The organism is Staphylococcus sp. 11511212, from assembly GCF_011394755.1.
Classification (GTDB): Bacteria; Bacillota; Bacilli; order Staphylococcales; family Staphylococcaceae; genus Staphylococcus; species Staphylococcus chromogenes.
Genome location: NZ_JAANBQ010000003.1, coordinates 461,369 through 576,711 on the forward strand (window position 1 = coordinate 461,369; position 115,343 = coordinate 576,711).

The following is a 115,343-nucleotide window of genomic DNA, read 5'->3' on the forward strand; positions in this document are numbered from 1 at the left end:
CACTTTAAGATTCAATAATTCTTGTAAAAATTGATTGCCTGCATTGATTTTACTTTCAAGCAATATCTCTTGATTATTTTTGTATTGATAAACTTCAAGAATCCCTTTTGTTTCACTTTTTTTATTCGGTTTTGTAAAAGCGGCCGTACGTATCACTTTATACCGTTGTTGATGAATTTCAAATTCATAAGTGACTTTTAATGGCAATTCAGGTGATGCAAAATGGCTACGCAATTGAGCAACTTCACGAGAAGTCGTTGATGCTCTGCCATACAATGCATAGACGATCGCATCAAAAATCATTGTCTTTCCAGAACCTGTTTTTCCACTAATTAAAAATAGTTGATTCGTTTGAATCTGCTTAAAGTCGATAGATTCATTCAAAAAAGGACCAAAGTTTTCAAGTTTTAAGAATAACGGTCTCATCTTACTGCTCCTCTCCGTAATGATTCAAAAACGATGTAATGTTTTTTTCTTGCACATCATCAAGAGATTCCTCAGTTAAATCTTTATAAAATGAATTCACAATTTCCATAGGCTTCATTTTTTTTATATTCTTTGTCGCGCGCTCTTGTGATGAAATCTCTTTCACTTGTTGCGTTAAAGCAAGCGTATTCGGAAATTGTTGCTTCAATTGTTGCATAGGGTCTTTCACAAACTCTAATTCAGATAAATGAAAATGAAAATAATCTTCTTGATGATCAAATGAAAATTTACCATGTATGGCATTATGAAATGACGTCTCCACAAAAGAGAGTTTTCTTTTCGGCATTAATTGTATAAATCGTTGTGTCATTTCATCATCTAAAATTTGAAAACATCGAAAACCTTTAGGCTGGTTCACTTCAGAAAATGAATATTGTAGTAAAGAACCACTATAATAAATATTGCTTTGATTTAAAGCGAAAGGGTGATGAATATGACCTAACATGACCGCATCAAATCCCTCTAAAATGGAGGGGGCGACACTTTCAATTGTCCCCACTGTAATCTCTCTTTCAGAATCGCTTTTTGGTGCACCATACACTGTAAAATGCCCCACTAAAATATTATGAAATGATGCATCAAGTTTTGGTTTAATCATAGCAATCAATTGTGCTACAGCATCTTCGTAAGTCGTGAGCGTGACATCTAAATATTGACGTGCTTCTGCAAGTGTAAAAAATGGCATTGTAAATATTCGCACGTTACCAAATTGAATAGGATTTAGAAAATCTTCAATTTCTGTACGGATAAATAACTCATTTTTTTGAAACCAGTTGGAACCGTATCTTAAACGTGCTTTTCCATCATGATTACCATTTATGATCACAGTAGGAATACCCAATTCAATATTAATTTGCGCAATGGTTTCCTCCATCAATGTAATGGCACGTTTACTCGGCATAGAGGTATCAAAAATATCCCCTGCAATAATGACCACATCTGGACATTCTTTCTCTACTTTTTTGATAAATTCATCTAATATATAAGATTGATCTTCTAGAAAAGATTGGCCATTTAATACTTTTCCTAAATGCCAATCAGCTGTATGTATTACTTTCATATCCTCACCCCAGAACGTTTGTTCTAATAAATTTTATTAAAGTTTTTTCCAATACGCAAGCAAAAACCGAGCAAAGTGAATCACAGAACATCATCGTCAACTGTGAAGTTTGCTCGGCACACAATGAACTTATGCAATCATAAATTATAAAGATTGCGCTAAATTTCGTTTGATTTTGTTATATCGTTGTAGCATAGCGATGCGCCACGGCACCAACATACTAAATGCTAAGAGGAAAAACATCCCTGCTAACTCACCTGGATCAACTGAATTTCCAATAAAGACTTTTAAAAGCGTTCTAAGAATCAGTAAAGAAATTAAAATCACTGGAAAAGCTTTTGATTTTTTTAAATATATACGTTCATCTTTGACTTCAAAATGAGAAGTTAAAATTAACACTGATGAGAAAATGACTCCTAAAATCACTGATTCTAAAATCTCTGTCCCAGTCAATCTAAAATAGGGGACTACGTACATTAAAGCACCAGTAGCCATGAAAAATGGGGGTAAAATTATTTTTTTTGCATTTACTGGATACTTTTGCGCCTTCATACGTATAAAAATCACCACTGCCCCCATAAAAAAAGCGACTAAAATAGATAGTACTAAATACGTCATGAATACGTCTCCTTTAACAGTTAACCCTTAATATGCGTATTATATCATATTCAAACTCATAAATAACTTCAGGTAACCTCAAAAAAATCAAAGGAAAAATGTTACCTGAACCAAAATAGCAAGGAATTCAGAATTTTTACAAACTCTTGAATCCCTTGCTATTAGTGCGTTTAAGGATATTAAATCTTTTTATCCATATTTTTATTCATCATTGTCATCATTTGGTTAATCTTTTTCTGAGATGGTTTTTGACCCATTTGCATCATCATCATACGTAACATTTCTTCATTAATAGGTGGATTTTTCTTCAAATAATCCATCATATATTTACGCGCGAGAAAGAAACCACCCACAAGTCCAATGATAAGTGCAAGTACAATTAATAAAATTGCCAACCATGTAGCCATTATTTCACCCACTTTCTCTATCCTTTTGCATTTTACTAAAATTAATACAAGTTTTCAAGGTCATTCTAAATATTCACAAAGCCGCATCTCGTCAAATTGCTTTTCAATATTAATTTCTTCCTAAAAAATAAGAAAGATGGAATGATGTTATCAAATGTAAGACATCATTCCATCTCTATATTTCTCACTTTTGATTTCTATAAATATATTAAAGTTAATCGTTAAACAAGAGCGTGGTCTTTGATATTAGCTTTATATTTAATAAGCCTTAAAGTGACTCAATTTGAGATAAAATATTTTCTTTAGTAAAGCCATATTTTTCTACAACTAAATCACCAGGAGCACTTGCGCCATATCTGTCAATACCAATGACTAGGCCGTTCATACCCACATATTTGTGCCATCCTAATGTCGCAGCCATTTCAACAGCTACTCGTTTAGAGACTTCTGGCAATAATATTTCATCTTGATATGCTTTTGATTGTGCTTCAAATGCATTCCAGTTTGGCATTGATACTACACGTACACCTTTGCCTCTTTGTTCTAAATCTTTAGCAACCTCAATCACTAAGCTCACTTCAGAACCTGTTGCCATGAGGACATATTCAGGACTTTTCTCTGTTTCATAAACGACATAGGCACCTTTGCGTACGCCTTCCTCAAGTTTAGATTCTTCAACATCTAAAACAGGTAAACCTTGTCGTGTCAATACTAATGCAGTTGGTGTACCATTAGATTCTAATGCGATTTTCCAAGCTACACGTGTTTCATTCCCATCAGCTGGTCGAATCACATTTAAGTTTGGAATCGCACGTAGACCTGCCAATTGTTCGATAGGTTCATGCGTTGGTCCATCTTCACCCACTGCAATGGAATCGTGTGTAAAAATGAATGTTGAACGTAATCCCATGATAGCAGAAAGTCTTAATGCTGGTTTGAGGTAATCACTAAATACAAAGAAAGTTGCTCCATAAGGGTGTAAACCACCGTGTGCAGCCATACCATTAACCGCTGCTGCCATTGCAAATTCACGCACACCAAACCATACGTTTTTGCCAGCGCCCTCTTCAGCAGAGAAATCGCCTTCTGCCTTCACGTTAGATTTATTAGATGAAGCTAAGTCTGCTGAACCGCCAAAGAACGAAGGAACAGTTTCAGCTAATGCTTGAATCACTTCACCAGAATCAGCACGTGAAGCCGCTTTATGACCTAATTCGAAACGTGGAAGTTCTTTATCGTAACCTTCTGGCAACTCACCAGCGATTGCTGTTTTGAATTCTTTAGCTAATTCAGGATACTTTTCAGTATAAGCCTCTAAATCTTTTTTCCATGCTGCTTCATGTTCATCTGCACGTTGGATCATCGTTTCATTAAATATTTCATAGACACTGTCATCAACTTGGAAAGTTTGTGACGGATCTAATTCATAGTTTTTAAATGTTAATTCACGCTCATCTTCGCCAAGTGGTGATCCATGTGAACTGTTGCTGTTTGATTTGTTAGGAGAACCATAACCAATAATCGTTTTAACTTCGATAATTGTAGGACCTTTTTGAGATTTTGCTTCTTCGATGGCTTTGTTAATTTCATCCATATCATTGCCATCTTTTACAAGAATATGATTCCAACCGTATGCTTCAAATCGTTTTTTAATATCTTCTGAGAATGATTTATTCGTTTCACCATCTAATGAAATATTATTCGAATCATATAAAGTAATTAATTTGTCTAACTTAAGGTGACCTGCTAAGGATGCAGCTTCATGAGAGATACCTTCCATAAGGTCTCCATCAGACGCCAAAACATACGTATAATGGTCAACAACAGAAATATCTTCCTTGTTAAATTTTGCTGCTAAGTGCTTTTCAGCCATAGCCATACCTACTGACATTGCAAAACCTTGTCCAAGTGGTCCTGTTGTAATTTCTACACCTTTTGTATGGTGATATTCTGGATGACCTGGTGTTTTGGAATCCCATTGTCTAAATTGCTTGAGCTCTTCTAACTCTAAACCACCAGACACGTGAAGTAAGCTATATAATAAAGCTGAGCCATGACCTGCTGACAACACGAAACGATCACGGTTAAAATACGTATTAGAATTTGGATTGAAATTTAAATGTTGTGTCCAAAGGGTATATGCCATTGGCGCAGCACCCATCGGTAATCCTGGGTGCCCTGAATTTGCTTTTTCAATTGCGTCGATACTGAGGGCACGTATCGTATTTACTGCATGTATATCTTTTTGTCCAAACATATTATGACTTCCTTTCTATTCGCTACTAGAGCTATTATACCTTATAAATGTGAATAATATCTAAAATTTCACAAGATTTTTACTTTCCACGCGTGTGGTTCTTTTTTTGAATCTCTTTTAATTTATCAGGTGTAACATCATTTCCTTCTGGATCAATGACTTTCGTGTGTTCAATTTGATCTTTGAAACTATTACGAAACGTCGTTAAATATTCACTTCTTAATTTTGATTGTTCTTTCGCTTCAGCTTCAGTCAATCCTTCATTTTTCTTTTTCTTAGCCAATGCATTGATGCGATTTAATTTATCTTGACTCAGCATATTAGTAAACCTCCGTCATTATTCTCTACAAAATATAACAGAAACGCCTTATAAAACCAAACACCACGACTTAATCCGTAGTATATAAAAAGGACAATGTAACCGTTTATGACTCAGTTACATTGCCCTTCGTAATTTTCCAAAAATCTCATGCCTCATTTTTATATGACTTGCCCCCTAAATTCTAGTAAGTGCATCAAAGATGTTTAAACAAATTGAATAAAGATTTTATCTTAAACTTACTGCGAGAACACTCTGTTGGTCGTTTGCTTTTTGTTCGTATTTTTGAACCTGTTCGGATGAGTTAGATTTAATTTGATGGTCTGTCATTTCGTACGTTTGTTCTGTATATGCTGTTTGGCTCGCCATTATAAAAAAGACAAAAAAGAGAACCATAGAAGCAATAAAAACAGATAAATATAGATATAATTCATTTAATTTAGTTTTAATCATAATCAACATCTCCTAGAACATTTGTTTGTGTTATCACTTTAACAGAACGAATGTTCTATGTCAATACTAAAACGAACAAATGTTTGTTCTGTTCGGATAACTATGCTATAATGTACATAAATCAAGCAAAGGAGTGCTCACATATGAGAGAGTTAACAAAAAGACAAGAAGAAATATTTGAGTTTATTAAGCATATTGTTCAATCGAAAGGTTATCCACCAAGTGTTCGTGAAATTGGAGAAGCTGTAGGGTTAGCTTCAAGTTCAACTGTTCATGGTCATTTATCTCGACTTGAAGAAAAAGGATACATTCGACGTGACCCTACAAAACCTAGAGCTATTGAAATTGTGAGCGAACTTATGGGGGACCCAGTTAATATGGAAGAAACGATTTATGTTCCAGTTATTGGGAAAGTTACTGCTGGTACTCCTATTACTGCAGTAGAAAATGTTGAAGAATATTATCCTTTACCAGAACACTTCACCTCTACTCACAATGGGCAAATCTTTATTTTAAATGTTGTCGGTGATAGTATGATTGAAGCGGGTATTTTAGATGGTGATAAAGTCATCGTGAGAAGTCAAACTATAGCAGAAAATGGAGATATTATCGTTGCGATGACTGAAGATGATGAAGCGACTGTTAAACGTTTTTATAAAGAGAAAAACCGCTATCGTTTACAACCTGAAAATAGTAGCTTAGAACCCATTTATCTTGAAAACGTTACTGTTTTAGGAAAAGTTGTAGGTCTATTTAGAGAACTTTAATTAAAACATCTCCTTTGCTAAATAAACAAAACCACCCGTGTGAATGGGTGGTTTTTTGGTTCTATGTTAAAAAGCGCAAAGCGGGAAATACCGCCTTACGCTTCTTTCTTTTGTAGTATTTCTTTAACGCGTTCTAATATATCTTCGTTTTGTTCATCTACTTCTGATATATTCTGTGTTTTTTGGTTATCATCTTTCATCTTATCAACCTCATTTGATTGATAATTTCCCATATCGTACAAATTTAAACATTAACCCGTATAGTTTTCTGTCCAGTAAGGTTGTTTCTTAGTATTAAAAGCAACACCTACGCCTAAAGTCGTTACGTTTCCATGTAAAATATTCTTACGATGTCCTGCAGAATTCATTAATCCTTGATGGGCAAATATTGCGCTTTGTTGTCCGTAGGCTAGATTTTCTGCAGCTGCATTGAACTGATGATGATCATTTTTCATACGATCAAAAGGTGACTCCCCTTTTAAGTTAGTATGATCAAAATATTGATGCTCAGCCATGTCTTCACTATGTTTGCGTGCGGTATTTGAAAGTGAATCAGAGGATTTTAACGTGTTCAATCCATTTTGCACACGTGTCGCATTCACAAGATAAAAGTCCATCTTTTCATAGCTTTTAGCTAAACTTGTAGATGGGGCGGCATATTGATTTTGCAAGCGATTTTCCATATCTTTGCTGACTTGTAAGAGCGCCGTTAAATGGTTGTTATTATACTTGTCATAAAATGCCGTCGTGTAAATGTTATCTTTGTCAAATACATCATATTCGTCATTATTTTGACGATATATCGTATTTCCTTTTCGAATTTCCTCTAAAGGTTTACCAAGTTTTTCACGAACAACGTCTTTAGGTGTATTATATTTGATTCCAGACTTAGAAGTAATAAGATTTTGATTACTAAATAGACCATGTACTTTACCATCAATATAACTTACTAATACAAAATCTCGGTAATCTTGATGGTAGACATACCATTTTGTCCCATACTCATTATCTAAAGTATCTACCGGGGAACCAAGTTGTGTTTCTACCTCTTTTTGCGTCATATTCATTTGGATATTTCGTACTGCAAAGGATTGTTGCTTTGGTGTTTTTAATTGCGTGTGTGACGTGTTACCTTCTACAATATGGTCTACTTTTTCAGTAAGTGGTCGTGTAAATTGATGCATCGCTTCAGTGGGTTGTATAGGTACAGAAAGAATCAGTATACAACCTAGGATTAGAAATGATAAAAATGATCTAATAGAAATCCACTCCTATATTTAGTCTCTATCGCCGTTAAAAATTGAATTTCTCACTACCACATAATCCACTTTACGTAAAGCATCAATATCCTTGCCACCTGCATAAGAAATTGAGCTTTGTAGATCTTCTTGCATCTCGATAAGGGTATCTTTAAGAGAACCTTTATGTTCGACAAACATTTTTTTGCCTTCTACATTTTTACGTTCTCCCTTTTGATATTCCGAAGCACTACCGAAATATTCTTTATATTTCTTCCCATCGAGTTCTACAGTTTCGCCAGGTGATTCGTCATGAGCAGCGAAAAGTGAACCAATCATCACCATTGAAGCACCAAATCGTACGGATTTAGCAATGTCTCCATGCGTTCGAATCCCTCCATCAGCGATAATAGGCTTACGTGCAGCTTTACTACAGTGATTAACAGCAGCAAGTTGCCATCCACCTGTACCAAAACCTGTTTTAATTTTTGTTATACAAACACGTCCAGGCCCTATACCTACTTTTGTTGCATCCGCGCCAGCGTTTTCTAATTCACGCACCCCCTCAGGTGTCCCTACATTACCTGCAATAACAAACACATCAGGAAGTAATTTTTTGATATGTTGAATCATCTCAATTACTTGATCTGAATGACCATGTGCAATATCAATCGTAATGTATTCAGGAGACAAGTTAGCATCTTTTAGCGACTCAACGAACTTAAATTCTCCTTCTTTAACACCCACTGAAATAGATGCGAATAAGCCTTTTTCCTGCATTCTCTTTACAAAGGGTAAACGTGCAGCTTCATCAAAACGATGCATAATATAGAAGTAATCATTCGCCGCAAACCACTCTGCAAGGGTCTCATTCATTACCGTTTGCATGTTCGCAGGCACGACAGGTAATTTAAATCGTCTTGGTCCAAATTGAATGGATGTATCAATTTCTGAGCGACTCTTTACAATACTTTTGTTCGGTATAAGCTGAATGTCTTCGTAATCAAAAATTTTCATTAGTCTAATCTCCTTATTCACAATATTCCAAAAGATAATATACTATCTATTGGACATATTGTAAATAAAAGGTGCTTACCAACTTGATTTTTTTACGCCAGGAATTTGACCTTTATGTGCATGTTCTCTAAATGCAATACGAGACATTTCAAATTTACGCATAACTCCTCTAGGACGACCTGTCACTTTACATCTACGTGTGAGACGTGTTGGAGATGCATCTCTTGGTAATTTTTTTAAGCCTTCATAATCTCCTTTCGCTTTTAGTTCACGTCGTAACTCCGCGTATTTAGCAACCATTGCTTCACGCTTTTGTTCTTTGGCAATTTTAGATTTTTTAGCCATATATATTCTCTCCTTCGATTTCAAATCGTAATATTTACGATTTAAATGATAGCACATCCTTTCTTTAGGAATCAAGTCTGTTTTATTATTTTCATTATAATAGAAAGTAAATTTATATTGGCAAATGGCCAAAAACGTGCTAAAATAACAAATCGTAATAGTTTCAATTTAAAAGGAGGTCGACCCTATGCGCGTTAATGTAACATTAGCATGTACTGAATGTGGTGACCGTAACTACATCACTACGAAAAACAAACGTACGAATCCTGAGCGTATCGAAATGATGAAATATTGCCCAAGATTAAATAAACATACGTTACACAGAGAAACAAAATAATCTCTAAACGTTTAGCAGTTACGAAACACACTCATCAAAATACGACGTAGCTACAGCCCGAATCTGTCGGAGTTGTAGCTTTTTTTATTAATAAAAAAGGAGCAAAAGACCTATACCGGTCTTGCCCCTTATAAACTCTATTGAATACCTTTTAAGATATCCTCTAAATCATCAAGCATACCAAGTGCTTTTGCAACACCTTTTCCATAATTAGGATCTGCTTGGTAACAGTTTCTAATGTGGCGATGTTTCACTTCATCTGTTGTACCGTCCATTTCGTTTGCTGTATTGATAAACATACGTTCTTGTTGTTCTGGCGATTGTAAACGGAATAATTTACCCGGTTGTTCAAAGTAATTATCGTCATCTTCTCTGAAATTATGTTCATATGCATCTCCGTTTAACTCTAGAGGTGGACGTTTGTATTCTGGTTGACTTTCATGTGTACCATAACTATTTGGATAATAATGTGTTTGACTTCCTTGGTTGCCATCTAAAATTCTCATTTGACCATCACGGCTGAATGGGCAAAGGTTTTCTACACCGACGCCTTTAGGTTGGTTTACTGGAATTTGCCAGTGGTTTACACCTAAACGATAACGTTGTGCGTCTCCATATGAGAATAAGCGCCCTTGTAGCATTTTATCTGGTGAAAAGTCTAAACCAGGAATGATATTTGTTGGCGCAAAAGCAGCCTGTTCAACATCTTGGAAATAGTTGTCAGGGTTACGATTAAGCTCAAACTCACCAACTTCGATTAAAGGGTATTCCCCTTTGTACCAAACTTTGGTTAAATCAAACGGGTTATCTTTATGATTTTTAGCTTGTTCTTCTGTCATCACTTGAATGTACATTTTCCATTTAGGGAAATCTCCGTTTTCAATGGCATTATACAAATCTCTTTGAGAAGATTCGCGGTCTTCACCTACAATTTTAGCCGCTTCATCAGGCTGTAAGTTTTCAATGCCTTGTTGTGTACGGAAATGGAATTTCACCCATACACGCTCATTATTTGCGTTAATCATGCCATACGTATGTGAACCAAAACCATGCATATGTCTAAAATCTTTTGGAATCCCTCTATCAGTCATTAAAATTGTTACTTGATGCAATGCTTCTGGTAACGATGTCCAGAAATCCCAGTTATTTTGGGCACTTCTCATATTTGTTCTTGGATCTCTTTTTACAGCACGGTTTAAACTTACGAATAATTTCGGGTCACGGAAAAAGAATACAGGCGTGTTGTTACCTACTAAATCCCAGTTACCTTCTTCAGTATAAAATTTGAGGGCAAAACCACGAATGTCTCGTTCTGCATCGGCTGCGCCACGCTCTCCAGCTACAGTTGAGAAACGTGCGAACATCTCAGTTTGCTTTCCGACCTCAGAAAAAATTTTAGCGCATGTGTATTGCGTAATATCGTTCGTTACAGTAAATGTACCAAATGCACCTGAACCTTTCGCGTGCATTCGGCGCTCAGGAATCACTTCACGGTCAAAATGTGACATTTGCTCTAAGAAATAAGGATCTTGCATTAATAAAGGACCACGCGGACCAGCTGTAGCAGTGTTTTCACGATCTCCAATCGGGTGCCCAAATAAACCTGTTAATTTTGATGGCTCTCTTCGATTCATAGTTAAAACCTTCTTTCTTCCTTGTTTATAATAATTCTAATCTGTCACTTACTTTGAATTATACTTAAAAATTCAAAAAAAAGGAACTATTTCGCCTTTTTTAACGGTTTCTTTTTATTTTAGGACTTTAAAGTTATAAAATACTATTGAAACCCCTAGTATTTGCAAGTACAATAAATAGAACAATTGATTAGGGAGAAGATGCTTATGGAAGAAAAAAGTTTAAATCGAGGACTCCAATTGCGTCATATTACAATGTTCGCTATTGGAGGCGCAATTGGTACAGGCTTATTTGTTGCAACAGGAGGGGTTATTGCTCAAGCAGGACCTGGAGGGGCAATATTAGCTTATTTAATCATCGGTACAATGCTCTATTTCTTAATGTCATCGATTGGAGAAATGGCTACTTTTTATCCTGTATCTGGATCATTCAGTAGTTATGCCACTCGCTTTGTCGATGCATCACTTGGTTTTACGATGGGATGGCTTTATTGGCTCATTTGGGCACTAGTGACAAGTGTAGATATCATTATTGCCACCAATGTCCTAAGTTATTGGGATGCATTCAGTTTCTTCTCACCTATGGTTTGGAGTATCATATTTTTAAGTCTTTTACTTCTATTAAATATATTCTCTGTAAAAGCGTTTGGAGAAGCAGAATTTTGGCTGTCTTTAATTAAAGTAGTTACCATCATTGTATTTATCGTTCTCGGTCTTCTTATGATATTTGGCATTTTAGGAGGCCACACTTATGGCTTTGATAATTTCACACATGGAGAAGCACCATTTGTGGGTGGCGTGTCAGGTTTCTTAAGCGTGTTGCTTATCGCCGGTTTCTCAGTGGGAGGAACAGAAGTTGTTGCCGTTACTGCTGGAGAATCAGATAATCCAAAAAAATCTATGCCACATGCAATTAAGCAAGTATTTTGGCGTATTTTATTATTCTATGTCCTCTCGATTGCAGTCATTTCAGCTATTATTCCTTATACTGACCCAACCCTATTAAATGAAAGTGGTTCTATTACGCAAAGTCCGTTTACAATTGTTTTTGACAAAGTAGGCATTGCCTTTGCGGCTTCAGTGATTAATGCTGTTATATTAACGTCTTTATTATCTGCATCGAACTCTGGTTTGTTTACAACAAGTCGTATGCTATTTTCACTTAGTCAACAAGGATCTGCACCTAAAGTTTTAGGGCGTATCAATCATGCAACAAAATTACCACTCAACGCATTAATAACAACATTTGTTTTAATTACAGCTGTGACAATATTTGCCAATTTTAAACCCGAAAGTGTAATGGGGTTATTAAATATTATCGGCGCTTTAATTACTTTTGTTTGGGCTTCTAGTATTATTTCTCAAATACGTATGAGAAAAGCAATCAAAGCACAACGGAAAGATATTGATCAATTATTACCTTATAAATCACCCTTGTTCCCAGTTGGTCCAATTATTGTCTTGATTATTATTGCATTTTTAATTTTTGGAAGTTCTTTCGACGCCATTTTAACGTTAGATATTCCTAAACTCGCACAAAGTTTCTTACCTATTATTCTGTTAATTGGCGTGTATTTCGGACATAAATTGATACACAAAACTAAAGTGATTCCACTTGATCAAATCGATTTATCAGAACACGAAATGTATACACAACATAAATAAATGAATTCGGTAAAGTTGGATGTTCCTCTATCCGCTTTACCGATTTTTTATGCCGTTTTCAGTAAAGGTAAAATCATGTATAATTAAGTAAACAAACAGTAAAGGGTGGACGTATATGGTTGGACAAACAAACCTTTTTGATGATGTTTTAAAGCAAGAGGAACGCTTCGTCATTGTTGTTCAAGCTTTTGAAGACAAACATCATCAATTAACAAAACGTACATTACGTGAATATGCGAGCTTAACACATGAGCAAATGGAAAATTTATATACCCATTTAAAAGAACTCTATTTAGAACAACCCTTCGAAAAGCATCAAACGGCCTTTTCAATTACCGTTTATACAAATCTTGACTACGCGGCAGACCAAGTATACGCGCATATCAAACGTCATCGCGGGAAACACGAATGGACGCATACAGCAAAATAGTAAATAACCAAAAACGTTAAGTGACAGCGCCGTCACTTAACGTTTTTTACAATTTATAGGTTATATGAGTTGTTTTAAGGCAAAAGGAATACCATCTTCATCATGACTTTTGGTCGTCATCGTCGCACGTGATTTTAATAAATCAATAGCATTGTCCATCGCAACAGAGGTCCCAACCACCTCAAACATTTCTTTATCATTTGCGCTATCTCCAAAAGCGATCATTTTTTGAACATCTAAATTTAAGCGGTTGGCTAAATCTTGAATAGCCTTACCCTTTGAAACACCGCTACTCATAAATTCTAAAAAGAATGGCTTACTTGTAGTACATGCGATCTCATCATTAAAATGTCCATCGAGAGTATTAAAAATCTCAGAAATATGTTCCTCATAGTCAACACCCATCGCTTTAGGTACGGGCCCCTGAATATAATCTTTTAAATCTTCGACCTCTTTCATCGGTAACCCCGTTATTTCTGATTCAATAGACATGTATTCATGTTGGCCTTCATAAACAATATGACCTTCATGGTAAGTTAAAGTGAATAATCCCTTTTCTCGGCAAAAATCCACAATTTTATCAAAACTTTCTTTGGAAATCATTTTACTCGCGATAACTTCTTTCGTTTTTAAATCAATCGTATTCGCTCCATTATAAGACATAATATAACTTTCAAATTGATCCATTTTTAAAGTATGAGCCACAGGAATCATACCTTCCGTAGGTCTTCCAGAGGCAAGGGCAATGGAATAACCTGCTTCTTGTATCTCAATAAGATAATTTTTTGTTGTTTCAGATACAATGTTTTCAGAAGTCATCAATGTATCATCCATATCCATAATGATTAAATCTGGTTTCATAATTACGCTCCTTCCATTTCAACTTAATATTACACCATTCCCAACTTAAAAAATAGAAAAAAAAGCCAGAACACTTGATAGATGTTCTAGCTTGATCTCTACTTTAATAATGAAAAATAACTTTCGATTTGACACCTTGAGTATTTACCGTCACTAACTCTGAATGGCACGTTTTGACATATTTCCGTAACGCACGCACGAGTGGACCACTTTGTTCTTTTTTAATCATCGTTAAAATCGTTGGACCCGCTCCAGATAGGACAGTTGCATAGGCATCGAATTGTTTTCCTAACTGTTTGACCACTTCAAAGTCTGGAAGTAGATGCTGTCGATATTGTTCATGTAACCCGTCTTGCTCCATCATTTTTCCAGCTAACTCGTAATTATGTTGAATGAGTGCACTGATCATCGTATTACTAATAGCACTAAATTTAACCGCATCTTTATGTGAAATCGATTCAGGTAACACGCTCCGTGCTTTTTCTGTTGCTAATGGATAGGATGGAATCGTAACAATAAAATCTACATCTGGTATATCAATGTGTGCGACATCTGTTCCCAAAGTTTCAGCATTATGATATCCAACCACGAGGCCACCATATATTGTGGGCGCTACATTATCAGGGTGACCTTCAATTTCAGTAGCTAATTGTAACAACTCATATTTAGACAGTTCAATGTCCCCAAAATAATTGGCAATATAAAGTGCACCGACAAGTGCAGATGCTGAAGACCCTAATCCTCTCGCTAGCGGTATATCACTATACATTTTAATTTCCAACGAAGGCAGCTTTACATCAAAACGTTCGGCCACTTGTTGCGCAATTTTATAAACGTAATGGGATTCGTCTGTCGGTAAACCTTCTAAACATGCTCCATCATGCACAAATTTCCAAGAGTTACTTTGAATAGGTTGTGCCTCAATAATAAGATATTTATTTAACGCCATACCCACAGAATCAAAACCACATCCAAGATTCGCCGTTGAAGCGGGAACCTTTAAAGTTAATTTATGTTTAATCATTGCAACGCATCCTTAATATATTGAATGATACTGGCTTTATCATTTGGCAAGGCTTGGATAGGATTTTCAAGTAAATTAATCGCTGTATCTGGATCTTTAAGTCCGTTCCCTGTTAAAACTGCTACAACTTTTTGTCCTTTAACCAATTTACCTGCACGGTGTAATTTTATCAAACCTGCGATAGATGCATTGCTTGCTGGTTCACTAAAAATACCTTCTTTTGACGTCATGAGTTGATAAGCTTCTAAGATTTCATCATCTGTAACTGCATCGATTAACCCGTTCGAGCTATCTATTGCATCAATAGCTTTATCCCAACTAGCAGGATTCCCAATACGAATTGCCGTTGCGATTGTTTCAGGATTTTTAACCACCTTATTTTGTACAATAGGTGAAGCTCCTTCAGCCTGAAAACCGTACATGTATGGTAGCCCTGTTTGCTCACGCTCATGATATTCCTTGAATCCTTTCCAATAAGCTGTGATATTACCGGCATTACCCACGGGTATCGCCAATATGTCTGGTGCTTCTCCCTCTAATTGCTCCACGATTTCAAATGCCCCTGTTTTTTGACCTTCGATTCGGTAAGGGTTTACAGAATTAACTAATTCAATATCTCCATCTTGGGCAACTTCTTTAACAATTTCTAATGCTTCATCAAAGTTTCCTTCTATGGACACGATTTCAGCACCATACATCACCGCCTGTGACAATTTGCCTAGCGCGATTTTCCCTTCCGGAATAACTACAATAGATTTTAATCCTGCACGTGCAGCGTATGCAGCTGCAGAAGCAGATGTATTGCCGGTAGAAGCACAAATCACAATTTTACGTCCTTGTTCTTTCGCCTTTGTTACAGCCATCACCATTCCACGATCTTTAAATGAACCTGTCGGATTAGCCCCTTCATATTTGACGTATAATTCAATACCTAACATTTCAGACATTGCGCCACAATAGATTAAGGGTGTATGACCTTCATTCAATGACACGTGTGGTGTATTTTCATCTACAGGTAAAAAAGAACGGTATTCTTCAACTAAACCTTTCCACATTTTCATAGTAATCAAGCTCCTTCAACTGGATAAATTTTCGTAACGTGATACCCTTCCTCAGCATCAATATAGCTTTGAGGATGACTGTCTAAACCCCCGATAATTAATGCCACAGTGTGATCATTGATTTCTGCGACTTTCAATGATTTATGGAATGGGAGGCAACCTTTGATGACGGATTCTATTTGTTTTAAAGAAACTGAAGGTGTATCTACTACAACATAATAACTTTCTTTTTCTATTATGGAAATAGGTTCATTACTATCCATCATTTCTTTTGTTTGTTCTGTTTTCAATTCAAAATGGGGTGGTAATGTATGTAGATCTGATTCGAATTGTAATGATACATTTAGTAAATCACTGACAACTGCACTACCTGTAGCAAGACTTCCTGCACCTTTACCGTAAAACATCGTTTCTCCTACCGCATCGCCCACAACATAGATAGCATTATATTCATTTTCAACAGAGGCTAATTGATGCTCATTAGCCAATAAGGTTGGTTTAACAGAGGCTTCTACACGACCATTCGTATAGCTCCCCTTACCGATAAGCTTAATCTTGTATCCTAATATTCGTGCTGCCTCAATATCTTGAGGTGTCACATTTGAGATGCCTTCAGTTTCGACATCTTGCAAATTAATGACCTGATTAAATGATAAATAAGATGTAATCACTACTTTTCGGGCCGCATCAATGCCTTCAACATCATCAGTTGGATCAGCTTCAGCAAACCCTAAATCTTGTGCTTCTTGTAACGCGTCCTCGTAAGCACTTCCTTCTGCAGTCATTTTTGACAATATGAAATTTGATGTTCCATTAAAGATTCCCATAAATTCACTAATGTTATTCGCGTTCAAACCATTATTAATCGCATTAACGATTGGAATTCCTCCCGCCACACTCGCTTCATATTTTAAAGCGACCGCATGCGTTTGTGCCAAATCTTCAAGGTCACGTAAATGCACTGCGAGCAAGTCTTTATTTGCTGTGATAACATGCTTGTTTTGTGTTAATGCTGCCTTTAGCCAATCAACAGTAGGCTCAATTCCTCCCATAACTTCGATAACAATATCAACTTCAGCGTCGTTTAAAATATCTTCTACGTTTTCTGTGAGATGGTATTTTTGTATATTAATAGGACGATTTTTATTTTTATCTCTTACTAGAATATGTTTGATTTGAATATCTTTTTGGATGGTATCTTTAATTTGTTGGTGATTTTCCTCTATAATTTTGACTACACCTGAGCCAACAGTGCCTAATCCTAGTAATGCAACATTCAGTTGTTTCATAAAAAATCCCTCCGTATTAATCTTTCGATATGTGTTGTAATGTTGAATTCTATGTAAATATGGTTTAGTATAAGTGCATTAATAAAGTTTGTAAAGTTCTAAAAATTTAGAAAACACAGACTTAGTTGGACTATGAGAATAGTTTATACTAAAAATGATGTTAATCATGAAAGAAAGGTTGTCGAATGAAATGAAAGTATCCAAATTTGGTGGTAGTTCTGTTGCAACTGCTGAACAAATCATAAAAGTGTTAAATATCGTAAATAGTGATGATGAAAGGCAAATCGTAATTGTTTCTGCACCCGGTAAAAGGCATCAAAACGATACGAAGACGACCGATCTTTTAATTCGCCTGTATGAAAAAGTCATTAGTGATTTAGATTATTCACATAAGAAAGGCGAAATTTTAGAACGCTTTAATGATATTATAAAGGGTCTTGATTTAAAAACCAATATTTTAGAGGAAATTGACAGAACATTAGAACATCTTATTGAAGAACTCAAAGATCAACCTGAACGCTTATTAGATGCATTAAAGTCCTCAGGGGAAAATTTCAATGCCCAAATCATCGCAGCATATAATACACAACAGGGCTTTCCAACAAAATATATGTCTCCTAAAGATGCCGGAATCATCGTCACTGACGAACCAGGTAACGCACAAATACTTGAAACTAGTTATGATAAAATCAATACTTTAAATCATTCAAACCATAAAATTATCATTCCTGGCTTCTTTGGCTATTCCGAACAAGACAATATCGTCACTTTTCCAAGGGGAGGATCAGACATCACAGGTGCTATTATTTCACGCGGAGTAAGAGCTAAATTATATGAAAATTTTACGGATGTGTCTGGTATTTATCGTGCCAATCCAAATGTGATTCATGAACCTGAGATTATTAACGAAATTACATATCGAGAAATGCGAGAATTGTCTTATGCAGGTTTTGGGGTATTTCATGACGAAGCTTTACAACCTCTTTATCGTTATCGCATTCCAGTCGTCATTAAAAATACAAATCACCCAGAAGATCCAGGAACATTTATCTTACATGATCGTGAATTTGATCGAAAAAAAGTTGTCGCTGGCATCAGTTGTGACAAAGGATTTACGAGTATTAACATAAAAAAATATTTAATGAATAGACAAGTTGGTTTCACAGTTAAAATATTAAATATTTTAGCTGAAAATAATATTTCTTTTGACCACATGCCATCTGGAATCGATAATATTAGTATTATCATGAGAACTGCTCAAATACGAGGTAAGGAACAAAAAATACTAGAAGCCATTCGCCAACAATGTGATATTGATGAACTTAATATTGAACAAGATTTAGCGATTTTGATGGTTGTTGGAGAAGGCATGAGTGCCACTGTCGGAACGGCAAACAAAATAACTACCGCTTTAGCAGATGCGAATATCAACTTAAGAATGATTAATCAAGGTTCTTCGGAAATATCTATGATGTTTGGTATTTCGAATGATGATGCAGAAAATGCTGTCAAAGTTTGCTACGATAAATGCTATGATTAACTACTTGTGATAAATGAAAAAATTAAATATTCCGTATGACTTAACAAAACAAACCACCCGTTCACACGGGTGGTTTTGTCTGAAATTCAAATTTATGGGTCCTCCAATTTGCTTTATAGAAAATTTTAAAACGGATATCCCCACAACCTGTTTATTTTGAACTTCTTTCTTGTATCACTTTTCTTAAACGCTCTTCGCCTACAACAGTCTTCAACGTGACGAATTGGAAATAACTCATACGATCTATTAAATGTCTAATATACCTAACTTGTTGATCGTTTATCGTGTCATACAAATGAAACATTAAAATAATTTCAGGCTTAATAAAGTCGACATTCCATTTTAACGAGTGATAATAAATGTGCTTTTCCGGGATACGAATCTGGTTATCTAAACGAAAAATCCATTGGTCATCGTCGACATCATATATGCGAATTTTCAAGATACATTGCGTCCCTTTTTTAACAGCGATGAAGTAAATTTGATTTAATTCAATCTCATCTTTATGGATACGTTCACCGTTTTCATCAATTCCCTCGATTTGATAAGTTTCAGGAATGGCATCAAGAACAGTTAATAAATGTTGCCGTTTTACACTAATCGCTATCTTTTTGGATATATCTAATTGATCGTTTAAAAACAATTCTGTTGCAACATCACCATAAAATTTAAAATATTCTGGAACACGTGCGATTAGAATATCCATTAATTCTCTTGTCATATGTTGTGGTTTATTGTTCATCTTCATGCCCTCCTTTCTGGAAACCGCTTACATCACATAGGTCATTATATTAAAAAGTAGAATAATAAGCAATGTATTGAGATGTGTTAACTTGGAAATCTATAAATTGTTCAATTTTGATACAATTCTTCGTTAAATATTTGAAAATGGGGACAAAATGTCATCATCGAAATTAGTGAATCATGACGACAATGAACAATTTCTTTTAAAATATAAAAGCTATAATTTTAATAGTCAAATGCTATAATTTTATGACTTTTAATTTACTTTTTAAACACCCACTCTAAATTCACCCCCTTTCATCTTGATTAAATATTTTTTATTATTTTATTGATTATATATTTTAATACCGTTAAAATGATAAATGATTCAACCAAAACTGCTTTTGTGCTATATTAAAATTTTTTCGTTTTTGTTGCACATTTCTAAGAGTATTCCATTGAAAAGTATAAAATTTTTAATATAATATAGTATAGGTTCTCAAAAAGATTAGAAAAAAGGAGTGAAATAATGACTAAACAATACGATTTAGATATTAATAAGGTTTTTTTTCTACGAGTCACACCGTAAAAAAATAATAAGTGAACTAAAAAAACGACATAATTTGAAATTAAATGACATTCTGTTTTTACATCATCTTAAGACAACTGAAAGTCGCCGTATTTCCTTACATAAAGTTAAACAATCCATCGATTTTAGTCTCATGGAAATACATAAATCATTAACCGCTCTTACTGAAAATGGAATCATTGGTAAAGAACGCTCAACAGAAGATGAACGTAAGGTGTTCATTACTATTAATGATGAGCAAGAAAAGAAAATGACTGAAGTTCTTGCTAATTTTGAAATCCTTATTAAAGATATCGTACAGTCATAACTCGATAATTTAATGTATATAAAGAGAGTAAGAATAACCCAATTTGTTATTTGGGTTTGTATCTTACTCTTTATTACTTTTCTTCAAAATAATACGTTGTTATAATGTTTGCGCTATTTTAGAATACGTACAACCAAATGAATAAAAATATCATTTTAACAGTAATAAACACTAGCCTTCGTTAATAGATAGGCTAGTGTCTCTTTTATCTTTCCCAAATATTTTTTTGTTGCTTTTGAGCTTCTTTTTGTGCTTGCTCAATACGAATTTGATATTTATCGTTTGGACGATAAAACTTCGCACGTGCCAAGCCTTCTTTAACAATCTTTTCATTATACATTTCATTTCCAAGCCATACATAAGCTAAAGTTCTACCATAACGGTCTTTTTCTTCACGATCGTATTCTAAACGTACATTTTGGTTAGTCAAATGTTGTTTTGTATAATTTGAAGCGGCCTTACCATAGGGTTGAACGGGTGTATTAGGTTTGACTGTTTCTGGTGTGTCCACACCAATTAAACGAACCCTTGTTTGTTCACCGTCTTTATCCACAATAATTGTATCACCATCTATGACACGCAAGACTTTATAAGTCTCTCCATTCGTTTGTCCGCTAGACGCCTTAAATGGCCCACTATCTGTCATATATTGAATTGACAGAACAATAATTGCAACAATAACTACTAAAATTCCAGTTGTAATTTTTTTCATATGTCCACCCTTTTCTTATCGTCTCATCTATCATAATGAATTTGATGAGACAGGTCAATCCAACTCAAATCGAAAATTTAATAAGAATCTCATTTCATTCTTTAGGAGTAATGATATAATTTAATCAATAGGAGTGAAAATAAATGAATACATTACGTGAAAACAGTCTTTCTATCATTATAATAATTTTTGCGATTGCGCTTGGATTTTTCTTACAACATTTTTATCATTTACCCCTCATAGCTGGCGCTTTTATTGGCGTATTATTAGGTGTGTTAGGTGGTTTTATCATACAGTTGATTAAAAGTAAACAAAACAAGTCCACCGATAAAAATGACAATCCCCCAAAATGATACGTGATACATTCCTAAATATCACTTTTTAACAAAACGCAAAATTGCGATTCAATCAAAAACGGGAGTTGTTAATTAAGAATTGCAACTCCTGTTCTTATTTAAATCCACCCTGCTTCTTTCGCTTTCTTCCAAGCATCAAATCGATTTTCTGCTTCTAATTTATCTATAATTATAGAAGCATAATTTCTCACTGTCCCTTCAGATAAGTACAATTTATGAGCAATATTTTTAAGACTTAGCCCTTCACCAATTTCCATTAATATCATTTGTTCACGATGTGTTAGCGGATTCTTTTCAGTAAAATAGCGCGTCATCAATGCTGGACTATACGTTTTTTTATTTTCAAGCGCGCTAAAAATTGTATATATTAAATCTTCAATGGGTTGTTCCTTTAAAACAAATGCATCCACGTCGTTTGCTACAGCTTTTTCAAAATAACCTGGTCGTTTAAATGTCGTTAGAATAATGACTTTAACATCATAATGTTGTTCACGAATTAAACGGAGGACTTCCAAACCATCCATTTTTGGCATTTCTATATCTAGAATAACGACATCCAGTGATAATAATTTTATATGGTTCCAAGCATCTTCTCCATCTAAAGCTACGTGTACAACTTCTATTCGATGATCGAGTTCTATTAACTGTTTCATTGCATCAGCCACCATTTTTTGATCTTCCGCTAGCAATAACCGAATCATTTAATGTACTCCTTTTGAAAAGTCATATCTAAAAGTAATCCTTCTTTATTTGAGTGGACCCCAAGTTCACCCTCTAATTGTTGAACACGTTTCTTAATACTTTCTAATGTTGGAATTTCTTTTAGCTTCATTCCATTATCTTGAATTCTAAGATTTAATAAAGTGCCACATTCTGAAATGGCCACTGTCACGCAACTTGCATCTGAATGTTTTATGATATTATTTATGGATTCTCTTAAAATCATTGCTAAAAGTGTTTGGTTCTCTTTTGAAATGTAATGGATATATTCATTGGAAAAATAGACAAATTCAATTTGTGCCTGTTTTAGCAATTGGTTAACACGTTGCACTTCTGATTCAAAAGTGACCCATTGTACATTTTCAACAATTAAACGGACTTGATTGAGTGTCTCAGTTGAAATTTGTTTAATTTCTTTGATTTGATTCACAGCTTGATTAGATTGTTTTTCAAATAATTTTTCTGCGAGATTTGCTTTAATACTAATACTCGCGAATACATGTCCTAAAGTGTCATGAAGATCTTGAGCAATCCGTTGTCGTTCTTGGTCAGCTACAAGTTCTTCAATAATATCCTCTTGTCGTCGAATTTTGGCTGTTAAATGATCTTTTTCGACGTTTCTAATATTGACAACAAAACAAATCACCAAAATGATTTCTATAACTAATACATATAATGTATATTCACTATTAAAATTCAAGGTTAATCCTAATATGAGTATTAAAGTTCCGAAATAGATCGTCATAATTAACTTTGATAACGCTTCGTAAAATTGCATCGGTAAATAATAGGTCAAAAATACGAGTAAAATAACTGTTGTCGGATTAAGGAGGAAAGCTAAACCTAGAATACATAGACATTGTATTAAAACTAAAATTTTTAAATTTTTATCTAACTCATCCAGAGTGTATATTGAAAGTAGCACTGTTGTTATCATAATAATACTCCATAATCCAAAGGCAACTAACGATGAATAAAGTTGTTTGTGACTTATAATTGCAACGAGTGGGATGAGTAAATACGTTAAATGAACATAAGGGTATCGTTTTAATCTTTCTTTAAATGTCAATGTCATCTCTCCATTTGTGTCGACAGATAATGTTGAGTATTATCATGATTATACTAAAAATGAAAAGCTTTAACATAGATAACCATAAAATTCCACCATGATTTATATAATAAATGACAACATGTCGCATATGGGTGGTCGGTACCCATTCTGAAAGCATACGAAGCAAATTTGGAAATCGATCTAATGGTATCCATAACCCACCCAAAAAAGCTAAGATGAAGTAAAGGCAGTTGCTTAACGCAACAACTTTAGAAACATCCTCAATTAAACTTAAGAGATACGCAAAAGGATACAATGTCATTAATACTAAGTTAATAATGACAAACATTCCTACCCATTGCTGTAGGCTAAGACTCACCCCATTTAAAGTGCCAGTCACGAGCAGGACACTTGCCCCTATGATAGATAAAGAATGCGTCTTTAACGACTTGCTCAAAAAATACGTATTATACGATACACGGGTATTAACGAATCTTTTAATCCATTCTAACTGTCTTTCAATCGCAAGTTCTTGTGGAAAAAGGATTAATACAAAACTCATCGCACTATATAAAGCCATAGAAATCATATAATTCTGTCTAAATGCCAAGCCTTTTAACACATCATCATTTGGGAGTGCTTGTATAGAAATAAGATAAAAACAGAAAGGCAGCAATATGAACATAGCTAACATAAGCTTCTGTCTACATAATCGCTGAAATTCAAAAATCAGTATAGGAAGCATTTTAAACCTCCTCCTTTCTTAATAGCAGTTTTATCATCTTTAGAAAGTGTTCATTTGCCATATCAATTTAATTTTTCCATTTTCTAACATGTAAATTCGATCACAAAAGGACTTTAATTCCTCAAAATCATGCATAATAATTAATATGGATGTTTCTGGTTTTAAAAAGGTTTGGATAACCTTCCAAAATTTACTTTTAGTTTTTTCATCCAAGTGATTTGTGGGTTCATCTAAAATTAAAAAGTCGGGGGTTTTAGATAATGCTAGCGCAACATCTAGCATTCGTTTTTGTCCTCCTGAAAGTTGATGTATGAATTGTGATGTATTGTCTATACTACATATCGTTTGTAACTCACTGAGCGTCAAGCTTTGGGAATTGAGTCGGTGAAAAAGTTGCAACACTTCTCTGACTTTTATATAAGGCGGAAATTGACTCGTTTGATATAAAATGGCCTTTTTCAATGATGATTGCCATAGAATCTCACCCTTTGTATAAGGTTTCATCCCCATAAGAATGTCCAAAAGTGTGGATTTACCTGTACCATTTTCTCCAATTATCCCTACTTTTTCGCCGGCATGAATTGAAAAAGAAATTTCATCTAATATCTCACATTCACTGATTTGGTACGAAAGATTTTTAACAGATAACATCTCATCCCTCCTTTTACTATAGTTTAGAACATCTAAGGGAGACTTTAATGTCTAAAATGTCATTGACTTTATATGACATTTGTCATAAAAAACGAAATTAATGATAATCAATTATGAACATGACGCGGCACATTCACTTTTCGGAATAAACACTAAAAAAACTAGGTTGACTCATACTTCAACCTAGCTTTCTTCAACATTATTTTCTAATTTCTTTTGATACAGATACAATTTCTCTGCCGTTGTCAGTGTTAAATCACTCACCATATTCTTCTCATTTCTAAGCCTTCCTATTTTGGCACGACTTACACCTGTTTCTTTTTCAATTTGATACGAAGTTATATTTGAGTTCAACAATTTCAAGATACTTTCTTGAATCATATAGAAAGTGTTCATATTGCCCACCCTTTCACCATCATTTAAAAGAGCAACAAGAAATTTCATTCAATTTAGCATGCCGAACTGTTAAATTTCGAAGATTTTTCAGAAAAACAACCTTATTTTCCTGAAATTACAGACAGTTATGAATGAAATTCATCTTAATAGATCATATCGCTCATATCTTTAAAATTTTATTCTATACTATCATTAAATAATTAATGGAGGTGATAAACATGTTTATCATTAGATTAATTAAAAAAGTTATTGAATTCTTTAAAGGGTTATTTAAATAATAGCCTTTCAAGCCTCTTCTTAACGGTTGGTGGGCCAACTCACTAACCGTTAAGCTTTTTCATTTTATCCAATATTTTTTCGAAATAATGAAAATAACGATGATATTAGTCATGATTGTTAATAATGACAGTATTGTAGAATTTTCTTGCATTTAAGGACCTCCTCCATATTTATTTAATTTCTCTCTTTTAGATGACACTCAATCAATTGAAAGAATTAAGTAGCTTTCGCAAAACTATGGCCTCTACTTTATCATGCTCTCCTTGCACTCTATTATAATCATGTAAAATATTATACTACACAATGTAAATAGTCAGAATTATGGTTCTATACTTTTAATGGTTGGTGAGTTCTTCACTAACCGTTATTTTTGTTTTAAATACAAAAATAGCACAAATATCTCTTTAATTGTAAGTGCCTAAACAAACTAAGGAGAGATATTCGTGCCTATATATAAATATATATCAAAAATGATTGAAATGGAGGTTCCAAATGTAAAATTCACTCAATGCTAAGCATTAAAACTTTAAAAAAATTCTGTCATTATTCTATGTTGGAACTTTCCACATTTATACTTAATGCTTTCTTCTATCAGATTTCTTATCAGAACTAAATATAAATAAGACAAAGAAAGCAAAAGGAATAATACCAAATGATCTAGTTATGATATCGTAGTTCCCTGTTATTTGTGGCAAAATAAAAAAGGCAAGAGCTGTAACTATAAGTAAAAATAAATATATCTTTCTTTTCTTATTCATAATTACAGAACCACTCCAATAAATACTCTTGCTATAACACCTACGATTTGACGATTGAATCCATTTTGTACTAAATATTCAGTTATACCATCAGATAATTTCCCTTCAAATCCAGTCAAATAATCTCAAAATTTATTTATAGATTGATAATGAAGAACAACTAATTCAGTACCTGTTCTTTTTTCTACTTGCTTAACTATGTTATCCCAAGCTTTTTGCCCTACTTTATTAACCACAGCTTTAATAGATTTAGCCTAGCTTTAGCAGTCATTCGTAACGTCTTCATTCACCGGCAGACATTACTACGAAATCAAATAGATTTCTATAATGCTCCCAGAATAGCGAGGCTTTATGGAACAATCAAATAAATGAAGATATTTTTACATCAGTCCGATTTATTATAGAACCATAAAATAAAACCCTCAAAGCCTATGACTTCAAGGGTTAAATAACTTAATATTGTTTCATGTATTGGTCAACTTCCCATTCGCTGACTTGCGTACGGTAGTAATCCCATTCAATTGATTTTGAATTAATGAATTGATGATAAATATGGTCACCTAAAGCTTTTTTAATTGCTTCATTTTCACGCATTGCTTTAAGCGCTGTGTATAGTGTTGACGGTAAATCTTCAATTCCTACCGCTTCACGTTCTTCACGATTCATTTCATAAATATTTTGATTTACCGGCTCTGGTACTTCGAGTTTATTTTTAATACCCTCTAAACCAGCTTGTAAAATCGCCGCTAATGCCATATAAGGGTTTGCCGCTGGGTCTACAGAGCGTACTTCTACACGCGTAGATAAGCCACGTGAAGTTGGAACACGTACTAATGGAGAACGGTTTTTACCACTCCAAGCAATATAACTTGGTGCTTCGTAACCAGGCACAAGGCGTTTATAAGAGTTTACAAGTGGGTTACATACGGCAGTAAAACCACGCGCATTTTTCATAATTCCTGCAATGAAATGGTAGGCATCTTGAGATAATTCCATTTTGCCATTTTCATCAAAGAACGCATTTTCTTTACCTTTAAATAATGATACGTTAAAGTGCATACCGCTACCATTGACGCCAAATAATGGTTTAGGCATAAACGTTGCGTGTAAGTTGTGTTGACGCGCAATTGTTTTAACCACAAGTTTAAACGTTTGAATGTTATCACATGCTGTAATCGCATCTGCATATTTAAAGTCAATTTCATGTTGACCTGGTGCTACTTCGTGATGACTCGCTTCAATGTCAAACCCCATGTCTTCTAATTCTAGTACAATATCACGACGGCAGTTTTCACCTAAATCTGTTGGTGCTAAGTCAAAATAGCCCCCGTGGTCGTTTAGTTCCATTGTCGGTTCGCCTTTTTCGTCTAACTTGAATAGGAAAAATTCTGGCTCAGGTCCAAGATTAAAATCAGTAAACCCAAGTTCTTCCATTTCTTTAAGTACACGTTTTAAATTACTACGTGGGTCTCCGTCAAATGGTTTTCCTTCAGTTGTATAAACATCACAAATTAAACGCGCAACTTTACCTTGACCTGCTGTCCATGGGAAAATAACCCACGTATTCAAATCAGGTTTTAAGTACATGTCAGATTCCTCAATACGCACGAAACCTTCGATAGAGGATCCATCGAACATCATTTCATTATCGAGTACTTTTTCTAGTTGACTTACTGGGACCTCTACGTTTTTGATTGTTCCTAAAATGTCAGAGAATTGCAAACGGATATAACGTACGTTTTCTTCTTCTGCAAAGCGGCGGATATCTTCTTTCGTAAATTCTTGTTTTGGCATTGAATCATAGCCTCCATTTAAATTATTTGAAAAAGCGTGATAAGTCTCCACGGTTAAGCGGAATAGATTCTCGTTGCGGTTTTTGAGTTGTATCTACAAGCATCTGTTTTCTTAAATGCGCTTCCTCTTGATTTAATGTTTCATTTTGTTCTAACATGATTTGTTTAATCCCTTTCATATTAAACCCTTTTTCTAGTAAATGCTTAATTGAAAGTAACGTTTCCAAATCATTTAATGAGAATAATCGCTTATTTCCTTCTGTTCTAGAAGGAAAAATGAGTTCATGTGTTTCGTAATAACGAATTTGTCTAGGTGTTAAATCCGTTAACTTACTGACAACACTCATCGGAAATACAGGCATGTTACGTCGAATTTTATCGTTGTCCATTTCCTACATCTCCTTGATTATTTTGAACTTAACGTAACCATATCATATCTATTCTGACAATACAAAAATATGTAAGGAAACCTGACATAAACTTCAAAAGTACGTCAGGTCTTAAAGGGTTAGATTAAATTTTTGTGCATCATTTCTGTGATAGCACGCGTAACCGCAAGTTTCACGTGTTCGTATGTCAAACCACCTTGAACATAGACTTCATAGGGTGGACGTATAGGGCCATCGGCTGTTAACTCTATAGATGCCCCCTGAATAAAAGTACCAGCAGCCATAATGACATCATCTTCATATCCTGGCATATAGCTTGGCTCAGGACTAAAATGCGCATTAATAGGTGAGTTATGTTGAATACTTTGACAAAATTGAATCATTTGCGCTTTCGTATCAAAGCGCACCGTTTGGATTAAATCCGTTCTTGGGACATTGTATCTTGGTGTCGTCTTCATATTTAATTTTTCTATTAAAAGACTTGTAAATAATGCCCCTTTTAAACTTTGGCTGACCACGTGAGGACTTAGGAAAAAGCCTTGATACATTTCGTGAAGTGAGCCGAGTGACGCTCCTGCTTCTTTTCCGATTCCTGGGGCAGTGAGTCTATAACCACAGCGTTCCACCAATTCTTTACGTCCAACGATATATCCTCCTATTTTAGCTAAACCCCCACCCGGATTTTTAATAAGAGATCCGGCCATAATATCTGCACCAACTTCAATAGGCTCACGCGTTTCTACAAATTCTCCATAACAATTGTCTACAAAGATAATTTTGTCTGGAAAATGTTGTTTAATGTCTTTGATGACGTTTTCAATTTCATCTATATCAATAGAAGGACGCTGGTCATAGCCTTTTGATCGTTGAATGGCGATGACTTTTGTTTTATTATGGATGGACTTTAGAACTTCCTCTATGTGAATATGTCCATCTTTTAAAGCAACATCTTTATATGAGACACCGTGTTCTTTTAAACTTTCAATCCCATTACCATTAATCCCTATGACTTCTAGCAAAGTATCATAAGGGCGTCCAGTAATGTATAAAAGTTCGTCGCCATATTTCAACGTGCTTTGAAGCGCCAATGTTATAGCATGCGTCCCAGAAATGATTTGAGGTCGCACTAATGCATCTTCTGCTTTGAACGTTTCGGCGTAAACCGCTTCAAGATGATCTCTGCCAAAATCATCATATCCATAACCTGTTGTTCCTTGTAAGTCACTTTCTGAAATTTTTACATGTTGAAATGCATCTAGAACACGTGCTTGATTTATAAATGCTCGGTGCTCTATTTCTTTAAAATACGGTGCTAGTTCCGCTTCAACTTGATCTATTAATTTTGTTAAATCTGTCATGCTTTCGCTTCTTTCTAGTTATTTTTATATCCTTTAATATGATACGTTTCCGTTTCTTCATCAAAGTTTATTTCAGTAATTAAAGTATGTCGTTTTAATTCGTAAAGTTCGTGCGCTTGATAGGCTTGGAGTGTAGTTGTATACGCAGTCATTTGACGTTTCAATTGTTCAAATATAAATTGCCGAACGTGCGCCTCATCCTCTTTATTTTTTGATGATACAAATAAAGACGGATGATGACTCACAGGTGATTCGCCATAGCATTTATCTTTTTTATTAAATAAGACCACTTGAGGTATTTCATCCATACTTAAATCTTTAAGCAATTGGTTTACAGTATCGTATTGAATTTTGTATTTCTCATGACTTGTATCGACGACATGAATTAACAAATCAGCACGACGCGCTTCTTCTAGGGTAGACTTAAATGCTTCAATGAGGGTTGTTGGCAATTTTTGAATAAATCCAACTGTGTCAGAAATCACAAGTTGAAAACCTTCTTTAAGGGTCAATTGGCGCGTTTTAGGGTCTAATGTTGCGAAGAGTTGATCTTTTTCATATGTGCCCTCTTCAGTTAATGTATTGAACCATGAAGATTTCCCTGCGTTCGTATAGCCGACGAGCGCAATTTGAAAAATACGATTGTTCTCACGTTGTTGACGGTATCGTTCCCGGTGTGATTCGACTTCTTCAAGTTTTCGTTTGATTTCATTCATTCGCGTACGTATATGGCGTCGATCTGTTTCTAATTTTGTTTCACCAGGACCTCTCGTCCCAATTCCGCCTCCTAATCTAGAAAGACTTTTTCCATGCCCCATCAGTCGAGGAAGTAAGTAATCTAATTGGGCAAATTCGACTTGGAGCTTTCCTTCTTTACTTTGAGCACGTAAAGCAAATATTTCTAAAATCAATTGCGTTCTATCTATGATTTTCACGCCAAAGTAATGATTTAAATTTTTCGACTGTGCTGTCGTTAATTCATCGTTGGCTACAATGACATCAATATCGTGAAATTCGATCGCATCTTTTAATGTTTGGAGTTTCCCTGTCCCCATATAATATTTAGGGTGAACATGCGTTAAATTTTGTGTGAACGTTTCAACGACTTCAAGTTCACAAGTCGCACTTAATGCTTCTAGCTCCTCCATCGTACTTGTAAAGTCAAATGTTGAGTGGAAGGCATTCACCCCAATTAATATTGCCTTTTCTTTTATTTTTTCTGTAGAATAACTTTGTTTATATGTCAAAGTTTCACCTCTCAAATTTCGAAACAATCTCTTGAGTATTTTATCATAGTCCCCTTGTTAAGACTATGTTCTCAGAATATGTTATAGTTTGGATGATAAATTAAAAGATGAGGTGCTTTTTATGAATATTTATGATATCGAAGTAGAATTGTCCAATGGCACAAGTTATCCTCTATCCGATTATAAAGGTCAAGTCATGCTCATCGTGAACACTGCGAGTGAATGTGGCTTTACCCCTCAATTTAAGGAGCTTCAATCCCTATATGAACAATATAAAGATCAAGGCTTCGTTGTTCTAGGATTTCCTTGTAATCAATTTGGGCATCAAGAACCTGGATCAGGCACTGAAGCACAACAAAACTGTCAATTAAATTACGGTGTCACTTTTCCAATGCATCAAAAAATTGATGTGAATGGTGCTCAAGCACATCCGCTTTTTGACTTTTTAAAGTCTCAACAAAAGGGAATGTTGGGGGACAAAATCAAATGGAATTTCACGAAGTTTTTAGTTAATCGTGAAGGTGAAGTTGTACAACGTTTTTCTCCTCAAAAGCAACCCGCACAACTTGCGAGTACGATTGAAGAATTACTATAAGAAAGAAAAAACATCACACCTGTGTTAAACACATGGCGTGATGTTTTTTTCATGCGGGGTCAATTTCAATCGATGAATTGATGCAAGCTTCATTCAATCATTGAAAGACCCCTTTCCAAATGTTAGTTCGTACCTTCCAAGAATGTACTAATTGCATGCTTGTAAATTAAATGGTGTTTTCCTTGAGAAAGAAAGTCTACCACTTGTTGGTCATAGTCTGCAATCGTACCTCTTAATTGAAATCCGTTTGTTAAGAAAACTGTTAATTCTTTCTCCTCTTTCTTAAAGTTTTCTAGGTACGTTTCTTGAATGTCTTGTTTGTCAAACATGCTCATTACTCCTTATCAGTGTATTCGGGCTAAAATATCATCTAGCATTTCTGGAAGTGACATTCTCTCTCTATCTAACCAATGAACGTTTAGTTTGTTTTTAAACCAAGTCAACTGACGTTTCGCATAGTTTCTAGAATGTTGCTTTAACAAATCAGTGGCTTGTTCAATTTCCATTTCATCATGCACGACAGGTATAAGTTCTTTATATCCTATTGCTTGCATACTTTGACATGATTCATATCCTAATTCAATTAGTCGTTCCACTTCAGCTAATAAACCTAGAGACAACATAATGTCGACGCGTTTATTTATTCTACGATACAATGTATCACGCGACATTTCTATCCCTAGTAATAATGTATCATAATTTTCAGTTAATTGGTGACTTTTCTTGCGATTACTTAAAATTTTTTTTGTCTTTAGGTAATAAGCAATGGCCCGTTCCACTCTTTGGCGGTTATTTGGGTGAATATTTGCTTGTGATTCTGGGTCAAACGTCCCTAAGTAATCATGTAGTTCTTCATTTGAATAGTTTTTTAAAACTTCCATTTGATCTACAACTTCACGTTCTTTTTCAGGAGAGACCTCTTCTTGTTCAAATTCGTAATTATAGATCACAGATTGAATATATAAGCCAGTTCCTCCAACAATGATAGGGACTTTGCCTTTTTGAGTAATGTGATGAATTAACGGTTTAACACGTTGTTGAAAATCGAAAGCTGTAAACTGTTCATCAGGTGAAAGGATGTCAATTAAATGATGAGGGATGCCTTGCATTTCTTTAGGTGTTATTTTAGCAGTCCCAATATCCATTCCTTTATAAACTTGCATAGAGTCTCCACTAATAATTTCTCCATCAATTTTTTTCGCAAGTTCTATGCTTAATTCTGTTTTACCGCTCGCGGTGGGTCCGACGATGACGATCAAAAAAGGTTTTTCCTTTATCACATTATTCACTCACTTTTTTCTTTATAATTTGACGACTCATCCAGTCTAACATATGTCGCCATACTGTTTCCTTATCTTTTTCAAAAAGAATTTCATGTCTTTTTTGTTTATATAATTGCACAGTAATGTGGGTAATACCACCTTTTTTTAAGATTTTACCTAACCGTCGTACGCCTTTACCATTGTCACCGAATGGATCTGCTTTTCCCGAAATGAGCAATATAGGTAAGTCAGAACTCATTTTAGAAATTTCATTTAACTGTGCTGTTTTCATCATCGTTTTCATTACACTATAAATTAATTGATTGGACACTAAAAATCCTGAATAGGGGTCATGGACGTAAGCATCCACTTCATGTTCATCTGAACTAATCCAGTCACTTTCAGTTCGAGTGGGTTTAAAACCTTTATTAAAGGACCCAATGACAAGGTTATTCATCCATTGCAAACGACGCTTCTTTCCTGTGACTAAAGTGATGATTTTCAACATAAAGACTAATAATGTGCCTTTCCATTGCGAGAAGAGACCTGTGCCTGTCAAGATTAAACCATCCATATCCTTTGGGTAGAGCTGAACGTAACGACGAGCAATAATTGAGCCCATTGAATGTCCTAATATGATATAAGGTAAGTGATCATTCAACGTAGGTTGAATCGTTGTTTTAATTTCATGAGCGTCTTTCACGACTTGTTCGATTGAATCAAAATGTCCGCGTAACGTATTGATTTCTTTACCATGGCCACGATGATTATGACGAATCACATGATATCCCTGTTGATTCAATTGATGTACGAGGCGATCATAACGCTCCATATGTTCTGCCATTCCATGAAAAATATGAACAATACCTACAGCATCGGTACTCGTACGGTCAATCGTCACCTCTAACATTGTATCGTCAGACAAAGCCATTTTCATGGTTTCTTTTTTTACCATCAAAAATCCACCTTTCAGTACAGTAACTTTGATTACACTTTACCACAGAGATACTTTGGAAACACGTGCAACGTATTTGATACAATAAAGAAACTTTCTTTTTTACATGAATACATTAAAAAGTGGAGGTTTAACTATATATCCCTCATTTTTTAAGCAATCCTATTAAAGTGATGCTTCCTTTTTAAATCATATAAAATAACGGGGAGGATTTATATCCTTACCCCGTTGTTTTCTGCATTTATTCATTTAGTCAAATCAATTTACTTCATTTTATTAACATCTATCTTAAGCATTTGCACTTTGATGTTGACCATGGATAGCATGTGTAATCGCATCTTCTAATTCTTGTTTATATACAGCTTTAGTATTATCGTCATAACCGACTAAATCTGCTAAAACGTCTGTAACGATATCTTTATATTGTTGTACCATAGCAATGTCAAAGTAGAGTGCGCCTGTACGACGAATTAAGAAATCAGTAGGTTTAACGACAAGTTCATTTTGCACTCCATATAGAAGTTCAACATAAATTTCGAGTGGTAAACCTGTGTTTTGATGTTGTGCTGCTTGTGTTAAAGCGAATAATTCATCCACATTTGAACCATATTTTTTAGCTAATTTACGTGCAAGTGTTTCATCTAAATTATAACCTTTAGCAAGTTTAACTTTTTCTTCAATAAATTGATTAAAATTTTTGCTACCGCCGACATCTCCACCGGAAATTTTAATATTTTTTGTATCCGCAGGTTTGAATGTCAATTTATATTCTTGTTTTAAACGTTTTGCAACACGCTCAACGATTTCGTAAGCCATATGGCGATAACCTGTTAACTTACCTCCGGCGATTGTTAGAAGACCTGAGTCACCTTCCCAAATTTCATCTTTACGTGAAATTTCAGATGGGTCTTTGCCTTCTTCTAAAATTAATGGTCGAATACCTGCCCAAGTCGATTCAATATCTTCATCTTTAACATTTACAGTTGGGAACATGTAGTTAATAGCATCGATTAAATAATCACGGTCTTCTTGGTTTACTAACGGACTACGTTTGTCATTATTATAAAAAGTATCCGTTGTTCCTACGTATGTTTTTCCTTCACGTGGAATTGCGAAAATCATACGACCATCATTTTCAGTATCGAAATAAACAGCTTGATGTAATGGGAATTTAGATTCATCAAAAACAACATGAACCCCTTTAGTTAAGCGTAACTGTTTATTGTTTTTTGAGTAATCATTACTGCGCACTTCATCTACCCATGGGCCTGTAGCATTGACAACTTTTTTACCTTTAATTTCAAATTTTTCATTTTTAATGCGATCAATGACAGAAACACCATTGACTTTGTTTTTATTGTCATATAAAAATTGATCTACTTTAGCATAGTTGATAATATCTGCACCTAAGTCGGCTGCTTTTTTCATAACTTCAATTGTCATACGCGCGTCATCTGTGCGGTACTCAACATAGTAACCGCCACCTTTAAGTCCATCTTGTTTCACAAGTGGTTCTTTATCTTTAGTTTCTTGTACACTTAACATACGTTTACGTTCAGATTTTTTAACACCTGCCAAACGGTCATACATTGCAAGACCAATTGAAGTTGAGAATTTGCCAAACGTACCGCCTTTGTGCATTGGTAATAACATCCACTCTGGTGTTGTCACATGTGGTCCATTTTCATATACAATCGCACGTTCTCTACCTGTTTCTGCAACAACTCCAACTTGGAATTGTTTTAAATATCTTAACCCACCGTGAACTAATTTTGTTGAACGAGAGCTTGTACCTGAAGCAAAGTCTTGCATTTCAACTAATGCGACTTTCATACCACGCGCAGATGCATCTAATGCGACACCTGCACCTGTAATGCCGCCCCCTACAATGACTAAATCATATTCCTGATGTTGCATTTTTTCTTTTACTGACTCACGTTGTAACGTTGATAAACGTCCCATAATTACGCCTCCTAATATGATAAAAAGAGAGACTCCGCCCATATACTTTACATAAAGTTTTACGAACAAAATCTCTCTTCTTCTCGAGTAATCTATTAACTTAACTACAGTATAGCATACTACCTATGCTTCGTCTAACTTAAAGACTTTTGTCGCTTCAACGGCTTTTTGCCAACCTTTATAAAGTTTATTTGCTTCTTTTTCATCCATTTTTGGTTCGAAAGATTTTTCCAATTTCCAGTTGTTGCTGACTTCATCTTTATTTTTCCAGAAACCTGTTGCAATACCTGCAAGATATGCAGCACCTAAAGCTGTTGTTTCACTGATTTCTGGACGTTCTACAGAAACATTCACAAGATCTGCTTGGAATTGCATTAAGAAATTATTTTTTACTGCGCCACCATCGACACGTAATCCGTTTACTTCAATGCCAGAATCTTGTGCCATGGCCTCAATAACGTCTCTTGTTTGATAACATAGGGATTCTAAAGTTGCACGAATGAAATGTTCTTTTTCAGTACCTCGTGTTAAACCGAAAATAGCCCCACGTGCTTCAGAATCCCAATAAGGTGTACCTAACCCAACAAATGCAGGGACAACATAAACACCTTCAGTTGAGTCTACACGTTTAGCATAATCCTCAGATTGTGGTGCCGAATTAATCATTCTTAATCCGTCTCGTAACCACTGTATCGCTGAACCTGAGACAAAAATTGATCCTTCAAGTGCATAGTTGACTTTACCATCAAGACCGTAGGCAATTGTTGTTAATAAACCATTCTCAGAAGCGACTGCCTCTTCCCCAGTATTCATTAACATAAAGCCACCTGTGCCATATGTGTTTTTAATGTCACCTTTTTCAAAACATGCTTGACCAAACAATGCAGCTTGTTGGTCACCTGCTACGCCCGCAATAGGGACTTTTTGACCGAAGAAATGATAGTCAATTGTTTCGCAATAAACTTCACTTGAAGGTTTTACTTCAGGTAACATTGCTTTAGGAACGTCGAGAATTTCTAACAACTCGTCATCCCATTTCAAGTCATGAATATTGTACATTAAAGTACGACTCGCATTAGAATAGTCAGTAATATGAGTACGACCACCGGATAATTTCCAAACAAGCCATGAATCGATTGTACCGAAAAGGATTTCGCCTTTTTCTGCTTTTTCACGGGCACCATCAACATGGTCTAAAATCCATTTTACTTTAGTACCTGAGAAATAAGGGTCAAGGAGCAATCCAGTTTTTTTACGAAATGTGGCCTCATGACCATCCTTTTTCAATTGTTCACAGATAGCTTGTGTTTGACGAGATTGCCATACGATAGCGTTGTAAATTGGACGTCCTGACTCTTTATCCCAAACCACTGTTGTTTCACGTTGGTTTGTAATACCAATTCCAGTAATTTCAGAAGCTTTTACGTTATTTTCATTCAACACTGATGCAATAACAGATAATACTGATGTCCAAATTTCATTTGCATCATGTTCTACCCATCCAGCTTTTGGAAAGTGTTGTTTAAATTCACGTTGTGCGACACCAACGATTTCGCCTTCTTTATTAAATAAAATGGCTCTTGAACTTGTAGTCCCTTGGTCAATTGATAATATATATTTTCCCATAATATGTTTACCTCCCAAATCCACACACATGCTGTTTCAAATGAAATATACCCATAATTTTATTCATGTATGCGTGATTCATTTATTAAATCGCACCAAAGTTTTCGTGCTTAATTTTCTTATTTAAAATGCTACCCACAACTAATGTGCCAATGACAAGAATTACAGCTACTATAGTCCATATGTCAAAACGACCTTGGTAGGCCAATCGATAAATTGCTGCACCTAAAATCCCTCCAGTAATCGGACCGAGAATAGGGACAATCGCATACTGCCAGTCACTTTTACCTTTACCATGAATAGGTAAAATAGCATGTGCAATTCTTGGACCTAGGTCACGGGCAGGGTTAATCGCATAACCTGTTGGGCCACCTAAACTTACACCGATTGCGACAATGAGTAACCCCACGATAACAGGGTTTAAACCATCTGTAAATTTGTTTGTTCCGATAAATAGTAATGCTGATGTAAGGACAGCAGTACCGATAATTTCAGTAATAAAGTTTGCAGTGAAGTTACGAATTGCCGGCGCTGTTGCAAAAACACCTAATTTTGCTTCTTTATCTTCAGTTGCACGCCAATGAGGTAAATATGCGAGCCATGTTAAAGCGCCCCCTACAATCCCTCCTAAAACTTGTGCAATAATAAAACCTGGAACTTGAGACCATGGAAAATCACCTGTAACGGCAAATGCTAATGTCACTGCAGGATTTAAGTGTGCCCCAGAGAAATTACCGACAGCGTAAATACCTAATGTAACAGCAAGACCCCAACCAATAGCAATAACAATCCAGTCTGCGCCTTCACCTTTTGATTTGCGTAAAACGACGTTCGCAACAACCCCGCCACCCATTAACAGTAGCAATGCTGTACCGAGAAATTCAGCTAAGTAGATATTCATTCTTTTTCCTCCCTTTAAAAGACAAAAAGACTCCTTGCCTAACCGTATTACAAAAAAATAACACGTGCGAAGAAGTCTCTCATGTCTCGATTCATCTATTAACTTGTTTTTAATATTACAATTGGATGAAAGCGTTGTCAATCCATTTTCGAGGCAAAATTAATTTATATTCATTTTTTCTAACTCAAAACTCAAAAACTTTCAATTTTTTAACTTATAGAACTGCTGATTCATTGATATATAAATGACCTATCTCTGTTTCAATGGTCGCTTGAATACCATAGGGAAGTGTCGCTTTAGGTTCATTATGACCAAATGAAACATTTCCCAATACGATTAAATCTAAATGATGAATTTCTTTCAAAATTTTCTTGATGGCTTGATGATATTCCTCTTGATATACCCCATCATGTGGACGACCCACGATAAGTCCTTTAATCCGATCAAATATGCCCATTAATGCCCATGTTCTTAACGATTCTTCAAACGACCACGGTTCTGAATGAACTTCACTCGTTTCAATAAATAAAATAGCGCCGTCAAAATGGGCTAGTTTCGGAAAATATCGTGTTCCTCGTAACTTATCTAGTGATTCAAAACAACCGCCAATGAGATGCCCCGTCACGCGTCCCTGTCCATTTAACACTTGAAAAGTTCTTGCAGGTAATTTTTCTCTTTCATAGTGACGTAATTGCTCATCCCATCGCAAACCAAATTTTCTAACGAAAGGTGTTGGATGCACTTGACCGAATGGCTTTGCATTTTGAATTAATTGAAAAAGCGCATCCATCGTGTATGCATCATTGCCACCATTTTCAGCGAAATCTGTCAACAAGGCAGGACCATAAAAAGTCGTTATCCCTAATTGATAGAGGTGGAGGTGTAATGCTGTTATATCAGAATAACCAATAAATATTTTAGGGTGTTGTTGAATGACTTCATCTTTTAAAAACGGAATAATTCTTACAGATTCATTGCCACCAATAGTGCATAAAATAGCTTTAACAGATTCATCCTCAAAAGCAGCCATAAGGGAGGATGCTCTTTCTTTAGGATGGGAATAATTCCATTCCAACCCATTTAATGCATTAGGCATGACTTTTACTTGATAGCCCATATCTTTAATACGACGTATCGCTTCATCTGTACGCCAACGAATCTGAGACTCTCCTGCGAGTCCAGAAGAAGGAGATACAATTGCGATCGTATCTCCTTGCTTTAGTTTAGGTGGTTTTAACATCATTTATTTCCCCCTTTATTCTATTTTTACCAAAGACGCTCTTCGCTTGTGGTCACGTACGTCGCGCCACTCTCAATCGCCTTTTCTATTTCTTCTTCTGTATTGATTAAACCTCCAGCAATCACTTTGACGCCTGTTTCATTATAAATACGCTTAATCACTTTATTAGCAATACCTGGGAGCACCTCTACATAATCAGGCTCAATACGTTGGATAAGTGCGATACTGCGTTCTAACGCTTGACTATCAATGATAAAGACACGAAATATCGTAATTACACCCAGTGACTTTGCTTTTTTAATGATTTTTGTTTTCGTGGAAACAATCCCTTTAGGCCGATAGGATTGGATAATGTATTCACAAGCAAACTCATCGTGACTCATGCCCTTAATCAAATCAATATGCACAAAGGGTTGTAAGTTATTTTGTTCAATTAACTGCATAAGGCTTTTTAAATGGCCAATATGTGTATCTAATAGGACACACGTTTCATAATCCGTGCGAATCAATTTTTCGAGACTTTTTACTGAGCGTATTGCAGGTAATATATTGGGATGCATAAGGGTCCTCCTCTATTGAATACGTTTAAACAAACGTTCCAGTTCGTAATTCGTAAAATTGATAATGATTGGACGCCCATGTGGACAAGTGAATGGATCTTCCATTTCTCTCAGTTGATCTATCAAATCTGCCATTTCGTGATTTTTTAAATAGTGATTAGCTTTGATTGATTTTTTACAACTCATCATAATCGCTAAGTCTTCTCTAAATTTTGCAATATTGAGCTTTTGGTGTTCCAATACGTAATGTACCATATCTTTAATCATTTCTTCGACGTCATCTTTAGGAAACCAAACTGGATAACTATTCACAATGTAATCATGCCCTCCAAAAGGCTCTAAAAAGATACCGGCACGTTGTAACTCGTCTTTATTTTCTTCAATAATGAACTGTTCATCTTTTGTAAAATTGAAAGTGAGAGGAATTAATAAGTTTTGATTTTCATTCTCCACTTCTCCAATTTTATCTCTAAAATATTCATATTTAATACGTTCTTGTGCAGCATGTTGATCTATAAGATACATGCCTTCATCATTTTGAGCGACAATATAAGTGCCATGGACTTGCCCAACGACTTCCATATATGGCACACGTCGTCGAAATGCATTCTTGCTTGTAGGAATGTCTTCTTGAGAAGTTGGCGCCTGATCATTTGAAGTTTCAACGCCCTCATCACTATCTTCCATCGCAGCGAGTACCTCCCGTTGCGTACGTTGATAATCTGTACCTGCAGACTCTTCAATTTGCGAAGACGTATCCGTTGTTGAATTTTCATTTGAAGTCGTCATCGCTGAAGACACCCTAGGTTCATTTGACTCATGTTCCTCTAAATGTTGCGGTATTGCAGAAGAACTATTCGAATTTTCATTGCTTTTCTCTTCTTCTAATCGCTCAGTTGATGAGCCATGCTGATTTTGCGTCGCTTCACGTTGGTCGAAAGCTAATTTTTGTTGTTCAAATTTTTCAAGTACTTTTTTAGGCTCGTATTTGCGACTCAAATCATTTTTAGGAATCAATATTTTATCTTTAAAGGCCGCTTGAATTTTTTCAACGATAAGCGCATATAACTGTTCTTCTTTAGACAGACGGACTTCAAGTTTCGTCGGATGCACATTTACATCCACTAAAATAGGGTCCATTTCAATATTAATATACACAATTGGAAAACGCCCAATCATTAATAAGGTGTGATACCCTTCAACAACCGCTTTGTTCAATACAAAGTTTTTAATATAACGACCATTTATAAAAAGGGAAATGTAGTGGCGATTGCTTCGTGAATGTTCTGGTTTCGCTACAAATCCATGAATGTGATAATCACTCGTATCCCCTGAAATTTCAATGAGATCTTTCGCCACTTTCATTCCATATATTTCTGCCATGACCTCATTTGTACGTCCAGAGCCATTTGTTTGTAATAGCGTTTTACCATCATTTTTTAAAGACATGCGAATATGAGGGTGACTCATTGCCATTCGATTGACAATATCTGTAATTTTACCTAATTCTGTATATAAACTTTTTATATATTTTAAACGTGCGGGTGTATTATAAAATAGTGAAGCCACTTTTATATCTGTTCCACGTTTTGCTTTGGCTGGTTTTTGGTGAATGATTTCACCTTCTTCAGCATAGACTTCAAATCCTTCGACACCATCTGTAGAAGTTTGCAATGTGACTTTAGCCACTGATGCAATACTCGCAAGCGCTTCTCCTCGAAACCCTAATGTGCGTATATGAAATAAATCATCATCCTCAACAAGTTTACTTGTCGCATGTCTATGAAACACAAGTGCTAAATCATCTTGTTCGATACCTGAACCGTTATCTACTACCCGTATTTCTGCAATTCCAGATTCTTGAACTTCAATATTAATCTCCGAAGCGCCTGCGTCGATACTATTTTCTAACAACTCTTTTACGACAGAACTTGGTCGTTCAACAACTTCACCTGCTGCAATTTTATTCGCAAGAGAGGTATGCAAGGTTTTAATATGACCCATTGTCATCACCTTCTATTTATAATTTGTTTTGAAACTCACTTAATTTAACTAATGCTTCAATTGGGGTCATCTGAGATAAATTCAATTGTTTTATTTCTAGTTCTATTTCACTTTGTTCAGACGTGCTCTCAAATAAATCAAAAGTGGCCTGTTCGATTTTGGGTTCTTGTACTTTTGGTGGTTGTGTTTCGAAATCATCGTTTACAACTTCGAGATGTTTCGGATTTACCGATGGTTCAGAAGTTTGCGTTTTGGCATTCGCTTCAAAAGCTTCTAGGATGACTTGCGCTCGTTCAATGACTTGTTCTGGTAAAGCCGCAAGCTTTGCAACCTGAATTCCATAACTATGTTCCACTGCACCTGGTTTAACTTTGTGTAAAAATATAAGCTCTCCGTGATACTCATTTGCCGCAACATGGACATTTTTTAAACTCGGAAGTGCTTTTTCTAACTCTGTTAATTCATGATAGTGCGTTGAAAATAGCGTTTTTGCTTTGGACGTTTCAGCGACATATTCAATCATTGCTTGTGCAAGTGCTAAGCCATCATAGGTCGACGTGCCTCGACCGATTTCATCGAAAATAATTAAACTATTCGCTGTAGCATATTTCAGAGCATTTTGTGCTTCCAACATTTCAACCATAAATGTACTCTTACCTGAAACCAAATCATCCGCGGCACCAATCCTTGTGAAAATTTGATCAAATATAGGTAACGTTGCACTTTGACATGGGACAAATGCACCCATTTGCGCCATGATGCTAATAATGGCTACTTGACGCATATACGTTGATTTCCCTGACATGTTAGGCCCAGTAATTAAATAAATAAACTCATCTTTATCTAAATAACAATCATTCGGAACATAGTCATTATAATCCATGACACGCTCAACAACCGGATGGCGTGACTCTTTTAAATCAAGCGTTTGCGTTGTGATAAATTGAGGTCGAACATAATTATAAGCTTGTGCTATTTCTGCAAAGCTTTGTAAACAATCAAGTTCTGATATCATTTTCGCTTGTTGTTGGAGACGCTCGGTAAATGTTTTGACATAATTTCTTAATTCCGTAAACAACGTATATTCTAATTCAACCGATTTTTCTTGCGCGCCTAAAATCATCGCTTCTTTTTCTTTCAACTCATCAGTAATGAAACGCTCCGCATTGGAAAGCGTTTGTTTTCTTTCATAACCATATTTTTCAGGATCAAATTGTGATAAATTGGCACGCGTGATTTCGATATAATAACCAAAGACTTTATTAAAACTAATTTTTAAAGATTTAATCCCTGTACGTTCGCGTTCTTTCATCTGAAGTTCCGCAAGCCATGTTTTTCCATTTCTTGAAGCATCTAAATATTCATCTAGTTGTGGATGATAGCCTTCTTTAAATAGGCCCCCTTCTTTAACGGACAGAGGCGGTTCATCAACTAAACTGTCTTGTAATGTTTGTAATAAGTCGTCGAGTGGTTCTAAGTCATTAAAATGCGCAATGGCCTTTGAGTCTATTGATTGAAGTAAGGCTTTAATATGTGGAATTTGTGCAATTGAATGTTTAAGTTGAACTAAATCTTTGGCATTGACATTTCCGAAGCTTACGCGCCCAACTAAACGTTCAATATCATAGACTTCTGTTAAATAATTTCTAAGCGTATCTCTTTCTATAAAATGATTTAAAAACTGATCCACAGCGTCATGACGTTGTTCAATATCCTCTTGTTGAATTAATGGGCGATCTATCCATTGTTTTAACCGTCTAGCACCCATTGGCGTTTTTGTTTTATCCATGAGCCATAACAACGTGCCCTTTTTCGATTTCAAACGGATACTTTCTGTTAATTCTAAATTTCGTTTTGCATAGAAATCCATTTTCATATAATCTAACGCTTGGTAGGTGATCACATCTTCTATATGAGATAAATCACGTTTTTGCGTCTCAAAAATATAATCTAACAAAATCTGGACAGCTTGGGCCATCAAAACATTTGAAATGGTATTGACTTTGTAATCTGTTTTTGAGATTGTTTCTCTAACTGTGACCGTTTCAGTAATCATACTAAACTGACGTTTCAAATGGTCTGTTAATGGTGCGTTGACCACAATTTCATTGGGCTGTATCGTTGTCACTTCATTGATCAACGTACTTTCATCTTCAAACTGCGTGACTTTCAATTCACCTGTGCTCACATCACAATAACTTAACGCATAACCCTCGTCTTTTATGAAACTTACAATATAGTTATTTTGAGTTTCATCTATGCCGCCCTTTTCCATTAATGTCCCGGGCGTGACCACACGGACAACTTCACGCTTTACCATCCCTTTCACTTGGCGTGGGTCTTCCATTTGTTCACATATCGCAACTTTAAATCCATTTTGTATTAAAGTCTCTATGTAACCATCTGCGGAATGATAAGGCACTCCTGCCATTGGAATAGGATTTTCTTTTTTGGCATCACGTTTTGTTAACGTGATTTCGAGTACCCGTGAAGCCGTCACGGCATCATCATAAAACAATTCATAAAAGTCCCCTAATCGGAAAAAGAGTAGGGCATCTTGATGCTCAGATTTAATTTGTAAATATTGTTTCATCATTGGCGTGACATTTGTCATTTTTTCACTTTCCTTCTATTTCTCATCTCATAATGTAATTAGTTTAACAGATTTCCTTATCGGACTCGAATCATCGTCTGCAGTTTTTATGTATTTGATATTTTATAAAAAAAGAGATGGAGCCCCCATCTCTTTCATTTATTTTAATTTTCTTTTGGACTTGCTTAAATCCGGTAATTGATTTCGTTTTTTTAAAACGAGTAATAAAATATAACTAAGTGATGCTCCAACACAACTTGATAATAAAAACGTGGCCATTAAAGGTTTAATGGCTAGACTATCAAGGCCAAGTATCCAAGCGAGCGGTATACAAACCAAACTTCCGATAACACCAGTGCCAATCACTTCTCCAATTGATGCGACGAATAAATGACGATTCACATAATAAAATAAGCTAGCTAATAACACGCCAATCATACTTCCAGGAAAAGCAAAGGGCGTTCCGATTCCAAATAAGAGTCGAATCAATGAAGATAAAAAGGCTTGAGCCAGGCCAAACCACGGCCCTAATAGTACCGCACTGAGTACGTTTACAAAATGTTGAACAGGTGTTGCTTTAAACGGACCAATAGGAATGACAATAACTGTGCTCAATACGACATTAAGTGCAATAAATAAGGCAGTTAATGTCAATTTTTTTGTATTCATTGTCTCACTCCTCCTGATGTTGATCTGAACTTGGCAAATTGGAATCTCCTTGCAATCGATGGGCTAATGTATCAATCACAAGATGAAGAATCTCATTGGCTTCTTCTTGTGATTGTCTAAATTGCGTCACTATAGGATAAGCATCAATTTCAGATTGAATGTGCGCAATCGTATCTTCAGATTGACGATACGCTACTGGCTTATCATAATTTTGAAAGTTTACGGATTGTTTTTGATTTTGCTTTAAATCTTTCATATATTCAGCAATTTTCGAATGTTGATGAATTTGATGTTCAATTTGTTTATACTGCTGAATCACTTCTAAAGATTGTAAGTCTTGACTAATTTGTGTTGCCTGACTGAGAATTTCTTGGCGGTTGAACATTAAATCGTCACCATTTTAGGTTCAGCAACACCGACAAATTCCCCGTTTAAAGAAAATTGTTTCGCTTCAGTAATTTTTACATCGACAATTTTACCGATAACATCTTTAGGGGCACGGAAATTCACAAGTTTATTCTTTTCAGTATAACCTGCTAATACCGCTTCATCTTTTTTACTTGCACCTTCACATAATACTTGAACGGTTTGCCCTTCATATTGTGATAAGGCACGTGCTGAATATTCACCTACAAGTCGGTTTAAACGTTGTAAACGTTCTTTTTTAACGTCAGTAGGTACATTATCTTTCATCTTGGCCGCTGGTGTACCATCACGTTGTGAATATAAATACGTATAGGCATGTTCAAAGCCAACTTCTTCATATAAAGTTAATGTTTCTACAAATTGTTCTTCTGTTTCATTTGGATAACCGACAATAATATCAGTCGTTAATGCAACATCTGGAATGGCTGCTTTAATTCGACGTACGAGATCCAAATAACTTTCACGAGAATATTTACGTCCCATGATTTTTAAGACTTGGTTATTTCCTGATTGTACTGGCAAATGAATGTGCGGTACGATGTTTCCACCTTTTGCGATGACTTCAATCATGCGATCAGTGAAATCCCATGGATGGCTCGTTGTAAAACGAACACGTGGAATATCAATTTTAGAAATATCCTCTAACAAATCACCTAAACCATACTCTAGATCTTCTAAATCTTTTCCGTATGAATTGACATTCTGGCCAAGTAAAGTAATCTCTTGATAGCCTTGTCGTGCCAAATCGCGTACCTCATCAATAATATCTTGCGGGCGACGGCTACGTTCTTTCCCTCTTGTAAACGGAACAATACAATAGGTACAGAATTTGTCGCAACCATACATAATATTTACCCATGCTTTAATGTGGCCATCTCTGACTTTAGGAAGGTTTTCGATAACGTCTCCTTCTTTTGACCAAACTTCGACAACCATAGCTTTTGAAAGATATGCTTCTTCTAAAATTTGAGGTAATCGGTGAATATTATGTGTTCCAAAAATCATGTCCACATTTTGATAAGATTTCAAAATTTTATTCACGACAGATTCTTCTTGTGACATACAGCCACACACACCAATTAAACAATCTGGGCGTTGTTGTTTAATATGTTTTAAATTTCCAATTTCACCAAACACTTTATTTTCAGCATTTTCGCGAATCGCACATGTGTTTAATAAAATAACATCCGCTTCATTGACATCTTCTGTAGGTGTATATCCTAATGCTGTGAAAATACCAGCCATGACTTCAGTATCATGCGCATTCATTTGACAACCATAAGTTTTTATTAAAAATGAGCGACCTTTACCCATACCACGGTATTTTTCATCGATTTGGAAATCTCTATTGTAAGCCACTTCTTCTTTTCCACGTTTTTTGGCTTCTTTTAAATTTGGTGGCTGATAGACGTGTTCAAAGTATTTACTGTAATCTTTTTCTTTATCGTTTCGACGCGATAGCACATCTAGCGTGCCTGCTTTTCTTTGTTCTTCATTCACATGCAAAACCCTTTCTGCCCATATATCATTAGTACATTATATTAAAATTTGCGTAAAAGTGCAAAATGAAATTGTCATTCTAATGGCTCGCTTATCACGAGCAACACATCATTGTGTGTATCGCCAATTAAATTTTCTTTAGTCTTCAGCATCATATTTTTCAGTCAATGTCGACATACTTATACCTTCTGGGACATGATAAAATTTCACTTGGCTAATAATACTTTCAACTTCTAATTCTACCATGCGCTCATTCATTTTTTGTATTAAAATGAGCAACTCACTCATATCCCCTTCGACAGTCGTTTCAAGTGGACCTACGCGATAATTCAAACCAGAGGCATCAATCACTGCGATGGCTTCATCAACAAACGGAATGACGTCTTTACCAGGCGTGCTAAGGATTATCTGTATACTCATTAATGTATCAATCATTATGAACACCTCATTTTTAATTTAAAAAGCACTCATTTCTTAAATATTCTAAAATGAGTGCTTTTGATTATTATTATACAAATTGTTTCGTGAAGGATTCAAATTGGCTCGCATCTAGTTCTAAACTTTGATGAGCTAATGGTGTACTTTCAAAATCTTCAATTTGAGATTCATAAGAAGGTGTTTCTGTATCTTGATAAACAATACCTTTAATTAATGAATCATACTCTAAAACAGTTTGAATCGCTTGTTGTTTATTAGAAGTATCATAACCTTCAATCTCATCAAGGCTCGTTAGATGTTCTTTAAACCAATCATACGTGTTTATTTTATTGTAAGTAACACATGGCGAAAAAACATTTACAAATGAAAAGCCATCGTGTTGGATTGCATCTTCAATCATTTTTGTTAATCCTTTAATGTCATTTGAAAATCCTTGAGCTACAAATGTTGCCCCAGATGACAACGCTAATTCAAGCGGTGCGACATTTTGTTCGATATTGCCTTTAGGCGTCGTTTTCGTAATAAATCCGGGTGCTGAAGACGGTGAAGTTTGACCTTTAGTTAAACCATAAATTTGATTGTCCATGACGATATAAGTCATATTCATATTACGTCGTAATGCATGAATTGTATGTCCCATACCGATGGCATATCCATCGCCATCACCGCCAGAGGCAATGACTGTTAAATCTTTATTGGCCATTTTAACACCTTGAGCTAATGGTAAGGCGCGACCATGAATAGCATGGACCCCATAAGAATTCACATAACCAGATAAACGTCCTGAACAACCAATTCCAGTAATTAACGCCACATCTTCTGGCTCAAGACCGACATTCGCCGCTGCTTTTTGGATCGCAGCTTGTACTGAGAAGTCACCACATCCTGGACACCAATTGGGTTTGACATTATTTCTAAAATCTTTAAAAGTTGCCAATTAAACTCGCTCCTTTAATTGATTCACAATTTCTAAACCTTTTGTTTCAATTTCTTTTGGTAAAAACGGTGTACCATCATATTTCGTTTGTTTGATAAGTTTATCACCTAATTGAACATTCATCTTGATGATGTTTGCTAATTGCCCTTGATAGTTATGTTCAACAACGATGACTTTTTGGGCTTTATTCACTGCATTTTGCACTGTTTCTGTTGGGAACGGATGAAGTTGACGTATTTGCATATGCGCTGCAGTGTGTCCAGCATCTTTAATACGTTGTACGCCTTCTTCAATCGCTCCTTTTGTAGAAATAAATCCTATAAATAACACATCTACTTCTTCTTCAACTTGACCTTCTACAGGTGCTTCAATGAGGAGTTGTTCCGTTTTTTTCATTCGTTTATCCATTTGTGCTTGGCGATTATTCGCCGCTTCACTTGGTTTACCTTCTTCATTATGTTCCACACCTGTCACATGATGAATGCCCCCTTTAACGCCCGGTATTGGACGAGGAGAAACACCACTTTCAGTGAGAGCATAACGTTTAAAATAGGCTTTATCGTCAGCCTCTCTCTCGATATCTTCAGTAATTGTAGCACCACGACGAATTTCAACACGTTGATAATCTAAATTTGGCACTGTTTGTTTACCTAAAGAAAGTTGTAAATCACTTAATACAATCACTGGACATTGATATTCTTCAGCGAGGTTAAATGCTTCAACCGTTAAATAAAAAGCATCTTCAGCATCCGTTGGTGCAAGTACAATCTTCGGAATATCTCCATGTGTACCATAAATCATTTGCATTAAATCTGATTGCTCTTGTTTTGTTGGCAAACCGGTTGATGGGCCTCCACGTTGCGTATTGACAATCACAAGAGGGGTTTCAGTCATTCCTGATAAACCAATCGCTTCCATCATTAATGACAACCCAGGACCTGCTGATGCTGTGAAAGCACGAACACCTGCATAATTAGCACCAATCGCCATAGTTGCTGCAGCAATTTCATCTTCTGTTTGAATCACTGTGCCATTCACTTTTGGTAAATTATCTATCATATATTCCATAATTTCAGATGCAGGCGTTATAGGATATGCTGCCATAAAACGGGAGCCCCCAGTGATGGCGCCTAAACCGATAGCATCATTACCTATCATATAAAGATGAGGTGCGCCACTACCTTCTTCAAGAATGAAATCACCTGTGATGTTTTCACGTTGCTCTGACATCACACGATAGCCTTCATTTAATGCTTCAATATTTAATTGAACAACCTTTTCCCCTTTTTTCTCAAACATGTTTTGAATCAACGTTTCAAATGTCTCTGTTTGAAGTTGCATAAGTGCAGCTGTTGCACCAATTGCCACCATATTTTTCATTAAAGGTGTCCCTAGCTCTTTCGCTATCTCAGTAAAAGGCAAAACAATAAATTGCGCTTTACAATCTTCAGGTTTTTCTGGTTTCGCTTTACTGTCAGCTAGTATTACACTGTCTTCACGCATCTCATGATGGTTTAATACAATCGTTTCTTGATCAAATGCGATTAAAATATCTAAATCATCACTAATTGCATGAACAGGTGTAGTAGAGACACGAATTTTATTATTTGTATGGCCACCTTTTATGCGGCTAGAAAAATGTCGGTAACCATATAGATAGTATCCTTTTCGGTTCATCGCTGTCGCAAAGATTTCACCTGTCGATTCAATCCCTTCACCTTGTTGACCGCCGACTTTCCATGATACTTGTGCTTTCATTTAAATGAGCCTCCTACACGTTTAAATTCATTTAATATCATATCAAAATAACCCATGATTTGCCTCTACAAATCATGGGTTTGTTAAAAATTCATACTAATGGACGATACGTTTAATGAAACGGATGATCTTCATTGATTAAAATTCTTGAAATGGCTTTCGCTGTTCCATCTTGCTTTAAATCAATTACCACACCTGACAATACCCCACGTCCTTCATCTGGAACCACGTGTCTTTGAGGGAGACTCGTAATAAAACGTTTGATTACTTCATCTTTATTAATTCCTAAAATCCCGTCATAAAAACCCGTCATCCCTACATCGGTAATATAAGCGGTTTGCTTTGGTAAAATGCGCTCATCTGATGTTTGGATATGTGTATGTGTACCCACAACCGCACTGACACGTCCGTCTAAATACCATCCCATTGCATATTTTTCGGACGTTGTTTCAGCGTGAAAATCAACAAAAATAAAATCAGTTTCTTTTTTCGCCTCTTCAATTAATTGGTCTGCAATTTTAAAAGGGTCATCAATCATGGGCATAAAACTTCTACCTTGAAGATTGATGATGGCTAATTTTTTATCATTTAAATTGATAATTCTCATACCGACACCAGGGGCTTCACTTGGAAAATTAGCGGGTCTTACAAGACGTGTAGCATCATCAATGAATTCATATATTTCCCGCTGCCCATAAGTGTGATTTCCCATTGTCATAAAATCGACACCTTGTCTCAATAACTGTTTATATATTTTTTCAGTTAGTCCCTTACCATGCGCAGCATTTTCAGCGTTCACAATTGTCACTGTTGGACGATAATGTTGTTTTAATTGCGGAAGGGCTTCTTCTAGCGTTTGACGCCCAATTTTACCTACAATGTCACCAATAAATAGTAATCTCATTCAATAAGTATCCTCTCTAATTCAAGCTAAATCTCGCTTGCATCTCTACTATTTAATTTTAACGGGTTCACTGTACATGTCAACAACTCCCATTATAAACACTTGTTACGGTTTGATATATAAGAGACGCATCGCATTCAAGCCGACTAATAATGTGGCACCCATATCTGAAAAAATAGCAATCCATAACGTTAACCATCCCGGTATGACGAGTAATAACGCAGCTACTTTAAGACCAATTGCGATGAGGATATTGATTTTAATAATACGCATTGTTAAACGACTTAATCGGAATGTGTAAGGAATTTTAGTTAAATCATCACTTAATATCGCAATATCCGCTGTCTCCACTGCTGTATCCGTACTTGCTGCACCCATAGAGAGACCTACATTTGCCTTAGCAAGTGCTGGCGCATCATTCACACCATCTCCTATCATGGCAACATGTGTGTACTCACGTTGTAACGATGTCACTCTTGCTTGTTTATCTTCTGGAAGTTGCTGTGCTTTGAAATGTGTGACACCAACCTCATGTGCAATCGCTTTTGCGGTTTGTCCATTATCACCTGTCAACATTTCTAAATGTTGCACACCCAGTTTGAGTAATTTTTGACAGCTGTTAAAAGCTTCTGGACGGATTTGATCGTTTATTGCGATGAGTGCAACAATGCGTGTCTCTTTTGAAACTAACACCACAGTGTGACCTTGCGTTTCATACACTTTAACACGTTCCTGCCAATGTGGCGTCATTTCGGTTTCAAAATATTGTGGTTTTGCCGCCATAAAAGAGGCATTTTGAATCTTGGCCGAGACACCTACACCCGTTAAAGAGTAGAACTTTTGAACGTCTTCATTCAGAGGTAGCGCTTTATCTTGAATATAAGTAACAATTGCCCGAGCGATGGGATGGTCTGACATATTTTCAATCGTTCCAATTTGGCGAAGTAATTCATCTTTGTTGTCTAACTCATCATCAAACTCAATATGCGTGACTTTGGGTTGACCCTGTGTCAATGTCCCTGTTTTATCAAAAATGATAGCTTTAACTTGGCTCAGTTGCTCTAAATGTATGCCACCTTTAATTAAGACGCCTTGTTTTGCGGCATTACTAATACTCGAAATAATCGCTATAGGTGTCGCAATGACAAGAGCACAAGGACAACCAATAACTAAAACTGAAAGGCCTTGATACAACCAAGTATGCCACTCTGCCTGCCATAATAGAGGAGGCAATATCATAACCATAACAGCGATGATAATAATGATAGGGGTATAATATTTGGCAAATTTTTCAATAAGTGCTTGCGCTGGAGCCTGATTCACCTGTGCCTGTTCCACGAGTTGTATCATTTTAGATAAAGTGGTTTCATTAGATTGTTTCGTTACACGAACTTCTAGAACGCCGCTTTCATTTAAAGTTCCCGCAAACACTTCATCACCTTGTCCCTTATCTACAGGAATAGACTCACCTGTTATTGCGGATTGATTAATACTAGAAGCCCCATTGATAATGATTCCGTCTAATGGCACTTTTTGCCCAGGTTTAATATATATGATGTCATTCACATGGATATCTTCTACAGGAATCTCTTCAATCTCCTGTTGATTCATCCGATATGCGGTGTCTGGTGCAATGGACATTAAAGATTTCATGGATTGTCTGGCTTTGTTCATCGTAAATGCTTCTAATGCTTCACTTAATGCAAACAAAATGACGACCACTGCCACTTCGCCCCATTCTCCAATGAGCGCACCACCAACAACTGCAATTGTCATCAAGGAATGCATGTCAAATTCAAAATGAATGAGATTTTTAAAACCTTGGATAAGTAGTGATGCCCCGCTTATTAAAATTGATGTTAAAAATAGCAAAATAGTAATGAGGTGTGTTTCTCCAGCGGTGTATTTTGCAATATAGCCTAGCACAACAAGAAGTGTCGCAAAACAAATAGGATAGTGATGATGATAAAAAGTGATGACTTTTTGCCACCATTTTTCATTCAGAGTGGCACTTTCTTCCTCCGTTTGAACAGCAGTCTTGGTTTCTAACTTCACATCTAAATTTTCGAATGCGCCCGCTTTGTTAAGTTCCTCAATTGTAGGATCTCCCGTCACATAAATTTTAGAGGCTCCAAAATTAACGGTCGCCTTTTCTACTGACGGCAATTGGTTCAATTTCCGCTCAAATTTATTCGCACAATTCGCACATGAGAGGCCCACAACATCATACGTTTTCTGTTGATCCATTGGCAGTCACTTCTTCCTTATGTTCTATAGATACAAGCATAATTTGTCTAATATGTTCATCATAAATGCGATAAAAAGCACGTTTGCCCTCTTTACGATAAGTTACAATCCCGTTGTTATATAGGACACGTAAATGATGTGAGGCATTCGCAACTGTAATGTTCAGTAATGTCGCAATATCGCACACACACAATTCATCATGAATACAAAGCGCATAAGTCATTTTAGCGCGGTTTAAATCGGCAATGCTCTTAAACATTTGACTGACTTCATTTATCGGGGCTTGGTGAATCGCAGCTTGTGCGTCAGAAATTTTTGTTTCGTCAATTGACCATAATTCACATGTAGGTATTTCCTTAACCACTTTTTTCACCTCTTATTCAAGTAAGTATTTGAATATAGTATAATGAAATCAGAATAAACATTCAAGTAAATACTTGAATAATAATTTTTGATTTAAAACATTAAGAGTGGGTAAACTATTAAAAGAAAGTGAATAATGTATATTTTTTATTACTATTTGTTTGCTTTTTCAAATCAATATATAGGAGTTGTAAAATTATTTATGTCCATTTCAATTGATCCCGAAAAATTTGCAGAACTTGTTGTTGGGGCGAATCCTTCTAAAAAAGAGAACCCTGAAGACATTGCGAAAGACAGTATCGATATATATATTCATGCCTATCGTTTAGCAGAAAAATATACCAACATCTCCTCAAATTGTTACGATACTGCAGGGGCATTAAAAGAATTACATGAAACTGAATTGAACTTAAGTCATTAAAAATGCGAGTTTTACCTTATTAGGTCTCACATATAAAAAAGCAATGTTACTTCGCGTAACATTGCTTTTTATTATTTTGCATACTCTATTGCTCTCGTCTCACGTACGACTGTCACTTTGATATGACCTGGATATTGTAATTCATCTTCAATTTGGTTTTTGATGTCTCTTGCTAAACGATGGGCTTTCAAATCATCGATATCCTCAGGTGAAACCATCACACGTATTTCACGGCCTGCTTGGATAGCAAATGCTTTATCAACGCCATCGTAACTTTCAGAAATGCGTTCAAGTCGTTCTAAACGTTTAATATAATTTTCTAATGTTTCTTTTCTTGCACCTGGTCTTGCTGCTGATAGAGCATCTGCAGCTGCAACTAAAATAGAAATAATTGACGTCGGCTCAACATCACCATGATGAGAATGAATCGCATTAATCACTGTTTCAGATTCACCATATTTTTTCGCCAATTCGACACCGATTTCTACGTGACTGCCTTCAACTTCATGGTCAATCGCTTTACCAACATCATGCAGAAGTCCTGCTCGTTTTGCGAGTGTCACGTCTTCATCAAGTTCGGCAGCCAACATACCAGATAAGTAAGCCACTTCAATGGAGTGTTTAAGCACATTTTGACCATAGCTTGTACGGTAATGCATACGACCTAATATTTTAACTAAATCTGGATGCATATTATGAATATTTAATTCAAATGTCGCTTGTTCACCTGCATCACGTATAATTTCATCAACATCTCGACGTGCTTTTTCAACCATATCTTCAATACGCCCCGGATGAATGCGTCCATCAGATACGAGATTAATTAAAGCAGTTTTAGCAATTTCTCGCCGTATTGGATCAAATCCAGATAAAATCACTGCTTCTGGAGTATCATCGATAATCAAATCAATACCTGTCAATGTTTCAAGGGTACGTATGTTACGGCCTTCACGACCGATGATACGACCTTTCATTTCGTCATTAGGTAAATTTACCACAGAAACCGTTGATTCTGAAGTATGATCAGCAGCAAAACGTTGAACTGCGGTTGCAAGTAATTCTTTCGCTTTTTGATTGACTTGTTCTTTTGCTTCGTTTTCTTTTTCTTTAACCAATATTGCAATATCTTGTGACAACTCATCTTCAACACGCGCCAATTGTTCTTGTCGTGCTTCTTCTTGAGTGAGACCGGAGATGCGTTCTAGTTCTTGTTCGTGCTTCATTATTATAGATTGAACACTACTCTCTTTTGCATCTACGTGTTGTTGTCTTTCTTCAAGTTTAGATTCTTTTTGCTCTAAAATCTCATCCTTTTTATCTAAAAGATCAGATTTTCGCTCCAAGTTCTCTTCTTTTTGAAGAAGTCGGGATTCCTGCCTTTGAAGTTCACCACGTCGTTCTCTAAGCTCGCTATCAGCGCGTTCTCTTAGAATTTGGTTTTCTTCTTTAGCTTCAATCAACTTTTCTTTTTTGAGATTCTCTGCTTCTTTATTGGCTTGTTCAATAATATCGTCGGCAGTATTTCGTGCTTGAATCTGCTTTTGATGTATTAAATATTGGGCAATCAGATACCCTACAACAACTCCTAGAATGATACCCAGCAAAATGAGTAAGAGGCTTAATAAATTCACACAAACACCTCCTTTTTCTAGGATTTGGTACTGTATGTCAATAAATCTATAAGATTATAAGAATAAAAATAAGGACCATACAAGTTCAATTGTACGTTTTGAACAATGAAAAATCAAGGTTTGTGCCATTAACCGTCTCAACAAATTTTGATAAATTAGTTTAATTTATCAAATAGAGAAAACACGTTGATTTATTCTAAAATACAAATGTAATGATTGTTAGATTAAATTAAGCAGAAAGTATAAATATGCATTTAATATATACTTTTAAATTCTTTATAAAGAATAAATTAATCTTCCTGTTGAAAAACAGGTTTGTCTATTAACGAAACAGAATTTGAACAATAATATTAGAATTGATGTAGGTGGAGGATAAAATCCCTCTTACCGACGATTTTACTCATTTAAGTCGTTTTAAAATAGCCATCAAAATTTATCTCATCGTAAATTTTGATGGCTTTCTCACTTGAGGTTGGCACGATGCGCCAATCCGGTTCTATTTATATCAAATTGTGTTTTTCATTAAATTGACGATGTAGCGATTATTCGTCAAAAAGTGTTTGAGGTGAATCAGCTTCGTTTTCATCAACGTCGCCATCGAAAATGCCCAACTTCTCACGCAACTTACGATCGATTTCATCTTCAAGTTCAGGATGCTCTTTCAAGAACATTTTAACATTTTCTTTACCTTGACCCATACGTTCACCATTGTAAGAATACCAAGCACCTGATTTATCAACGATGTCATATTCCACGCCTAAGTCTATAAGTTCACCTTCACGTGAGATACCTTGTCCATACATGATATCTACTTCTGCGACCTTAAACGGAGGTGCTACTTTATTTTTAACAACTTTGATTTTTGTACGATTTCCCACAATGTCTTGACCTTGTTTTAATTGTTCAGCACGACGTACCTCTAGACGAACAGAACTATAGAATTTTAAGGCGCGGCCCCCAGGTGTTGTTTCAGGGTTACCAAACATCACACCGACTTTTTCACGAATTTGGTTAATAAAAATAGCTGTTGTATTTGATTTTGAAATAGCTGCTGATAATTTACGTAGTGCTTGAGACATTAATCGCGCTTGTAAACCAACGTGCGTATCTCCCATTTCACCTTCAATTTCAGCTTTTGGTGTTAATGCTGCAACAGAGTCAACGATAATGATATCTACAGCACCACTTCGTACAAATGCTTCTGCAATTTCTAGACCTTGCTCACCATGGTCAGGCTGAGATAAATATAAATTATCAATATCTACACCAAGTGCCTGAGCATATACTGGATCCAAAGCATGCTCAGCATCAATAAATGCTGCAACTCCACCATTTTTTTGAACTTCTGCGATTGCATGGAGAGCAACCGTTGTTTTACCTGAGCTTTCTGGGCCGTACACTTCTATAATACGACCTTTAGGATAACCACCTACTCCAAGTGCATGGTCCAAAGTAACTGAGCCACTTGAAACACTTGAAACACGGCGATCTTTATTTTCTCCAAGTTTCATTACGGCACCTTTACCGAATGATTTTTCCATATTTTTAATTACTGTATCGAGTGCTTTTTGACGTTCATTATCCAATTGAGGACCCCCTATAAATATAGTTTCCTTTAGTATTTATCTCTACTATACATGGTCAAAAAAGAAAATACAAGCATTTTGCGAATATTTGTTCGCTATTCACCAACGCATTATATTTATAAAAGCGAACATTTGTGCTTATTTTTGTGAAAATCACCTGTTCACCCATGATTTTTTAACCAATTCAGCCATTCTATCATGATATAATTCGAACTGCGCTCTCTCATTTGCAAATGTTGGTCTGAAACATAAAAATAAACTACATGTACTGCATTACCTTTTAAAAAGCAAACGTAAACTTTGTTGTTTTCACTCAACAAACTGATGGCCATCTCGCTATCATATAAAGATTGGACGAAATATGCACTTTGTCGTAACCGATTTTCGATTGTCTCAGAGGAATCAATAAAAGCAGAATGATGTAGCATATAACCTTTTACATTCTGTTGGGTATCTACTTGTTTAAGTCTTAAATTTAAAGCCCCTTCTGTCACTCCATCATATAACGCTAAAGACTGTGTTGCCTCAGCTAATACGCGTGCTTCAAGTGTTGTGTCATTAGACCCATAATAATATTGTCCTACTCTTTTTAATATCTCATTTTTCACTGGCTCAATTATTTGTTGACACGCTTCGAGCGAGGCACCATTAGCGGTTAAACGAATAGTCACTTCATGAGTCCCAGCTAAAGGCGCAATCGTTGGGTTAGACTGCTCAGAAATTAAATCGGTGAGTTCTGTCTCAAGTTGAGATTCACCAATTCCGGCAAAGCGTAAAACTTCTGAAAAAATAGTCCCATTTGTATGGGAAAAATGAGGCATCATATATTGGTTGACCATCGGTTTCAATTCTTTAGGTGGACCAGGCAGAAGCACAATTTTTTTGTTTTCATTTTCTACAATCATCCCCGGAGCCATCCCCACATCATTGTTAAGCACTTGAGCGCCTTCAATCACCAATGCTTGTTGTTTGTTATTTGGCGTCATCACTTGATGTTGCTCACTAAAGTAACGTTCAATATTTTCTAAGGCAGCTTGATCTATGATTAGCTTTCTTCCTAAAACATCTGCCACGGATTGTTTCGTGAGGTCATCTTTTGTCGGGCCCAATCCTCCAGTTAAAATAATTCCGTCATAATTCTGCATTGCGCGTTTTAACACAGATTGCAACCGCTCTTGATTATCTCCAACAACAACATGCTCTAAAACATGATGCCCCGCCGCATTTAGAACTTGTGATAAATATTGCGCATTCGTATTTGCTATTTGTCCAAGCAATAACTCAGAACCTACACCAATAATACAAACTTTCATACCCAAAATCCCCTTGATTATTTTTTGATAACAAAACCTCTAATGTGTGATGGTGAAAAGGGCAAAAGCCTTCAACACATACTGTGCATTAGAGGTCGATAATCCATTATTTTTTATCTTGTAAGAAAACATCTTTTCCTTTGTAAAAGTACTCAATACCTGACAATACTGTAAAGAAAACACCGATATATAGTAAAACTTGACCTAATGAAAAACCAATCCACTGACTCAAAGGATCACCTAATAGTAGAAAGATAAGTGCCACCATAGTCACGGCAGTTTTGATTTTTCCTAATTGTCCTGCGGCACTTACAAACCCTTGTTCGATTTGTAACAAACGTAAGCCTGTGACTGCAAATTCACGTGCAATAATGATAACTGCAACGACAGAGTTCGTTAATCCTAACTGTACAAGGACAATTAAAGCAGCGGATACAAGCAATTTGTCTGCTAACGGGTCTAAAAATTTTCCCATATTCGTGACAAGTTGCCATTTTCTAGCTAGGTACCCATCCACCCAGTCACTGACTGAAGCTAATATAAAAATGATACCACTAATTAAAAATTCAATTCGAATGGACATGCCACCCAAAAACGAAATGTGTCCCATGCCAAAATCAACTAGTGCAAAAAGCATAAATATTGGGATTAAAATGACACGGAATAATGTAATCTGATTAGGTAGATTCATATGTATTTCCTCTTTTCATAAACTCATTCCATGATTGTTATTATAGCACAAGAGAAAGTATGGCCCAAAGCACACTTGTAACAAAAACTGTTCCTGCAATCAGAGCCAGTAAATATTTAGGTTCTTTGGTTGATGTAGTCAGTGTATAAGCATCAGGGTTTTGATGTAATTGATTTAAGAGTGCTTGTGCATGATTATATGAAGGAGGCAACTCATCTTCATGATCCGCCATTAATGCTTTCGCATCCATATTCACTGCGTGTGCATATTTTTGAATAAAGCCTTTTGCATATTCAGGTTGATTCAGTGCTTCAAAATTGTTATTTTCAAGATGAATTAAAGTTTCTCTTTGAATATGTGTTCGTTTTTCTAATTCCGATAACGTTAAACCCATCCGTTCTCGTCTTCCTTGTAACACTTTACCTATATGCTTCAACTGTGCTCCTCCTTAAAATGGTTTAAATCCATCTCCAAAACCGTCTCCAAAGCCTCCAAAACCGTCACCGAAACCACCAAATTCATCACCAAAGTTGAGATTATTTTTACTTTTCACTGTTTTCTTTTTCATTTCGTCATATTCGATTTTTTGATTTTCTTCTGCACGCAATTCAATAATATAATCAAAATCGTCCATGACGTAATCACTGGCTTCTACAAATAAATCTGGGTGTTCGACCACTTTAACAGAAGGCAATGTCATCACTTCTCGAACGAGTTCTTGATGTTTAGGATTTCTTTCTCTTGCCGTCACGGCCCCATCTATAATATAAACATGGTCTTTATCGTACTCCCCTTTAATTAAAGAACTTCTTACAGTTTGTTTAATTAAAGTCGAGCTAATGAACAACCATTTTTTGTGGGCTGATACACTTCCAGCGACGATAGATTCTGTTTTGCCGACGCGTGGCATCCCACGAATACCAATCAGTTTATGCCCTTCTTCTTTGAATAATTCCGCCATAAAATCTACCAGTAAACCTAAGTCGTAACGTTCAAAGCGAAAAATTTTCTTATCATATTTATCTTGTTTAATATAGCGGCCATGTCTTACAGCCAAACGGTCTTTTAATTCTGGCTCACGTAACACACGTAAAGAGATGTCATCAATTTCTTGTAATAGGGTCTCAAATCGTTTTACTTTTTCTTCACTATCTGATTTGATGATAAATGCGCGACGAGAATTATCTATACCATTAATCGTACCAATATTAATTCCCATCATCCCTAGTAAACTTGAAACGTCACCAAGCAATCCTTCACGGTTAATATTAATCTCGTATTCTAAGTACCACTCTTTTTTTTCTTTTACTTGTGTCATCACTTTACACCCCTATCCCAATGTGTGACATGTTAATGGTATTATACCAAACTAACGGTACCAACCACCATTAATTCGTTGTACTGTTCCAGTGACACTTTTGGCTAATGGAGATATTAAATAGCGACATGTATTGGCGATTTCTTCTGGTTCGATGAGCCGTTGTTGAGGAATGGTTTCAAGAACTGCCTCCAAATCACTTGCCTCAAGTTCTTCTGTCATACGTCCTGAGACAATGCCAGGCGCAATCGCATTCACAGTCACACGTGTTAATGCTAGTTCTTCACTCATTGCTTTAACAAAACCAATTTGTGCTGCTTTCATTGTTGAATAAATCGTCTCGTAGCTCGCCCCGGTTTCTCCCCATATAGAAGAAATGACAATAAGACGTCCTTGTTCACTTTGAATCAATTGGTGAAGAAAATATTGCGTCATCTTAATTAGATGGTAAACGTGTACACGATACATATTATCAAGTTGTATATCGGTCGTATCTTGAAGTAAACCGTACAGACTTTGACCGCTCACATAAATCAGAACATCAATATTTTTAACCTCACCAAACAGCACATCCAATTCTATCGATTGCGTTAAATCTACTTGAATAAACTGGACCGGTTGATGCATAAATTTTTCTTGTAATGTGTCTAAAGGCGTTTGGTGATAGGTCACAACAACTTCATATCCTTGTTCTAACAAATCAGCCACAATCGCTTGCCCGATAGATCCAGATCCACCAACAACGAGTGCTTTCATTACGATTTCATCTCCAAACGACTGTCTACAATTTGCTCTAAATTGAAACGTTTTAAAACCGTTTGATTCATTGAGTCTAAAGAAATCTCCTCGATAATGTCTAATAGTTCAAATAAACTTACACCATCAAAATAGTATTTAGTATACTGATTGGCAATATATTCAGGGGCGTTCAAACTAGACACATACTCACCAATAAACTGTTTTTTAAGCAAATCAAATGCGTGACAATCTTGTATTTTCCCTAGATTATTTTGTAGTTCTTCAAGTAACAACTGTTTTAATTGATCGGGCTCTGTTGTTGCAGATGTAATCAGTGAAAAACTGTAGGTAGGTTCAATCACTGTTTGATAACTAAAAGTATCGTCAATAAAGGCTCCATCTAAAAGTTTTTGGTAGAAATCTGTTTCTTCTCCAAATATAAGTTCAAAAAAGAATGACATTTCAATATCTTCTTTCACGCGTTGAGTGTCTGAAGCGGCATATAAGTTATTTTTAAAACCAAGCATTAAGCGTGGTGATTGAATAGGCATTTCTTCAACAATTTTATGTTGCACGACATGCGTAGGTTCCTCTAAAGGATCTCGTTCAATTTGAGGTTGTGCTTTAATATGTCGTGCGGCCTCATGTTGTTGTATGACTTCCATGATATGTTTTGGCCCTACATCTCCAACGATGAATAAAACCATATTTGAAGGGTGGTAAAAGGTATTGTAACAAAGATACAAGTCATCTTTTGTAATGTCATAAATACTGTCTACACTGCCTGCAATATCTACGCGCACTGGATGTTGATGGTACATCGCACGTAACGTATTGAACATTAGTTTGTATCCGGGCTGTTCTTGATACATTTTGATTTCTTCAGCTATAATCCCTTTTTCTTTTTCGACTGTTTCTTCAGTAAAGTATGGTGTTTCTACCATGTTTAGAAGTCGAATGATATTTTCTTCTAAATGATTTGTTGCACTGAATAGATAACTTGTGCGATCAAATGTTGTAAATGCATTCACTTGTGCATCATGTTCTGCAAAATCAGTAAATAAATCGCCCTCTTCTTTTTCAAACAATTTATGTTCTAAAAAGTGAGCCACCCCATCGGGTACAGTTACAAATGTCTCAGTTTCATGAGGTTTAAAACGAAAATCAAGTGAACCAAAAGCTGTCGTATAAGTGACGAAAGTTTTTTGAAAGCCTTTTTTAGGGATGATAAAAACATTCAACCCATTATCTAGGACTTCTGTATAAACGGTTTCGTCAATTTGTTCATAATAAGTCTTATGCATGAGATTCACCTTCCTTCGTCATGACATAAATCGTATCAAGTTGTGCACGTTGACAGAGTTGTTGTACCTCTTCTGACGTCACACTTTTAATTTTCTCTTCAAATGAACGCTCATTTTCATCTTTTGAAACTAAAAGTTGGTTATGCATGACTTCAATTATGTGTTTTTGACGGTCTTTTGCTTCTTTACGATGAGACAAGATAATTTTTTTCGCGAGTTCTAGTTTATCTTTACTAAATTCTCCATTTTTAAAACGATTAAATGCCTCAATAATTGTTGTTTGCGCTAATTTTACATCCTTTAATGAAACACCACTCATCACAAAAAGGAAACCGTTTTTTCCATCGATTTGTGAGTGAATTGAATACGCAAGACTTTTTTGTTCACGTACTTCATTAAACAATACGGATGAAGGATCCCCACCAAACATCGTGTTGAATACGACAAACGCATAGTAATCAGGTTGACCCAATGCGGTCGGGAAGCGGAAGCCTAAATTCAATTTGGCTTGATCTACTTCGTCGAATTCAACTTTCTCTTTGACTGCCTTTAAAGGTGCAATATCTTGAGCGATAGAGTGGAAGTCTATTTTATTTGTATTGAAATGGAAGGTATTCGCAAGTCTTTTCTTAGTATGTTCCACGTCTACGTTCCCCACCACATAAACATGACAAAAATCTTCGTTTAAGAGTTGACGATATGTATGATAAATGTCTTCGGGCGTGACTGCATCCACATATTCAAGTTCACCTGCGGCCATGTATCGATAAGGATGATCTCCAAACATATGCTTTAATAAATTTAAATAAGCTAGTTGAGATTTGTTATCTTCAATTGCAGCTAATTTTTTCTTTAATAAAGTTTTTTCTTGTTTTAAAAAGCCTGCATTAAAGCCACTATTTTCTACCAACGGCGCGTATAAGACCTCTTTCAATAGGTCAATTCCTTCTTCAAGTAAAGGTGTCGCATCTTTGAGATAACGTTCATTAACGATTTCTAATGTCAATGTCAACACGTGACGGTCTTTGAATTTTGAAACGTAACTGTTTATGTAGGCCCCATAAAGAGAAGAAAGATGCTGATTAAATGCTTTATCCGTAGGCCATTTTTCAGTAGCGCGAATCAGTAACTTACTTAAAAGTGAGCGCTTTGTCATCGTTTCAATATTGAGTGGTGCCATAAATTTAAAAGTAATCATTGTCGTTTTAAATTTATCTGTTTTATGAATATGTATAGCGTCTAAAGATGATGATTGTGTCTCGTTCAAATAATCTCCTCCTTTGAATCATGTAATATATTATAGACGTTTTCGTATCGTACGAAACTTAACTAAACTACTTTTAAAGTAATTTAATGAATATAAAATAGGTGTGCCATCTTTTGTATAGTGCACTTGTTTTAATAACATAATGCCATCTTGCGGGTCAGATTCTAATGCATCAGAAATGTATGGTTCATAGCTAATGGCTTGTATTTCAGTTTCGGCGTATGAGATTTCTTTTTCAGTCACTTGTTCAATCGCTTTTAAAATGGACTTGGGTTGATCATGTTGCCCAAAATAGTCGAGGACATTCGTAGCTACTTTGTCGAGACAATACACTACAGGATGATTATCAGCTGTGCGAATCCGTTCGATTACAGTGATTTTTTCATTGGGTTCAATATTCATTACTTGGCTATCATGGAGTGAAGCGGGCTCTTCATCGAGACTTAAGAAAACTGTCCCATGTTCATATCCTTTTTCTGAAATCATACGAGTGATGCTCATTAATTCGTCTAACGGATAGAAGAAAGGTTGCGGTATATTGACCCGCGCCCCTTCCTCAAAGTTTTCCGTTACGATTTGTTCGGTAATTAACTCATGAATCGCCACTGTCACATGCTCTGTATCAACGTCGCATGTACGTGCTAAATTTAAAACACTTGGTAATGACTCTCCCGGTTTCAATGCTTCTGAGTCAATTTGTTGTAAAATCCATGATTTAACTTTATTTACTTCTGGCGTCACAGACATATTTACACCTCTCCATCATTTAAATCCACTAAAATTTGTCTCGGTTTACTACCTTTTTGCGGCCCAATCACTTGATTTCTTTCTAAATCATCCATGATACGAGATGCGCGATTATAGCCTATTCTAAATTGGCGTTGTAAAAGCGATGTACTCGCTTTTTGTTGTTCAATCACAAACAAATAAGCCTCATGGTATAAAGGATCATCGCTTTCCGCTTCACCTTGTTCAACCACTTCATCAGGTTCCATTTCTTTAACATAGTTTGCGGACTGTTGTGCGACAACATAATCTACAACTTTTTGTACTTCATTATCACTTAAAAAAGCCCCTTGCACACGTGTTCTCACAGAACCTCCATTTTGGATAAATAACATGTCTCCTTTACCCAATAATTTTTCTGCACCTCCACTATCGATGATTGTGCGTGAGTCCGTTTGAGAACTTACCGCAAAAGCGATACGTGACGGAATATTATTTTTAATGAGTCCCGTAATTACATCAACGGAAGGACGTTGCGTCGCAATAATTAAATGAATCCCAGCAGCACGTGCCATTTGCGTAATACGTGTTATCGCTGTTTCCACATCTTTACCTGCTACCATCATTAAATCTGCCAACTCATCAACAATTACAACAATATAAGGTAGTAATGGCTCTTTTTCGCCTAATTCTTCATTTTTTCGTGTAACTAGCGCATTAAAACCTTCAATATTGCGTGTGCCAGAATGTTGGAATAAATCGTAACGTCGCTCCATCTCACCGACCACTTTTTCTAATGCTTGAGAAGCTTTATGCGGGTTCGTAACAACTGGAGTTAATAAATGTGGAATACCATTGTACACATTTAATTCTACCATTTTTGGGTCAATCATCATAAGTTTTACTTCATGTGGTTTTGCATTGAGTAAAATACTTGTAATAATGCCGTTGATACAAACAGATTTACCACTCCCTGTTGAACCTGCCACAAGTAGATGTGGCATTTTATTCAATTCCGCGGTCATCGGTTCACCAGAAATATCTCTTCCCAAAGCAACTTCAAGCTTATTTTGTGTTGGGAATTTTTCTTGAAGGACCTCTTTTAAAGAAACGAGTGAAATTTTTTCGTTTGGCACTTCAATACCTACAGCGGACTTTCCAGGAATCGGCGCTTCAATACGAATATCTTTAGCCGCAAGTGCCAAGGCCAAATCACTATGTAAGTTGACAATTCTACTTACCTTTACCCCCTGTGCGGGTTGTACTTCATATTGTGTGACCGCTGGACCAATTTTTATTTGTGTGACTTTGGCATTCACGCCAAAGTTTTTAAGTGTCGTTTCTAATAGCTTTCCTTTTTGTTGAACTTCTGTTCTACTTGTCGTTTGTTGCTTTTTAGGTTCATCAAGTAAAGTGAGTGGAGGTAGTTCATAGGCTTGATTTTCTACTTCACCCGCTTCTGAAATTGAACCTTCATTCGTATGCGTTGAAGGAGGTTCTTCTGTTTTAGTTTGTCGTTGAGGGGGCGCCGGTTTAGAAGGTGTCACAGACGCTTCAGTAGACGCCGGTGCTTCATTTGATTCTTGTCTTGTATTTTCTTGATGATCCTCATGTCCAAAAATTGGAATCGTTGGCACATCAAAAGCACTTTCCGTTGTGTCTTCAGGGACTTCTTTAAAGTGTGATACATCTTTTGGTCTGTCTCTTAAGCGTTTTGCTTCTGTTCTTTGTTGACGCGCTTCACGACGTTTCAATTTAAAATCATGATATTTATCATATGATTTTGAAGCGCCTGATTTTGAAGTTTCAAACCATAATTTTGTCACGTCTCGATGACGTTTTTTTAATAACAAAATGATACTAGAAGCTAATAAAACAATCGTTAATAAAGTCACCCCGACAATCGAAATCAGTGGTGTCAATATGTGAACAAAGTAATAGCCAAATAGTCCTCCCCCAAAATTAGGGAAATGTGTTAGTTCGTATTGCTGATACACAAATGAAAGGACAGGCTCACGTTTAGCTCTCATCCCTCCAACGGATTGGTAATACAATTGTGCAACAAATAGTAACGCTATTTGAAGTAAAATTGACCCTGTAAGTCGACGAGATTTAGGCAACTTACCATTATAAGCTAAGAAACCTGTAGCTAAAAGTAATAGAATATATGTAAGATAACGCGTTAACCCAAATAAATAATTGAATATGCTATCAATTGCTATGCCTACAATACCAAGTTGAAAGAGGCCAAGCATGATCATAATGACAAAAACAATCGCTAATATAAAACGTACCGAATTATCTTTTTTATTCTTTTTCGTGGTACGTTTTTTGCGTGTCGCCGTTTGCGATTTTCGTTTTTTTGCTTGTGCCAATGAAAGTCACCTTCTTCTTTCTTAAATCTTTGTTCTATATGAATGGAGTCCTTGCTACTTTGTAATATGTATTATTGTATGAAATATCCATTAATGAATACGTAATAAAATCTACACTACTCTTTATTATACCGTAATCTTTATGTAAAAAAATGAATCCTCTCTTTAAAAATGACGGTCTTTTCAAAGAGAGGGATTCGATTGCATACATTTTTTCAGTTCTTTTTGTTTCTTATATTTCTGAGATGACTGGAATAATCATTGGTCTGCGACGTGTGCTTTCGTATAGTAGTTTACTAATTTGATCACGCATGTTTTGTTTAATTTCAGACCATTCGATATGTTTGGCTTGTAAGCCTTCTTCAACAATTTCTCGTACTTTTTCTTCTGCTTCTTTAAGGAGTGCTTCACTTTCTCGCACATAGACAAAACCACGAGATTGAATTTCTGGACCGGCAGCAATCGTTTTATTTTTAGGGTCTAATGTGACGACTGCAATGAAAATACCATCTTGTGCCAATAAATGTCTGTCTCGAAGAACGATATTCCCGACATCACCAACACCGATACCGTCAATTAAAATGTTACCTGCATGAACTTTTTCGTTTAAAGTCATATCATTGCCATCGAAATTAATAACGTCGCCAGCTTCAACTAAAAAGATTTTCTCTGGTTGTACCCCTGATTCACTTGCCAACTTAGCATGGGCAATTTGCATTTTAAATTCCCCTTGAATAGGAATAAAATACTCAGGTTTCATCATATTCAGCATCATTTTTAATTCTTCCATACAGCCATGACTTGAGGCATGAATTTTTTTATTGTTCGGAATAATTTCTGCACCTGCACGTACTAATTCATTTAAAGTATCACCAATAATGACTTCCATATTGGCAGAAGCTGTAATCGCTAAAAAGACAGAATCACCCGGTTCAATATTCATAATTTTATGTTTTTGACGGGCCATTTGATTGAGCGCTTCGACAGGTTCACCTTGCATTCCTGTTGCAATAATGATGACTTCATTTTTTGGATAATTTTCAATTTCATTTATTGGAATAAGTAAATCTTTAGGAATATTAAAGTATCCCATTTTACGCGCTATGTTAAACGAACTTTCGAGTGAACGTCCTAAAAATGATACTTTGCGATTCAATCGTGATGCAATATTTAACACTTGTTGAATACGAATAAAATTAGATGCAAAACATGAAACAATCAAACGTCCTTTCACTTTCGTAAAAGCGTCATACATGTGTGATTCAATAACATTTTCTGGTGTATTGTACCCTGGCTTTTCTGCTTCATTTGAGTCACTAAGTAACGCAAACACACCATTTTGACCAATTTCAGCCATTTTTTGAATGTCTGGCGCATATTGCCCATGTAAACTTTGATCAAATTTAAATTCACCTGTGTAGACAATGGCACCATAAGACGTATGAATACATACACCTAAACTATCTGGAATACTGTGAGTTGTATTAAAAAATGTGACATTTACACCTTTAAAACGCATAATAGATTCATTATTCACTACATAATATCTAATTTTCTTATCGATTTGGCGCGCTTTCATATTTTCTTTAACAAGTCCGATTGTTAATTTTGATCCATACACCGGTGCATCCACTTGTTCAAGCACATAAGTCACTGCTCCAATTGCATGTTCATGGCCGTGTGTTAAGAAAATTCCTTTTAGTTTATGTTTATTTTCAATCACATATTGAATATCTGGAATAACAATATCGATACCTAACATTTCATCTTCTGGAAACATTAATCCAGCATCAAGCATAAACATTTCATCGTCAACTTCAACTATATACATATTTTTCGCAATTTCACCGACGCCACCTAGGGGGATGATGCGAATATTTTTATTTTTCTTCTTTACTAAATTCAAAATGTTACCTCCTAATAAATATAACCCGTCCATTGTACATTCATATTTTATTATAGTTGATAACCTATCTTCTGTACACTATTAAAACATTTCATGCTATTCACAAATTAAACTGCTAATTGATAAAATCTCTAGCATTCATTTATAAATCATTAATAAATCTCAAGTGTCCGTTAGAAACTCAACCTTACTTGCACAGTATTATTTTTAAAGTTACATTAAAATAGCCATCAAAACTTATCTAAGGGTAAATTTTGATGGCTTTCAAACTCTAGGGGGAGGACTTTCCTCGCACCTAAATGCTTTATTATTTTATTTTTATATATTTAATGTTATCATCTTTATCTTTTGGTATTTCAAATTCCTCTGTGGACTCGAACATCACTGAACCTTGAGGTGCTAGTGTTTGAGGAAGTTGTCGGACTGGTTTAGGATTAATACTGTTAAAGCTAGCTTCTCCTTTGAATCCATCTAATCCTGTCGCCTCTTTTTTCTCTAAGGCTACTCTAAAATGACTCATAAATTCACCTAAAGTCATGTTAGGATCGACATGTTTTTGTATGGCCTTTTCTAATGCTTCGCTTGTATCTGCAGGATCTTGCAAGATTTCTTTAAATATGGCATCTCCATTATCACTTTGAGCACTTAAATATTGAGAGAAAAGGTATGACAACGCATAATTAGAAAGAACATCTCCACGATGATTCCATTTGATTAAAGAATGTCCATTGGCAATCGAATTCGAATGATTGTAATAATCAATTCGGTGTTCTAGCGGTTTACCTAAATACAAATGCTCACTTGCCATCGCAAATGCCTCATCTAACCAAACATCCATGCCGTCTTCTTTCTTCTCTTTTAATAATTTTTGGTTCGCATTCACCATATGTTGGTATTCGTGAGCTAATGTTGAATACACTTTCTTTTCATTCAAACGCGTTCGATCTGTTCCCATGGATGGATAAGTATCCATATAGAACACTTCAGCACGGTTTGAATTAGGAACATCATAAAGGTCTCTTGGATGGAAATAGCCTCCTGTATATGATCCTGTAACATCAAAATCATCTTTAATATCGTACACTAAAATATTGACTTTCCCATCTTTATCGACATCTGAAGGTTCACCAAACTTTTCTTTTACAAGCGGGTCAATCTTCTGATCAAATTCTCGTCCAATATTTTTGGCTTGTTGGTCTGAAATGTAATCATCAGCTACCCATACATTTGTAGCTGTCCCATTATATTTTAGTGTCGCTTTTGTTCGTTCATTTGCGTTCGTTTGCATGTTTACTGTCGTAAAGACACGTGTATCTTCTAATTTAGAATTGGAAAGCGCATTTTCAGATTTTCTTGTTCTATCTGTGATAGGTGTTTTTTCTTTAGGCGCTTTAAAGACTTTATCTTCTTGATATGATTGTAAATTTTTCGCTTTTATCGTATCAATCGTGTTATTTTTCAAACGATTCTCTTTAAAATTTCCAATGAAAGACTCATTTGCTTCTTTATTCGTCTCTTCATTATTTATAATATATGTATGTGCTTCCGCTAAGGGACTCAAAGAAAATACTGCTACCATTGAACTTGCGACAAGCGACGTTACCATTTTTTTCTTTTTGAACATTGAATCTTCCTCCTTAAAGTTTAATTAGTTTTAACTTAGCATTTATATAAATACAAATCAATATTAATTTTATCTAATAAATTGAATATATTTTATTAGAATAACTTTAGTTCTACTACTTAATGAGCGAGCCTCATATAGCCCTTTATCTTTACCATTTTCATATAGTAAAAATTTTAGAAGTTATTTTTCATTTTCCAAATTATGAAAAATAAAAAAGCAGTGAAACGACATTAAAATATCGTTTCACTGCTTTTGTTTTGAATTACCTATAATATTATGCTTTAGAATTTAATAATACTTTGTGAGACGCATTGACACGACCTTGTTTGTCAATTTCTGTCACTTTTACTTTTAACGTATCCCCAATTTTTAAGACATCTTCAACCTTATTGATACGTTCGTTCGCAATTTGTGAAATGTGAACGAGTGCATCTTTACCTGGGAACAATTCAACGAAGGCGCCAAATTTTTCAATACGTTTGACTTTACCCTCATATATTTGACCCACTTCAGCTTCACGAACAATACTTTCAATCCAAGCACGCGCTTGATTAATCATCTCTTGTTCTGTAGATCCGATATATACCGTACCATCTTGCTCAATGTCTAATTTTACACCCGTAGCATCAATGATTTCATTGATTTGCTTACCACCTGGTCCAATGACATCTCTGATTTTTTCTGGTTTAATCATTAAAATTTCTACTTTAGGTGCGTAAGCACTTAATTCAGCACGTGGCTGATCGATGGTTTGTAACATATGTTCTAAAATTGCTAAACGCCCTTGTCGCGCTTGTTCAAGTGCTTCTTCAATCACTTCTTTCGTTAATCCATCGATTTTGATATCCATTTGAATGGCTGTAATACCTTCTTTAGTTCCTGCAACTTTAAAGTCCATGTCACCTAGGGCATCTTCCATCCCTTGAATATCTGTCAAAATCGTATAACTTTCATCTCGTGTTACAAGTCCCATTGCGATACCTGCAACTGGGGCTTTTATCGGTACACCTGCATCCATTAATGCCAATGTAGATCCACAAATTGATGCTTGAGAAGATGAGCCATTCGATTCAAGAACTTCACTTACAATACGTACAGTATAAGGGAACGTTTTCTCGTCCGGAATAATGTATCTCAAAGCACGTTCGCCGAGCGCTCCATGCCCAATTTCACGACGCCCTGGTGCACGTACAGGACCAGTTTCCCCTACTGAGAAGTTCGGGAAGTTGTAATGGTGCATAAAACGTTTGTGTTCTTCTTCACCTAAACCATCAATAATTTGATATTCGGAAATTGAACCTAAAGTCAATACTGACAATGCTTGAGTTTGGCCTCGAGTAAATAAACCAGAACCGTGCGCACGTGGCAGTAACCCAACTTCAGACGATAGTGGACGAATTTCATCTGGTTTACGGCCATCTGGTCTCACTTTTTCATCGGCGATAAGGCGTCGAACTTCCTCTTTAATTAAGGCATTGATAATGCTGTTTACTTCTTTAAGTAATGCTTCATTTTCTGGATCTTCTTCATTTATATATTCAGCAAGAATCGCTTCTTTAACCGCATCTAAATTCGCTTCACGGGCTTGTTTCTCCATCGTTTGAATTGCATCGTTCAGCTTATAATCTTCAGCTTTGGCTTTAACTGAATCAATTAAAGTTTCATTTTTTTCAGCAGGAACAAATTCGTGTTTTTCTGGTTGAATATGCGCAATAATCTCTTCTTGGAAAGCACAGAGACGTTGGATTTCTTGATGACCGAATAAAATAGCATCTAACATTTCCGCTTCTGTAATTTCACTGGCCCCCGCTTCTACCATGTTAATTGCATCTTTATGTCCCGCCACTTCTAAATCTAAACGAGATTGCGCTTTTTGTTCTAAATTTGGATTGATCACGTATTCCCCATCAACATAACCCACGTTGACACCCGCAATAGGCCCTTGGAATGGAATATCTGAAACACTCAATGCCATAGAAGAACCAATCATTGCTGCCATTTCAGGAGAACAATTAGGGTCTGCACTCAATACCATGTTCATGATTTGTACATCATGGCGATAGCCATCAGGAAATAACGGTCGAATTGGGCGGTCGATAAGACGCGCAGTTAATGTAGCTTCATCCGCTGGACGTCCTTCACGCTTTTTAAATCCTCCTGGAATTTTACCTGCTGCATACATTTTTTCTTCATAATTGACCGTTAAAGGGAAAAAATCACCATCACGTGGTTCTTTCGATGCTGTCGCTGTTGACAATACAACAGTATCTCCGTAACGGACTAAGACGGCGCCATTTGCTTGTTTTGCAAGTTGCCCTGTTTCTATTGTTAACGGTTGGTTCGCCCATTCCGTTTTAAATACCATTTTTTCTTGAGACATGTATAATCTCCTCTCCTACTTCGATTACATTTCATCAATATTTCATTACTTATTATAGCTTACATATAAAACGCGACACAAACGCTTTCTAGATAAAAAGCGTCATATAGTAAAAAAAGAAAGAAACCAAAACCTGGCCTCTTTCTTTCAATGTGATGTTACATTAACGACGGATACCTAATGATTTGATAAGTTCACGGTAACGTTGAATGTCTTTTTCACGTAAATAGTTTAATAAATGGCGACGACGACCTACCATTTTTAATAAACCACGACGAGAGTGGTGGTCTTTTTTATGTGTACGTAAGTGATCGTTTAATGCAGTAATTTCTGCAGTTAATACCGCGATTTGAACTTCTGGTGAACCCGTATCAGTTTCGTGTGTACGGTATTCTTTGATTAATTCGTTTTTACGTTCTTGTGAAATTGCCATGTGTCAATTTCCTCCTTTTATTTGTTTTAAGATGCCTTAATCTGAGTGAGGCGTCGGAGTTTCGACCTACCAAGACTAAGGTCAAGCGTCTTAATTTCAGACCTTATATATTATATGATACATCATCACCAAAATCAACAGCAAGTAAATATTTCGCGCGTTCTTTATCTTGATTCATTTGAGCAACGAGTGGATCAATCCCATCAAATTTCAACTCTGGACGTAAATAATGATGCCATACGAGTACCACACGTTCCCCATAAATATTTTCGTTGAAATCAAAGATGTTCACTTCGATAACGACTTGTGGAAGATCATCGTGAAATGTAGGTTTGACGCCTACATTACAAACGCCTCTGTATACCCTGTCGCTTGACCCGATACGTAAACTTACGGCATATACCCCTTTCGCAGGTAATAAATAATCATCACTTGGTTGAATGTTGGCGGTTGGAAAACCAATCGTACGACCTCTTTTTTCACCTTGAACTACAGTACCTTTAATTTGGTAACGATAGCCGAGTTGGTCGTTTGCCTTTTGCAAATCACCTGTTTTCAGCGCCTCACGTATGGCAGTTGTAGAAATCTTTTCATTGTTTAAATCTTGCTTTCCAACAGTGATACATTCAAACTGGTCTTGATATTCTTGTAGCATTGCCATGTTGCCTTTACCATATTTACCAAATGTAAAGTCAAATCCAGCCACAATCACGTGGGCTTGGTTTTTCAACAGATATTCTTGTATAAAATCATCAGAACTTACATCCGCAAATCGAGACGAAAAATTAACGACTAAACAATAATCAATATCATATTGGCGGAGTAATTCGATTTTGTCATCTAAAGGCGTTAAATAAGTCGTTCTTTTTTGTTTAGGATTGAGTACAACAGAGGGATGGGGGTCAAATGTCATCACTGCTTTTTTTAATCCACGTGATGAAGCCACTTCGTCAAGTTTATGAATTAACGCTTGATGACCTCGATGTAATCCATCAAAAAATCCTAATGCGATAGCAATCTCGTCTTGAATATATTGCTCAGGTTGAATGGGGTGTGTAATTTCTATAACTTCCATAATCCTATGCTCCTTTAGTTAAACACCTTTTTCGGTTTAATTTCAGTGCGATGTGTAGGATGTGCTTCGTAAATAGCTATAACTGCATCAGTCGCTGCATCCACAAAAACAAGTTGATTTTGTGTGGTCATATTAAATTGTTGTCGCGACAATTTTTGACCATTTGAAATACGTTGCTTTAATTGTTTGTCCTCTATGTAAACCATTGGCAAAGCTTTTAATCCATATATCATAGGTAAAATAAAATCAGACAATGTATGGTTTTGATGCTTTTCTGCAATCCTTTCCAGTGATAATGCTTGGTCTATATGAAAGCCACCACTTTCCAAACGCGTCAATCGCGACATATGTGCTGGCAAGTTCAGCTGTTTTCCAATATCAGTTGCTAATGTCCGAATATAAGTGCCTTTCCCACATGATACTTCTATACTAAATGTAGCACATTCTTTATCAAAATCCACTTGATTTAATCTTTCTATGTGCGTAATCTTGACTTGTCTCGCCGGGCGTTCTACTGTTTCTCCACGTCTAGCATATTCATAAAGTTTCTTACCGTTGACTTTGACAGAAGAGTACATCGGAGGAATTTGTGTGATGATGCCTTGAAAGGAAGCTAAAACTTGATCAATTTGAGTATTGGTCACATCTCCTTCTTCGATAATTGTCTGTTCCAATACTTCCCCCGTTTGATCTTCAGTCGTTGTGGCTATCCCTAAGGTAATTTCTGCTTGATACGTTTTACCCATGTCCATCACATAATCGCTCACCTTAGTCGCTTGACCGATACAAATAGGCAATACCCCATCAACTTCAGGGTCTAATGTTCCTGTATGTCCTATCTTTTTCGTTTTTAAAATTTTACGTAATTTGAATACAACATCATGACTCGTCATGCCACGTGGCTTATATACTGGTAAAATACCGTGGTACATTGTTTCACCCCTTTACATAAAAAAGGACACGGCCCACTTTTGGTCGCGTGACGTATCCTTCTCTAATAACTTTAATCTTTTTTGTGTAAATCTTGAATCAATTGTTCAATACGATTTCCGTACTCAATAGATTCGTCGTATTCAAACTGTAACTCTGGTACGACACGTAAGCGCATACGTTGGCCGACCTCAGTTTTAATAAAGCCTTTTGCTTTTTCAAGCCCTTTAAACGTGTCTTCACGTTCTTTATCACTACCAAGTACTGTACAGTAAACCTTTGCTAATGATAAATCATTTGTCGGTTGCACATCAGTTATCGTTAAAAATCCGATACGTGGGTCTTTCAACTTATTGTTGATAATATCCATTAATTCTTTTTTCATTTGTTCACCGACGCGTTGTGCTCTCATATTCATAGTTTGTCACCTCTTTATATTTAAATTCATAGCTTTGACTTCAAAATAACATTATAAATGACAGTTGAAATGTCCGTCAATGAGCAATCCGCTCTGACTCAATCATTAAAAGCAAGAACATTGAAAAAATGATGATCAATATCTTGAAATACGCAGCCTAGAAACCCATCACGTTGATGTTTCGGTTGGACAAGTGACCCCCCAGCTTCAGTGACACGAACAATTAAATCATCTAAATCTTTTTCGCTTGTGACGGAAAGTGATATTAATACATCTTGACCGGTCACTTCTTGTTGTAAATAACTATGAAAAGTGGGATGCTCAACGAACATAATAGGAGAGGACGCACCTGCTTGTATCCCAAACATATGGCCCACTTGTTCAGGTCTTTGCATAATTTCAAAACCTATAGCTTTATAAAATGCTATACTTTTCTTTAAATCTTTGACAGCTAAATTAAACCACATATTTGTCACTAACATCATTGCACCTCTCAGTTAAAATTGAAAGTCAATTTCGTCATATTTCTTTTCTCATATTCAGTTTATACTGTAATATTCATCACCATTATACCCTATCTTACTCTACTTAAGTCCATGAATTACAACGTAAAATAAGGGAACGGACAATCCTTTTGCCCGTCCCCTTTTTCAGAACTAAAACATATCGATTTTAATTTTATCGTTCTACTTCAACCATGATGTACGCTTCAATAATATCGCCTTCTTTAATATCATTGAACTTTTCAATTGTAATCCCACATTCATAACCTTGTGCAACTTCTTTTGCATCATCTTTGAAACGTTTAAGTGTGTCGAGTTCACCTTCAAATAAGACAACACCATCGCGAATAATACGCACACTAGAATCACGTGTAATCTTACCTTCAGTCACGTAGCTACCTGCGATTGTTCCAACTTTAGATACTTTAAATGTTTGGCGCACTTCAGCTTGACCGATGACTTTTTCTTCGTATTCAGGATCAAGCATCCCTTTCATCGCCGCTTCAATTTCTTCGATAACGTTATAAATTACACGATGTAAACGCATATCGACATTTTCAGCTTCAGCCGCACGCTTTGCACCTGCATCTGGTCGAACGTTGAATCCAATGATAATACCGTTTGACGCATTGGCAAGTGTCACGTCGGATTCATTGATTGCCCCTGTTGCAGTATGAATGATACGTACATTGACACCTTCAACATCAATTTTCATTAAAGAGGCTGCAAGTGCTTCAACTGAACCTTGAACGTCCCCTTTAATAATGACATTTAAGTCTTTCATTTCACCTTGTTTCATTTGTTCAAACAAGTTATCTAATGTCACATTTTTACTTTCTTGACGTTGTTGGATAATACTTTCTTGTTCACGTGCTTCACCAATACGGCGTGCTTTCTTTTCATCTTTGAATACAACGAAGCGATCGCCAGCTTGAGGAACATCATTTAAACCTGTAATTTCGACAGGTGTTGAAGGTCCAGCAGTTTTAATACGTTTACCTAAATCATTGACCATTGCACGTACTTTACCATGCGTGTTACCCACCACAATCGCGTCACCCACATGTAATGTACCATTTTGTACAAGAAGGGAAGCGGCAGGTCCACGAGATTTATCTAATTCTGCTTCAATTACAGTCCCTACTGCAGCTTTATCTGCATTCGCTTTTAATTCTTGGACTTCTGCTACAAGACCAATCATCTCAAGTAAATCATCGATACCTTCGCCACTTAAGGCAGATAATGGAACGAAGATTGTATCGCCACCCCAGTCTTCTGGGATTAAGTTGTATTCTGTTAATTCTTGCATCACACGGTCGGCATTCGCTGTAGGTTTATCAATTTTGTTAACCGCAACAATAATAGGTACTTCTGCTTCTTTCGCATGATTGATTGCCTCAATTGTTTGTGGCATCACACCATCATCTGCAGCTACAACTAAAATTGTAATATCTGTCACTTGGGCACCACGTGCACGCATTGTCGTAAACGCTGCGTGTCCTGGAGTATCTAAAAACGTGATTTTCTTGTCATTATTTTCAATTTGGTAAGCCCCAATATGTTGTGTAATCCCGCCAGCTTCACCTTCTGTCACGCGGGTATTACGAATGGAATCTAATAAAGTTGTTTTCCCATGGTCAACGTGTCCCATGATAGTTACAACAGCTGGACGCTCAGATGCATCTTCATCATTTTCAATGTCATCAAAGTAAATGGATAGGTCATTATCATCAATAACAACTTCTTCTTCTAATTCAACACCATAATCTGATGCTACGAGTTCTAATGCTTCAATATCTAAGGATTGGTTGATATTGGCCATAATACCTAATAAAAATAGCTTTTTAATAATTTCAGATGAATCTACACCTAATTTTTCCGCGAGCTCACCAACAGTAATCCCTTCAGTATAAGTGATTTTCGATGGCATTTCTTTTGGCTCTGTAGGTTGTTGAGCTTGTTTTTGTTTATTGTTACGGTTTTGCTTGTTATTTTTATGATTACGTTTGTTATTCTTGTTGTTTTTAGCATTACCGTTATTCTTTTGCTGTGGTTGTTTAGAAGTGTTATTTTTTTTATTATTTTGCTTAGGTTGATCTTTCTTTTGTTGTTGTGTTGAGGCATTATTATTTTTCTTAGCGTCTTTTTGTTCAGATGATGTGTTTGACTTTTTGAACGCTTGATCTAATGTTTTAATTTGATCGTCTTCTAATGTTTGCATGTGGTTAGATACTTCGACGCCTGACTTCTTTAATTCATCAATGACATCTTTACTTTTAATATTTAATGATTTGGCATATTCATAGATTCTTTGTTTACTCATTGAACCACTCCTTACTTTATTCATCGATCATAGAGATTAATTTCTTCGCGAAACCTTGATCGGTGATGCCGATATTTACTCGGACTTCTTTCCCTACTGCGTCTCCTAATTCGAAGCGATTGCTTACAATACGATAAGGGATTTGATAACTCTTACACTTATTTGTCAGTGTTTTTTTAGTGTTGTCTGATGCGTCATTAGCAATGAGCACTAGAGAAAGGCGTTTCTTTTTAATTTCATTAAGGATGACACTTTCTCCACTTTTCACTTTGCCTGCACGCATTGCGAGCCCTAGAAAATTTAAAAATGCGCTATCGGTCATTTTGTTGGAATCTCTTCTCTATAAATTAATCGAATGATTTCTTTATAAACGGGATCTAAATCTTCTTTTGAGGCTTTAAAAAATTGTTCTAGTTTTTCTGCAGATTGGGCTTTTTCAACTAGGGCAACATCTTTGGAAACATAAGCACCACGACCCGGTTTTTTACCTGTCGCATCTGCTGAAATTTCACCTTCTTTATTTTGAACGACACGAATCATTTCTTTCTTAGGCTTCATTTCATTAGATAAGATACATTTGCGCATAGGAATTTTTCTTTTTTTCATTAAAAATCCCTCCTATTTGTCTTCGTGTTCTGAGTCAGATGTTACTTCTGATGATGAATCATTTTTAATCTCTTCTTCATCTAATGCGTCAACTTCTAATGCGTCAACTTCGGATGATTCTGTTGATGGTTCTTCTTTAGTCATAAATTTATCTTCAAGTTGTAAATCTTTAGCATCAGATTCAGATTTAATATCAATTTTCCAACCTGTAAGTTTAGCTGCTAATCGTGCATTTTGACCACGTTTACCAATCGCTAATGAAAGTTGATAATCCGGAACTATTACTGTTGTTGATTGATTTTCTTCGTCTACGATCACATCAACTACTTGTGAAGGACTTAACGCATTACTTACGAAAACTTTAGGGTCCTCACTCCATTGAACGATATCAATTTTTTCGCCACCTAATTCTTCAACAACCGCTTCAACACGTGCGCCTTTTGCACCTACACATGCTCCAACCGCATCGATATCTGGATTATCTGAATGCACACTGATTTTTGAACGATCTCCTGCTTCACGCGCCACAGATTTTACTTCGACTGTGCCTTCGTAAATTTCAGGGACTTCTTGTTCGAATAAACGTTTAAGTAAGCCTGGATGACTACGTGAAACATAAATTTGTGGTCCTTTAGTCGTTTGTTCGACTTTGTTCACATAAACTTTGATACGTTCATTAGGGACGTATGTTTCATTTGGACTACGTTCAGCTTCTGAAAGTACCGCTTCAGTACGTCCTAAATTTACGTAAACATAGCGGTGGTCGACACGGTCAATGACACCTGTCATGATATCTTCTTCTTTGTCGATAAACTCTTCGTAAAGAATTTCACGTTCTGCATCACGCAAGCGTTGCATCACAGCTTGTTTTGCAGCTTGAGCACCTACGCGGCCAAAGTCTTTAGGTGTCACATCTTCTTCATAAATATCGCCAATTTCGTAGGCAGGGTTTTTAACGAGTGCTGTAGAAAGGTCAACTTCTTCTCTGTCATCAAAAACCTCTTCAACGACTTCTTTACGAGAAATGACACGGAATGTCCCGCTGTCTAAATTTAATTCAACACGTACATTGCGTGCACTGTCGTAATTTTTTTTATATGCCGTAATTAAAGCGGCTTCAATTGCGTCCACAAGTACCTCTCTAGGAATCTTTTTTTCCTTTTCAAGGTATTCAGTCGCTAATAATAATTCATTACTTTTCACTAATACTTCCTCCTAACATTTATAGCATGACCGCATGTCTTGCTTTTGCGATTTTCTCACGCGGAATGTTGACTTGACTTGTTTTTGCTTTGATTTTAACTTCCATAGTAATTTCTGTATCCGTCACTGTCTTTAAAATGCCTAACCATTCTTTTTCACCTTCAACAGGCGCATACAACGAAACAAAGATAGGTTGTTCTATCGCATTATGAAAGTCTTTTTCTTTTTTTATTGGTCGTTCTGCACCAGGAGAAGCAACATCAAGGTAATAGGCTTCTGAAATTGGATCATGTTCATCCATTACTTCGCTAATTTTTTCTGATGCAATTGTGCAGTCATTTAAATCGACACCGCCTGGCTTATCAATTGAAATGCGCAAATAATGGTCACGACCTTCTTTTTCAAATTCAATATCAACTAAGTCATAATTTAATGCTTCAAGGACAGGTTGGATTAGTGTTTCAACTTGCTCTGTAACTTTACTCATACGAGCCCCCTTATCAGCGGTACACAAAGAGAAAAGAGCGGGTGATACCCACTCTTTCTCCTTGAGTCCAAATTTATAAGCATGTTTATTATAGCATAATCGCACTGTTCCTACAAATGACTTCTATTACATATCAAAAATTGAAAGTTGCGCTTTGTCAGGCATATTCGGTAAAGAACCGAGATCATCTAAATATTCGATGACTTTTTGTGAAACTCCAGCCTTTTTATTTAAATCTTCTTTTGATAAGAACGGCCCTTCTTCACGCGCCTCGACAATCCGTTTTGCAACGTTTTCACCTAGACCAGGGACTGCCACGAATGGAGGTATTAAAGTATCTCCTTCGATAATAAATTCGTATGCTTTACTTTTTTCAAGTGATACTGGTTGCATTCGAAAACCACGTTGTGCCATTTCATTCGCAATTTCAAGAACGGTCAAAACATCTTTTTCTTTTTTACCAAGGTCCATATATTTCGCATACATGTCTTTAACAGTGTTACGTATACTATCTTTATCTTTAACCATTGTTAGTAAATCAAAATCAGACGCACGAACTGTAAAATAACTTGCATAATAATATAGCGGATAATGGACTTTGAAATAAGCAATACGTACCGCCATTAATACATAGGCTGCGGCGTGGGCTTTCGGGAACATGTATTTGATTTTTTTACATGAGTCCAAATACCAGTCAGGTACGCCGTTATCGGTCATGACTTGTTCCCATTCTTCGCTTAATCCTTTCCCTTTACGGACAGATTCCATAATTTTAAAAGCAAGTGAAGGTTCTAAGCCAGCATACATGAGATAAACCATAATATCGTCACGACATCCGATACAACTTGAAAGCGTACATGTCCCACTTCGGACTAATTCTTGCGCATTGCCTAACCACACATCCGTTCCATGGGATAAACCTGAAATTTGAACAAGTTCTGAGAATGTGGTTGGCTTCGTGTCTTCTAACATTTGACGTACGAATCCAGTCCCAAATTCTGGCACGCCATAAGTTCCTGTTTTAGCTAGAATTTGTTCTTCTGTAACACCTAATGTTTCAGGGGAACTGAAGATGCCCATCGTTTCTTTATCATCTACAGGAATGGTTTTAGGGTCGATACCAGACAGATCTTGTAACATACGAATCATCGTTGGATCATCGTGTCCAAGAATATCAAGTTTCAAAACATTATCGTGTATGGAATGGAAATCAAAATGCGTCGTCATCCACGAAGCACCCTGGTCATCAGCAGGATATTGTATCGGTGTAAAATCATAAATATCCATATAATCCGGTACAACGATAATCCCACCTGGATGTTGGCCTGTCGTCCGTTTGACACCTGTACAGCCTTTGACTAAACGGTCTACTTCAGCACCCCGTTTATGAATGCCTTGATCATTTAAATAGCCTTTCACAAATCCGAATGCTGTCTTTTCAGCGACGGTACCAATAGTTCCGGCACGGAATACTTTATCTTCTCCAAATAGAACTTTGGTATAGTTATGCGCGTGTGGTTGATATTCCCCACTAAAGTTCAAGTCAATATCTGGTACTTTGTCTCCTTTAAATCCAAGGAAGGTTTCAAATGGGATGTCTTGTCCTTCTTTAATCATCTCTGTACCGCATTCACACGTTTTATCTGGTAAATCAAAGCCTGAACCGACGGAACCGTCATCAAAAAACTCACTTTTTTTACATTTCGGACATATATAGTGCGGTGGTAAAGGGTTCACTTCAGTAATTTCAGTCATTGTTGCAACAAAACTTGATCCTACTGAACCCCGGGACCCTACAAGATAACCATCGTCTAGTGACTTTTTAACGAGCCGTTGAGAGATTAAATAAATAACCGCAAATCCATTACCAATAATACTTTCTAATTCTTTTTCGAGACGATCAATAACAATTCGGGGTAAATCTTCACCGTATAAAGCTTTAGCATTATTGTAACTGAGTTCACGTATTTCTTCATTAGCCCCGTCCATATTCGGCGTAAATAGTTTATCTTTAATAGGCACAACCTTTTCAATACGCTCAGCTAAAGCACGCGTGTTCTCTACGACAATTGTTTTTGCCCGGTCTTCCCCGAGGAAGTGAAACGCATCTAACATTTCATCCGTTGTTCTAAAATGCGCTTCAGGTAAAGTCGAACGATTTAACGGATTCCCTGGTTGTGAAGCGATTAAAATTTGACGTGCAATCCCATCGTGCTCATGTAAATAATGCACATTTCCAGTTGCAATAACTGGAATTTGATTCGTTTCTCCAACTTTTAAAATCCGCTCATATATTTCTTCTAACGTGTCGTGATCACGAATTAACTCACGATCGAGTAAATCTTGATAGAGTGCTGGAGGTTGGACCTCAATATAATCATAATATTTCGCGATACGTTCAACTTCCGATTGATCACGTTGCATCACAGCAGTAAATACTTCACCTTCATCACACGCTGTACCGACTAACAAACCTTCACGATGCTCATCTAGTAATGACCGTGGTATACGCGGCGTCCGGTAATAATATTTAACGAGCGACGCACTTACAATTTTAAATAAGTTTTTGAGTCCTGTTTGATTTTGCACAATTAAGGTAACGTGTTGTGGTCGTGCACGTTTATATGCATCTTCGTTCGATAAAAATTGATTGATATCTTTATGGAAATGGACATTTTTTTCTTTCAGTTGTCCGAGCATTTTGATGAAAATATATGCTGTCGCTTCTGTATCATATATCGCTCTATGGTGTTGCGTAAGTTCCACACCATATTTTTTAGCTAGAAAGTTCAACCCATGCTTACCGTAGCTCGTATTAATCGTTCTTGAAAGTTCTAGCGTATCAATGACTCCATTTTCCGAAGGGCCAAATCCTAAGCGTTCATATCCAGTATCGATAAAGCCCATATCAAAGGAAGCGTTATGGGCAACAAATATCGCATCGCCCACCCATTCTTTAAACTCAGTTAAAACTTCTTTTATTTCTGGTGCATCTTTTAACATATCGTCATTGATATGCGTTAAATTTTTAATTGTTTCTGTTAACTTTTCATGCGGATTACTAAAGCGCTCAAATTTATCAATAATTTCACCATTTTGAACTTTAACCGCAGCCAGTTCGATAATTTTATCATATTGGTTGGATAAACCCGTTGTTTCCACGTCAAAGACAACATACGTCGCATCTTTTAATGCGACATCTTTCGGTTTATAAGCAATGGGCACCCCATCATCGACGAGCATACCTTCCATCCCATAAATCACTTTAATGCCATTTTTTTCTGCTGCAGCATGGGCATCTGGAAAGGCTTGTACTCCGTTATGATCTGTGACTGCAATAGCTTCATGCCCCCATTTTGCAGCTTGTGCAACATATTCCCCAATATGAGAGACTCCATCCATTTGACTCATTGAAGTATGCAAATGAAACTCTACACGTTTTTCTTCAGCTTTATCTTGTTTTGGACTCCGCTTAATTTCTTCAATGTCTGACATCATCATAACAAGATCACGAATGAACATATCCTCCTCGATTCGCCCTTGTGCACGTATCCATTTGCCTTCAGATAAAGCTTTAAAATGATCTAAATCATCTTTGTTTTTACGAGTGAACATCTTTAGTACAAGTGAATCTGTATAGTCTGTCACTTTTAACTCAACAATATGCCGTCCACTTTTCAATTCTTTAATATTGATATCAAAAATGACACCTTCAATCGCAACCTTGAATTCCTCTTCGATAATAGATTCAATTGGACGTACGTTTTCAACTTGAATTGGTTTACCAATTTTACATTTATCGACTGTCGTTCCTGATTCTTCTTGTTTTTGACGAGCTTCTTTTATTTTTTCGATTTTAGAAGTGGCTTCTCGAGCACTTTGTTCATCTTCTTGTTGAATATGTGCTTCTAAGGAGGCTAAGTCATCATCATGGCCTTGTTCATCCGTTTCAAAAATGACTTTGGAAATATCAAAGCCGCAATTTTTTAATGCCTTCAATAAACTGCCGTTGCACGCTTTATCAAAATGGTTACGTTCAACATCGTTTTGAACGAGCACTTTTACGACAGAGCCTGACATCATAATTTTCTTCTGTTTCAGTTGTCCTTTAACTTTTGGTGAAAGCTTTGTTTTATCGATACAGCTAGAAAAATATTTTAAAAGTCGTTCATCTTGGCCTGAGGTATCTTTAATTTGAAATTGGGCGTCCACTGTTGCGATATCCTTAAAAGCTTCAGCCATTGCATTCATAAAAATTAAATAGTCTTCATATTTCAAAAAATAAGGTAATACAATATGGAAGGTCCATGAACGTTTTTTTTCAGAAACATCGACCCGTGTTAATTCACCTTCTTCGACAATGGTTTCATCTAAATGTGTCGTTAAATTCAATTGTTGAAGTAGAATCTTAAATTTTTCATGATTCTGTAATGCCACGATATATAAACCACCTTATTTACGCTCAATGCAAGAACGTTTTCGTCTTTTAGAATAAATAAAAGTGAGACGATAAATCAGGGATTATCCTGATTTCGTCGTCTCACCTTGCTATTTACAATGTTCGTTCAAATGGGACGTCATAGCCTCCATTTGACATCATCCATTAACATTATATCAAATTTTATATCAAACTGTTATTGAATTTGTTCGTATAATTTTGAGATGTAACTCGCTAAATCATCTACGTGTACATCTTCTTTTTCACCATTATCACGGCGTTTGACTTCGACGATACCGTCGCTCGCATTTTTACCCACGACAATGCGCAAAGGTAAGCCAATTAAATCCGCATCATTGAATTTGACACCTGCGCGTTCTTGACGGTCATCGTAAAGCACTTTGTAATCATCGTTAAATTGATTGTAAATTTGATCTGCCAGTTCACGTTGATCTTCTTTTTTAGGATTCACCGAGATGACATGAATATCATATGGTGTAACAGCCTTAGGCCAAATAATCCCATTTTCATCATGATGTTGTTCAATAATCGCACTCAATGTACGAGAGACACCAATACCATAACAACCCATCGTCAATGTTTGTTCGCGACCTTGATCGTTGAGTACCGTAGCGTTCATGGCTTCAGAATATTTATTTCCTAACACAAATACTTGGCCGACTTCAATACCTTCAGCAAATTTCGCAATGCCTGCGCCTCCACTTAAAGGCTCACCCTCTAAAATAAATCTAAAGTCCCCATAGGCTTCCACTTCAAAATCACGGCCAATATTAGCATTAATATAGTGATGGTCGTCTTCATTGGCCCCTACAACGAGATTAGATAAATCTTGGACATAGTGATCTGCATACACTTTAATCTCTTTATCAGTAATAGGACCTAATGAGCCTGGTGATGCACCGAGTAAATTGCGAATGTCATTATCGTTGGCTAATTCGACTTGGTCTGTCTTAAAGAAGTCTTTTAACTTCACATCATTAATTTCATGATGGCCACGAACAAGAATAAGTACAAATTCACCCTCAACTTTAAAAATCATGGATTTTGTAATTTGATCTAGAGGACGGTCTAAAAATGTCGCTAAGTCTTTAGCCGTTTTTATTTGAGGTGTTGCTATTTTTTCAAGTGGTTGCATGGGTGCTTTTTCCACATTCGATGGCGTGTAAGGGACTTCTGCTTTTTCAATATTTGCAGCGTAATCACTTTCATCACTGTATACAATTGTATCTTCACCGATGGCACTTAACGCATGGAATTCATGCGTATGATTCCCACCAATAGCTCCTGAATCTGCAACAACAGGACGTACATTTAAGCCGACACGTTTAAAAATACGTCCGTATGCATCGTACATATCTTGATACGTTTGCATTAGTGATTCTTCATCAGTATGAAATGAATAAGCATCTTTCATAATGAATTCACGTCCACGTAATAAACCAAAACGTGGGCGTTTCTCATCACGGAATTTTGTTTGAATTTGGAACAATGTTAAAGGCAATTGCTTATATGAACGTAATTCATCTCTCACTAGTGAAGTGATGACTTCTTCATGGGTTGGCCCTAGTGCGAATTCTCTTTCATTACGATCGTGTAAACGCATGAGTTCAGGACCATAAGCTTCCCAACGTCCTGACTCTTTCCAAAGTTCTGATTGCTGTAAAACTGGCATAACCACTTCAACTGCATCAATACGTTCCATTTCTTCTCTAATAATTTCAGAGATATTTTGTAACACACGTGTTGCAAGCGGTAAATAACTGTAAATACCTGCTGCGTTTTGTTTAATTAAGCCTGCTTTTAATAATAACTGATGACTGACTGCCTCAGCTTCAGCAGGAACTTCTCTTAAAGTGGGTATAAATACTTTTGATTGCTTCATCCTTTATTGCTCCTCCTTAATACATCGTTATAAGAAATAACGTTGAATGTCGTTCCATGTGACGAGAACCATAATAATGACAACGAAGATGGCCCCAACTGCGACAATTGCAGTTTCTGCTTTTTTGTTCGCTGGCTTTCTAAAAATGGCTTCGTATAAAACGAATAAAATACGTCCACCATCAAGGGCAGGGATTGGTAATAAGTTCATAATTCCAAGGTTGACACTGAGTACTGCTGTAAAGTTGATTAACGTAATTAATCCTGTTTTAACGACCGTATCTACATTTTTGTAAATACCCACCGGCCCATTCAACATATCAAAGCTAAAATGTCCGGTAAAAATACTGCCAATCATGGCGACAACAGCCGTGAAAATCAATTTTCCAAATTCTACTGTTTGAGTTAATCCAAAGATTAAGGGCTCAATTGGAGATATTTCTTTGGTAGGTACAAATCCTAACTGATATTCTGTCACTTTTTTCGTTTTAGTTAAATTTTGCGTGAGTTTTTTAGGCGAAAACGTTTCTGAATGCACTTTACCGTCACGTTCATATTTTAGTGTTGTCTTTTCGCCACTCGTCGCTTTCATTTCTTTTTTAATATCTCGTAGATTATCTGTGGAGTGCCCATTGATTTCAGTTATGACATCTCCCTTTTTAAGTCCTAACTGGGCAGCAGGCGTATTAGGTGCCACTTGGTCGACTTTGTTGGTCGGTGCCCCTTGCCAATAAGCGAGACCTACGAGTAAAACAGCCGCTAAAATAAAGTTGAATAGTGGTCCAGCAAATAATGTTAAAAATTTCTGATAAGGTTTTTTATAGGCAAATTGACGTTCTCTTGGTGCAATTTGGATTAAACTTCCATTTTGTACAAAAAATGCTTTTTTAGCGATAGGATAATGGTGGCGTACTTGATCATAAGCCATAATACCTTCCAAATACAGTTCCTTGTTAAAATCAACTTTTTTAACTTCCATCGCTTCCATACGTTGAAATTTATGTTGATCATCTAAAATAATATGCGTAATTTCATCTTGATCATTTAATTTCACTTTGACATGCATCCCTGGTTCAACTGGAGCTTCATCCATGCCATCGCCAGCCATTCGGACATAACCTCCGACTGGCAAAAGACGAATCGTATAGAGTGTTTCGTTTTTACGAAAACTTAAAATTTTTGGCCCCATCCCGATTGCAAATTCTGGGCACATGATCCCCGCACGTTTTGCAAACAACATATGACCATATTCATGCACTGATACAAGTAACCCAAAAACACAAATAAATGCAATAATGGTTATAAACACAGATGACTACACCTCGTATTCTTTAGATTTATAATGCGCATCTAGCGCTAAAATTTGCTCAAGTGACGGATTGTGAATCACTTCATGTTGATCCATCTCTTTTTTAATTAATCGTTCTATGTCTAAAAATCCAATTTCACGATTTAAAAATTTAGCAACAGCGACTTCATTCACAGCATTCAATACTACCGGCATCGTACCACCGATACGGATAGCGTCATACGCATATTGAAGACAACGATAACGATCAAAATCCATTGCTTTAAAATGTAACTGTGCAACTTCCGCTAAATTTAACGAAGGTGCCTCGTGTTTTAGTCGATGAGGATACGTAAATGCATATTGAATCGGCATGCGCATGTCCGGTGTACCCAACTGCGCCATTACGCTTGTATCAACAAATTCAACCATTGAATGAATAATACTTTCTTTATGTAAAATGGTCTCAATTTGCTCAATTTCTAAATCAAACAACCATTTTGCCTCAATGACTTCGAAACCTTTATTCATCATTGTTGCTGAATCAATGGTAATTTTATGGCCCATAGACCAGTTCGGATGATTGAGCGCATCTTCAACGGACACATTTTCTAACGCATCACGTGATAAATCTCGGAAAGAACCCCCACTTGCAGTTATTGTCACTTTTTTAATTTGCTTTTCATCTTCACCATTTAAACATTGGAAAATGGCCGCATGCTCTGAATCTACCGGCAAAATATTCACATTGTATTTGCGCGCATGAGCCATGACAAGCTCTCCAGCGACGACAAGTGTCTCTTTATTCGCAAGGGCAATGTCTTTGCCTTTCTCAATCGCACGCATCGTCGGTTCTAATCCCACACTACCTAATAATGAATTGAGTACAATATCATTTTTTTCATAAGTAGCAACTTCAATTAGCCCTTCCCTTCCGGAAACAACTTTAATATTATACTCGGAAAAATACGTCACATCTTCAGAATTTTGTACGGCAATGATGTCTGGTTGATGGGTCTTTAATACTTTTTTTGCGTACTCAATATTTTTACCTACTGTAAAGGCAACAAGTTTAAATTCATTAGGATGACGTTCGATGACATCAATCGCCTGTGTACCAATCGAGCCAGAAGCGCCTAATATTGCAATATTTTTCATCATTTTCACTTCACCTTACATTTGAATTAAGAAAAGATACATTAATGGTAACACGAACATAAAACTATCAAATCGGTCTAAAATCCCGCCGTGTCCTGGTAATAAGCGACCAGAATCTTTTACGCCAAAGTGACGTTTAAAACCTGATTCAACGAGGTCACCGAGCTGACCGAATGCACTTAAGACGACCGTCATTACAAGTACCCAAATCATACTATAGTCAAAAGGCACGAAAAACATAAATGCTAATGGCACTAGTAAGCTACACAATAATCCACCAATAAAACCTTCCACCGTTTTATTAGGGCTAATGACAGGCCATAATTTGTGTTTACCAAATGAACGTCCAAAAAGGTAAGCCCCTGTATCCGTTAACCAAACAATCAACAAACCAAATAAAATATAATGGAGTCCAGCTTCTCGTGTTTCATAAAAATACATAAAACCAATCCCTACATAGGCGACAGACATGAGGCAAAATGCGGAATCCATAAAACTAAATCTATTTTTAGACATCACTGTATAACTTAATAAAATAAAACTTAAAGCAATTAACGATTTTTGTTGTAATACGGGGACCCAAGTGATATCTTGTGGCAACAAAATCAGCACTAAAGCAAGAGCACTGATGAATCCCGGAATCGAAAGCAACTGTATACGGTTCATATTCAACAATTCTTTTAGTGCAATTAAAGCAAGAATGGATGTAAACAGCATCCACGTTGTTCCCCCAATAAGTAAAATAGGGAGAAATACGATTAACGCAACAATCGTTGTAATCGTTCTAACCTTCATAATCTTCTCCTATCTACAATCCCCCAAAACGTCTTTGTCGAGATTGATATGTTTTAATACATTCTATCAATTCTTGCGCATCAAAATCTGGCCACATTTTTGAATTAAAAATAAATTCACTGTATGATAATTGCCAAATTAAGAAATTACTAATACGTTGTTCACCTGATGTGCGAATAAGTAATTCAGGATCAGGGTAATGACTTGTCATTAAATATTTTTGAAATTGTGTTTCATCAATGGCTTCAATTGCAGCCTCGTCAGCAGTTCTCATCTCTTGAAATAATGCCTTCATTCCAGAAATAATTTCAGCGCGTCCACCATAATTGATGGCGAAGATCAGTGTTAATCCTGTGTTTTGTGCAGTTTTTTGTTTGGCCTCTTCAATCGCTTGAATTGTTTTTTGGGGCAACTGGTCGATAAAACCGATGGTCTCAACTTTTACATTTTTTTCAATAAGTTCCGGTAAAAATGTATTTAAAAAATTAACGGGTAACCCCATGATATAGTTAACTTCTTCTTCAGGACGTGACCAATTCTCTGTTGAAAATGCGTAAAGCGTTAAATATTTAACGTTTAAATCATTTGCTGCACGTGTGATCGTTTTAATAGTTTGCATTCCTTGATAATGTCCTTTAATTCTAGGCATTTTACGTTGTTTCGCCCAACGTCCATTACCATCCATAATAATGGCAATATGTTCTGGTATATTATGTAAATCTATAGTATCGATTTGAGATGATTGTTCTTCTTTGTTTTTAAATTTCTTAAACATGCGAGTTCCTCCGAGCCTAATTGCGTCTCATTTTATTATAGTCATTAAAAAGTACAATTATTTATCATTTTATCACACTCAAATCACTCATTAAATCACAAAGAAAAAAACTGTACCAAAGTCTGATTCGGTACAGTTTTGCAAATGAATTATACAGACATAATGTCCTTTTCTTTTTCAGTAACTAATTGATCAATTTGTTTAATTGATTCGTCTGTTACTTTTTGAACATCGTCAGAACCAGAACGTAATTCATCTTCAGTGATGTCTCCGTCTTTTTCTTGTTTTTTCAATGTATCATTTGCATCGCGACGAATATTACGTACAGAAACTTTCGCATTTTCACCTGTCTTTTTAACTTCTTTGACAATCTCTTTACGACGTTCCTCAGTAAGCGCCGGTACAGTAATACGAATCACTTCGCCATCACTTGTAGGTGTGACACCTAAGTTTGCTGCATAAATGGCTTTTTCAATATCACCTAATGATGTTTTATCATAAGGAGAAATGACCAATAAACGTGCTTCTGGTACACTAATACTTGCCAATTGTTGTACCGGTGTTGGTGCGCCATAATAATCAACGTTTACACCTGACAATAAATTGGAGTTTGCACGTCCAGCATTGATTTGAGCTAGTTCACGAGATAAATTCTCGATAGATTTTTGCATGCGTGATTTTGTATCTTGAATAATTCCACTCATAAGATAGTCACCTCTAAAATTATTTTGTAATAATTGTGCCGATTTCTTCTCCTAGAACAGCACGTTTAATGTTCCCTTCTTCCATAATTGAGAAGACATTTAACGGGATATTGTTATCCATACAGAATGAAGAGGCTGTAGAATCCATGACTTGTAAGCCTTCTTGTAACAACTGTAAGTAAGTTAAACGATCATATTTTTTAGCATTTGGATCAACTTTAGGGTCTGCAGAATAAACACCATCAACATTGTTTTTACCCATTAAAATGACATCTGCTTCGACTTCAGCTGCTCTTAATGCGGCAGTTGTATCTGTTGAGAAGTATGGATTTCCGATTCCTGCTGCAAAAATAACGACACGTTTCTTCTCTAAATGTCTAATGGCACGTCGACGGATGTAAGGTTCTGCGACTTGTTTCATTTCAATTGACGTTAATACTCGAGTATCACAATCAAGTTGTTCTAAGCTGTCTTGTAGCGCTAAAGCATTCATCACTGTTGCAAGCATACCCATATAATCCGCAGTACCACGATCCATTCCTAAATCGCTACCCGTTTTACCACGCCAAATATTGCCGCCACCTACAATTACAGCAACTTCTGTATCCATTTTTGCCACTTCAGCAACTTGCTGAGCAATGCTTTTAATAATCATTGGATTTATTCCAAAGCCTTTGTCCCCTGCTAATGCTTCACCACTTAGTTTCAAAACTACACGCTTATATTTTGAAGTTTCAGTCATTATAATAACCTCTCTATTCGTTTTATGTAAAACAATACAAGTAAAGAAGACACACGAGGCATCTTCCTTACACACGGCTTCAATAACCATGAATTGAAGTCATGTAAAGGAGGACACAAATGGTGTCTTCTTTCTCATACTAAACCGTGTCTATTATTTCATTTGTCCTTTAACTTCGTCAGCAAAGTTTTCTTCACGTTTTTCTAAACCTTCACCTACTTCATAACGTACGAAGTCCACTAATTGACCACCTTTTGATTTAAGGAATTCTTCAACAGTTTGATCTGGGTTTTTAACGAAGTCTTGGTTAACAGCACAAATTTCTTGTAAATATTTACGCAAACGACCTTCAACCATTTTTTCAACGATGTTTTCAGGTTTACCTTCATTTAATGCTTGTTGTTTTAATACTTCTCTTTCGTGATTGATTTCTTCTTCACTTACTTGGTCAGAAGAAACATATTTAGGGTTAATCGCTGCAATGTGCATTGCTACGTCTTTAGCTGCTTCTTCGTCAGTTGTACCTTCAACAACTGAAAGCACACCAATACGTCCACCCATGTGTAAGTAAGCACCAAATGCATCGTTGTCAGTTTTAGTGCGAAGTGCGAAACGACGTAAGCTTAATTTTTCACCAATTGTTGAAATCGCTTCGTTCATATGTTCAGAAACTTTTTTACCATTTGGTAATGTTGATTCATTTAACGCTTCAACAGATTCAGCTTTCGTTTCAAGGATTTGGTTAGCAATTTCTTTAACTAACTGTTGGAAACCTTCGTTACGTGCAACGAAGTCTGTTTCAGAGTTGATTTCAACGATAACCGCTTCGTTACCTTTAACTTCAACATGTGTAATACCTTCTGCTGCAATACGGTCTGCTTTTTTCGCTGCTTTAGCAATACCTTTTTCACGTAAGTAGTCAATTGCTTTATCGATGTCACCATCTGTTTCTTGTAGCGCTTTTTTACAATCCATCATACCCGCGCCAGTTTTTTCACGTAATTCTTTAACAAGTTTAGCTGAAATTGCCATCACTATTCCTCCAATATTATTTCATTATTGTATTTTAAAAAAAGGGGCTGGGACATCTTGTTTGTCCTAGTCCCTTAAAATGCTTTCATTCTTAAAATTCAAAATGGTACGTGTTAAATGATATTTAAATCACTATATTCATCACCACTATGACAGGACAGACGAAGAAAATCAAATTATTGAAAATGTTCAGCTGTCCCTCATTTTAAGATTCTATTTATTTAGACTCAACAGTTTCTTCTGTTTCTTCAGTTGAAGTTTTTTCAGTTGCTTCTTCTTCGTTTAAATCGATGTTTTGCTCTGCAGCAACTTCATCGTTTGATACACCTTGTTGACCTTCTAAAATAGCATCTGCCATTTTACCAGTTAATAATTTAACGGCACGAATCGCATCGTCGTTCGCTGGAATAACGTAGTCGATTTCGTCTGGATCACAGTTTGTATCAACAATACCCACGATTGGAATGTTTAATTTACGTGCTTCAGCAATCGCGTTACGCTCTTTACGAGGGTCAACAACGAATAATGCTTGAGGCATTGATTTCATATCACGAATACCGCCTAAGAATTTAATTAAACGGTCATATTCTTTTTTAAGTTCTACAACTTCTTTTTTAGGAAGTACGTCGAATGTACCGTCTTCTTCCATTTTTTCAATTTCAGAAATACGTTTTACACGTTTAGAAATCGTTTTGTAGTTTGTTAAAATTCCACCTAACCATCTTTGGTTAACGTAGAAATGTCCTGCACGTTCAGCTTCAGCTTTCACTGACTCTTGTGCTTGTTTTTTTGTACCTACGAATAAGACTTTACCGCCTTCTTCAGATACTTGTTTAATGAAGTTATAAGCTTCTTCTACCTTTTTCACTGTTTTTTGTAAGTCGATGATATAAATACCATTTCTCTCAGTGAAGATGTACTTTTTCATTTTTGGGTTCCAACGGCGTGTTTGATGACCGAAGTGAACACCAGCTTCAAGTAATTGTTTCATTGAAATTACTGCCATGATTAAAATTCCTCCTATTGGTTAATATCCTCCACATGCGCTAACACAAACACGACGAAATGTCGCACCCATTCGTGTTTTGGCTTCATGTGTGTGTTTTGACTTTCTCATAGCCGCATATAAATATATCACAAAAGATTTTTCTATGCAACTTATATTTATTATTCAGCACGTTTGAGTTCATCTAAAAACGCTTCTTTTTTCACTTTAATGAATGTTCCCTTCATACCTAGCGATCGAGATTCAATGACACCCGCACTTTCGAGTTTACGTAAAGCATTCACAATCACTGAACGCGTAATCCCAACACGATCTGCAACTTTTGAAGCAATTAACAATCCTTCTTTGCCACCTAATTCTTCAAAGATGTGATCAATCGCTTCTTTTTCTGAATAAGATAATGAATTAATCGCCATAGAAATCGCCGCTTTATCACGTGCTTGTGATTCAATTTCATTATGCTTTTCACGTAAAATTTCCATACCAATGACTGTCGCTGCATACTCTCCTAAAACTAAATCATTTTCACCGAAATCATTAGCGACACGACCAAGTACTAATGTCCCCAATCGTTCTCCTCCTCCAATAATTGGGAAGATTGTCGTTCTAGAATTTTTAAACAAGTCTTCGTTTTCTGGAGGGAATACTGAAAGTTCATTATCAATTTTAATATTTGATGATGTCTCATGCACATTCATCAATTTGCTTGTATATTCATCAGGAATATGGCGTTCCTCAAGCATTTTAATAATACGTTCGTTTTTTAGTAGTTCGTTTAAATTCGACCCTAAAATTTTACCTCTTCTAGAAACAATAAAAACGTTCGTTACTGTTACTTTACTGATAGTTTGCGCTACATCTTTAAAATCAACTGAAATACCTTTATGTTTTTGTAATAAGCTACTTAGTTCTCTCGTCTTAGATAATAAACCCATGTCACTTCTCCTTTTTATAAAATGAATTCACTTAAATCTTTATTCGTTGAAATCGTTTTTAGTTTTTCATCAACATATTGTGGTGTGATATCCACATGTGCATTTGGCATATTCGGTGCCTCAAATGATAAGTCTTCTAACATTTTTTCTAAAATAGTGTGTAATCGTCTTGCACCAATGTTATCTGTTTCTTGATTAACATGAAAAGCCATTTCTGCCAAACGTTCAATCGCTTCATCTGTGAAATTCACAGTGACTTCTTCTGTTTCAAGCAACATTTCATATTGTTTGATTAAAGAAAGTTTAGGTTCTTTCAAAATTTTAATGAAATCTTCAACTGTAAGACTTTCAAGTTCGACACGAATTGGGAATCGACCTTGAAGTTCAGGAATTAAATCACTCGGTTTCGAAACATGAAAAGCACCTGCTCCGATAAATAACATATGTTCAGTACTAACCGTACCATATTTCGTGCGAATCATGCTACCTTCAAGAATAGGCAAGATATCACGTTGAACCCCTTGTCTTGAAACATCTTGGCCACCACTATTTTGACTGTTTGTGGCTACTTTATCGATTTCATCAATGAATATTATTCCCATTTGTTCAGCAAGTTCAAGTGCTTCTTGATTCGCTGTTTCGTGATCAATCATTTCTTCAGCATATTCGTCTATTAAAATTTTACGTGCTGTTTTCACTGGAACTTCTTTTTCTACTTTTTTCTTAGGCATTAATTGATTCATCATTTCTTGCATTTGTTCATTTTGCTGATTCCCTAGCATGCCCAAAGCGCCTGGATCTTGTTCAACTTTGATGCGCACTTTTTCATTTTCAAGCTGACCTTTTTGTAGTTGTTCTTTAATATCAGAACGTTTCGTTTTAATTTCTTCTGTTGGCGGTTCTTCCTCTTCATCTTGTTGTTGGCCAAAATTAGGAATGGCCCCTCCAAAAAGAGATTCTAAAGGATTACTACTTGATTGATTTGCTTTTTTCTTAATGCTTGGAACTAACAATTTCACTAAGCGTTCGTTCGCTTTTCTTGTCGCTTCCTCTTTAACTGCACTTTTCTTTTCTTCTTTCACAAGACGCACCGCAACATCAACTAAATCACGAACCATACTTTCAACATCGCGACCCACATAACCCACTTCAGTAAATTTCGTAGCTTCAACTTTAATGAAAGGTGCCCCTACGATTTTTGCCATTCTACGGGCGATTTCTGTTTTACCCACTCCGGTAGGGCCCATCATTAAAATATTTTTAGGTGCAATTTCTTTTTTAACTTCGTCCGCTAAAAGACTTCGACGATAACGATTTCTTAAAGCGATCGCCACTTTTTTCTTCGCTTCGTCTTGCCCGATAATAAATTCGTTTAATTTCGTTACAATTTCTTTTGGGGTATACTTAATGGCATTTTGATCCATAAATTTTGAACCTCCGTTATAATTCTTCGACCGTAATATGGTCATTAGTAAATACACAAATATCAGCGGCAACTTTTAAACTTTCATAAGCCATTTCTTTAGCTGATAAGTGCGTGGCATGTCGTTTTAATGCACGTCCAGCGCTCAATGCGTAATTGCCGCCTGAACCAATTGCAATTAAGTCATCATCTGGGGCGATGACTTCACCTGTCCCACTGACCACTAAAATATGATCTTTATCCATAACAATTAACATAGCTTCAAGTTGACGTAATTGTTTATCACCGCGCCATTCTTTAGCGAGCTCAACCGCTGCACGTTCTAGGTTGCCACTATATTGTTGCAATTTCCCTTCGAACTTTTCAAATAATGTGAATGCATCAGCAACACTCCCAGCAAATCCTGCAATGACACGACCTTGATATAACCGTCTTACTTTTTTAGCAGTTTGCTTCATAATGACTTGTTCGCCGAGCGTCACTTGGCCATCGCCAGCCATCGCGGCGCTTCCATTATGTCTCACTGCATAAATTGTTGTCGCATGAATTGATGAACTCATAAAAACTACTCTCCTTTTTTAGCACGAGGATGTGCATTTAAGTAAACACTTCGTAAACGTTGATTTGACACATGTGTATAACGACTTGTTGTTGATAAATTAACATGCCCTAGTAAACTTTGAACGGTCCTCAAATCTGCGCCTGCATCTAGCATATGTGTTGCAAACGTATGTCGCAATTTATGAGGATGTATCGATGAAACTCCCGCAGTCCGTTTAACGATTTCATTCAAAATATAACGGACGCCACGAGCTGTCACAGGTTCACCCTTTAAGTTCACTATTAATTTACCATGTGTGGCGTTCTGTATAGGTTGAAAGTGGTTAAGATAGTCTTCGATACTTTGCTTGCAAAACTCTCCAAAAGGGACGATACGTTCTTTACTACCTTTCCCCATCACTTTTAACACACACATATTCAAATCTACATCCGAAATATTTAAATCAACTAATTCTGATACACGGATACCTGTCGCATATAAAATCTCAAGTATCACGCGATCGCGTCTCCCTTTTTTCGGATCTTCCTGTACCGTTTTAAATAATGCTTCCATTTCTTCAGAATAAAAAAATGTAGGTAAATACGTTTCTTTTTTCGGATGCACGAGCTGAACGAAAGGATTTACAATCGTATCATCTTGGGTCATCCAAAAATGATAAAACGTACGCAGCGTTGAAATTTTCCGCGAAACCGTTGTTCTTTGTAACCCTTGGTTATAAAGCATTGCAAGATAGTTTCTCGCATCTCTATATTCAAATTCTCGTAATGATAATTGTTCTTGTTGTAAAAATTGGTTGAACTGAATTAAATCATCTTCATAAGCTTTTAATGTATGTTCTGAAAAAAAACGTTCTCGCTTTAACATAAGTAAAAACAGGCGTTGGATATGTTCCAAAGTAAAAACCCCTCCATCATTAGCATTGTAGCATAATGATGAAGGGAACTGCATAGATTATACTGTGAATTTTCGTAGTAATCTAAATTTTGCTTATTTTGCCAATTTATTTTTTTATCTTTTATAATGTCTTTTTAAAATAATCTAAATACGTTAATGCACGGTTGGCTAATTTTTCGTAACGCTCTTTTTTATCTTTGATGCGTTCGTCAAGCGCGGGCACTAAACCAAAATTGGCATTCATCGGTTGGAAATTCTTATTATTATTCGCATGAGAAATATAATAGGCCATACTTCCTAGCATCGTCTCACGAGGGAAAATCGCATCCTCTTTATCCAGTAAGCGGTGTGCGAGGTTAATTCCTGCAATCATACCACTGGCTGCACTTTCAACGTAACCTTCTACCCCCGTCATTTGACCTGCAAAAAAGAGATTTGGTTTATTTTTAAACTCATACGTTTCTGATAATACTTCTGGAGAATTGATGAAAGTGTTTCTATGCATGACACCGTAGCGCACAATCTCTACATTTTCAAGTCCTGGAATTAATTGAATGACTTCTTTTTGGGCTCCCCATTTGAGACGCGTTTGAAAGCCAACAATATTATATAACGTTCCAGCTGCGTCATCTTGTCTAAGTTGCACGACAGCATAAGGACGTTTTCCAGTTTTAGGATCTTCAAGACCGACGGGTTTCATCGGGCCAAACAATAAAGTTTTGGGTCCACGGCTTGCCATGACTTCAAAAGGCATACATCCTTCAAAATATTTCTCTTTTTCAAAGTCTTTGCCGGGTGCTACTTCAGCTGCCATCGCCGCTTCATAAAAGCGATTAAATTCCTCTTCTGTCATCGGACAGTTTAAGTAAGCGGCTTCCCCTTTATTATATCTTGATTTTAAATAGACTTTATCCATATCAATTGAATCTTTTTCAATGATAGGAGCTGCTGCATCATAAAAATACAGTTGATCTTCACCTGTTAAAGCAACGATTTTTTCTGCTAATGGCTCTGTTGTTAACGGACCCGTCGCAATAATCGTAGGGCCATCAGGAATGTCTGTAATTTCTTCATTTTTCACTGTAATATTAGGATGATTTTTGATTGTATCAGTCACATAACCCGAAAAATCATGACGATCTACGGCTAATGCCCCTCCTGCCGGTACACGTGCGTTATCAGCAGCAGCAATAATTAACGAATCAAGGCGGCGCATCTCTTCTTTTAAAACACCCACTGCATTCGTTAATGCATTCCCTCTTAATGAATTTGAACAAACAAGCTCAGCAAATTTATCTGTATGATGTGCTGGTGTTTGTTTGACAGGTCGCATTTCGTATAAATTAACAGCAATACCTCTTTCCGCTAATTGAAAAGCTGCTTCTGAACCCGCTAAACCTGCACCGATGACATTCACTGTCGTCATACGATTTCCTCCTTATTTTTGTACTTCTTCTTTATAATCACAGTTAGAGCAAACGACTTGCGAACTGCGTCCTTTTTTCGACTCTACTAAATAATGATTACATTTTGGACAATCTCGTCCTACGGGTTTATCCCACGTCACAAATTCACATTCAGGATAGCGACTACAACCATAGAAAATTCGATTTTTCTTTGATTTACGTTCGACGACGTCGCCTTCCTTACATGTAGGACATTTTACTCCTATAGGTTTCACGATAGCTTTAGTATTTCGGCAGTCCGGAAAGTTCGAACATGCCATAAACTTTCCATATCGACCCGTTTTGATGACCATTGGACTACCACATTTTTCACAATCTTCGCCTGCAGGTTCATCTTTAATTTCGATTTTTTCCATTTCAGATTCAGCGCGCTCAACATCTTGTTTAAAACTGTTATAAAAGTCACTGACTACTTTTTTCCATGCAATGTCTCCATCTGCTATTTTATCGAGCAGTGTTTCCATGTTCACAGTAAAATCAACATCAATGATTTCAGGGAAATAATCTTTTACCTGTTCATGAACGATTTCACCGAGTTCAGTCGGAACAAAACGCTTACTTTCATTTTTAACATAGTTTCTCTTTTGAATTGTATCAATCGTTGGCGCATAAGTTGATGGACGACCAATTTTTAATTCTTCAAGTGTTTTAACAAGACGAGCTTCAGTGTATCGAGGTGGCGGTTGGGTAAAATGCTGCGCCGGATCAATTTTAGTTGCGAGCGCTGTATCGCCTACTTTTAATTCAGGTAAACGATTTTCTTTTTCTTTATCTTTATCGTCATTTGCTTCGACGTAAAGCGTCATAAAGCCTTTAAATTTAATTGTTTGTCCATTAGCTCTAAATTTAACATCATTTTGCGTTAAATCAACTGCAACCGTGTCTAATATTGCGGGTGCCATTTGGCTCGCAACAAAGCGTTCCCAAATTAACTTGTACAAACGATACTGATCACGTGTTAAAAATGCTTTCATCTCAGATGGCGTACGTAAAGTACTAGTTGGACGAATCGCTTCGTGCGCATCTTGGTCACCTTGTTTTCCTTTCGACACAGCTTTCGTTAAATAAGCTTCCCCATATTCAGATTGAATATATTTTTTAGCTTCAGCTTGCGCATCTTTAGAAATACGAGTAGAGTCGGTACGCATGTAGGTGATTAATCCTACAGTTCCTTTACGTTTTAAATCGATACCTTCATATAATTGTTGCGCAACCATCATCGTTTTACGGGCTTTAAAATTTAGTTTGCGCGCGGCTTCTTGTTGTAATGTAGAAGTGGTAAACGGATTTGCCGGGCGACGTGTTTTTTCTTTTTTCGTCACGTTGGATACTTCAAATTCGTTACCATCCAACGCTTTAGTGATGATGTCGACATCATCTTTCGTCGATAACTTAAATGGTTTCCCTTTATAATGAAGAAACTTGGCAGTGAATTTCGATTTTTTGTGTCGGAATTCTCCTTCAATAGACCAATATTCCTCAGGTTTAAAGTTACGAATTTCATTTTCACGGTCAATGACTAATCTAAGTGCCACAGATTGTACACGGCCTGCCGATAAGCCTTTTTTAACTTTCTTCCATAATACTGGTGAAATATTATATCCTACAAGACGATCTAATACACGTCGTGCTTGTTGGGCATCAACAAGATTCATTTCGATTTCTCTTGGATGTTTAAAACTTTCTTTAACTGCGTCTTTAGTGATTTCGTTAAATACGACACGATTTTCTTTACTATCCTCTAATTCCAATATATGTGCTAAATGCCATGCAATTGCTTCACCTTCACGGTCGGGGTCACTAGCTAGAAAAACTTTTTTCGCCTTTTTAGCATATCTTTTTAAGTCTTTAACGACTGGTCCTTTACCGCGTATTGTAATATATTTAGGATCATAGTCATGTTCAACATCAACACCCATTTGACTTCTTGGTAAGTCTCGTACGTGCCCCATGGATGCGATTACTTTGTATTTTTTTCCTAAATATTTTTCTATCGTTTTAGCTTTTGCAGGCGATTCAACAATGACAAGATTATCTGCCAAAGCAGTTCCCCCCTTGCTTTTTCTGTTTACAAAGATAAATGATAAACGGTAATTTTTATATTTGTCAATCTTTTGCATTTATTTAATAACAAGGTTCACTGAATTGACGTATTCATATCTTTTAAAATATCCTCCGCAGAAAGTACGATTTCGGCACCTTCCTTAACACGCAATAAATTTCCTTTTGTATTGGGGTTAAACATATCTCCAGGTAAAACATAAACATTACGATTTTGTTCTAACGCTTGATCTAATGTTATTAATGCACCGCTTCTTTCTTTCGCCTCTGTGACGAGCACTCCTTTACTTAAGCCACTTATGATACGATTGCGTTCAGGAAATCTAAATTTTGCTGGAGCAGTGGTTGGTGGATATTCGCTGATACTTAAACCCCCTGCATATTTATCAATATGTGTTCTTAGGGTTTGAGTATGTTTAGGATAATGGTGAAAATGACCAAAGCCCAATACAGCTATTGTAGGGATGTTGTTACACAATGCATAATGATGGGCTAATGCATCAGTTCCTTTTGCCAAACCAGACACAATAACGATAGGCTGATGCTTCATCTGATGTAATAAATAGTCAACTGCCCGTTCACCATAAGCTGTAAAATCTCTTGCGCCTACAACTGCTAAAGGATAATAACACGCATCATTAAATAAATTTAAATTCCCCTTACAATAGAGTAATAACGGTGGATGATATATTTCTTTTAATAATGAAGGAAATCGTGCATCAATGATTGGGAGGGGTACAATACGATGCGCCTCTAATTGAGACTGGATGATATCAATGTCTAAGGATTGGAAAGCTAAAAATTTTTTGTAAAAATGAGACTTCTGATGGATTAGAGGATGATTTTTTAAAATAGGTGTGATTTCAATTTGTAAAGATTTCACAGGAGATGTAAATAGTTGATAGATTTGATTTGTCGTAAAACCAGCATAATGCATTTTCAATAAATTTTTTAGATACAATGACGTCACCTCAACCCTAGTCTATCGCATCCTTCTCGTTTTGTTTGTGTCTAAAATAAGTATTATATTTGCACATTCAAAATATTTATTTTTTCAATGTGATGACCGAGGTATCGTTTTTATAAAAGGCTTGGTCTTAATTTGGAAATCACTACAAAACTATTATAATTAGGAATCTCTAGGGATTACTCACTGACATAAATACATTTAATTAAAAGATGATGAAATACTAAAAAGAGAGTGGGACATTGACATGTCCCACTCCAATTATCATCACAAATTATTTTTTTACAGTTAATAATTGTTCGTAAATGCCTGCATCTTTAGCAGCTTGAATTAATGTTGAACCAATTTCTGATGGTGTGTCTGCTGTTTTAACACCACAAGCATTGAGTGTTTTGATTTTTTCATCAGCAGTTCCTTTACCACCTGAAATAATCGCTCCAGCATGCCCCATACGTTTCCCTGGAGGGGCTGTTTGACCTCCAATGAACCCTACAACTGGTTTTTTCATGTTCGCTTTAATCCACTCTGCTGCTTCTTCTTCAGCAGTACCACCAATTTCACCAATCATGACAACTGCGTGTGTATCTTCATCTTCATTGAACGCTTTTAATACGTCGATGAAGTTTGTACCATTAACTGGGTCACCGCCGATACCTACAGCTGTAGATTGACCAATGCCCTCTTCAGTTAATTGATGTACTGCTTCGTATGTTAATGTACCTGAACGAGATACAACACCTACATGACCTTTTTTATGGATATACCCTGGCATAATACCAATTTTTGTTTCATCAGAAGTGATGACACCTGGACAGTTTGGTCCAATTAATCGTGTCTTTTTGCCTTCTAAATAACGTTTCACTTTAACCATATCAATAACAGGAATATGTTCTGTAATACAGATTGCTAAATCTAATTCTGCATCTGCACATTCTAAAATCGCATCAGCTGCAAATGGTGCTGGTACATAAATAACAGAGACATTCGCACCCGTTTCTTGTTTTGCTTCTTCAACAGTATTGTATACAGGTACACCTTCTACGACTTGTCCACCTTTACCTGGTGTCACACCCGCAACGATTTGTGTCCCATATTCTAACATTTGTTTAGTATGGAAAAGGGCAGTTGACCCTGTAATACCTTGTACGATTACTTTTGTATTTTTATCAACAAATACACTCATTTTGTTGTCCCATCCTTTCCTTACGCTTCATTCACAAGTTTAACAATTTTTTGTGCACCTTCAGCCATTGTTGTCGCTGGTTCAATTGCTAAACCTGAATCTTTTAAGATTTTCTTACCAATTTCAACGTTTGTACCTTCAAGACGTACAACTAACGGTAATGTTAAATCTACTTCTTTGACAGCTGCTACAATACCTTCAGCAATGACGTCACAACGCATAATACCACCAAAGATATTTACAAAAATACCTTTAACGTTGCTATCACCTAAGATGATTTTAAAGGCTTCAGTTACTTTTTCTTTTGTAGCGCCGCCCCCTACGTCAAGGAAGTTTGCTGGGTTACCATTAAAATGGTTAATCGTATCCATCGTCGCCATCGCTAGTCCAGCTCCGTTAACCATACAACCAATGTTACCATCTAATGCAATATATGATAAATCATACTTAGACGCTTCGATTTCTTTTGGATCCTCTTCATCTAAATCACGTAATTCTAAGACGTCTTTATGACGGAATAAAGCATTGTCATCAAAATTAATTTTAGAATCGAGTGCTAAAACATCCCCTTCACCTGTTAAAACAAGTGGATTGATTTCTACGATAGAACAATCCTTTTCAATGAACACATTGTATAAAGAAATTAAGAATTTAACAGCTTTGTTGATAGATTCTTTAGGGATATTAATATTAAAAGCGATACGGCGTGCTTGATAAGGTGCTAAACCAACCACTGGATCAATCGTTTCTTTGAAGATTTTTTCTGGGTTTGTTGCCGCAACCTCTTCAATTTCAGTTCCACCTTCTTCAGATGCCATTAAAGTTACACGATCAGTTGCACGGTCGATCACGAAACCAACGTAATATTCTTTTTGAATATCTGCGCCTTCTTCAATATAGAGACGTTTAACTTCTTTACCTTCTGGCCCTGTTTGATGTGTCACTAACACTTTCCCTAATAATTCATTGGCGTATGTTTCAACTTCTGATAAAGACTTAGCAATTTTGACACCGCCAGCTTTACCGCGACCACCTGCGTGAATTTGTGCTTTAACAACATAAACATCACTGTCTAACTCTTTCGCTTTTTCCACAGCTTCTTTCGCTGAGAAAGCCACGCGCCCCTCTGGTACTGCTACGCCCATTGAGCGAAAAATTTCTTTTCCTTGATACTCATGGATATTCATACTCCATCCTCCTGTTTCTTAAGGTTAAGTTCACCTATAATTATAGGAAATGTAAGCGCTATTGTAAACAGATAGCGTCTTGTTTTTCCATTCGTTACAGTCATATGTAATTCATGATTACCATGACACTTCCTTATACATTCATAACCTGCATAACAAAAATGTCGACAAAATCAAAGACTTTGTCGACAAGTGAACAAATGTTGAGACACACTTTTTAAACCTTATTTATCTGCTTGAAATGTGACTTGTGTATCGCCATCCATAGGTACACTTACAATTTTTTGTTCATCTTCTGTGGATTCCACGACGAACTGATGCTCTTTTAAGAGGCGAATCAAATCCATTTGCGATTCTTTTTCTATAGATACATTCAAGTTTGATTCAATTTCTTCTTTAATGTTTCTTAGCTTACTTTCATCTTCAGTAATTTCAGTATTTGTTTCTTCAAAATGCACTAAAACTTTATAAAGTTTTTGTAATGTTTCATCCATAAGTTTTTAGTTCCTTTCTTCTTGGACATAGTTACATATTAAACTAGTTTCATGTCGATTTCAAAAACTTTAATGCAGTTATAAACTAAAATGAGATTTAATCGGTTCGAAAGATTGACGATGAATAGGCGTGATGCCATATTGTTTCAAGCCTTCTAAATGTTTTTTTGTTCCATATCCGGCATTATTTTTAAAATCATACTGTGGAAATTGTGAGTCGTATTCAACCATGAGCGTGTCACGATATTCTTTTGCAATGATACTTGCTGCTGCGATAGAAACACTTGTTGCATCTCCTTTGACGATAGATTGTTGAGGCTTTTGCAAATGTTCCAAATGCATCGCATCTATTAAATAATGTGTAGGTTCAATATTTAAATTTTCGATTGCACGATACATGGCTAATTTTGTTGCTTCATAAATATTAAGCTCATCAATTTCTTTCGGGGAAGCTTCGCCAATAGCCCAAGCCCGCACTTGTGATTTCAATGATTCATTTAATTGCGCACGTACTTGTTTTCCAAGTTTTTTAGAGTCATTGATTCCTAAATGCTGATGATTCGCTTCTAAAACAACAGCACTTGCGACGACAGGCCCTGCTAGTGGTCCGCGACCTACTTCATCGATACCACAAATTAACGCATCTGCATCGAGTGTTAATATGTCGTTTTCATATATGCACATTTTCTCGTAATTGAGGCGTAATGACTCATTTTTCTTTATCATTTTTTGCCGACGTTCAAATGCTTTTTGAACCCCTTTTCTCGGATCGTGATAGTGCGTATGTTGTTGTAAAGCCTCGAGACTTGTTAAACGACTTAATTCTTTTTCAATTTCTTTAATGGTTTTCGTCTTCATGAGACACATCGCTTTCTAAAAATGCATCATACAAATCGAAACAATATGTTCCGATTTTAGCGTTTCTAATATCGTACACAATGAGTTCTATGACAGCTTCATAGTCTACTTCATTGCCGCGTTGCAATAGTCCTCGTTTTCTACCTATTGCATCAAACCATTCAAGATTTTCTGCTTCTTTTTCCACCTCTATTTTGTAATGGGCTTTTAATCCTTCATAATCATGATTTTTTAAAAACTCAAGTCCGTAAATGGCCACATCATCTAAATGGACAATGCTGTCTTTGATAGCACCTGTTAAACTTAATTTTTTGCCTACAATTTGATCTTCAAATTTAGGCCATAAAATCCCAGGTGTATCCAGTAACTGAAGCGATTTTCCAACTTTAATCCATTGTTGTTGCTTTGTCACCCCTGGCTTATTTCCTGTTTGGGCAATAGCACGATTGGCCAATTTGTTAATTAATGTAGATTTACCTACATTTGGGATACCTACAATCATGGCGCGAATAGCTCTAGGTTTTAATCCTTTTGCCTTTTCTCTCTCCATTTTGTCTTTCGTTGCTTGAATAGCGGCTTTTTCGACTTGTTTTAATCCTTTTCCATGTTTAGCATCGACTGCCACTGGTATAGCACCTTTTTCTTTAAAGAAGGCTTCCCATTTTGTCATTTCATTTAAATTTGCCATATCTTTTTTATTTAAAATAACAACACGAGCCTTTTGTTGAATGACTTCATCAATCATTGGGTTTCTCGAACTATAGGGTATACGCGCGTCGACGAGTTCAAAAACGACGTCTACTTTTTTCAATTGTTCAGTGACTTCGCGTTTTGCTTTAGCCATATGGCCTGGATACCATTGAATTACCACGTTATTTCACTCACTTTCTTTCTATCTTTGCCATTTGATATTTCACGCATAGGGTTATTTTTGTGTTATATTTAACATAGTTTTAACTACAATACAAAACTCAGTTTACGTGTGTTAAAATGTTTGACTTTAAAGATAAGTATACTGGTTTTTGGCGTCAATGGCTATTCTCATTCGCCTAAAACAGATATAGCATGAAAGTAGGAAAACGAAGTGTTTAAAACAGAAAGAATGTACGAACTTATCCGATTTGTGATTGTCGGTGGAATTAACACAGTCAATTATTATGTGGTTTATTTATTATTGTTATATGGGTTACATATTCACTATTTAGTGAGTCATATTATTGGCTTTGTAGTATCTTTTATCATTTCATATTATTTAAATTGTTATTTTGTGTACCGTGTCCGACCTACATTAAAAAAATTCCTTGCTTTCCCACTGACACAAGTTGTAAATATGGGCATGCAAACATTGTTGATTTTTGTTTTTGTAAATTATTTTCATTTTAAGGAGTTTATCGCCCCATTTGTTGGGTTAATTATTACTATTCCAATTACATTTATTTTATCTAAGTATATACTAAAAGATTAATATTTGAGAGGTTGAAACATGCGCAAATTCAAACGTCCTTTTTTATTAGGTCTTGCATTTTTAGGTTTAGCGTTGGTTGCCCATAGTTATATTTTATTTAGATTTTTTAAAAATGGTCTTTTATTTACAGGTCCTAACGATGGCATTGAACAAATGGTACCTATCCAAATGTATCTATATCAAAAATGGTCGGAAGGGACCTTTTTTTATGCCACGGATTTTGGATTAGGTGGAGATTTTTTTACTGATTTATCCTATTATTTTACAACGAACTTTTTATTTATTCTGAATGTGATTGTAGTGAAATGCTTACACTTGTTACATTTAGTGCAACCTAACACTTTAATGTTTTGGTTCCATAATGCCATCGTGGTCTCCATTCTAAAATGCGCACTTGTACTTGCAGCAACATACTTTTATGCATCGTATTTGAAACTTAACACATCATCCAAATGGGTGTTTGCATCTGCTTTTGCCTTCTCACCACTGTATTTTCGCTTCACCGTCTACTGGCCATTTTTCAGCGATGTTTTTGTACTACTTCCATTGCTTTATGCAAGTATAGAGCGTTTTTTTAAAACAGGCAAAGTTGGGCTTTTTATCATTATCGTCGCATTATCTTTAATGAATAATTTTTATTTTGCTTACTATCAATGCCTAATGGGATTACTTTATTTTCTGTTCCGTCTTGTCTTCACGCATAAAACAGATGTTTTATCACGTCGACGAGCTACTTGGATAATAATTGTGAGTACAATACTAGGTTTTGGTTCAAGTCTAGTGTTCTTTTTCCATGGCGCACGCAGTTTCTTTAATAATGAACGCGTCCGTTTTGAAACTAAAATCCCTTTTTTCGAACCTTTTAATGAAAATACAAATATTATTTTTGATAATTACCTTATCGTCATATTAATCATTACTATCCAAGCGCTCTTAACTTTTAAACTCTATAAACATACATATTATAAACTTTTTGCAATTTTAAGTTTACTCACGATTGTTTCAGCTTTTATTCCTTATGTTGATAGTATATTCAATGGTTTTTCAGCGCCTCAAAAACGGTGGCATTATTTATTAGCATTTGCAACGAGTGGTCTTATTGCTCTGTACGTCCATTATTTTCACACCATTAAAGTCCGCACTTACATTTGGACTTCCTTATTCGGGTTTATTTTGGTTCTTATCAGTGCTTACATGTATCATAAGTTTGTGATATGGATCGTTTGGGTGCCTATTGTGTTTTTGATTGGTCTTTTATCGAAAACACACGTTAGCTCTTTCTTCTATAAAAAAGGCATTTACTGTTATGCAATAAGCGTCATTATATTAGCACTCCTTGTGTCAAGTGTATTTACAAAATATCAAATTTTTCATCAAGATCATGAAAAACGGGCAAATACATTTTATGTGAATGCGAGTCTTTATAACACCCCTGTTCAACAAGATTTAGTGCAACAAATGAATGCTAAAAAGTTACCTGAAGAACGGATAGATTGGCGTGTCAACGAACAAGATAATACGCCGATGTATCAACATTTTAAAGGCTTAAGTTTATATTCTAGTATTTTTGATCAACAATTGATTGACTTGTACTATAAAAATTTAATGATCAATATAAAGGAAGAATCCGTGAGTCGCTATCAATCTACGGGGGGACGTGCCAATATTGCAAGTTTATTTTCAGTACGTTATGTCATGCTCAAAGATTATCAAACCAATTTGCCTGAATTTTTTAAGCCTGTTAAAGCGTCAGGACAATACCGAATGTATGAAAATCAACAAGTCTTACCGGCTGTTCGAATCATGGATCAGTATTATGACGCACGCTATCTTAAAACCGCAATTGACCGTGAGCATGCGATGATCGATGGTGTCGTTTTAAATCGTAAAGGAGAAAAGTATAAGCCTCATGCGTCTAATCTACTTTCACAAGTGGATGTTCAAGACGATGCGATACAGCATTTAGGCCGAAATCAGATAAAAGTACAAAAAGTTGGCGGAGGATACACGTTATCACTCCCGCAAAATTTACAAAAGAAATTCAAAGATTTTTATTTAGTTGTCCATATTAAACGCGGACAACCTGACAGTAACCACATGATTGATGTGAATGGTTATCAAAACAATCGTTTGTTTAATGCTTCAAAATATCGTACCGGACAATATGAGCAATTATACCGCGTCCAACCAGATAAAGAAGGGAATATTCACATCGGGCTTTCTCCTACTGGAAACTATGAGTTTAAAATATTAGGTTTATATGGTGAAAATTATCAAACGCTTGAAAACGCACCTAAAGAAAAAATTTACGCTTCCTATCAAGAAGGACAATCAAAGATTAAAGTGACTTTGAAAAAACATAAAAAAGGGATGATGGTGCTTAATGCGCCTTATCGTAAAGGCATGAAAGCTCAAGTCGACGGACATCCAGTAACGCCTCAAAGGGTCAATTACTTTATGATTGGAATCCCTGTAGATGCACAAGCAAAGCATATCGAAATCACGTACCGACCGCCGTGGTTCTTTACGATGATAATTTTGTCTATCATATTTGCCCTATTGAGCTATTTATTTTCAAAATATATTTACCTTAAGATTAATAAACGAAAGAGTGAAGCATATTGAAAGTAATTTCCAAAAATAAAATTTTATCCGTATTAAAAGTTTTCTTAATGGCCCTCGGTGTGGCGGCCATTGTTTATATCCCTGTCATTTATCGTTTTATCACGGAAGGGATTATTTATAGCGGAAATGGGGACGGTTTTAAACAAATGATGCCCTTCCAAAGATTTTTGTATGATCGCTTTAGTCATTTTTCATCATTTTATGACTTATCATTTGGATTAGGTGGGGATTATTTTACTGATTTAGCCTATTATTACGCTACTTCGCCAGTGATGTATTTAAATTTTGTTTTTATCGCTATAGGGGAAGCTTTATTTCACATTGACCCCTCACATATTGCATTTTGGCCAGGAAATCAAATATTCACTGCTTTTTTCAAATGCATGCTGACATTTATGATTACCTATGGCATGTTTCGCGAATTTCATTTAAAAGGAAAATATCGCTTCATCGGCGCCTTTTTATTTAGCGCCTCATCTGTACTTTATTATTTTAATTTTACTTGGTCATTTTTTGGAGATATTTTAATTTATCTCCCTCTATCAATATGGGGACTTGAGCGATTTTTTAAATATCGTAAAATCGGCTTATTTATAGTAGCCATTGGTTTAACACTATTTTCTAACTTTTACTTCAGTTATTATGAGTCGATTGCGATAGGTTTCTACTGGATTTATCGTATGGTTTTTAAACATCCCGATGACATACTTTCACGCTTTCAAAAGTTCTATTTTATTGTACCTGCCGTTCTTTTAAGTTTTTGTTTGTCATCCCTCGGTTTTGTGACAGGGGTACGTTCTTTTCTAAATAATGATCGCTCATTAGGTCAAATATTCATTGCCCCTATCATTGATTTTTCACAAAAATATCATATCTTTAGTAATGGTTTTTATATCACGCTTACATTTATTGTTCTCGTTGCTTTATTTTCATTTAAACTTTATCGACATTATTATTTTAGAATGTTCGCCATTATGACATGGCTCATTTTAATTGGGTCTTTATCGCTTTATTTTGATAGTTTTTTCAATGGTTTCTCAGCTCCACAACGTCGATGGGTCTATTTGCTCGCATTCTCGACAAGTGGTCTACTGGCCATTTGGTTAAAGTACTTTACTGAGTTAACGATGAAAGATTATTTAAAAGCTTTGTCTCCTTTAGGGATACTAGCTATTGCTATCGTTTTCTTTTCAAGAGGCGCTATGTGGTGGATGATTGTTGGCATCGTCATACTTTTTATTTTAGGCCTTATCGCACTACGTCAAAAAAAATCATCTGTTCGTCTCATGAATGTGGTCATCGCATTATTTGTCGTTCAGCAATTTATTTTATTAATCAACTATCATGACAATAATATCGCGCCTTATCAATCTACTATGAAAGATATACATGCTCCGAAATACCATAGTGGCCCCTTGCAAAATGCCATTCATCAAATCACGGCCCATCAACGTGCATTAGATCGCATTGATTATATGGATAATTACGCGATAAATGCAGGGATGCTTTATGGATTCAATGGTATTTCTTTATATTCAAGTATATTTGATGGCAATATTCTCGATTATTATGATAAACAAATGCAAATTAATATGGAGTATGACAGTAATAGTACTTACCGTTTGCTTGGCGATCGCGCCAATCAATATGCCTTATGGGGGGTAACAGATCGTATTAAGCAATCCCCAGATAATAATATTGCCTATGGAATGCGTCCTAAAGATGAAATTAAAGATTCGCCTATAACTTGGACACACTCTAAAAATACGATGCATTACCCAGCAGCACATTTAACTTCTCAAGTTTTTGATTCGAAAGATTTAAAATCACCTTTAGACCGGGAACAAGCCATGCTTCAAGGTGTCGTCATGGATCAAGCAAAACCGAACACAACGTTTAAATCAAATTCTAACTTATTGTCAAAAGCAACGTTAACCCCGCGTGACGCGCAAATATTAGGTCATCAATTAGAGGTAAAAAAAGAGGATGGGGGTATAACAATTCAGTTACCCAAGGCGCTCAACCAAAAATATAAAGACTATTATTTAGAGATGGATATTGAGCTACTTCACCCAAGTAAAGAACATTACCTTAATATTAACGATTTTCATCAACGACGTTCAAAATTAGATTATCAATATCGTCGTTTTGTCACACCTGTCACTGTCAGAGTTCCCGTTAAAGATGCGCTTCATATTAAACTAAAAAAAGGAACTTATCGTTTCCAAATGAATGGTATTTATGGGGAAGATTATGCAACTTTAAAACGTGCGCAACAAAAAGTAGAACCTGTTCACGTGACACGTCAAAAACGACAACTTACAGTGACGATGAACCCTAAACAAGACAGCTATTTAGTCCTCCCTATCCCTTACAGAGACGGGTTGTATGCTAAAGTCAATGGTGAGGAAAGAGCGGTACAACAAGGAAATGGCATCTTTTCTGTCATTAAAGTCCATAAAGGAGAACGTCACCTTTCCGTTCATTATGCACTGCCGTATTGGCCACTTTTAGTCACTTTAACGCTCATAGGTCTTGTAGGTACGTTGCTTTATCGCCATTTTTTAAGACGTCATCATTAACCCATGCTAAAACCCTTCAAAGTCAATCACTTTGAAGGGTTTTTTCTCTTGTATTCATATGTTGACGTTAACTTTAAACACTTTTCCATGAGCCAACCATTTTAAATGATGGAAATAAAGATGTAACCGGTTATATAACGTGAGTGAAAGTGTCACCCAAAGTATACCTAACGAGGCTCCTCCAAACACATCTGAAATAAAATGTGCATGAAAATAGAGTCTTGAAAACATAATACTTACCCATAACACGGTAACGATGATAATCGCACTTCTTCTTAAAAATGTACGATGGATTTTAGGAATAAATACCATTAATAAAAGTAAAGCAATCATCGTACTTAATAAGGAATGACCGCTAGGAAACGAAAATCCTGAATCGTTCAGTAAATGATCATAAGGTCGATGTCGATGAAGCACATTTTTGAGCAAAATCCCTAATATTCCCCCGCCTGCGATTGTCCCGAGTATCCAAAGCGCAAACACATAATATTTCTTAACGATAAGAACGATTGAAGTCATTATCGTTAAAATCGCACAAGTGAGTACATCTCCGTAAGATGCCACAAAGGTCATATAACTATTAAATAGCGACTGATGAAAGTTCATCGTAGGCTCTCCAAATTGTGTCATAAAAAAGTTAAACGTTTGATAATCTATGACATGAGTCAATCTTAAATTAAAAATTACACTTGTCATGACCACTATAAAAAGCGTACTGCTCAATATACATATTTTTTTCATATTAAACGGCTGTTCCGTACAATAACATCAACTAATTGATGCGACTTAAAATATTATCTCTTGATGAGATTTCAATCACTGTTATATTTTAAAACGTGTGTAGGATATACCTTCCCCCCTCTGAGTTCCTTTAGTATACTGCGTTCTCTGAGGAAAAATCATAGGAAAGTAGGCGTATATCTACTCATACTTTAGCCTCACATAAAAAAAGCTTAAAAGCCACATCAAAAACAATGTGCACTTTTAAGCTTTAAACATGTATTAGCGAATTTCTTGAATACGTGCTGCTTTACCACGTAAGCTACGTAAGTAGTAAAGTTTCGCACGGCGTACTTTACCACGACGTTTTAATTCGATTTTTTCGATTTTTGGTGTGTGTAATGGGAATGTACGTTCAACACCTACACCAGATGAAATTTTACGAACTGTAAATGTTTCAGAAATACCGCCACCACGACGTTTGATTACAACACCTTCGAATACTTGGATACGTTCACGTGAACCTTCGACGATACGTACGTGTACACGTAAAGTATCACCAGCACGGAATGTTGGAATATCGTCACGTAGTTGTGATTTCGTTACTGCTTCGATTAATTTGTGGTTTGTCATTTTTATACTCTCCTTCAACCTATGTTCTTGCCTTGACAATGTATAGCAGCGGATCATAGTGATTTTTGTGCGTTTCACACTCAGAATATTGTAGCAAAAGTTTAGTTCTTTTTCAATGCATTTTTGTGTGAATCTACAATTTTTTGTTCTTCCTTTGTTAATGGATAATGTTCAAGTAAGTCTGGACGTTTTTCCAGTGTACGTTTCAATGATTGTTCTCGACGCCATTTTTCAATATGGGCATGATTTCCTGATAGAAGGACGTCCGGCACCGCATGACCTTCAAATTCTCGGGGTCTCGTATACTGAGGATATTCTAGCAATCCGCATGAAAACGAGTCATCTTCGTGTGACACTTGATTCCC

General features: G+C 36.1%; 106 protein-coding genes and 1 pseudogene (2 of these 107 running past the window's edge). 13 read left to right on the forward strand and 94 right to left on the reverse strand.

Going from position 1 to position 115,343, the window contains the following annotated elements; all coding sequences use genetic code 11:
* The 7 genes from sbcC to sosA all read right to left on the reverse strand — a co-directional run.
* Positions 1 to 426: the start of an exonuclease subunit SbcC gene (gene sbcC / locus G8Y84_RS03665; protein WP_103158882.1), read on the reverse strand. The gene continues 2,607 nt to the left of window position 1, outside the view; the window shows 426 of its 3,033 coding nt (coding positions 1-426); the start codon lies at positions 424 to 426; its stop codon lies beyond the left edge, outside the window.
* A 1-nt stretch (position 427) separates the two neighbouring features.
* Positions 428 to 1,546: an exonuclease subunit SbcD gene (gene sbcD / locus G8Y84_RS03670; RefSeq protein WP_037573512.1), complete on the reverse strand. Its 1,119-nt coding sequence runs from the start codon at positions 1,544 to 1,546 to the stop codon at positions 428 to 430.
* A 144-nt stretch (positions 1,547 to 1,690) separates the two neighbouring features.
* Positions 1,691 to 2,164, reverse strand: coding sequence for a CcdC family protein (locus tag G8Y84_RS03675; RefSeq protein WP_037573510.1), 474 nt, complete (start codon positions 2,162 to 2,164; stop codon positions 1,691 to 1,693).
* Positions 2,165 to 2,343: 179 nt separating this feature from the next.
* Positions 2,344 to 2,571 (reverse strand): YneF family protein, encoded by a 228-nt coding sequence (locus G8Y84_RS03680; protein ID WP_210433439.1) that lies wholly within the window; start codon positions 2,569 to 2,571, stop codon positions 2,344 to 2,346.
* Between the two features lie 268 nt (positions 2,572 to 2,839).
* A complete protein-coding gene (gene tkt / locus G8Y84_RS03685) occupies positions 2,840 to 4,828 on the reverse strand; it encodes a transketolase (RefSeq protein ID WP_037573506.1) in 1,989 nt (662 codons plus the stop codon).
* 79 nt (positions 4,829 to 4,907) lie between these two features.
* On the reverse strand, positions 4,908 to 5,147 hold the full coding sequence (locus tag G8Y84_RS03690; RefSeq protein ID WP_037573504.1) for a DUF896 domain-containing protein: 240 nt from the start codon (positions 5,145 to 5,147) through the stop codon (positions 4,908 to 4,910).
* 228 nt (positions 5,148 to 5,375) lie between these two features.
* Positions 5,376 to 5,600: a DNA damage-induced cell division inhibitor SosA gene (gene sosA, locus G8Y84_RS03695; protein WP_037573496.1), complete on the reverse strand. Its 225-nt coding sequence runs from the start codon at positions 5,598 to 5,600 to the stop codon at positions 5,376 to 5,378.
* A gap of 143 nt (positions 5,601 to 5,743) precedes the next feature.
* Between sosA and lexA the strand changes: the two genes are divergently transcribed.
* Positions 5,744 to 6,367: a transcriptional repressor LexA gene (gene lexA / locus G8Y84_RS03700; protein WP_037573494.1), complete on the forward strand. Its 624-nt coding sequence runs from the start codon at positions 5,744 to 5,746 to the stop codon at positions 6,365 to 6,367.
* A gap of 251 nt (positions 6,368 to 6,618) precedes the next feature.
* Here lexA and G8Y84_RS03705 read toward each other — a convergent pair whose 3' ends face one another.
* The 3 genes from G8Y84_RS03705 to rpsN all read right to left on the reverse strand — a co-directional run bounded on the left by G8Y84_RS03705 (position 6,619) and on the right by rpsN (position 8,967).
* Positions 6,619 to 7,551, reverse strand: coding sequence for a CAP domain-containing protein (locus tag G8Y84_RS03705; RefSeq protein WP_105962796.1), 933 nt, complete (start codon positions 7,549 to 7,551; stop codon positions 6,619 to 6,621).
* A gap of 93 nt (positions 7,552 to 7,644) precedes the next feature.
* Entirely contained in the window at positions 7,645 to 8,622 is a 978-nt protein-coding gene (gene guaC / locus G8Y84_RS03710; protein WP_037573492.1) for a GMP reductase, read from the reverse strand.
* A 75-nt stretch (positions 8,623 to 8,697) separates the two neighbouring features.
* On the reverse strand, positions 8,698 to 8,967 hold the full coding sequence (gene rpsN, locus G8Y84_RS03715; RefSeq protein WP_037573490.1) for a 30S ribosomal protein S14: 270 nt from the start codon (positions 8,965 to 8,967) through the stop codon (positions 8,698 to 8,700).
* Between the two features lie 187 nt (positions 8,968 to 9,154).
* Between rpsN and rpmG the strand changes: the two genes are divergently transcribed.
* Positions 9,155 to 9,304: a 50S ribosomal protein L33 gene (gene rpmG, locus G8Y84_RS03720; protein WP_014613994.1), complete on the forward strand. Its 150-nt coding sequence runs from the start codon at positions 9,155 to 9,157 to the stop codon at positions 9,302 to 9,304.
* Between the two features lie 137 nt (positions 9,305 to 9,441).
* Here the strand turns inward: rpmG and G8Y84_RS03725 are convergent, their stop codons facing one another.
* Entirely contained in the window at positions 9,442 to 10,938 is a 1,497-nt protein-coding gene (locus G8Y84_RS03725) for a catalase (protein WP_037573488.1), read from the reverse strand.
* Between the two features lie 207 nt (positions 10,939 to 11,145).
* On the opposite strand from G8Y84_RS03725, the gene G8Y84_RS03730 reads away from it, so the two are divergent.
* Both G8Y84_RS03730 and G8Y84_RS03735 read left to right on the forward strand, forming a co-directional pair.
* Positions 11,146 to 12,603, forward strand: coding sequence for an amino acid permease (locus G8Y84_RS03730; protein ID WP_105962795.1), 1,458 nt, complete (start codon positions 11,146 to 11,148; stop codon positions 12,601 to 12,603).
* A 115-nt stretch (positions 12,604 to 12,718) separates the two neighbouring features.
* Entirely contained in the window at positions 12,719 to 13,033 is a 315-nt protein-coding gene (locus tag G8Y84_RS03735; protein WP_037573482.1) for a hypothetical protein, read from the forward strand.
* A 60-nt stretch (positions 13,034 to 13,093) separates the two neighbouring features.
* Here the strand turns inward: G8Y84_RS03735 and G8Y84_RS03740 are convergent, their stop codons facing one another.
* From G8Y84_RS03740 to G8Y84_RS03755, 4 genes are all read right to left on the reverse strand, one after another.
* On the reverse strand, positions 13,094 to 13,894 hold the full coding sequence (locus G8Y84_RS03740) for a Cof-type HAD-IIB family hydrolase (protein ID WP_037573479.1): 801 nt from the start codon (positions 13,892 to 13,894) through the stop codon (positions 13,094 to 13,096).
* 103 nt (positions 13,895 to 13,997) lie between these two features.
* On the reverse strand, positions 13,998 to 14,915 hold the full coding sequence (gene thrB / locus G8Y84_RS03745) for a homoserine kinase (RefSeq protein ID WP_165806224.1): 918 nt from the start codon (positions 14,913 to 14,915) through the stop codon (positions 13,998 to 14,000).
* Positions 14,915 to 15,979 carry a threonine synthase gene (thrC, locus tag G8Y84_RS03750; RefSeq protein ID WP_037573474.1) on the reverse strand — a complete coding sequence of 355 codons (1,065 nt, stop codon included), beginning with the start codon at positions 15,977 to 15,979 and terminating at the stop codon, positions 14,915 to 14,917. The genes thrB and thrC overlap by 1 nt, the downstream gene beginning before the upstream one ends.
* 5 nt (positions 15,980 to 15,984) lie before the next feature.
* Entirely contained in the window at positions 15,985 to 17,268 is a 1,284-nt protein-coding gene (locus tag G8Y84_RS03755; protein WP_037573467.1) for a homoserine dehydrogenase, read from the reverse strand.
* A 190-nt stretch (positions 17,269 to 17,458) separates the two neighbouring features.
* Here G8Y84_RS03755 and G8Y84_RS03760 point away from each other — a divergent pair, with 190 nt between their 5' ends.
* A complete protein-coding gene (locus G8Y84_RS03760; RefSeq protein ID WP_037573465.1) occupies positions 17,459 to 18,808 on the forward strand; it encodes an aspartate kinase in 1,350 nt (449 codons plus the stop codon).
* 151 nt (positions 18,809 to 18,959) lie between these two features.
* On the opposite strand, the gene G8Y84_RS03765 is transcribed toward G8Y84_RS03760, so the two are convergent.
* Positions 18,960 to 19,550: a hypothetical protein gene (locus tag G8Y84_RS03765; protein WP_037573463.1), complete on the reverse strand. Its 591-nt coding sequence runs from the start codon at positions 19,548 to 19,550 to the stop codon at positions 18,960 to 18,962.
* A 538-nt stretch (positions 19,551 to 20,088) separates the two neighbouring features.
* On the opposite strand from G8Y84_RS03765, the gene G8Y84_RS03770 reads away from it, so the two are divergent.
* Positions 20,089 to 20,427 (forward strand): transcriptional regulator, SarA/Rot family, encoded by a 339-nt coding sequence (locus G8Y84_RS03770; protein WP_275128891.1) that lies wholly within the window; start codon positions 20,089 to 20,091, stop codon positions 20,425 to 20,427.
* A 205-nt stretch (positions 20,428 to 20,632) separates the two neighbouring features.
* On the opposite strand, the gene nucI is transcribed toward G8Y84_RS03770, so the two are convergent.
* Complete coding sequence (nucI, locus tag G8Y84_RS03775; protein ID WP_037573459.1) at positions 20,633 to 21,139, reverse strand: thermonuclease NucI; 507 nt, start codon at positions 21,137 to 21,139, stop codon at positions 20,633 to 20,635.
* Between the two features lie 143 nt (positions 21,140 to 21,282).
* Between nucI and G8Y84_RS03780 the strand changes: the two genes are divergently transcribed.
* A complete protein-coding gene (locus G8Y84_RS03780) occupies positions 21,283 to 21,492 on the forward strand; it encodes a hypothetical protein (protein ID WP_037573457.1) in 210 nt (69 codons plus the stop codon).
* A 101-nt stretch (positions 21,493 to 21,593) separates the two neighbouring features.
* On the opposite strand, the gene G8Y84_RS03785 is transcribed toward G8Y84_RS03780, so the two are convergent.
* The 5 genes from G8Y84_RS03785 to G8Y84_RS03805 all read right to left on the reverse strand — a co-directional run bounded on the left by G8Y84_RS03785 (position 21,594) and on the right by G8Y84_RS03805 (position 25,058).
* On the reverse strand, positions 21,594 to 22,196 hold the full coding sequence (locus G8Y84_RS03785) for a response regulator transcription factor (protein WP_103159573.1): 603 nt from the start codon (positions 22,194 to 22,196) through the stop codon (positions 21,594 to 21,596).
* The gene (locus G8Y84_RS03790; protein WP_157946083.1) at positions 22,193 to 23,284 is read right to left on the reverse strand and encodes a sensor histidine kinase; all 1,092 of its coding nucleotides are present in this window, start codon (positions 23,282 to 23,284) and stop codon (positions 22,193 to 22,195) included. The genes G8Y84_RS03785 and G8Y84_RS03790 overlap by 4 nt, the downstream gene beginning before the upstream one ends.
* Positions 23,274 to 24,011 (reverse strand): ABC transporter permease, encoded by a 738-nt coding sequence (locus G8Y84_RS03795; RefSeq protein ID WP_105962793.1) that lies wholly within the window; start codon positions 24,009 to 24,011, stop codon positions 23,274 to 23,276. Before G8Y84_RS03795 ends, G8Y84_RS03790 begins: the two co-directional genes overlap by 11 nt.
* Positions 24,012 to 24,050: 39 nt before the next feature.
* A complete protein-coding gene (locus G8Y84_RS03800; protein WP_165806123.1) occupies positions 24,051 to 24,662 on the reverse strand; it encodes an ABC transporter ATP-binding protein in 612 nt (203 codons plus the stop codon).
* Between the two features lie 183 nt (positions 24,663 to 24,845).
* Positions 24,846 to 25,058 carry a Trp family transcriptional regulator gene (locus G8Y84_RS03805; protein ID WP_103159576.1) on the reverse strand — a complete coding sequence of 71 codons (213 nt, stop codon included), beginning with the start codon at positions 25,056 to 25,058 and terminating at the stop codon, positions 24,846 to 24,848.
* 218 nt (positions 25,059 to 25,276) lie between these two features.
* Between G8Y84_RS03805 and G8Y84_RS11555 the strand changes: the two genes are divergently transcribed.
* Positions 25,277 to 25,336 carry an epsilon family phenol-soluble modulin gene (locus G8Y84_RS11555; RefSeq protein WP_391530055.1) on the forward strand — a complete coding sequence of 20 codons (60 nt, stop codon included), beginning with the start codon at positions 25,277 to 25,279 and terminating at the stop codon, positions 25,334 to 25,336.
* Between the two features lie 1,212 nt (positions 25,337 to 26,548).
* Here G8Y84_RS11555 and glnA read toward each other — a convergent pair.
* The 4 genes from glnA to hflX form a co-directional block, all read right to left on the reverse strand.
* On the reverse strand, positions 26,549 to 27,889 hold the full coding sequence (glnA, locus tag G8Y84_RS03820) for a type I glutamate--ammonia ligase (protein WP_103158838.1): 1,341 nt from the start codon (positions 27,887 to 27,889) through the stop codon (positions 26,549 to 26,551).
* A gap of 22 nt (positions 27,890 to 27,911) precedes the next feature.
* Positions 27,912 to 28,277, reverse strand: coding sequence for a MerR family transcriptional regulator (locus tag G8Y84_RS03825; RefSeq protein WP_037573443.1), 366 nt, complete (start codon positions 28,275 to 28,277; stop codon positions 27,912 to 27,914).
* Positions 28,278 to 28,396: 119 nt separating this feature from the next.
* The gene (locus tag G8Y84_RS03830; RefSeq protein ID WP_107360485.1) at positions 28,397 to 29,635 is read right to left on the reverse strand and encodes a methionine gamma-lyase family protein; all 1,239 of its coding nucleotides are present in this window, start codon (positions 29,633 to 29,635) and stop codon (positions 28,397 to 28,399) included.
* A 14-nt stretch (positions 29,636 to 29,649) separates the two neighbouring features.
* Positions 29,650 to 30,882, reverse strand: a complete 1,233-nt coding sequence (gene hflX / locus G8Y84_RS03835; protein WP_103158840.1) for a GTPase HflX — start codon at positions 30,880 to 30,882, stop codon at positions 29,650 to 29,652.
* A 121-nt stretch (positions 30,883 to 31,003) separates the two neighbouring features.
* On the opposite strand from hflX, the gene G8Y84_RS03840 reads away from it, so the two are divergent.
* Positions 31,004 to 31,477 carry a glutathione peroxidase gene (locus G8Y84_RS03840; protein ID WP_037573439.1) on the forward strand — a complete coding sequence of 158 codons (474 nt, stop codon included), beginning with the start codon at positions 31,004 to 31,006 and terminating at the stop codon, positions 31,475 to 31,477.
* Between the two features lie 122 nt (positions 31,478 to 31,599).
* Here the strand turns inward: G8Y84_RS03840 and hfq are convergent, their stop codons facing one another.
* The 19 genes from hfq to G8Y84_RS03935 form a co-directional block, all read right to left on the reverse strand.
* Entirely contained in the window at positions 31,600 to 31,806 is a 207-nt protein-coding gene (gene hfq, locus G8Y84_RS03845) for an RNA chaperone Hfq (RefSeq protein WP_037573438.1), read from the reverse strand.
* A 15-nt stretch (positions 31,807 to 31,821) separates the two neighbouring features.
* On the reverse strand, positions 31,822 to 32,757 hold the full coding sequence (miaA, locus tag G8Y84_RS03850) for a tRNA (adenosine(37)-N6)-dimethylallyltransferase MiaA (RefSeq protein ID WP_037573964.1): 936 nt from the start codon (positions 32,755 to 32,757) through the stop codon (positions 31,822 to 31,824).
* 1 nt (position 32,758) lies between these two features.
* Positions 32,759 to 33,694, reverse strand: a complete 936-nt coding sequence (locus tag G8Y84_RS03855) for an alpha/beta hydrolase (RefSeq protein ID WP_103158842.1) — start codon at positions 33,692 to 33,694, stop codon at positions 32,759 to 32,761.
* Positions 33,695 to 33,982: 288 nt separating this feature from the next.
* A complete protein-coding gene (locus tag G8Y84_RS03860; RefSeq protein WP_037573436.1) occupies positions 33,983 to 35,656 on the reverse strand; it encodes a glycerol-3-phosphate dehydrogenase/oxidase in 1,674 nt (557 codons plus the stop codon).
* A gap of 123 nt (positions 35,657 to 35,779) precedes the next feature.
* On the reverse strand, positions 35,780 to 37,282 hold the full coding sequence (glpK, locus tag G8Y84_RS03865; protein WP_037573435.1) for a glycerol kinase GlpK: 1,503 nt from the start codon (positions 37,280 to 37,282) through the stop codon (positions 35,780 to 35,782).
* A gap of 85 nt (positions 37,283 to 37,367) precedes the next feature.
* Positions 37,368 to 38,183, reverse strand: coding sequence for an MIP/aquaporin family protein (locus G8Y84_RS03870; protein ID WP_037573429.1), 816 nt, complete (start codon positions 38,181 to 38,183; stop codon positions 37,368 to 37,370).
* A gap of 214 nt (positions 38,184 to 38,397) precedes the next feature.
* Positions 38,398 to 39,426: a S66 family peptidase gene (locus tag G8Y84_RS03875; RefSeq protein ID WP_308460853.1), complete on the reverse strand. Its 1,029-nt coding sequence runs from the start codon at positions 39,424 to 39,426 to the stop codon at positions 38,398 to 38,400.
* Positions 39,427 to 39,449: 23 nt separating this feature from the next.
* A complete protein-coding gene (locus G8Y84_RS03880) occupies positions 39,450 to 39,983 on the reverse strand; it encodes a glycerol-3-phosphate responsive antiterminator (protein ID WP_037573427.1) in 534 nt (177 codons plus the stop codon).
* 12 nt (positions 39,984 to 39,995) lie between these two features.
* Positions 39,996 to 41,987, reverse strand: a complete 1,992-nt coding sequence (mutL, locus tag G8Y84_RS03885) for a DNA mismatch repair endonuclease MutL (RefSeq protein WP_037573425.1) — start codon at positions 41,985 to 41,987, stop codon at positions 39,996 to 39,998.
* A gap of 16 nt (positions 41,988 to 42,003) precedes the next feature.
* Positions 42,004 to 44,601 carry a DNA mismatch repair protein MutS gene (gene mutS / locus G8Y84_RS03890; RefSeq protein ID WP_165806124.1) on the reverse strand — a complete coding sequence of 866 codons (2,598 nt, stop codon included), beginning with the start codon at positions 44,599 to 44,601 and terminating at the stop codon, positions 42,004 to 42,006.
* Positions 44,602 to 44,739: 138 nt separating this feature from the next.
* Complete coding sequence (gene thiW / locus G8Y84_RS03895) at positions 44,740 to 45,249, reverse strand: energy coupling factor transporter S component ThiW (protein WP_037573420.1); 510 nt, start codon at positions 45,247 to 45,249, stop codon at positions 44,740 to 44,742.
* A gap of 4 nt (positions 45,250 to 45,253) precedes the next feature.
* The gene (locus tag G8Y84_RS03900) at positions 45,254 to 45,634 is read right to left on the reverse strand and encodes a YlbF family regulator (RefSeq protein ID WP_037573418.1); all 381 of its coding nucleotides are present in this window, start codon (positions 45,632 to 45,634) and stop codon (positions 45,254 to 45,256) included.
* On the reverse strand, positions 45,634 to 47,175 hold the full coding sequence (gene miaB, locus G8Y84_RS03905; protein ID WP_037573416.1) for a tRNA (N6-isopentenyl adenosine(37)-C2)-methylthiotransferase MiaB: 1,542 nt from the start codon (positions 47,173 to 47,175) through the stop codon (positions 45,634 to 45,636). The genes G8Y84_RS03900 and miaB overlap by 1 nt, the downstream gene beginning before the upstream one ends.
* A 138-nt stretch (positions 47,176 to 47,313) precedes the next feature.
* The gene (locus G8Y84_RS03910; RefSeq protein ID WP_107388157.1) at positions 47,314 to 47,610 is read right to left on the reverse strand and encodes a thiamine-binding protein; all 297 of its coding nucleotides are present in this window, start codon (positions 47,608 to 47,610) and stop codon (positions 47,314 to 47,316) included.
* 73 nt (positions 47,611 to 47,683) lie between these two features.
* Positions 47,684 to 48,550: a 2-oxoacid:ferredoxin oxidoreductase subunit beta gene (locus tag G8Y84_RS03915; protein WP_037573413.1), complete on the reverse strand. Its 867-nt coding sequence runs from the start codon at positions 48,548 to 48,550 to the stop codon at positions 47,684 to 47,686.
* Complete coding sequence (locus tag G8Y84_RS03920) at positions 48,551 to 50,308, reverse strand: 2-oxoacid:acceptor oxidoreductase subunit alpha (RefSeq protein WP_037573412.1); 1,758 nt, start codon at positions 50,306 to 50,308, stop codon at positions 48,551 to 48,553.
* A gap of 112 nt (positions 50,309 to 50,420) precedes the next feature.
* Positions 50,421 to 51,212 (reverse strand): TIGR00282 family metallophosphoesterase, encoded by a 792-nt coding sequence (locus G8Y84_RS03925; protein ID WP_037573411.1) that lies wholly within the window; start codon positions 51,210 to 51,212, stop codon positions 50,421 to 50,423.
* Positions 51,213 to 51,317: 105 nt separating this feature from the next.
* Positions 51,318 to 53,459 carry a heavy metal translocating P-type ATPase gene (locus G8Y84_RS03930; protein WP_165806125.1) on the reverse strand — a complete coding sequence of 714 codons (2,142 nt, stop codon included), beginning with the start codon at positions 53,457 to 53,459 and terminating at the stop codon, positions 51,318 to 51,320.
* Entirely contained in the window at positions 53,437 to 53,823 is a 387-nt protein-coding gene (locus G8Y84_RS03935) for an ArsR/SmtB family transcription factor (protein WP_037573409.1), read from the reverse strand. The genes G8Y84_RS03930 and G8Y84_RS03935 overlap by 23 nt, the downstream gene beginning before the upstream one ends.
* A 201-nt stretch (positions 53,824 to 54,024) precedes the next feature.
* Here G8Y84_RS03935 and G8Y84_RS03940 point away from each other — a divergent pair, with 201 nt between their 5' ends.
* Positions 54,025 to 54,243 carry a hypothetical protein gene (locus G8Y84_RS03940; RefSeq protein ID WP_037573959.1) on the forward strand — a complete coding sequence of 73 codons (219 nt, stop codon included), beginning with the start codon at positions 54,025 to 54,027 and terminating at the stop codon, positions 54,241 to 54,243.
* A gap of 71 nt (positions 54,244 to 54,314) precedes the next feature.
* On the opposite strand, the gene rny is transcribed toward G8Y84_RS03940, so the two are convergent.
* From rny to ylqF, 46 genes and pseudogenes are all read right to left on the reverse strand, one after another.
* The gene (gene rny / locus G8Y84_RS03945) at positions 54,315 to 55,874 is read right to left on the reverse strand and encodes a ribonuclease Y (protein ID WP_037573407.1); all 1,560 of its coding nucleotides are present in this window, start codon (positions 55,872 to 55,874) and stop codon (positions 54,315 to 54,317) included.
* 542 nt (positions 55,875 to 56,416) lie between these two features.
* On the reverse strand, positions 56,417 to 57,460 hold the full coding sequence (recA, locus tag G8Y84_RS03950; RefSeq protein ID WP_037573405.1) for a recombinase RecA: 1,044 nt from the start codon (positions 57,458 to 57,460) through the stop codon (positions 56,417 to 56,419).
* A gap of 161 nt (positions 57,461 to 57,621) precedes the next feature.
* Positions 57,622 to 58,773 (reverse strand): CinA family nicotinamide mononucleotide deamidase-related protein, encoded by a 1,152-nt coding sequence (locus G8Y84_RS03955; RefSeq protein WP_037573400.1) that lies wholly within the window; start codon positions 58,771 to 58,773, stop codon positions 57,622 to 57,624.
* A gap of 106 nt (positions 58,774 to 58,879) precedes the next feature.
* The gene (gene pgsA / locus G8Y84_RS03960; protein ID WP_037573398.1) at positions 58,880 to 59,464 is read right to left on the reverse strand and encodes a CDP-diacylglycerol--glycerol-3-phosphate 3-phosphatidyltransferase; all 585 of its coding nucleotides are present in this window, start codon (positions 59,462 to 59,464) and stop codon (positions 58,880 to 58,882) included.
* Positions 59,465 to 59,504: 40 nt separating this feature from the next.
* Positions 59,505 to 59,900, reverse strand: a complete 396-nt coding sequence (locus G8Y84_RS03965) for a helix-turn-helix domain-containing protein (RefSeq protein WP_037573396.1) — start codon at positions 59,898 to 59,900, stop codon at positions 59,505 to 59,507.
* Between the two features lie 12 nt (positions 59,901 to 59,912).
* A complete protein-coding gene (locus tag G8Y84_RS03970) occupies positions 59,913 to 60,782 on the reverse strand; it encodes a DUF3388 domain-containing protein (RefSeq protein ID WP_037573391.1) in 870 nt (289 codons plus the stop codon).
* 51 nt (positions 60,783 to 60,833) lie between these two features.
* Positions 60,834 to 61,538, reverse strand: coding sequence for an elongation factor P 5-aminopentanone reductase (gene ymfI, locus G8Y84_RS03975; protein WP_037573389.1), 705 nt, complete (start codon positions 61,536 to 61,538; stop codon positions 60,834 to 60,836).
* Positions 61,538 to 62,824, reverse strand: a complete 1,287-nt coding sequence (gene yfmH, locus G8Y84_RS03980; RefSeq protein ID WP_165806126.1) for an EF-P 5-aminopentanol modification-associated protein YfmH — start codon at positions 62,822 to 62,824, stop codon at positions 61,538 to 61,540. The genes ymfI and yfmH overlap by 1 nt, the downstream gene beginning before the upstream one ends.
* Positions 62,817 to 64,091, reverse strand: a complete 1,275-nt coding sequence (gene yfmF, locus G8Y84_RS03985; RefSeq protein WP_037573386.1) for an EF-P 5-aminopentanol modification-associated protein YfmF — start codon at positions 64,089 to 64,091, stop codon at positions 62,817 to 62,819. Before yfmF ends, yfmH begins: the two co-directional genes overlap by 8 nt.
* Positions 64,092 to 64,121: 30 nt before the next feature.
* On the reverse strand, positions 64,122 to 64,838 hold the full coding sequence (locus tag G8Y84_RS03990; protein WP_037573385.1) for a GntR family transcriptional regulator: 717 nt from the start codon (positions 64,836 to 64,838) through the stop codon (positions 64,122 to 64,124).
* Between the two features lie 2 nt (positions 64,839 to 64,840).
* Complete coding sequence (locus G8Y84_RS03995) at positions 64,841 to 67,192, reverse strand: DNA translocase FtsK (protein ID WP_037573384.1); 2,352 nt, start codon at positions 67,190 to 67,192, stop codon at positions 64,841 to 64,843.
* Positions 67,193 to 67,424: 232 nt separating this feature from the next.
* Positions 67,425 to 69,098, reverse strand: coding sequence for a ribonuclease J2 (gene rnjB / locus G8Y84_RS04000; RefSeq protein WP_037573383.1), 1,674 nt, complete (start codon positions 69,096 to 69,098; stop codon positions 67,425 to 67,427).
* A 307-nt stretch (positions 69,099 to 69,405) separates the two neighbouring features.
* Positions 69,406 to 70,722: a M30 family zinc metallopeptidase gene (locus G8Y84_RS04005; protein ID WP_107372170.1), complete on the reverse strand. Its 1,317-nt coding sequence runs from the start codon at positions 70,720 to 70,722 to the stop codon at positions 69,406 to 69,408.
* A 277-nt stretch (positions 70,723 to 70,999) separates the two neighbouring features.
* Positions 71,000 to 73,105 (reverse strand): polyribonucleotide nucleotidyltransferase, encoded by a 2,106-nt coding sequence (gene pnp / locus G8Y84_RS04010; RefSeq protein ID WP_107370275.1) that lies wholly within the window; start codon positions 73,103 to 73,105, stop codon positions 71,000 to 71,002.
* Positions 73,106 to 73,268: 163 nt separating this feature from the next.
* Positions 73,269 to 73,538, reverse strand: coding sequence for a 30S ribosomal protein S15 (gene rpsO / locus G8Y84_RS04015; RefSeq protein ID WP_037573379.1), 270 nt, complete (start codon positions 73,536 to 73,538; stop codon positions 73,269 to 73,271).
* A 103-nt stretch (positions 73,539 to 73,641) separates the two neighbouring features.
* Positions 73,642 to 74,613 (reverse strand): bifunctional riboflavin kinase/FAD synthetase, encoded by a 972-nt coding sequence (locus tag G8Y84_RS04020; RefSeq protein ID WP_105996629.1) that lies wholly within the window; start codon positions 74,611 to 74,613, stop codon positions 73,642 to 73,644.
* 14 nt (positions 74,614 to 74,627) lie between these two features.
* Positions 74,628 to 75,545, reverse strand: coding sequence for a tRNA pseudouridine(55) synthase TruB (truB, locus tag G8Y84_RS04025; RefSeq protein WP_037573374.1), 918 nt, complete (start codon positions 75,543 to 75,545; stop codon positions 74,628 to 74,630).
* Positions 75,546 to 75,616: 71 nt separating this feature from the next.
* On the reverse strand, positions 75,617 to 75,961 hold the full coding sequence (rbfA, locus tag G8Y84_RS04030; RefSeq protein WP_037573372.1) for a 30S ribosome-binding factor RbfA: 345 nt from the start codon (positions 75,959 to 75,961) through the stop codon (positions 75,617 to 75,619).
* A gap of 98 nt (positions 75,962 to 76,059) precedes the next feature.
* Complete coding sequence (locus tag G8Y84_RS04035; RefSeq protein ID WP_037573370.1) at positions 76,060 to 76,443, reverse strand: VOC family protein; 384 nt, start codon at positions 76,441 to 76,443, stop codon at positions 76,060 to 76,062.
* A 196-nt stretch (positions 76,444 to 76,639) separates the two neighbouring features.
* On the reverse strand, positions 76,640 to 78,787 hold the full coding sequence (gene infB / locus G8Y84_RS04040) for a translation initiation factor IF-2 (RefSeq protein ID WP_037573368.1): 2,148 nt from the start codon (positions 78,785 to 78,787) through the stop codon (positions 76,640 to 76,642).
* 16 nt (positions 78,788 to 78,803) lie between these two features.
* Positions 78,804 to 79,109, reverse strand: coding sequence for a YlxQ family RNA-binding protein (locus G8Y84_RS04045; protein WP_037573366.1), 306 nt, complete (start codon positions 79,107 to 79,109; stop codon positions 78,804 to 78,806).
* The gene (gene rnpM / locus G8Y84_RS04050) at positions 79,106 to 79,393 is read right to left on the reverse strand and encodes an RNase P modulator RnpM (protein WP_037573364.1); all 288 of its coding nucleotides are present in this window, start codon (positions 79,391 to 79,393) and stop codon (positions 79,106 to 79,108) included. The genes G8Y84_RS04045 and rnpM overlap by 4 nt, the downstream gene beginning before the upstream one ends.
* A 170-nt stretch (positions 79,394 to 79,563) precedes the next feature.
* Positions 79,564 to 80,596, reverse strand: a pseudogene (gene nusA, locus G8Y84_RS04055) (transcription termination factor NusA); the annotation flags it as partial.
* Between the two features lie 19 nt (positions 80,597 to 80,615).
* Entirely contained in the window at positions 80,616 to 81,083 is a 468-nt protein-coding gene (gene rimP / locus G8Y84_RS04060; protein ID WP_037573359.1) for a ribosome maturation factor RimP, read from the reverse strand.
* A gap of 126 nt (positions 81,084 to 81,209) precedes the next feature.
* A complete protein-coding gene (locus G8Y84_RS04065; RefSeq protein ID WP_165806127.1) occupies positions 81,210 to 85,520 on the reverse strand; it encodes a PolC-type DNA polymerase III in 4,311 nt (1,436 codons plus the stop codon).
* 197 nt (positions 85,521 to 85,717) lie between these two features.
* Positions 85,718 to 87,424 (reverse strand): proline--tRNA ligase, encoded by a 1,707-nt coding sequence (locus G8Y84_RS04070; RefSeq protein WP_037573356.1) that lies wholly within the window; start codon positions 87,422 to 87,424, stop codon positions 85,718 to 85,720.
* Between the two features lie 27 nt (positions 87,425 to 87,451).
* Positions 87,452 to 88,732 carry an RIP metalloprotease RseP gene (rseP, locus tag G8Y84_RS04075; protein ID WP_037573354.1) on the reverse strand — a complete coding sequence of 427 codons (1,281 nt, stop codon included), beginning with the start codon at positions 88,730 to 88,732 and terminating at the stop codon, positions 87,452 to 87,454.
* Positions 88,733 to 88,738: 6 nt separating this feature from the next.
* A complete protein-coding gene (locus G8Y84_RS04080) occupies positions 88,739 to 89,869 on the reverse strand; it encodes a 1-deoxy-D-xylulose-5-phosphate reductoisomerase (RefSeq protein WP_037573956.1) in 1,131 nt (376 codons plus the stop codon).
* A 15-nt stretch (positions 89,870 to 89,884) separates the two neighbouring features.
* Positions 89,885 to 90,664, reverse strand: a complete 780-nt coding sequence (locus tag G8Y84_RS04085; RefSeq protein ID WP_037573352.1) for a phosphatidate cytidylyltransferase — start codon at positions 90,662 to 90,664, stop codon at positions 89,885 to 89,887.
* 13 nt (positions 90,665 to 90,677) lie between these two features.
* Complete coding sequence (locus tag G8Y84_RS04090; RefSeq protein WP_037573351.1) at positions 90,678 to 91,439, reverse strand: isoprenyl transferase; 762 nt, start codon at positions 91,437 to 91,439, stop codon at positions 90,678 to 90,680.
* 149 nt (positions 91,440 to 91,588) lie between these two features.
* Positions 91,589 to 92,143, reverse strand: a complete 555-nt coding sequence (frr, locus tag G8Y84_RS04095) for a ribosome recycling factor (RefSeq protein WP_037573344.1) — start codon at positions 92,141 to 92,143, stop codon at positions 91,589 to 91,591.
* 19 nt (positions 92,144 to 92,162) lie between these two features.
* Positions 92,163 to 92,885 carry a UMP kinase gene (gene pyrH / locus G8Y84_RS04100; RefSeq protein ID WP_037573342.1) on the reverse strand — a complete coding sequence of 241 codons (723 nt, stop codon included), beginning with the start codon at positions 92,883 to 92,885 and terminating at the stop codon, positions 92,163 to 92,165.
* Between the two features lie 153 nt (positions 92,886 to 93,038).
* On the reverse strand, positions 93,039 to 93,920 hold the full coding sequence (gene tsf, locus G8Y84_RS04105) for a translation elongation factor Ts (protein ID WP_172458446.1): 882 nt from the start codon (positions 93,918 to 93,920) through the stop codon (positions 93,039 to 93,041).
* Between the two features lie 214 nt (positions 93,921 to 94,134).
* Positions 94,135 to 94,923 carry a 30S ribosomal protein S2 gene (gene rpsB / locus G8Y84_RS04110; protein ID WP_105962777.1) on the reverse strand — a complete coding sequence of 263 codons (789 nt, stop codon included), beginning with the start codon at positions 94,921 to 94,923 and terminating at the stop codon, positions 94,135 to 94,137.
* Positions 94,924 to 95,084: 161 nt separating this feature from the next.
* Positions 95,085 to 95,858, reverse strand: a complete 774-nt coding sequence (gene codY / locus G8Y84_RS04115; RefSeq protein WP_037573333.1) for a GTP-sensing pleiotropic transcriptional regulator CodY — start codon at positions 95,856 to 95,858, stop codon at positions 95,085 to 95,087.
* 14 nt (positions 95,859 to 95,872) lie between these two features.
* Positions 95,873 to 97,282 (reverse strand): ATP-dependent protease ATPase subunit HslU, encoded by a 1,410-nt coding sequence (gene hslU / locus G8Y84_RS04120; protein WP_037573330.1) that lies wholly within the window; start codon positions 97,280 to 97,282, stop codon positions 95,873 to 95,875.
* A gap of 16 nt (positions 97,283 to 97,298) precedes the next feature.
* Positions 97,299 to 97,841 carry an ATP-dependent protease subunit HslV gene (hslV, locus tag G8Y84_RS04125; protein WP_037573327.1) on the reverse strand — a complete coding sequence of 181 codons (543 nt, stop codon included), beginning with the start codon at positions 97,839 to 97,841 and terminating at the stop codon, positions 97,299 to 97,301.
* 5 nt (positions 97,842 to 97,846) lie between these two features.
* A complete protein-coding gene (gene xerC, locus G8Y84_RS04130; protein ID WP_165806128.1) occupies positions 97,847 to 98,737 on the reverse strand; it encodes a tyrosine recombinase XerC in 891 nt (296 codons plus the stop codon).
* A gap of 121 nt (positions 98,738 to 98,858) precedes the next feature.
* Positions 98,859 to 100,163: an FADH(2)-oxidizing methylenetetrahydrofolate--tRNA-(uracil(54)-C(5))-methyltransferase TrmFO gene (trmFO, locus tag G8Y84_RS04135; RefSeq protein WP_107363476.1), complete on the reverse strand. Its 1,305-nt coding sequence runs from the start codon at positions 100,161 to 100,163 to the stop codon at positions 98,859 to 98,861.
* A 12-nt stretch (positions 100,164 to 100,175) separates the two neighbouring features.
* On the reverse strand, positions 100,176 to 102,245 hold the full coding sequence (gene topA, locus G8Y84_RS04140; protein ID WP_165806129.1) for a type I DNA topoisomerase: 2,070 nt from the start codon (positions 102,243 to 102,245) through the stop codon (positions 100,176 to 100,178).
* A 95-nt stretch (positions 102,246 to 102,340) separates the two neighbouring features.
* Entirely contained in the window at positions 102,341 to 103,201 is an 861-nt protein-coding gene (gene dprA, locus G8Y84_RS04145) for a DNA-processing protein DprA (RefSeq protein WP_165806225.1), read from the reverse strand.
* 304 nt (positions 103,202 to 103,505) lie between these two features.
* Positions 103,506 to 104,414, reverse strand: a complete 909-nt coding sequence (gene sucD / locus G8Y84_RS04150; RefSeq protein WP_037573316.1) for a succinate--CoA ligase subunit alpha — start codon at positions 104,412 to 104,414, stop codon at positions 103,506 to 103,508.
* 20 nt (positions 104,415 to 104,434) lie between these two features.
* Entirely contained in the window at positions 104,435 to 105,601 is a 1,167-nt protein-coding gene (sucC, locus tag G8Y84_RS04155) for an ADP-forming succinate--CoA ligase subunit beta (RefSeq protein ID WP_107363474.1), read from the reverse strand.
* Between the two features lie 224 nt (positions 105,602 to 105,825).
* Positions 105,826 to 106,095 carry a hypothetical protein gene (locus tag G8Y84_RS04160; protein WP_037573311.1) on the reverse strand — a complete coding sequence of 90 codons (270 nt, stop codon included), beginning with the start codon at positions 106,093 to 106,095 and terminating at the stop codon, positions 105,826 to 105,828.
* 78 nt (positions 106,096 to 106,173) lie between these two features.
* Positions 106,174 to 106,953, reverse strand: a complete 780-nt coding sequence (locus tag G8Y84_RS04165) for a ribonuclease HII (RefSeq protein ID WP_037573308.1) — start codon at positions 106,951 to 106,953, stop codon at positions 106,174 to 106,176.
* Positions 106,934 to 107,824 carry a ribosome biogenesis GTPase YlqF gene (gene ylqF, locus G8Y84_RS04170; protein WP_107387688.1) on the reverse strand — a complete coding sequence of 297 codons (891 nt, stop codon included), beginning with the start codon at positions 107,822 to 107,824 and terminating at the stop codon, positions 106,934 to 106,936. Before ylqF ends, G8Y84_RS04165 begins: the two co-directional genes overlap by 20 nt.
* A 231-nt stretch (positions 107,825 to 108,055) precedes the next feature.
* On the opposite strand from ylqF, the gene G8Y84_RS04175 reads away from it, so the two are divergent.
* The 3 genes from G8Y84_RS04175 to G8Y84_RS04185 are packed head-to-tail and all read left to right on the forward strand — an operon-like array spanning position 108,056 to position 113,625.
* The gene (locus G8Y84_RS04175) at positions 108,056 to 108,418 is read left to right on the forward strand and encodes a GtrA family protein (RefSeq protein ID WP_037573953.1); all 363 of its coding nucleotides are present in this window, start codon (positions 108,056 to 108,058) and stop codon (positions 108,416 to 108,418) included.
* Positions 108,419 to 108,436: 18 nt separating this feature from the next.
* Positions 108,437 to 111,043: a YfhO family protein gene (locus tag G8Y84_RS04180; protein ID WP_165806130.1), complete on the forward strand. Its 2,607-nt coding sequence runs from the start codon at positions 108,437 to 108,439 to the stop codon at positions 111,041 to 111,043.
* Positions 111,040 to 113,625 carry a YfhO family protein gene (locus G8Y84_RS04185; protein ID WP_229717272.1) on the forward strand — a complete coding sequence of 862 codons (2,586 nt, stop codon included), beginning with the start codon at positions 111,040 to 111,042 and terminating at the stop codon, positions 113,623 to 113,625. The genes G8Y84_RS04180 and G8Y84_RS04185 overlap by 4 nt, the downstream gene beginning before the upstream one ends.
* Before the next feature lie 54 nt (positions 113,626 to 113,679).
* On the opposite strand, the gene G8Y84_RS04190 is transcribed toward G8Y84_RS04185, so the two are convergent.
* The 3 genes from G8Y84_RS04190 to trmD all read right to left on the reverse strand — a co-directional run.
* On the reverse strand, positions 113,680 to 114,231 hold the full coding sequence (locus G8Y84_RS04190; RefSeq protein ID WP_165806131.1) for a phosphatase PAP2 family protein: 552 nt from the start codon (positions 114,229 to 114,231) through the stop codon (positions 113,680 to 113,682).
* Positions 114,232 to 114,627: 396 nt separating this feature from the next.
* Positions 114,628 to 114,978 carry a 50S ribosomal protein L19 gene (gene rplS, locus G8Y84_RS04195; protein ID WP_037573298.1) on the reverse strand — a complete coding sequence of 117 codons (351 nt, stop codon included), beginning with the start codon at positions 114,976 to 114,978 and terminating at the stop codon, positions 114,628 to 114,630.
* Between the two features lie 101 nt (positions 114,979 to 115,079).
* Positions 115,080 to 115,343, reverse strand: the 3' end of a protein-coding gene (trmD, locus tag G8Y84_RS04200; RefSeq protein WP_119512737.1) for a tRNA (guanosine(37)-N1)-methyltransferase TrmD. 474 nt of this gene lie beyond the right edge of the window; the window shows 264 of its 738 coding nt (coding positions 475-738); its start codon lies off the right edge, out of view; the stop codon is at positions 115,080 to 115,082.

Excerpts from the sequence above, each read along its gene's own strand:
- sbcD (WP_037573512.1), bottom strand. The coding sequence starts at position 1,546 with ATGAAAGTAATACATACAGCTGATTGGCATTTAGGAAAAGTATTAAAT.
- G8Y84_RS03675 (WP_037573510.1), bottom strand. The coding sequence starts at position 2,164 with ATGACGTATTTAGTACTATCTATTTTAGTCGCTTTTTTTATGGGGGCA.
- G8Y84_RS03680 (WP_210433439.1), bottom strand. The coding sequence starts at position 2,571 with ATGGCTACATGGTTGGCAATTTTATTAATTGTACTTGCACTTATCATT.
- tkt (WP_037573506.1), bottom strand. The coding sequence starts at position 4,828 with ATGTTTGGACAAAAAGATATACATGCAGTAAATACGATACGTGCCCTC.
- G8Y84_RS03690 (WP_037573504.1), bottom strand. The coding sequence starts at position 5,147 with ATGCTGAGTCAAGATAAATTAAATCGCATCAATGCATTGGCTAAGAAA.
- sosA (WP_037573496.1), bottom strand. The coding sequence starts at position 5,600 with ATGATTAAAACTAAATTAAATGAATTATATCTATATTTATCTGTTTTT.
- lexA (WP_037573494.1), top strand. The coding sequence starts at position 5,744 with ATGAGAGAGTTAACAAAAAGACAAGAAGAAATATTTGAGTTTATTAAG.
- G8Y84_RS03705 (WP_105962796.1), bottom strand. The coding sequence starts at position 7,551 with ATGCATCAATTTACACGACCACTTACTGAAAAAGTAGACCATATTGTA.
- guaC (WP_037573492.1), bottom strand. The coding sequence starts at position 8,622 with ATGAAAATTTTTGATTACGAAGACATTCAGCTTATACCGAACAAAAGT.
- rpsN (WP_037573490.1), bottom strand. The coding sequence starts at position 8,967 with ATGGCTAAAAAATCTAAAATTGCCAAAGAACAAAAGCGTGAAGCAATG.
- rpmG (WP_014613994.1), top strand. The coding sequence starts at position 9,155 with ATGCGCGTTAATGTAACATTAGCATGTACTGAATGTGGTGACCGTAAC.
- G8Y84_RS03725 (WP_037573488.1), bottom strand. The coding sequence starts at position 10,938 with ATGAATCGAAGAGAGCCATCAAAATTAACAGGTTTATTTGGGCACCCG.
- G8Y84_RS03730 (WP_105962795.1), top strand. The coding sequence starts at position 11,146 with ATGGAAGAAAAAAGTTTAAATCGAGGACTCCAATTGCGTCATATTACA.
- G8Y84_RS03735 (WP_037573482.1), top strand. The coding sequence starts at position 12,719 with ATGGTTGGACAAACAAACCTTTTTGATGATGTTTTAAAGCAAGAGGAA.
- G8Y84_RS03740 (WP_037573479.1), bottom strand. The coding sequence starts at position 13,894 with ATGAAACCAGATTTAATCATTATGGATATGGATGATACATTGATGACT.
- thrC (WP_037573474.1), bottom strand. The coding sequence starts at position 15,979 with ATGAAAATGTGGAAAGGTTTAGTTGAAGAATACCGTTCTTTTTTACCT.
- G8Y84_RS03755 (WP_037573467.1), bottom strand. The coding sequence starts at position 17,268 with ATGAAACAACTGAATGTTGCATTACTAGGATTAGGCACTGTTGGCTCA.
- G8Y84_RS03760 (WP_037573465.1), top strand. The coding sequence starts at position 17,459 with ATGAAAGTATCCAAATTTGGTGGTAGTTCTGTTGCAACTGCTGAACAA.
- G8Y84_RS03765 (WP_037573463.1), bottom strand. The coding sequence starts at position 19,550 with ATGAACAATAAACCACAACATATGACAAGAGAATTAATGGATATTCTA.
- nucI (WP_037573459.1), bottom strand. The coding sequence starts at position 21,139 with ATGAAAAAAATTACAACTGGAATTTTAGTAGTTATTGTTGCAATTATT.
- G8Y84_RS03780 (WP_037573457.1), top strand. The coding sequence starts at position 21,283 with ATGAATACATTACGTGAAAACAGTCTTTCTATCATTATAATAATTTTT.
- G8Y84_RS03785 (WP_103159573.1), bottom strand. The coding sequence starts at position 22,196 with ATGATTCGGTTATTGCTAGCGGAAGATCAAAAAATGGTGGCTGATGCA.
- G8Y84_RS03795 (WP_105962793.1), bottom strand. The coding sequence starts at position 24,011 with ATGCTTCCTATACTGATTTTTGAATTTCAGCGATTATGTAGACAGAAG.
- G8Y84_RS03800 (WP_165806123.1), bottom strand. The coding sequence starts at position 24,662 with ATGTTATCTGTTAAAAATCTTTCGTACCAAATCAGTGAATGTGAGATA.
- G8Y84_RS03805 (WP_103159576.1), bottom strand. The coding sequence starts at position 25,058 with ATGAACACTTTCTATATGATTCAAGAAAGTATCTTGAAATTGTTGAAC.
- glnA (WP_103158838.1), bottom strand. The coding sequence starts at position 27,889 with ATGCCAAAACAAGAATTTACGAAAGAAGATATCCGCCGCTTTGCAGAA.
- G8Y84_RS03825 (WP_037573443.1), bottom strand. The coding sequence starts at position 28,277 with ATGGACAACGATAAAATTCGACGTAACATGCCTGTATTTCCGATGAGT.
- G8Y84_RS03830 (WP_107360485.1), bottom strand. The coding sequence starts at position 29,635 with ATGACAGATTTAACAAAATTAATAGATCAAGTTGAAGCGGAACTAGCA.
- G8Y84_RS03840 (WP_037573439.1), top strand. The coding sequence starts at position 31,004 with ATGAATATTTATGATATCGAAGTAGAATTGTCCAATGGCACAAGTTAT.
- hfq (WP_037573438.1), bottom strand. The coding sequence starts at position 31,806 with ATGTTTGACAAACAAGACATTCAAGAAACGTACCTAGAAAACTTTAAG.
- G8Y84_RS03855 (WP_103158842.1), bottom strand. The coding sequence starts at position 33,694 with ATGGTAAAAAAAGAAACCATGAAAATGGCTTTGTCTGACGATACAATG.
- G8Y84_RS03860 (WP_037573436.1), bottom strand. The coding sequence starts at position 35,656 with ATGGGACGTTTATCAACGTTACAACGTGAGTCAGTAAAAGAAAAAATG.
- glpK (WP_037573435.1), bottom strand. The coding sequence starts at position 37,282 with ATGGGAAAATATATATTATCAATTGACCAAGGGACTACAAGTTCAAGA.
- G8Y84_RS03870 (WP_037573429.1), bottom strand. The coding sequence starts at position 38,183 with ATGAATATCTACTTAGCTGAATTTCTCGGTACAGCATTGCTACTGTTA.
- G8Y84_RS03875 (WP_308460853.1), bottom strand. The coding sequence starts at position 39,426 with ATGATGTTAAAACCACCTAAACTAAAGCAAGGAGATACGATCGCAATT.
- G8Y84_RS03880 (WP_037573427.1), bottom strand. The coding sequence starts at position 39,983 with ATGCATCCCAATATATTACCTGCAATACGCTCAGTAAAAAGTCTCGAA.
- mutL (WP_037573425.1), bottom strand. The coding sequence starts at position 41,987 with ATGGGTCATATTAAAACCTTGCATACCTCTCTTGCGAATAAAATTGCA.
- mutS (WP_165806124.1), bottom strand. The coding sequence starts at position 44,601 with ATGACAAATGTCACGCCAATGATGAAACAATATTTACAAATTAAATCT.
- thiW (WP_037573420.1), bottom strand. The coding sequence starts at position 45,249 with ATGAATACAAAAAAATTGACATTAACTGCCTTATTTATTGCACTTAAT.
- G8Y84_RS03900 (WP_037573418.1), bottom strand. The coding sequence starts at position 45,634 with ATGTTCAACCGCCAAGAAATTCTCAGTCAGGCAACACAAATTAGTCAA.
- G8Y84_RS03910 (WP_107388157.1), bottom strand. The coding sequence starts at position 47,610 with ATGATTGATACATTAATGAGTATACAGATAATCCTTAGCACGCCTGGT.
- G8Y84_RS03920 (WP_037573412.1), bottom strand. The coding sequence starts at position 50,308 with ATGAAAGCACAAGTATCATGGAAAGTCGGCGGTCAACAAGGTGAAGGG.
- G8Y84_RS03925 (WP_037573411.1), bottom strand. The coding sequence starts at position 51,212 with ATGAGATTACTATTTATTGGTGACATTGTAGGTAAAATTGGGCGTCAA.
- G8Y84_RS03930 (WP_165806125.1), bottom strand. The coding sequence starts at position 53,459 with ATGGATCAACAGAAAACGTATGATGTTGTGGGCCTCTCATGTGCGAAT.
- G8Y84_RS03940 (WP_037573959.1), top strand. The coding sequence starts at position 54,025 with ATGTCCATTTCAATTGATCCCGAAAAATTTGCAGAACTTGTTGTTGGG.
- G8Y84_RS03955 (WP_037573400.1), bottom strand. The coding sequence starts at position 58,773 with ATGAAAGTTTGTATTATTGGTGTAGGTTCTGAGTTATTGCTTGGACAA.
- pgsA (WP_037573398.1), bottom strand. The coding sequence starts at position 59,464 with ATGAATCTACCTAATCAGATTACATTATTCCGTGTCATTTTAATCCCA.
- G8Y84_RS03970 (WP_037573391.1), bottom strand. The coding sequence starts at position 60,782 with ATGACACAAGTAAAAGAAAAAAAAGAGTGGTACTTAGAATACGAGATT.
- ymfI (WP_037573389.1), bottom strand. The coding sequence starts at position 61,538 with ATGAAAGCACTCGTTGTTGGTGGATCTGGATCTATCGGGCAAGCGATT.
- yfmH (WP_165806126.1), bottom strand. The coding sequence starts at position 62,824 with ATGCATAAGACTTATTATGAACAAATTGACGAAACCGTTTATACAGAA.
- G8Y84_RS03990 (WP_037573385.1), bottom strand. The coding sequence starts at position 64,838 with ATGTCTGTGACGCCAGAAGTAAATAAAGTTAAATCATGGATTTTACAA.
- G8Y84_RS04005 (WP_107372170.1), bottom strand. The coding sequence starts at position 70,722 with ATGTTCAAAAAGAAAAAAATGGTAACGTCGCTTGTCGCAAGTTCAATG.
- pnp (WP_107370275.1), bottom strand. The coding sequence starts at position 73,105 with ATGTCTCAAGAAAAAATGGTATTTAAAACGGAATGGGCGAACCAACCG.
- rpsO (WP_037573379.1), bottom strand. The coding sequence starts at position 73,538 with ATGGCAATTTCACAAGAACGTAAAAACGAATTAATCAAAGAATACCGT.
- G8Y84_RS04020 (WP_105996629.1), bottom strand. The coding sequence starts at position 74,613 with ATGGAAGTTATAGAAATTACACACCCCATTCAACCTGAGCAATATATT.
- truB (WP_037573374.1), bottom strand. The coding sequence starts at position 75,545 with ATGTACCACGGTATTTTACCAGTATATAAGCCACGTGGCATGACGAGT.
- rbfA (WP_037573372.1), bottom strand. The coding sequence starts at position 75,961 with ATGAATATGAGAGCACAACGCGTCGGTGAACAAATGAAAAAAGAATTA.
- G8Y84_RS04035 (WP_037573370.1), bottom strand. The coding sequence starts at position 76,443 with ATGTTAGTGACAAATATGTGGTTTAATTTAGCTGTCAAAGATTTAAAG.
- infB (WP_037573368.1), bottom strand. The coding sequence starts at position 78,787 with ATGAGTAAACAAAGAATCTATGAATATGCCAAATCATTAAATATTAAA.
- G8Y84_RS04045 (WP_037573366.1), bottom strand. The coding sequence starts at position 79,109 with ATGACCGATAGCGCATTTTTAAATTTTCTAGGGCTCGCAATGCGTGCA.
- rnpM (WP_037573364.1), bottom strand. The coding sequence starts at position 79,393 with ATGAAAAAAAGAAAAATTCCTATGCGCAAATGTATCTTATCTAATGAA.
- rimP (WP_037573359.1), bottom strand. The coding sequence starts at position 81,083 with ATGAGTAAAGTTACAGAGCAAGTTGAAACACTAATCCAACCTGTCCTT.
- G8Y84_RS04070 (WP_037573356.1), bottom strand. The coding sequence starts at position 87,424 with ATGAAGCAATCAAAAGTATTTATACCCACTTTAAGAGAAGTTCCTGCT.
- G8Y84_RS04080 (WP_037573956.1), bottom strand. The coding sequence starts at position 89,869 with ATGAAAAATATTGCAATATTAGGCGCTTCTGGCTCGATTGGTACACAG.
- G8Y84_RS04085 (WP_037573352.1), bottom strand. The coding sequence starts at position 90,664 with ATGAAGGTTAGAACGATTACAACGATTGTTGCGTTAATCGTATTTCTC.
- G8Y84_RS04090 (WP_037573351.1), bottom strand. The coding sequence starts at position 91,439 with ATGTTTAAGAAATTTAAAAACAAAGAAGAACAATCATCTCAAATCGAT.
- frr (WP_037573344.1), bottom strand. The coding sequence starts at position 92,143 with ATGAGTGGAATTATTCAAGATACAAAATCACGCATGCAAAAATCTATC.
- pyrH (WP_037573342.1), bottom strand. The coding sequence starts at position 92,885 with ATGACTGAAACTTCAAAATATAAGCGTGTAGTTTTGAAACTAAGTGGT.
- rpsB (WP_105962777.1), bottom strand. The coding sequence starts at position 94,923 with ATGGCAGTAATTTCAATGAAACAATTACTTGAAGCTGGTGTTCACTTC.
- codY (WP_037573333.1), bottom strand. The coding sequence starts at position 95,858 with ATGGGTTTATTATCTAAGACGAGAGAACTAAGTAGCTTATTACAAAAA.
- hslU (WP_037573330.1), bottom strand. The coding sequence starts at position 97,282 with ATGGATCAAAATGCCATTAAGTATACCCCAAAAGAAATTGTAACGAAA.
- hslV (WP_037573327.1), bottom strand. The coding sequence starts at position 97,841 with ATGAGTTCATCAATTCATGCGACAACAATTTATGCAGTGAGACATAAT.
- trmFO (WP_107363476.1), bottom strand. The coding sequence starts at position 100,163 with ATGACGACAGTGAATGTCATCGGTGCAGGTTTAGCGGGTTCAGAAGCA.
- dprA (WP_165806225.1), bottom strand. The coding sequence starts at position 103,201 with ATGCATTATGCTGGTTTTACGACAAATCAAATCTATCAACTATTTACA.
- sucD (WP_037573316.1), bottom strand. The coding sequence starts at position 104,414 with ATGAGTGTATTTGTTGATAAAAATACAAAAGTAATCGTACAAGGTATT.
- sucC (WP_107363474.1), bottom strand. The coding sequence starts at position 105,601 with ATGAATATCCATGAGTATCAAGGAAAAGAAATTTTTCGCTCAATGGGC.
- G8Y84_RS04160 (WP_037573311.1), bottom strand. The coding sequence starts at position 106,095 with ATGGATGAAACATTACAAAAACTTTATAAAGTTTTAGTGCATTTTGAA.
- G8Y84_RS04165 (WP_037573308.1), bottom strand. The coding sequence starts at position 106,953 with ATGAAGACGAAAACCATTAAAGAAATTGAAAAAGAATTAAGTCGTTTA.
- G8Y84_RS04175 (WP_037573953.1), top strand. The coding sequence starts at position 108,056 with ATGTACGAACTTATCCGATTTGTGATTGTCGGTGGAATTAACACAGTC.
- G8Y84_RS04180 (WP_165806130.1), top strand. The coding sequence starts at position 108,437 with ATGCGCAAATTCAAACGTCCTTTTTTATTAGGTCTTGCATTTTTAGGT.
- G8Y84_RS04190 (WP_165806131.1), bottom strand. The coding sequence starts at position 114,231 with ATGAACTTTCATCAGTCGCTATTTAATAGTTATATGACCTTTGTGGCA.
- rplS (WP_037573298.1), bottom strand. The coding sequence starts at position 114,978 with ATGACAAACCACAAATTAATCGAAGCAGTAACGAAATCACAACTACGT.